Below are 111,509 nucleotides of genomic sequence, written 5' to 3'. Positions count from 1 at the left end.
GACTCGCTAAGTAGCATGACGTATCGCAAGGGCACCGGAAGGTGCCCTTTTCCATGGCGCCGGATAAATGAGCGATAGCGTCACTTTTAACTGGTTAAGCAAGCTATCGTGCGCAAGCGCACATTTTTTCCTGCTGCCCTGGGACAAGATGAGTCACCATGTTGTTTCAAAGAGGCATTTGTTTAATAAAAAGTTGCTTTTTTGTGTGTTGTTTCGGTTTTTGTTTACGTATAATCGCCGCCGAACATGGATTCCTACAATAAAACTCTGTAGTTAAGGAAAGAACTCAATGGCTATCGAACGTACCTTCTCTATCGTCAAGCCGGATGCGGTCAGCAAGAACCTGATCGGCGCCATCTACAGCCGCTTCGAGAGCGCCGGTCTGAAAATCGTCGCCGCCAAGATGCTGCACCTGACCAGCGAACAAGCCGCCGGTTTCTACGCCGAGCACCAGGGCAAGCCTTTCTATGACGGCCTGGTGGCCTTCATGACTTCCGGCCCCGTCATGGTACAGGTGCTGGAAGGGGAAGAGGCGATTCGTCGTCATCGCGAGATCATGGGCGCCACCAATCCGAAAGAGGCCCTGGCCGGTACCCTGCGTTCCTGCTACGCCGAAAGCATCGATCGCAACGCCGTCCACGGCTCCGACGCCCCGGCCTCTGCCGCCCGCGAAATCGCCTACTTCTTCTCCGAAGGGGAAATCTGCCCCCGCGGCTGATTGTCACCCAAGATCATCAAGGGAGCCTCGGCTCCCTTTTGTTTTTTGGTCATTTGCGCCATATCCACTTATTCTCCAGGTGGAAAGCCAGACCCATTATTTGTACAATGCCGCCCCCTGACATCGGTCAGCCAATAATTTATGAAGTGTGTGAGCTGAGGCCCTTGATGAGCGCAACAAAAACCAACCTGCTGGATCTCGATCGGGATGCCATGCGTGCCTTCTTCGTCGAACTGGGCGAGAAGCCGTTCCGGGCAGATCAGATAATGAAGTGGATCTATCACTTTGGTTGTGATGATTTCGATCAGATGAGCAACGTCAACAAGGCGCTGCGCGAGCGTCTCAAGACCATCGCCGAGATCCGCGCCCCCGAGGTGAGCCGCGAGCAGCGCTCCACCGATGGCACCATCAAGTGGGCCATGCAGGTGGGGGATCAGGAGGTGGAAACCGTCTATATCCCCGAGGCGGAACGCGCCACCCTGTGCGTCTCTTCCCAGGTGGGCTGTGCCCTGGCCTGTACCTTCTGCTCCACCGCTCAGCAAGGCTTCAACCGCAACCTGAAAGTTTCCGAGATCATCGGCCAGGTCTGGCGCGCCGCCAAGATCGTGGGCGGCAAGCGTCCCATCACCAACGTGGTGATGATGGGTATGGGTGAGCCGCTGCTCAACCTCGCCAACGTGGTACCGGCCATGAAGCTGATGATGGATGACTTCGGTTTCAGCATCTCCAAGCGCCGCGTGACACTCTCCACCTCCGGCGTGGTACCGGCTCTGGACATGCTGGGTGACCAGATTGACGTGGCGCTGGCGATCTCCCTGCACGCACCGAACGACAAGCTGCGCTCCGAGATCATGCCGATCAACGACAAGTACAACATCGAGGACTTCCTCGCCGGGGTACGCCGTTATCTGGCCAAATCCAACGCCAACGGCGGTCGGGTGACCGTGGAGTATGTGCTGCTCGATCATATCAATGACGACATGCAGCATGCCCATGAGCTGGCCAAGGTACTCAAAGACACCCCCTGCAAGATCAACCTGATCCCGTTCAACCCCTTCCCGGGCAACCCGTTCGGCAAGCCGAGCAACAGTCGCATCGACCGTTTCTCCAAGGTGCTGATGGAATATGACCTGACCGTCATCGTGCGCAAGACCCGCGGGGATGACATCGATGCGGCCTGTGGCCAGCTGGTGGGGGAGGTGATTGACCGCACCAAGCGCACCATGAAAAATCGGATGCAACAGGATGGGATTTCCGTCAAAATGGTTTAACCGCTAAGCCATTGTATAGTCAGGGAATGGATATCCGTACATTGATCATAGTGGCAGCGCTCAGCGCGCTGCCCGGCTGTGTTACCGAAACCACTTACGCTGGCCAGAATTCGACCCAGCGCGAGGTGGGCCCCGATCTCAAGGCGGCTGCCCAGACCCGCCTCGATCTGGGTATCCAATATCTTCGCCAGGGCAATGCCGAACAGGCAAAGTTCAATCTCGACCGCGCCCTCCAGTACGATCCCGGCAATCCTCAGGTCTATATCGGCTTCGCCTACTTCTACCAGCAGGTGGAAGATTTCAAGGCGGCCGAAGAGAGCTACAAGAAGGCGCTCTCCATGGATCCGTCCAATGCTGACGCGATGAACAACTACGGTGCCTTCCTGTGCAACCGTGGCCGCTTCGATGAGGCGGACAAGGCATTCCTGCAGGCGGTCAGCCAACCGGATTACGTCAAGATCGCCGATACCTACGAGAATGCGGCGCTCTGTTCACTGCAAAATCATAGAAATGATAAGGCTGGCGAGTACTATCGTCTGGCCTTGGGGTATAATCCCCGCAATCCAAGGTTATTGCTGGACATGGCCGAGCTTTCCATGAAAGATGGCAAGCTGCCTGATGTGCAGTCTTACCTCGTGCGCTATGCCGATGTGGCAGAAGAGAACGAGGAGAGCCTCTGGCTCCGGCTGCGGCTGGCCCAGGCCATGGACAAACCGGCATTACTTCACCAATTCGGGACTGAGCTGGTAAGGCAATATCCCACTTCGCAACAAGCCAAGCGTTACTTAGCCAATGACTACTGAACAGCCACACGATTCTCAAGACGACTCCCAGGCAGTGGGCCCAGGCCAGCTGCTGCGCAACGCCCGTGAACAGCTCGGCTGGACGCGAGAGCAGGTTGCGTCCCGCATTCACCTTCGTCTGACCCTGATCGCCGCCATCGAGGCGGATACCTACGACAAGCACACCTCCCACACCTTCATTCGCGGCTACCTGCGCGCCTATGCCAAGCTGGTGGGGATCCCGGAAGAGACCATTCTCTCGGCCTACGAACGGCTGGGTCTGACGCCGCCGGACAACATCGACATGCAGAGCTTCTCCCGCCGCTCCCGCCAGCAAGCCAACGACAGTCGGCTCAAGGTCGTGACCTGGCTGGTGATCCTGGTCTTGATCGGGCTATCCATCGCCTGGTGGTGGCAGAGTACGGCCCGTCGCTCCGCCGGTGAAGAAGCCCTGGCCGCCACCGAAATAAGTGCAACAGAACAGGCCCCCAATGACAGCCTCACGCCTCCCACCGTGGATGTGGCTGCCCCTGAGCTGCCCGCCGCCTCTGATGCGGTAAGCACCGAGGTAACCGATGTCGCCGTGAGCGGCGCCGTCACCACGGATCCTGTGCTGGCCGATGCGGGCAATGCACCGAGTGCCGCACAGGGCACTGAGGTGGTGCCAGCCGCAGCCGCGACCACGGCCCCCGCAGACGAGGCCGCGATCGAGTCGGCCGGTGTGTCCCAACTCAAGCTGAGCTTCACCGCCGACTGCTGGCTGGATGTCAAGGATGCCAACGGCAAGACCCTGTTCAGCGGTCTGAAGAAGGCGAATGACGAACTGGTGCTGGAAGGACCCGAGCCACTCAAATTCATCATTGGCGCGCCCATGGCGGTCAATCTCGAATACAAGGGCAAGTCCTTCGACATGAGCCGTTACAACAACGGCCGGACTGCTCGCTTCTCACTGCCGCAGGAGTAATCAGTCCGTCATGTCCGCTCACGAATCCCCGATTATTCGCCGCAAATCCAAGCAGATCATGGTCGGCAAGGTGCCGGTTGGGGGCGATGCCCCCATCACGGTCCAGACCATGACCAACACCAAGACCACGGACGTGGCCGCCACCGTCGAGCAGATCCAACGGATCGAGCGGGTGGGGGCGGATATCGTCCGGGTCTCGGTGCCGACCATGGAGGCGGCGGAAGCCTTCAAGCTCATCAAGCAGCAGACCAATATCCCCATCGTCGCCGACATCCACTTCGACTACCGTATCGCCCTGAAAGTGGCGGAGTACGGTGCCGACTGCCTGCGCATCAATCCGGGCAACATCGGCAACGAGGAGCGGGTGCGCGCCGTGGTCGACTGTGCCCGCCACTACAACATTCCGATCCGCATCGGGGTCAACGGTGGCTCACTGGAGCGGGACATCCAGGAGAAATACGGCGAGCCGACTCCGGAGGCCTTGCTCGAGTCGGCCATGCGCCACGTGGACTACCTGGATCGCCTCAACTTCGACAACTTCAAGGTCAGCGTCAAGGCTTCCGACGTCTTCCTGGCGGTCGGTGCCTATCGTCTGCTGGCCAAGCAGATCGATCAGCCCCTGCACCTTGGCATCACCGAGGCGGGCGGCTTTCGCGCCGGCGCGGTCAAGTCCGCCATCGGCCTTGGCATGCTGCTGAGTGAAGGCATCGGTGACACCCTGCGCATCTCCCTGGCCGCCGATCCGGTGGAGGAGGTGAAGGTGGGCTTTGATATCTTGAAATCCCTGCGCATTCGCGCCCGCGGCATCAACTTCATCGCCTGTCCCTCCTGCTCCCGTCAGGAGTTCGACGTGATAGGCACGGTCAACGCCCTGGAAGAGCGGCTGGAAGACATCATCACCCCCATGGATGTCTCCATCATCGGTTGTGTGGTCAATGGTCCCGGCGAGGCGCTGGTCTCCGATCTCGGCCTGGCCGGGGCGGCCAACAAGAGTGCCTTCTACGAGGGAGGCCAGCGGGTCGACCGGCTCAGCAACCAGGATCTCATCCCCGTGCTGGAGCGCCGCATTCGCGCCCGGGCGGCCATGCTGGATCCGGCCAACCAGATCCCGCTGGACAAGGGTTGACTCACCAACGTGTTGCAAAGTGGGGCCACCTGAGGTGGCCCCGGCTTTAGGTAGTTGATTTTACACCCCGCATCCGGGCACCCTGATTTTACCTCGGGGTCGAAAATCCCTATAATGCGGCCCAAATTCACGTCTTTTTCTCGAGTAGCAACGTGGCAAAACAGATCCAAGCAATTCGCGGTATGAATGATTGCCTGCCGGAGCAGAGCCCGGTATGGCAGAAAGTGGAACAGATCCTGCGCCAGGTCGTGGCCAGCTATGGCTACAGCGAAGTGCGCATGCCCATCGTCGAACAGACTCATCTGTTCAAACGCGCCATCGGTGAAGTGACCGATGTGGTCGAAAAAGAGATGTACACCTTCGAGGATCGCAACGGCGACAGCCTGAGCCTGCGCCCCGAAGGCACCGCCAGCTGTGTGCGGGCCGGTATCGAGCACGGCCTGCTGTATAACCAGGAACGCCGGATGTGGTACATGGGTCCCATGTTCCGTCATGAGCGTCCCCAGAAGGGCCGTTATCGCCAGTTCCATCAGTTCGGGGTCGAACTGTTTGGCATCAACGGGCCGGATATCGACGCCGAGCTCATCATGCTGACCCACCGCCTGTGGCGCCTGTTCGGCATCCAGGATCACGTGACCCTGCAGCTCAATACCCTGGGTCAGAGCAGCGAGCGCGCCGCTTACCGCGATGCCCTGGTCGCCTACCTGGAGCAGTACAAGGATCAGCTGGACGAAGAGAGCCAGCGCCGCATGTACAGCAATCCGCTGCGGGTGCTCGACTCCAAGGACGAAACAGTCCAGGCCATTCTTGTGGGGGCGCCGCGCCTGTTCGATCACCTGGGGGAGGAGAGCCTGGCACACTTCGAGGGCCTCAAGCGTCTGCTCACTGCCGCCGGTATCCAGTTCGAGGTGAACGAGCGTCTGGTGCGCGGCCTTGACTACTACAACCTGACCGTGTTCGAGTGGGTCACCAACAGTCTGGGTGCCCAGGGCACCGTCTGCGCCGGTGGCCGTTACGATGGCCTGGTGGAACAGCTCGGCGGTCAACCGACCCCGGCGGTAGGCTTTGCCATGGGGATGGAGCGTCTGGTGTTGATGCTCGAAACCCTGGAGCTCAACGGCGACATTCGCCCGGCGGTGGATGTCTATCTCGCCATGGTGGGTGAGCAGGCCGAGCAGGCTGGCTTCCAGCTCGCCGAGCGGCTGCGTGACGCCTTGCCTTCCTTGCGTCTGATGAGCCACTGCGGTGGTGGCAACTTCAAGAAACAACTCAAGCGTGCCGACAAGAGCGGCGCGGCCATTGCCCTGATCCTCGGTGAGACCGAGGTGCAAAACGGGGAGATCACCATCAAGTATCTGCGTGGCCAGGCCGAGCAACAGACCCTCAAGGTCGATGCCGCCATCGCCCTGCTGGCAGCTAAAGGAGAGTAAGCTGTGGAAGTTTATACCACCGAAGAACAACAGGTTGAGGTCATCAAGAGCTGGTGGAAAGAGAACGGGACCTCGGTACTCGCCGGGACCGTGATCGGTCTGGTGGGGCTGTTTGGCTGGCGCTATTACAACGAGCATCAGCTGGCCAACCAGGAGGCCGCCTCCTCGGCTTACAACACCATGACGGCCCAGCTCGCCAAGGGTGATGCTGCGGCTATCGAGCAGGCGAAGAGCTTCATCAGCGCCCACAAGGGCGACTCTTACGCCGATCTCGCAGCCCTGGAGCTGGCCGCTGCCGCGGTCAAGGCCAACCAGCTGGATCTCGCTGCCCAGCAGCTGACCGAGGTCGCCATCAACGGTGACGACGCCATCCGTCCCATCGCCGCCCTGCGGCTGGCCCGGGTGCTCAACGAGCAGGGCAAGGCCGACGAAGCCCTGACCCAGCTCGCCAAGATCGACAACGAGGCCTTCAAGGCCCAGGTGGCCGAAGCTCGTGGCGATGTGCTGCTCAAGCAGGGCAAGCCGGAAGAGGCCCGCGATGCCTATCAGGCGGCAGCGGATGCCGGTGGCCTGCAGGCGAGCAGCGAGCTCAAGCTGAAGATGGACGATCTGGCGTTGCCAGCGGTGACCACGGGTGAGGCTCCGGATGCGTAATCTGTACAAACGACTGGCGCTGGGGGCGGCTGTCTCCCTGGCCCTGCAGGGGTGCTCCCTGTTCAGCTCGGAAGAGGATCTGACCCCGATGGCGCCGCTGCCGGTGGTGGAATCGGCCTTCACTGCGGATACTCAGTGGTCCTCCTCCGTCGGGGATGGCATCGGCGACTTCTACTCCCAGCTCAAGCCGGTGGTGGAAGAAGATCACATCTATGCCGCCGCCCGTGACGGTGACGTGACCGCCTTCGATCGCAACACGGGCAAGGTGCTGTGGAGCGTGGATCTGGCGGATCTGCCCATCAACGCCGACAAGCGCAGCGCCCGCCTCTCCGGTGGCCTGGTGTCCCGCTACGGCAAGCTGTTCCTCGGTTCCGAGAACGGGGTGGTCTACGCCCTGAACGAGACGGACGGGGAAGTGCTGTGGCAGACCAATGTGCCTGGTGAAGTGGTGGCGAGTCCGGCGGTGGAAGATGGCCGCGTGGTGGTGTTGACGACCTCAGGCCGCCTGATTGCCCTCGATACCGATGAGGGCAAGCAGCAGTGGACCCTGTCCGAAGAACAACCGCCGCTGACCCTGCGCAGCGCCGGTGCCCCTGTCATCACCAACGGTGCCGTGCTCTACGGCCGCGCCGATGGCAAGGTGGGCATCGCCCTGCTGAGCAACGGTCAGCCGGTGCGTCAGTCCAAGGTGGCGGATCCCCGCGGTGCGACCGAGCTGGATCGCATGGTGGACGTGGATGCTACCCCCCTCATCGCCGGTGATGAGCTCTATGCCATCGCCTACAATGGCCAGTTGATGGCCCGCAAGCTGATGAGTGGCGACGAGGTGTGGAAGCGCAAGTATTCCGGCTATCGCGATCTGGCGGTGACCGGCAATGCCATCGTGCTGACCGACAGCCGCAGCCACCTGTTCGCGGTGGACCGTCGCAACGGTCTGGAGCTGTGGTCCAACACCCAGCTCGAAAACCGCACCGTGACTGCCCCCGTCATCCTGGGTGACTATGTGGTGGTCGGCGATGTGGAAGGTTACCTGTATTGGCTGGATCGTACCGATGGGTCCATCAAGGCCATGCAGCAGCTCGACAGCAGTGGTCTCTATGCCGCCCCCCTGGTGGACGGTGACACCCTGTATGTGCAGAGCCGTGGTGGCAAGTTGTACGCCTTGCAGCGTCCCTGATCACCCGTCAATGTGAATATCCGGCTCCTGGTCTTCGGACCCGGAGCCTTTGTCGTCTTGAGAATGAGGCTTTTATGACTCCTGTAGTTGCCCTGGTGGGCCGCCCCAACGTGGGGAAATCCACCCTGTTTAACCGCCTGACCCGTACCCGGGACGCCCTGGTCGCCGACTTCCCCGGCCTGACCCGGGACCGCAAATACGGCCAGGCGAAGCTGGGCGAGCTGGAATTTATCGTGGTCGATACCGGCGGTATCGATGGCACCGAGGAGGGGATCGAGCTGAAGATGGCCGAGCAGTCCCTGCTGGCCATCGAAGAAGCCGATGTGGTGCTGTTCATGGTGGATGCCCGTGCCGGTTTGACCGCTGCGGATCAGGCCATCGCCGAGCACCTGCGCAAGACCCACAAGAAGGTGTTCCTGGTCGCCAACAAGACCGACGGCATCGATGGCGACTCCGCCGTCTCCGAGTTCTACGGCCTGGCGCTGGGCGAGGTGTACCAGATGGCGGCCGCCCACGGTCGTGGCGTACTGAGCCTGCTGGAGCTGGCGCTTGCGCCCCATCTGGAAGAGCTGCTCAAAGCCGCCGGCACCGATGTCGAGGCGCAGGATGAGCTGGACGAGGACTTCGACGAAGAGGCCCTGCTGCGCATGGTGGCTGCCGGTGAGCTGGATACCAAGGAAGACACCAAGGAGACCCCGTTCGCCGACTTGCCCATCAAGTTCGCCATCGTCGGTCGCCCCAACGTGGGCAAGTCGACCCTGACCAACCGCCTGCTGGGGGAAGATCGGGTCATCGTCTACGACATGCCGGGCACCACCCGCGACTCCGTCTACATTCCCATGGAGCGCGACGAGCAGAAGTACGTGGTCATCGACACCGCAGGTGTCCGTCGCCGTGGCAAGGTGCACGAGACGGTGGAGAAGTTCTCCGTCATCAAGACCCTCAAGGCCATCGAAGACGCCAACGTCTGCCTGCTGGTGATCGACGCCCGCGAGACCATCACGGATCAGGACTTGAGCATCCTGGGCTTCGTGCTCAACTCCGGCCGCTCCGTGGTACTGGTGGTGAACAAGTGGGACGGCCTGGATCAGAAGGTGAAGGAAGATGTGAAGAACGAGCTGGACCGCCGCCTCGGTTTCATCGACTTCGCCCGGGTGCACTTCATCTCCGCCCTGCACGGCAGCGGTGTCGGCCACCTGTTCGAATCCATCCAGGAGGCGTACCAGTCCGCCACTCGCCGTACCAGCACCGCCATGCTGACCCGCATCATGCAGATGGCCCAGGAAGATCACCAGCCGCCCATGGTGAACGGTCGCCGGGTCAAGCTGAAGTATGCCCACGCCGGTGGCTACAACCCGCCGCGCATCGTCATTCACGGCAACCAGTTGAACGATCTGCCGGACTCCTACAAGCGGTATCTCATCAACTACTTCCGCAAGTCCCTGAAGATCATGGGTACCCCGATCCGGGTCGAGTTCCAGGAGTCGGTGAACCCGTTCGAGGGCAAGAAGAACAACCTGACCCTGAGTCAGGAACGGCAACGGGATCGCCTGCTGAAGGCGCGCACCAAGTCCAAGAAATAACGCTGCAACGGCTGCCTCTGGCAGCCGTTTCTTTTTTAAATGCCGGGAGAGGGCAGTTGAACTGTTCAGACCCTGATCATGACGAGGAGTCCACCATGAACCCCTTGATGTGTCCGGCCTGCGGCAGCGGGCTGGACAGCCGCAGTCACCAGACCCAGTGTTCCCAGTGTCAGGCCGCCTATCGGGTGCGGGCCCTGTGCCCCACCTGCCAGCAGGAGCTTGAGCGCCTCAAGGCGTGCGGCGCCGTGGATTACTTCTGCAACCACTGCAATACACTGGTTTCCAAGCGGGCGGTGCAGTTCGCGTTGACGCCGCTCGCGTCATGAACCGCCATTAAAAAACCCGGCCTTGGCCGGGTTTATTCTGTGTGCTCCGCAATCAGCAGGGTGAAGGAGCGGTTCCTGCGCCATATCTTGCGCTTCATGTCATTGAGTCTGAGTTTTCGTCTGGGGCTCCAGGCGCTCTTGGTCTTCTTGACCAGCAATCTTTTTCGGGCTCGCATCTGGTTTCTCCTGTCTGCTCGTCCAGTGTCTCTGGCATGGCTTGTCACTCGTCCCCATGGATATCACAAGCAGATGAATAAACTGGGATAACGGGTGTTTTAACAAGCCTTTTACAGTGAGGATGTTAACAGAGAATCACGCCGGAAAACACACCAGACTCTTCTGTCAGGGGGCGATGATCTGCTTGACCACCTCAGCGATGATGGTGGGGCGTTCCGCGCTGGCCACCGGGGTTGCCGGTTCGCTGCCATCATCCTCTCCCTGGGCTTCGCGCCGCTGTGCCTTCTGCTGCTCGTTGTCGAGCCAGAGCAGGCTCTGGTAATACTGGCGCACGTTGTTGACGTAGTTTCGGGCCTCGCCGCCGCGGGCGTAGCCGTAGCGCACCTTGCGATGCCAGCGGGCCTGCTGCAGCAGGGGCAATATCTCTTTCACGTCGCTCCAGGCATCGGGGTTTTTGCCCTGCTGTTTGGTCAGCCGGCGGGCATCCATCATGTGGCCGTAGCCGATGTTGTAGGCGGTGAGGGCAAACCAGACCTTCTCATCCTCCGGCACCGAGTCCGGCACCTTCTCCATCATCTCCTGCAGATAGCGGGCGCCCCCCTTGATGCTCTGCTCCGGGTGCAGGCGATCGCTGACCCCCATGGCCTTGGCGGTGGGGCCGGTCAGCATCATCATGCCGCGCACCCCGGTGTAGGAGCGCGCCTGAGGGTCCCAGTGGGATTCCTGATAGCTGATGGCCGCCAGCAACCGCCAGTCGACGATATCCTTGGCATGGGCCTGGAACAGCGGCTGGTACTTGGGCAGCAGGCTCTTGGCCCGTTGCAGGAAGGTGCGGGTGTCGACGAAGTCGAAATTCTGCACGTGGCCGAAATACTTCTCGTCCAGCTTGGCGATGGAGCCATCCATGAAACGCTGGCCGAAGAAGTCGATGACGCTGGCGTAGAGGCTGTCGTCCGGCAGCTTGGTCATGGCCCAGGCCACGGCCTGCTTCTTGGCCAGCGTCATCCCTTCGGTGAGCTCGGGGTAGTAACGCTGGGTACGGGCCAGCACGGTGTCCTGCACCACAGTGTAGTCCACTTCGCCATCCGCCACCTGCTTGAGCAGCTCTTCCACGTCCGCATCCCGGTTGATGCTCCAGTCGAGATCGGGGTGCTGCTTGGCGATCTCCTTCATCAGATCCTCGCCGGTGGAGCCGGCGGGCACCACGATGTGGCCCTTGAGATCGCCGAGATCCTTGGGCCTGGGGGAGCCATTGCGATAGACCAGTTTGGGGGCGACCTGGTAGAAGCCCGGGCCGAAGCGAAACAGCTTGCGCCGCTCCGGCGTCACCACGATGGCGGCGGCGGCGAGATCGAGTTTTCCCTTCTCCAGCATCTCGACGAGCTCGGCGGTGCTGTAGGCGGGGATGATGGTCAGTTTGACCCCCAGCCAGTCGGCATAGTGCTGCGCGAGCTCGTAGTCAAAGCCCTGGGCGATGTCGTCTCGCTGGTAATAGGAGGTGGGGCCATAGAGGGTGCCAACCCGGATCTCGCCCCGTTGGCGGATCTGCTCCAGCTGGCTGGAGGGGGAGTAGAAGTCACAACCGGCCAAGGCCAGGGCCAACAACATCCCGATGAACAGTCGAAAAATGCAGCGCAAGTAGGTGAGTACCCTTGTTGAAAAAATCGGCACTTGTCAAAAAAGAGGCTCCTTTATACCAGAGAGTGTGGAGGGAGTCACATCGCTCGCGATGAGAAAAACGTTTGTCCGTGGTGGGCCTGATCCCTATAATACGCGCGTCTCAAATCCCCCCACACTCTAAAACTTGGTGAGAAAGGTATATGGAAATCTTGCGTGGTGCCCCAGCACTGTCTGAGTTTCGTGTCCACAAGCTGCTGCAAAGCTGCGTGCAGAGAGGAGTAGAGATAGAGAGCGTCTATGCCGAATATGTGCACTTCGCCGAGCTGTCGAGCCCCCTGTCGCCCCCCGAGCGAGCGACCTTGGGCCAGCTCCTGCGCTACGGCCCGACCATCCCAGAACACACCCCAAGCGGTCAGTTATTCCTCGTTACCCCCCGTCCCGGCACTATCTCCCCCTGGTCTTCCAAAGCAACCGACATCGCCCACAACTGTGGCCTGACCCAGGTCAAGCGGCTGGAGCGCGGCATTGCCTATTATCTGCAACCCAAGGGTGAACTGACGGCGGCCCAGCGTGATGAGGTCGCCGCCCTGCTGCACGATCGCATGATGGAAGTGGTGTTTGGCGAGCTGACCGAGGCGGCTGCCCTGTTTGCTCACCACGAGCCGCGCCCCTTCACCCAGGTGGATGTACTGGGTGGCGGCCGCGCCGCCCTGGCCTCTGCCAACATCGCCCTTGGCCTGGCGCTGGCCGAGGACGAGATCGACTATCTGGTCGAGAACTTCACCCGGCTTGGTCGCAACCCCAACGACATCGAGCTCTACATGTTTGCCCAGGCGAACTCCGAGCACTGCCGTCACAAGATCTTCAACGCCGACTGGACCATCGACGGCGAGCAACAGCCCAAGTCGCTGTTCAAGATGATCAAGAACACCTTCGAGCAGACGCCGGACCATGTCCTGTCTGCCTACAAAGACAACGCCGCCGTAATGGAAGGCAGCGACGGTGGCCGCTTCTTCCCGAGCCCCGCCAGCGGTGAGTACCAGTACCACCAGGAGCGGGTCGACATCCTGATGAAGGTGGAGACCCACAACCACCCGACCGCCATTTCTCCCTTCCCGGGGGCCGCGACCGGCTCTGGTGGTGAAATTCGCGACGAGGGGGCGACCGGCCGTGGCGCCAAGCCCAAGGCAGGTCTGGTGGGCTTCTCCGTCTCCAACTTGCGCATCCCCGGTTTCGAGCAGCCCTGGGAGCAGGATTTCGGCAAGCCGAGCCGCATCGTCAGCGCTTTTGACATCATGCAGGAAGGCCCCCTTGGCGGCGCCGCCTTCAACAATGAGTTCGGTCGTCCGGCCATCCTGGGTTACTTCCGTACCTTCGAAGAGCAGGTACCGAGCCACAACGGCGTCGAAGTGCGCGGCTATCACAAGCCCATCATGCTGGCGGGCGGGATCGGCAACATCCGCACCGAACACGTGCAGAAGGGTGAGATCCCGGTCGGCTCCGCCCTCATCGTGCTGGGTGGCCCGGCCATGAACATCGGCCTGGGTGGCGGCGCGGCATCGTCCATGGCCTCCGGCCAGTCCGCCGAGGATCTGGATTTTGCCTCCGTGCAGCGGGACAACCCCGAGATGGAGCGCCGTTGTCAGGAGGTGATCGACCGCTGCTGGCAGCTTGGCGATGACAACCCCATCGTCTTCATCCACGATGTGGGTGCCGGCGGCCTCTCCAACGCCATGCCCGAACTGGTCAATGACGGCGAGCGCGGCGGCAAGTTCGACCTGCGCGCCATCGCGAGCGACGAGCCGGGCATGAGCCCGCTCGAAATCTGGTGCAACGAATCCCAGGAGCGCTACGTGCTGGCGGTGGCTCAGGACAAGCTGCCCCTGTTCAAGGCTCTGTGCGAGCGCGAGCGTGCCCCCTATGCGGTGATCGGCAGCGCCACCGAAGAGAAGCATCTCACCCTCTCTGATGCGCACTTTGACAACCAGCCCATCGATTTGCCGCTGGACGTGCTGCTCGGCAAGGCCCCCAAGATGCACCGCGACGTCGCCAGCCTGCCCGCCCAGGGCAAGGCGCTGCAACTGGATGGCGTGACCTTGAGCGAGGCCGCCGAGCGGGTGCTGCGTCTGCCGACGGTGGCGGAGAAGTCCTTCCTCATCACCATCGGCGATCGCTCGGTGACGGGTCTGGTGAACCGCGACCAGATGGTCGGCCCCTGGCAGATCCCGGTGGCCGATTGCGCCGTCACCGCCGCCACCTATGACGGCTATCACGGCGAAGCCATGTCCATGGGCGAGCGCACCCCGGTGGCGCTGCTCTCCCACGCCGCCTCCGCTCGCATGGCGGTGGCCGAGGCCCTGACCAACCTGGCCCCTGCCCACATCGGGTCGCTCAAGCGGGTCAAGCTCTCCGCCAACTGGATGGCCGCAGCCGGTCACCCCGGCGAAGATGCCGGCCTCTACGAAGCGGTCAAGGCGGTGGGGGAGGAGCTCTGCCCGGCCCTCGGCATCACCATCCCGGTGGGCAAGGACTCCATGTCCATGAAGACCCGCTGGCAGCAGGATGGGGTGGATCACAGCGTCACCTCGCCGCTCTCTCTGCTCATCAGCGCCTTCGCCCGAGTGGAAGACGTGCGCAACACCGTCACCCCGCAACTGCGCACCGATCTCGGTGAGACCGACCTCATCCTGATTGACCTTGGCAACGGCAAGCAGCGCCTCGGCGCCTCGGCCCTGGCCCAGGTCTATCGCCAACTGGGCGACAGCGCGCCGGATCTCGACAACCCGGTGCAGCTCAAGGGCTTCTTCAACGCCATCCAGGCGCTGGTGGCGGACAGAAAGCTCATCGCCTATCACGACCGATCCGACGGTGGCCTCTTCGTCACCCTGACCGAGATGGCCTTCGCCGGTCACTGCGGCCTCGATATCCAGCTCGACCGCATCGGTGGCGACCTGCTGCCGGCCCTGTTCAACGAGGAGCTGGGTGCCGTCATCCAGATCCGCCGTGAAGACAAGGAGGCCGTGCTGACCCTGCTGGCGGGCCACGGTCTGGCCGCCTGCTCCCACGTGCTCGGCACCGTGCGGGAAGATGACTTCATCCTGTTCCAGCGCGCAGGTCAGGAAGTCTATCGCGCCAGCCGCACCGCCCTTCGTACCCTCTGGGGCGAGACCAGCTGGCAGATGCAGCGCCTGCGGGACAACCCGGAATGTGCGGACAGCGAGCACGCCGCCCGTCAGGACGCCACCGATCCGGGTCTGCAGGCCAGGCTGACCTACAACCCGTCCGAAGATGTGGCCGCGCCCTATATCGCCCGTGGGATCTCTCCCCGTCTGGCGGTGCTGCGCGAGCAGGGGGTCAACTCCCACGTGGAGATGGCCGCCGCCTTCGATCGCGCCGGTTTCACCGCCGTCGACGTACACATGAGCGACATCCTCGCCGGGCGCATCAAGCTGGATGATTTCCAGAGCCTGGTGGCCTGTGGTGGCTTCTCCTACGGTGACGTGCTGGGAGCGGGCGAGGGCTGGGCCAAGTCCATCCTGTTCAACGACGGTGCCCGGGAGCAGTTCCAGCGCTTCTTCGAGCGCGGCGATACGCTGTCTCTTGGGGTGTGCAACGGTTGCCAGATGATGTCCAACCTGCGTGACCTCATCCCGGGGGCAGAGCTGTGGCCGCGCTTCGTGCGCAACCGCTCCGAGCGCTTCGAGGCGCGCTTCAGCCTGGTGGAAGTGCAGGACTCTCCGTCCGCCTTCTTCGCCGGCATGCAGGGCTCCGTCATGCCCATCGCCGTCTCCCATGGGGAAGGCCGGGTGGAGGTGCGTGATGCCGCCCACCTGAGTGCGCTGCAACAGAGCGCCCTGGTGGGTCTGCGCTTCGTCGACAACCGCGGTCAGGTGACCGAGCAGTACCCGGCCAACCCGAACGGCTCGCCGGACGGCATCTGCGCCGTCACCACGGTGGATGGCCGCGCCACCATCATGATGCCGCACCCGGAGCGGGTGTTCCGCACCGTGGCAAACTCCTGGCACCCGGACAACTGGGGCGAGGATGGCGCCTGGATGCGGATGTTCCGCAACGCCCGCGTGCGTCTGGGTTAAGCTCTGGCTTATCTCGGCAGCAATGAAAAACCGGCCTTCTGGCCGGTTTTTTTATGGGGAGAAAGCGGGAATGGCGCCCTTCATCTTTTCTACCACCGCGCGCTATCAGCTTGGCTTGCTATGGGGGAGACGGGTTGGGAAGGGGAGCGCGATGACGAAAAAGGGGCGTGAGACTCGGGATTATCTGGATTGAGTCACGGCTCGTGCCCCAACATCGGGGCATAAAAAACCGGCCATGGAGGCCGGTTTTTGTTTGGTTGATGTCTGTCAGCGCAGGACCACGTTCTGGAAGCCCTGCACCAGGCTGATGACCGGCTGGGGGTAGATCCCGAGCAGCACCACCAGGATGGCGGAGAGCAGCACTACCAGGCCTCCGGAGGAGAAGGCCCAGTCGGCGGTGGCATCGCGCAGCTGCATGCCGGGTTCGCGCAGGTAGAGGGTGACCATGACGCGCAGGTAGTAGTAGAGCCCCAGGGCGCTGCCGAGCACGATGGCGCCACTGAGCCACCACAGCTGCGCCTCGACGGTGACGCCGATGAGGTAGAACTTGCCGATGAAGCCGAGCGTCATGGGGATGCCCGCGAGCGACAGCATCATCACCGTCATCACGGCGGTGAGATAAGGGCGCTTCCAGAACAGGCCGCGATAGCTGTGCAGGGAGTCAGCATCCTTGCCGCGGTAGGGGCTGGACATCATGCTGATGACGCCGAAGGCCCCCAGGCTGGTGAAGAGATACATCAGCAGATAGACCCCCGCCGCTTCCACCGGGATCTGGCCGAGGCGGCTCGCCACCACCACCGCCAGCAGATAGCCGAAGTGGGAGATGGAGGAGTAGCCCATCATCCGCTTGATGTTGGTCTGGATCAGCGCCAAGAGGTTGCCGATGACGATAGAAATGACTGCCATGGCCGCCAGCAACCAGTGGATCATGGGGTCCGAGGTGGCCGGTACCGCCAGATAGAAGCGCAGCAGCACGCAGAACACGGCGATCTTGCTGACGGTCGCGAGGAAGGTCGCCACCGGTGCCGGCGCCCCTTCGTAGACGTCCGGAGTCCAGAGGTGGAAGGGGGCCAGGGAGAGCTTGAAGGCAAATCCGACCAGCATCAGGCCGAAGCCCCCCATCAATAGCGGATGGTGTGCCGGGCTCTGGGCCAGGGTCAGACCGAGATCGCTGAAGCTGAGGCTCCCCGCCTGGGCGTAGAGCAGCGCCATGCCAAACAGCAGGAAGGCGGTGGCGGTGGCGGAGAGCACCATGTACTTGATGCTGGCCTCCAGCGAATGGCGCTCGCGGTAGGCATAACCCACCAGACCGAACATGGGCAGGGTCAGCATCTCGATCCCGATGAAGAGGGATGCGAGATGGCGGGAGCCTGCCAGCACCAGACCGCCGGCGGTGGCGATCAGCAGCAGCAGGTAGAACTCTTCCCGGTTGTCCGGGTAACCCTTGAGCCAGGAGCGGCCGAAGGTACAGGTGGCGAGGGCGCCGATGAGCACCAGCCCCATGTAGAAGACGGCGTAGCTGTCCACCTGCAAGAGGGGGGTGACCCCCTGATCACCCTGCGCCATGACGATGGGCAGGGAGAAGAGGGCCAGGTTCAGACCGGTGATGGTCACCACGAAGGCGGTGTCATCGCAGCGTTTCCAGGCGATGGCCAGCATCAGGGCCACCATGGCCCCGGTGGTCAGCAGCAGCGGCAGCAGGGCCAGCAGTTGCGCGGCAGTGAACGTCATGACTGTGCTCCTGTGGCCAGCGCCAGTGACGGCAATTGAGTTGCGATAAGCGTCATGACAAGGCTCCTGACGTGAACGAAGAGGACGAAAGAGAAGGCATCATCACAGTGCTCCTGTGGCCGGCAGCGCATACCAGTGCAGCACGCTCAAGAGGCTGCTGCTGGCGGTATCCAGCACAGGTTGGGGATAGAGACCGAGCAGCACCAGAAGGCTCGCGATGGTCAGCATCATGGCGAGCTCCCGCTTGTCCAGTCCCTTCAGGACCTTCTCGTCCTTGGGAGCGCCGAAGCAGGCGCGCTGCAGCATGATGAGGGAGTAGACCGAAGCCAGCACCAGACCGAAGGTGGCGATGATGGTCATGATGGGGGCCACCTGGAAGCTGCCGATGAGGATCAGGAACTCGCCGATGAAGTTGCCGGTCCCCGGCATGCCCAGAGACGCCACCGAGAAGAACAGCATCACGCCGGGCAGGTAGCGAAGGCGTCCCCACAGACCGCCCATCTGGCGCAGGTCCCGGGTGTGCAGGCGCTCATAGAGCTGACCGCACAGGATGAACAGACCGGCGGCGGAGAGGCCGTGGGCGATCATCTGCACCACCGCACCCTGCAGGGCCAGTTCGCTGCCCGAGTAGATGGCGATCATCACGAAACCCATGTGGGAGATGCTGGTGTAGGCCACCAGACGCTTGATGTCGGTCTGGGCAAACGCCAGCAGGGCACCGTAGACGATGCCAAACAGACCAAGGCCCATGGCATAGGGGGCGAAGGCGGCGGAGGCGTCGGGGAAGAGCGGCAGGGTGAAGCGCAGCAGGCCGTAGGCGGCGGTCTTGAGCAGAATGCCCGCCAGGTCCACGGAACCTGCGGTCGGCGCCTGGCTATGGGCATCCGGCAGCCAGCCGTGCAGGGGCACCAATGGCATCTTGACCGCGAAGGCGATGAAGAAGCCCAGCATCAGCAACCACTGTACGCCCATGCTCATGGGGGTGCTCAGCAGATCCTGATAGTTGAAGGTGAAGACACCGGTGGCGCTGTGGTGGGTCAGCACCAGCCCCAGGATGGCGACCAGCATGATGAGGCCGCTCGCCTGGGTGTAGATGAAGAACTTGGTGGCCGCGTTGATGCGGGACTTGCCGTCGGCGACCGAGTGACCCCAGAGCGCGATCAGGAAGTACATGGGGACCAGCATCATCTCCCAGAAGAAGAAGAAGAGGAACAGATCCACCGCCATGAAGACCCCGAGTACGCCACCCAAAATCCACAGCAGATTCAGGTGGAAGAAGCCGATGCGCTGCACGATCTCCTTCCAGGAACAGAGGATGGCCAGCACGCCGATGAAGCTGGTGAGCATCACCATCAGCAAAGAGAGGCCGTCTACCGCCAGGTGCAGCGAGATGCCAAAGCGCGGGATCCAGGGCAATTGCCACTCTGCCGCCCAGACGGGCAGGCCGGGGTTGGCCAGGGAGAAGTCACTGCCAAGCCAGATGGCTCCGGAGAGCAGCAGGCAGGCGCCCATGGAGAGCAGGGCGACCCAACGGACGAACTGTCCGCCGAGGCGCTCCATCTGCCAGCAGATCAAGCCGCCGATAAAAGGAATTAACAAGATCCAGAGTAAGGTCACGATATCAGCTCTCGTCTAGTTTCTAGTTCTAATGGGGCAGGCACCGGGCCTGCCGCAGGGTGTTGTCTCATGTTGCTCACCCTCAGCCGAGCAGCAGCAGGGCCAGGATCAGGGCTGCGCCCATCCCCATGGAGGCCGCATACCAGCGCAACTTGCCGGAAACGGTCCAGGCCAGCAGCTGGTGGCCTGTCTGGGCCAGCACCGCGGGCAGGTTCATCGCCCGATCCAGGGGATCCTTGCCGAGCAGTCGGGTTGCCAGCAGGTAGGGTTTGACCCAGAGCAGATCATAGAGCCAGTCAAAGCCCCAGGCGTTGAACCAGAGGGTGCTGAGCAGACGGCCAGGGGCGCTCTGTGCGATGCGCTTGGCCAGGCGGCGCTCACCGAGGAACAGGAAGGCGGCGAGCGCTATCCCCGCGATGGCGATGACGCCGGAGAGGATCTCGAGGCTGTGACGGCCCTCTTCGATGTGGTCCCCAGGGCCGGCCGGCAGCACACCCGCGAGCGGCGGCGTTATCCAGGCACCGATGGCGGTGGAGAGCACCAGCAGCACCAGCAAGGGGAGCTGGTGGGCCAGGCCGTGACCGGCGTGGGCCTCGGTTTGCTCTTTGCCGTGGAAGGCGATGAAGATCAGGCGGAAGGTATAGAGGGAGGTCAGGAAGGCCCCCACCAGACCGGCCCACAGCAGGGCGCTCTGGCCGCTGGCCTGCACCTGCCAGAGGATGGCGTCCTTGCTGTAGAAGCCGGCTGTCACCAGCGGCAGCGCGGCGAGCGCCGAACCCCCGACCAGGAAGCAGGCATAGACCAGCGGCAGGCTCTTGCGCAGGCCCCCCATCTTGAAGATGTTCTGCTCGTGGTGGGTCGCAACGATGACGGCACCGGCGGAGAGGAACAGCAGCGCCTTGAAGAAGGCGTGGGTCATCAGGTGGAAGATGGCCCCGTCCCAGGCACCGACCCCGAGGGCCAGGAACATGTAGCCAATCTGGCTCATGGTGGAGTAAGCCAGGATCCGCTTGATGTCGGTCTGCACCAGGGCTGCAAAGCCCGCCAGCACCAGGGTAATGGCACCGACCAGGGCCACCAGATGCAGGATCTCGGGGGCCAGCAGGAACAGGCCGTGGGTACGGGCGATGAGGTAGACACCGGCGGTCACCATGGTGGCCGCGTGGATCAGCGCCGAGACCGGAGTCGGGCCCGCCATGGCGTCGGCCAGCCAGGTCTGCAGCGGCAGCTGGGCGGACTTGCCGACCGCGCCACCGAGCAGCATCAGGCAGGCGAACGACAGGGCAGGGGAGCCCTCGGCGAACATCGCCGGGGCACGCACCAGCAATTCGTGGATGTTGAGGGTGCCGAGCTCCCGATAGAGCACGAACAGACCGATGGCGAGGAAGACGTCGCCGACCCGGGTCACCACGAACGCCTTGAGGGCGGCCGCGCCATTGGCGGGGTTGCGGTAGTAGAAGCCGATCAGCAGGTAGCTGCACAGCCCCACCCCTTCCCAGCCCAGGTAGACGAACAGCAGATCGTCAGCCAGCACCAGGAACAGCATGCTGGCGATGAAGAGGTTGGTGTAGGTGAAGAAGCGGGAATAGCCCTCTTCCCCGCGCATGTACCAGGAGGCGAACAGGTGGATGAAGAAGCCCACCCCGGTCACCACCCCCAGCATGGTGAGGGACAGTCCATCCAGGGAGAGGCGGAAGGCGGGCTGGAACTCGCCCACCGACATCCATTGCCACAGGGTCTGGGTGTAGACGCCGCCAGCTGGCATGGTGCTCAGGAAATCGATGCCGACCCAGAGGGTAGTCAGGGCCGACAGGCCTATGCTGCCGACGCCAATGAGCGCGGAAGTACGCTCACCGAGGCGACCGATGGAGAAGGCCAGCAGCAGCCATCCCAGCAGCGGGAACAGGAAAGTCAGGAATAGGAGGCTCATCCGCGCATCTCGCTCACAGTGTCCACGTTCAGGGTGTGGTAACGACGATAGAGCAGCAGTAACAGGGCGAGGCCGATGCTGGCCTCCGCTGCCGCCAGAGAAATCACCAGTATGTACATGATCTGGCCATCGGCCTGGGCCCAGCGGCTGCCAGCCACCACGAACGCCAGCGCGGACGCATTCATCATGATTTCGATACTCATGAGGATAAACAGCAAGTTACGACGAATCAGCAGACCGCACAGGCCGATGGCAAACAAGATGGCCGCCAGCAGAAGGCCATGTTCCATAGGGATACCACTCATTGCTGACCTCCTTCTTGGTTCGGTTGCGGGGCGGTTTTGGGGACGGAGAGCACCTCCCCGCGCTTGTCCTCACGGCCCAGGTGATAGGCGGTGACCAGGCCCGCCAGCAGCAGGATGGAGGCGAGCTCCACCGCCAGCACATAGGGGCCGAACAGGGCGATGCCGACCTCCTTGGCGCTGACATCGGTATGGCCCAGCTCGCCGCCGGTCACCCCGAGGATGCCGTGGGCCAGAAAGCCGAGCAGGATGAGTGAGAGCAGGGCGGGGCCACCCCAGGTGGTGGGGGTGAGCCAGCGTTTCTCCTGATCCTGGGCTGTGCCTAAGTTCAGCATCATCACCACGAACACGAACAGCACCATGATGGCGCCGGCGTAGACGATCACCTGCAGGGCGCCCGCGAAAGAGGCCCCCAGGCAGAAGAAAATCATGGCCACGGCGATGAGGGAGATGATGAGGTTGAGCAGCGCGTGCATGGGATTGCTGGTGCTGATCACCCGCAACGTGCTGTAAATGGCGACCAGGGCCGCGGCATAGAATGCCAGTTCCATGAATGACTCCTCAGGGCAGCAGGCTCTTGACATCGATGGGCTTGGCTTCATTCTCGGCATCCCCTTTGGGCTTGCCGTCGATGGCCATCCCGCTCATGCGGTAGAAGTTGTAGTCCGGGTATTTGCCGGGGCCGCTGATCAGCAGATCTTCCTTCTCGTACACCAGATCCTGGCGGCGATATTCCCCCATCTCGAAATCCGGCGTGAGCTGGATGGCGGTGGTGGGGCAGGCTTCTTCGCACAGACCGCAGAAGATGCAGCGGGAGAAGTTGATGCGAAAGAACTCCGGATACCAGCGACCGTCGTCCCGTTCGGACTTTTGCAGGGAGATGCAGCCGACCGGGCAGGCCACGGCGCACAGGTTGCACGCCACGCAGCGCTCGTCGCCGTCGGGATCCCGGGTCAGGACGATGCGGCCGCGAAAACGGGGGGCCGCATAGACGGCCTGCTCCGGGTAGTTCAGGGTCTCACGGGGGCGCCAGGCATGGGAGAACACCATGCCCAGACTGCGTAACTGGGTACCCACACCCTTGATAATGCTCGTAATCTTCATAGGTGCCTCACTGCACATTTATCAGCACTGGCGTCTGCCCGGTTCGGGGTCACAGACGGCCCAACAGTCGTCATATCCATATCGCTCTTGTTACGCATTCATCAGCACCACGGCACCGGTCACCAGCATGTTGAGCAGGGTCAGCGGCAGGCAGACCTTCCAGCCGAATGACATCACCTGGTCGAAGCGCGGGCGAGGCAAAGAGGCCCGCAGCAGTATGAAGAACACCATGAAACAGGCGGTCTTCAGGGCGAACCAGACGAAGGGGGGCAGCCAGGGGCCGTGCCAGCCACCGAAGAACAGGGTCACGATGAGGGAGGAGACCAGCACGATGCCGATGTATTCGCCCACGAAGAACAGACCCCATTTCATGCCCGCGTACTCGATGTGATAACCGTCGGCAAGCTCCTGCTCGGCTTCCGGCTGATCGAACGGGTGGCGATGGGTGACGGCGACCCCGGCAAACAGGAAGGTGACAAAGCCCAGGATCTGGGGGATCACGTTCCACATGCCGGCCTGGGCCTCGACGATGTCACGCAGGTTGAAGCTGCCGGTCTGGATGACGATGCCCATCAGCGACAGACCGAGGAACACCTCGTAGGAGAGGGTCTGGGCCGAGGCGCGCAGGCTGCCGAGCAAGGAGTACTTGTTGTTGCTCGACCAGCCGGCGAACAGCACGGCATAGACCGCCAGCCCCGCGATGGCCAGGATGTAGAGCAGGCCCACGTTGAGATCCGCCACGCCCCAGGTGGGCGTGATGGGCACCACCGCAAACGCCAGGATGAAGGCGGTAAACGCGATGATGGGGGCCAGCACGAAGATCCGGCGATCCGCGAACGGCGGGATCCAGTCCTCCTTGAAGAACATCTTGACCATGTCGGCCGCCAGCTGCAGCAGGCCGAAGGGGCCCACCCGATTGGGACCGTATCTGTCCTGCCACAGCGCCAGCAGGCGGCGCTCGATGAAGCTCATGAAGGCGCCAGCCCCCACTATGCCTACCAGCACGATCAGGGCCTTGCCTATCTCGATCAGCAGATCCATCAGGGCGTCGCTCATGCGATGACCTCCTGCAGGTTATCGATGAGGGCGTGGTGCAGGGCGGTCGGCAGGCCGTTCATCCCGAGCGGCAGGCCGAGCAGCCCCTGAGCCAGGTTGTCGCTCAGTTGCAGACGCAGTCGCCAGTGATTGCCACCCCAGGAGAGGGCGATCTCGCTACCGGCCTGGAGCGCCAGACGGTCGGCGTCCGCCGGGTTCAGGACCAGGGTGGGCTCGCTCATCCGCGCCTGGATGACCGGGCTCTTGGCGGATAGCTCCTCGGCGCCGAACAGCTGATCGTAACTCACCACCTGCAGGGCCGCCTGGGCACTGAAGGAGGAGGGGATGCTATTGAACCAGCCGAGGCCGCCTTCACCAGGCTCCAGCAGACGGCGACCGGGATCCCCGGCGCGCAGGTTGCCACCCACCTCGTCCTGGAACTTGTTCCAGGCAGAGGGCGAGTTCCAGCCCGGCGCCCAGGCAAACGGTACCTGTTGCAGGGGTTGGCGGGCACCGGCGTAGCCTTCCATGGAGAAGTTGAACGGCGAATCGGGATCTTGGGCGACCCGAGGCTCGCTCACGTTCTGATTCGCCAGCATGGAGGTGCGACCGCTGTAGCGGTGCGGCTCGCGGGCGAGCTTCATGCCGCGGATGCGCAGACCGGCGTTGGGGGCAGCTTCACCCATGGTATTGAGCAGCGGGGCACTGGCGGCGCAGGCGCTGCTCACCTCGTCGAAGGTGTTCCAGCGCAGGGGCTTTCTGTCCAGCACCCCTTGCAGGGCGGCCAGCCAGCGCCAGCCCTCACGGACCTGGATGTCGGCGTCGTAGAAGGCGGGGGCATAGACCTGGAAGAAGCGCTGGGCGCGGCCTTCCATGTTGATGAGGGTGCCGTCCGCCTCGGCGAAGCTGGCGGCTGGTAAGACCAGATCGGCTTTGCTCGCGGTAGCGGTGTCCTGATGATCCACCACCAGCAGGTGTTGCAGGCGCGCAAGGGCTCCGTCCACCCGGCTGCGGGGAGCACGGCGGTAGAGATCGTTTTCCAGCGCGATGAGGGAGAGGGAGGCCTCCCCTTCGATGCGCGCAAGGGCCGCCTCCAGCGGGGCAGCATCCTGGGCCAGCATGGCCAGCCCCAGACTGTTGGTCTCTTGCGCCACCAGGGCTATCTCCACCGCCTGACCGCGGCCCTTGAGGGCGCGTGCGATGTTGCTGGCCGCTTCGAGCAGGGCCTGGCTGCGGGCACTTGAGCCTGCAATGATAAGTGGCTTCTTGGCGTTGCCAAGCAGCTCGGTCCACTGGGCGGCCAGGGCTTGCTGTTCGGCGCCAAGACCCGAGGGAGTCGGGGCCGAGCCATCCAGCAGATGGGCGATGGCGAAACCGAGGCGTGCCTGATCGGCGTGGGGCGCGCGCAGGGTGCCGCTTGCCACGTCGTCGAGGCGGGTGCTGTCCAGGCTGGTGATGAGCAGCGGGTAGCGCTCGTTCTGCCCTAAGGTCTGCACGGCGGCGACCTGCCACAAGTCCACCTTCATCTTGCGGGCGATGTCGCGGGCCTTGCCTTTGACCGCCTGGCGCAGGGCCAGGGCGATACGGGCGGCAGTCTGGGTGACATCTTCGCCGAGCACCAGCACGGCGTCGGCCTCTTCCATGTCACGCAGGCTCGGGGTACGCACGCCGCTTTGCTGCAGGATCTGCAGCATCTTTTGCAGGCACTCCCATTCGCTTTGCTCGACGCCACTGTAGAAGTTGGCGGCGCCCACCAGTTCGCGCAGGGCGAAGTTGCTCTCCAGCGACGCGCGGGGCGAGCCGATGCCGATGACGCCAGCGCTGGTACGCAGGGCGTCGGCGGCGCGGTTGAGGGCGCCATCCACTGTGATGGCGAGCCTGTCACCACCGTCTCGCAGCAATGGCTGGCGGGGGCGCTCGGCCAGATTGACGTGTCCGTAGCCGAAGCGGCCACGATCGCACAGGAAGTAGTGGTTCAGGGCGCCGTGGTAGCGGTTCTCTATGCGGCGCAGCTCGCCATAGCGCTCACCCGGGCTGATGTTGCAGCCGACCGAGCATCCCTGGCAGATGCTGGGGGCGAACTGCATGTCCCACTTGCGGTTGTAGCGCTCGGAGTGGGTCTTGTCGGTGAAGACGCCAGTGGGGCAGACCTCCACCAGGTTGCCGGAGAACTCGCTCTCCAGGGTGCCATCCTCGACCCGGCCGAAGTAGACGTTGTCGTGGGCGCCGTAGACCCCGAGATCCTCGCCCCCCGCGTAGTCCTTGTAGTAACGGACGCAGCGATAGCAGGCGATGCAGCGGTTCATCTCGTGGCTGATGAAGGGGCCGAGATCCTGGTTCTGGTGGGTGCGCTTGGTGAAACGGTAGCGACGGCTGTTGTGGCCGGTCATCACCGTCATGTCCTGCAGGTGGCAGGCGCCCCCCTCTTCACACACCGGGCAGTCGTGGGGGTGGTTGGTCATCTGCCACTCCACCACGCACTTGCGAAACTCCTTTGCCTCCTCGTCCTCGATGGAGATGTAACTGCCATCGGTGGAGGGGGTCATGCAGGACATGACCAGGCGGCCGCGCTTGTCATCGGCATTCTGATACTGCTTGACCGCACACTGGCGGCAGGCGCCGACGCTGCCGAGCGCCGGGTGCCAGCAAAAATAGGGGACGTCCAACCCTAAGGACAGACAGGCTTGCAGCAGGTTGTCTGCCCCGTCTACCTCGTACTCTTTACCGTCTACATGAATGGTGGCCATACAGCTTCCCTGACTTCAATTAGATAAAACGTGCAGCGCAATGCGCGTCGCCGAGTCACGCGTGTTACCAGCGCTCGCTCAGCAGATTGGGTTGGATCCCCTTGAGCAGCTTGCGATTCTCCCCATGGCCTTTGACGCCGGCCTCGAATTCGGAGCGGAAATACTTCATCGCGCTGCCAAGGGGCTCGACGGCCCCCGGCGCATGGGCGCAGAAGGTCTTGCCGGGGCCGAGGAAGTTGCACAGCTGGGCCAGGGTCTCGAGATCGCCGGGCTGACCCTCGCCCCGCTCCAGCGCCCGCAGCAGCTTGACGCTCCAGGGCAGGCCGTCGCGGCAGGGGGTGCACCAGCCGCAGGATTCGCGGGCGAAGAACTCCTCCATGTTGCGCAGCAGGGCGACCATGTTGATGCTGTCATCCACCGCCATGGCGAGGCCCGTACCCATGCGGGTGCCGACCTTGCCGATGCCGCCGGCATACATCTGGGCATCCAGGTGCTCGGGCAGCAAAAAGCCGGTACCGGCGCCACCGGGTTGCCAGGCCTTCAGGCGATAGCCGGGCTTCATGCCGCCGGCGTAGTGCTCAAACAGCTCGCGGGCCGTGATGCCAAAGGGCAGCTCCCACAGGCCAGGGTTGTTGACCTTGCCGGAGAAGCCCATCAGCTTGGTGCCGTGATCTTCGGAGCCTAGCAGCGCCAGCCCCTGATACCAGGCCACGCCGTTGCCGATGATGGCGGGCACGTTGCACAGGGTCTCGACGTTGTTGACGCAGGTCGGCTTGCCCCAGACGCCGGAGACGGCGGGGAAGGGGGGCTTGGCGCGCGGGTTGGCGCGACGCCCCTCCAGGGAGTTGATGAGGGCCGTCTCCTCGCCGCAGATGTAGCGACCGGCGCCGGTGTGCACGAACAGCTCGAAGTCAAACCCCGAGCCCAGAATGTTCTTGCCGAGCAGCCCCGCAGCCTTGGCCTCTTCCACCGCACGGCGCAGGTGAATGGCCGCATCCACGTATTCGCCGCGCAGGAAGATGTAGCCCCGGTAGGCCTTGAGGGCCCGGGCCGAGATGATCATCCCCTCGATCAGCAGGTGGGGGAGCTGTTCCATCAGCAACCGATCCTTCCAGGTGTTCGGCTCCATCTCGTCGGCGTTGCAGAGCAGGTAACGGATGTTCATGCTCTCGTCTTTGGGCATCAGGCCCCACTTCACACCGGTGGAGAAACCGGCGCCGCCGCGGCCCTTGAGGCCGGCATCCTTGACGGTGTTGACGATTTCGTCCGGGCTCATCTGGCCCAATGCCTTGCGGGCAGCCTCATAACCCTGCTTGGACTGGTACTCCTCCAGCCAGACCGGCTGGCCGTCGTCGCGCAGACGCCAGGTGAGGGGATGGGTCTCGGGGGCACGGGCGATGCGGTTGGCGGTGCCCAGGGAGGCGAATGACTTCATGGGTAGGCCTCCAGGGTTTTCAGCAGGCCGATGGCATCGAGACCGCCGTAGGTGTCGTCGTCTATCATCAGCGCCGGCCCCTTGTCGCAGTTGCCGAGGCAGCAGACCGGCAGCAGGGTGAAGCGGCCGTCCGCCGAGGTCTGGCCCGGGGCCAGGTTCATCACCTCTTTCAGACCCGCCAACAACTGCTCGTGGCCATTGATGTAGCACACCATGCTGTCGCAGACGCGAATGATGTGACGACCCACTGGCTGGCGGAAGATCTGGCTATAGAAAGTGGCGACCCCCTCCACGTCGCTGGCGGGGATGCCGAGTTCGGTGGCGATGGCATAGATGGCCCCGTCCGGTACCCAGCCGCGGGCCTGCTGCACTATCTTGAGGGCTTCGATGCTGGCGGCACGGGGATCCTCGTAGTGGTGTTTCTCATGTTCGATAGCGTCGCGCTCGGCCTGACTCAGGACGAAATCGCCCTGCTGGCTCGGGAGAGATCCCTTGCTCTGGCACTGGCCTTGCCCCGCTGGGGATGAGTTGTGTTGGCACTGACATTGTTGGCTCATGACTTAAACCTTTTGTCGCTTATTCTTATTGTCCCGTTGCGCCCCAGAGGGCACGGCGGGGACTTAACGATCTACATCCGACATAACGAAATCGATGCTGCCCAGGTAGACGATAAGATCCGACACCATCTGGCCGCGGATCACCGAGGGGATCTGCTGCAGGTGGGCGAAGCTCGGGGTGCGGATCCGGGTCCGGTAGCTCATGGTGGAGCCGTCGCTGGTCAGGTAATAACTGTTGATCCCCTTGGTCGCCTCTATCATCTGGAAGGACTCGGCGGCCGGCATCACCGGGCCCCAGGAGACTTGCAGGAAGTGGGTGATCAGGGTCTCGATGTCCTGCAGGGTGCGCTCTTTGGGGGGCGGCGTGGTGAGGGGATGATCCGCCTTGAACGGCCCTTCCGGCATGTTTTTCATGCACTGCTCGATGATGCGCATGCTCTGGCGCATCTCCTCGATGCGCACCAGGGCTCTGTCATAGGCATCCCCGTTGGCACCCACCGGCACCTCGAACTCGAACTGATCGTAGCCCGAATAGGGGCGCCACTTGCGCACGTCAAAGTTGAGGCCGGTGGCGCGAAGACCGCCCCCCGTGGTGCCCCAGGCCAGTGCCTGTGCCGTGTTGTAGGCGGCGACACCGATGGTGCGGCCGCGCAAGATGCTGTTGCGCATGGCGGCCTTCTCATACTCCATCAGCCGCTTGGGCAGCCAGCTCAGCAGGTTGTCCTGGATGAGGCGAGCCCAGCCTTGAGGCAGATCGTGCGCCACGCCGCCGATGCGGAACCAGGCAGGGTGCATGCGCGCCCCCGTGATGGCCTCGATGATGGTGTAGATCCGCTGGCGGTCGGTGAAGGTGAAGAAGACCGGGGTCATGGCCCCCACGTCCTGAATGTAGGTGCCGATGAACAAGAGGTGGCTCTGGATGCGGAACAGCTCCGCCATCATCACCCGGATCATGTCGACCCGCTGCGGCACCTTGATGCCGGCCAGCTTCTCGACCGCCAGCACATAGGGCAGGTTGTTCATCACGCCGCCCAGGTACTCGACCCGGTCGGTGTAGGGAATGTAACTGTGCCAGGACTGGCGCTCCCCCATCTTCTCGGCGCCGCGGTGGTGGTAGCCGATATCGGGCACGCAGTCGCGGATCTCTTCCCCGTCGAGTTGTAGCACCAGGCGGAAGGCGCCGTGGGCGGAGGGGTGGTTCGGCCCCAGGTTCAAGAACATGTAATCTTCGTTCTCGTTGCCCCGGGCCATGCCCCACTCTTCGGGTTTGAACAGCAGGTTGTCCTGCTCCATGTCCTGCTTGGCGGCATCGAGCATGAAGGGATCGAACTCGGTGGCCCGGGCCGGGTAGTCCTTGCGCAGGGGGTGACCCTGCCAGCTCTTGGGCATCATGATGCGGGTGAGGTGGGGGTGACCATCGAAGGTGATCCCCATCAGATCCCAGACTTCCCGCTCATACCAGTTGGCATTCGGGAAGTGGCGGCTGATGGTGGGCAGGGTGAGATCGCTCTCCTTGAGGGGCACCTTCAGCATCACGTCGGCGTTGCGATCGATGGAGATGAGGTGATAGAAGACGGTGAAGTCACTCTCTGGCAAACCGTGGCGCTGGCTGCGCATCCGCTCGTCGGTGGCGCTCAAGTCAAACAGCATCACGAAGGGAGAGGGGAGTGCGCGCAGGAAGCCCATCACATCCAGCAGCAGCTCCCGAGAGAGCCAGATCACCGGCACGCCGGTGCGCGTAGTCTGGACGGTGAAACGCTCGGCACCGAAGTGGGCGAACAGCTCGCCCACCACCTGGGCATCGGCGTGATCGGAAGGCTGCCACTGGGCCATGGTGTAGTTATTGGGGAATTCGCGAGTCAGTTTCATGATCAGATCTCATCCGGCGTGCGCAGGTTGGTGACGTTGATCCGTTCGCCGCGCTTGCGCTCCTTCTCGGCCTGCATCTGGGGACGGTAGATCCCCTGATCGCCCACCACCCAGGAGAGGGGGCGACGTTCTTTGCCGATGGAGTCCTGCAGCAGCATCAATGCCTGCAAAAAGGCCTCTGGACGAGGCGGACATCCTGGAATATAGACGTCAACCGGCAGAAACTTGTCCACGCCCTGTACCACGGAGTAGATGTCGTACATGCCGCCCGAGTTGGCGCAGGCCCCCATGGAGATGACCCATTTGGGTTCGAGCAGCTGCTCATACAGACGCTGGATGACCGGGGCCATCTTGATGAAGGGAGTGCCGGCGATCACCATGAAGTCCGCCTGACGAGGGGAGGCGCGGATGACCTCGGCGCCGAATCGGGCCACGTCGTGGGGGGAGGTGAAGGCGGTACACATCTCCACGTAGCAACAGGAGATGCCGAAGTTGTAGGGCCAGAGGGAGTTCTTGCGACCCCAGTTGACGGTGTCTTGCAGCACCTCTTCGAGGCGCCCGATCATGATGCCGCGAGAGGCCTCCTGGGCCAGGGGATCCTCGACGGTCTGGCGCTGTTCCTGGGGGTAGCGCTCAACGGGCGCATCCGGGTCAATCCGGGTCAGGGTGTACTTCATGGTGCAACCTCAAAGGGATAATCGGTAATTCAGTCTGGCTTCTTGTCAGTCATGACCGGTTTTTTCGGCGCCCAGTCGAGGGCCCCGATACGCCACAGGTAGATGAGACCGACCAGCAGCAGGGTGATAAAGATGGTGGCTTCGATGAAGCCGACCCAGCCGGTCTCCCGCACGGAGACGGACCAGGCGAACAGATAGAGAGCTTCCACGTCGAAGATGACGAAGAACATGGCGACCAGATAGAACTTGGCGGAGAAGCGCAGACGGGCATTGCCGACGGAGTCGACACCGGATTCGAAGGGTTTGTTTTTGGCGCGGCCGTAGGCTCGGCCTCCCAACAGGGCTGCGAGACCAATCATGGTCAGGCAGATACAGATGGCCCCAATGACATAGACAGCAAAGGCCCAATGCTGGACAGCAATATCAGCAAACATATAGGTTTTCCCTAACCGAATTAATCATGTGACTTAACAAGGATGTTACCTAGTATGCCACTTTCATACTGATTTACATGTCATTTCAGTGGATTAATTATTAATCAGCAGGGGGAAAGTCACGTTTTGCTAGCGAGGTCAATTTTCTCATTTGAGAATCATTTTCAATCGCTTTTGCGCGGCGAAAAAAGTGGCTGTGACGCTCGAAAAATAAACTAATCGGAAAAGTGAAAGACCCCGCCTGGCGGGGTCTTTTGATCAGCAGATAGAGGGGGAGGTGATCAGGGTTTGAGCAGGGGGAGGGACTGCTCGGCCGCATTGCCCTGGGAGAGCACTATCTCCACGCGCCGGTTCGCCTGGCGATGGGCGGGCGTGTCGTTGGCGTAGCGTGGTTGCGTGTCGGCGGCCCCTTGCGCCACCACCCGCCGGGAGTCCAGCTTGGGGTTGGTGAGCAGGGTGTGCACTATGGTGGCCGCTCGCAATACCGACAGTTCCCAGTTGTTGCGATAGAGCTCCACCGGTGCCTGGGAGTTGTCGGTATGACCGGTGACGACCACCTTGCCGGGAATGTCCGCCAGCACGTCCGAGACCTTGTTGACCAGGGGAATGAACTGGGGCTGCAGGAAGGCGGAATCCGCCGGAAACAGGGTCTGCTCACCGATGCGGATCACCAGCTGGCTGCCGAGCTGCTCCACCTCGATCTCTTTTGATTCGATCTGGCTCTTTAGCTGCTGATCCAGCTTCTGCTTGGTGACGACTGCCCAGTCCTGCTCCTTGGTCTTGTGGGGCCAGGCTTCGGTGGCGCTGGGTTTCTCCGAGGCACCTATGGTCTCGTTGAAGGGATCCGAGGCGGCGGCCGGAGTCTGGGTATCCAGCACCTGTTCCTTCTGGGAGGTGCCGGGGGTGGTTTTGGACTCGGGCTCGAGGATGCCGGTACCCCCCTGCATGACCGGGGAGCCGGCAGGCATGGAGATGAGGCCAATCTTGCCAAGGGATTCGATAAAGCCCTGGATCAGCACCCGGGTCTCCGACTGCTTGGCCATGGCGAAGGAGTAGAGCACCACGAACAGGGCGAACAGCAGGGTCATGAAGTCGGCATAGGAGACCAGCCAGCGTTCATGGTTCTCCGGCGCCTCAGCCTTTTTCTTTTTGGCCACCGTGACCTCCGAGGTAGGGTTCAAGCGTGACTTGCAGCCGCTGCTGGGATTCACCGTCGACGATGCAGAGAATGCCGGTCAGGGTCATCTCCTTGTAGTGGCGGATCTGGTGGGCGAACCCTTTGTAGCGGTTGCCAAATGGCAGGAAGATGAGGTTGGCGGCGCCCACCCCGTAGATGGTGGCGACGAAGGCCACCGCGATGGCGCCCCCGAGCTTGTCCGGCTGATCCAGCAGGCCCATGGCGTGGATCAGGCCGAACACGGCGCCGACGATACCCATGGTGGGGCAGTAACCCCCCATGGCCTCATAGAATTTGGCGGTCTGTTCGAGATCTTCCTGCTCGAACTCGATTTCGTTCTCAAGCACCTCGTGGATCTTGGTCTTCTCGTAGCCATCGACCATCATCTGCACCCCTTTTTGCAGGAAGGGATCCTTGATGTCGTCGATCATGCCTTCCAGCGCCAGCATGCCGCTGCGCCGCGCGTTGCCCGCCAGGGTCTCCAGCAGCTGGGCCTGTTCCAGCATGTCGATGCGCAGCGGGGTGATCAGCCACTTGAAGCGTTTGAATGTCTTGCCGACCACGGAGAAGGGGAACTGGGTCAGGGCGGCGCCCACGGTTCCTCCGATCACGATGAGGAAGGCGGGCAGATCGAGGAGGGCGCTGGGATGGCCCCCTTCGATCAGGTTGCCACCCAAAATGGCTGCCAAGGCTAACAGCAAACCGATCAGACTCATGTGTCCATGTCCCTATGCGTTGAATGTGGCTAGTGTAGCCACTTAAGTATCAGTTTTTCAAAATGATATCCAATCGGTGAGCAATATCCGAGAGGTCGAGCTGTGTGCGCCATGACTCCTTTTTCGGCCGCGATGACGGGATCATGAGGGTACAAGAAGGCCTCATGAGCGCGATGTCCCATGCCAAGCCAGGGGAGGGAGGGATGTGCTGCATGGGGGAGGCCAAAAGCCTGGGCACACGAGAGCAGGGGTTGGATATCAATGGCGCAGTAAAGCAAAAAGCCGACCCTGAGGCCGGCTTTTCAATTTGGCAGGGTCGGGGTTGACTCGCGCCCTCCCTGGCGCTCGCCCTGCGGGCAGCCTGCGGCTGTCCAGAAGGGCTATCCTGCCCTTCTGTCGAACCAGGGCCCAAGCCTAGCCGCCCATCATCGGATAAAACAAAAGGGCCTGTCTTTCGACAGGCCCTTTTGTTTTATTTGGCGGTGAGGGAGGGATGATTCGCCACTGCGTGACCCACCCCTTCGGGGCGGCCTGCGGCCGTTCATTGCGGCAAGCCGCTCTGCTCGAACCCGGCGAGGGTTCTCACCCTCCCTCGAAGGCATCAGAGATGCATGTCGACTGGATAGCAAAAAGCCGACCCTGAGGTCGGCTTTTCAATTTGGCGGTGAGGGAGGGATTCGAACCCTCGATACGTTGCCGTATACACACTTTCCAGGCGTGCTCCTTCAGCCACTCGGACACCTCACCAAATTGTTTTAGTCATCTGCTTGTGGCTTGCGGAGCACGCGTTGCGTGCTTTTATGCCGATTTCATCGGCTGGCAGCCACTTGGGCACGTCACCAAATTTTCGACTGCGGTTTAACGTGTCCAATCACCACGTCGTTCGTTGCGCCGTTGCGCTGGAACGGGGCGTAATGTAGGGGAAAGGCTGAGCTGGGTCAATCACTTTTCCCCTTATTTTTCATGATCTTTATCGAGCGTCTATCCCTTGAGCAGAATGCCGGTTTTTTAAGCCCGATCAGGGCTTGTCCAGGATGATCAGGCTGTCGGGCAGTTCGTTCTGATCCCGGGTGGCCGGGAAGGCGTCGGTCAGGATGTCGCTGGTGCGTTCCACACATTCGAGGAAGCCCTGCTCGACCTCCTTGTTGCGCACCCGCACCACGAAGTCGTCGATGATCTCCTGCCACTGGGCGTTGTCAATGTGCTGGGCAATGCCATCATCCACCAGGATCTCCACATAATGTTCTGCCACCGAAACAAAAATCAGCACACCCAACCGGTCCCTGGTACGGTGCAGACCCTGCTCGACAAATTGCAGGCGTGCCATCAGAGAGGCTCTGTGCTGGCGCACCTTCTTGGGAATGAGCCGCATCTTGATGGGGGTCCAGTGGAACAGCAGACTCAACAAGAGCCAGACCGACCACTGCACCAGCAGGATCTCGTACCAGCCGAGCCAGAAGCCGAGCTGGAATACCAGCAGTGGGGTGAGCATGGCCAGCAACGCGGCCCAGAGGGTCGGAATGTAGCGATAGCCATCGCTGGCCGGGGCCAGCACGGTCACCAGCTCCGCATCCGTTGCCTGTTCGGCTTGTCGCACCCTGGCCTGCAGGGTGTGATAGAACTGTTTCGAAATCATCGTGTTGTCTCTTATTCCTCGATTACCAGCCACCGGAAGCACCGCCGCCACCGAAACTGCCACCCCCACCGCTGAATCCGCCGCCTCCGCCAAACCCGCCACCTGAACGCCCGGCTCCGAAGCCACCGGCCAGATAGGCGGCACGGCGACGACCACCTGAACCTCCGCCCCCGCCGCCGCGCAGGTTGTGCAGGATGATCATGGCGATCACCACCAGGATGAACAGCCAGGGGCCGCCGCCTTTCTCCTGCCTGGCGGTGTCGCGAGGCTGATACTCCCCGGCCAGCGCCTGCATGATGCCCTGGCTGCCAGCGACGATGCCGGCCACCATGTCACCCCGCTTGAAGGCGGGCAGGATCCGGGTCTGGATGATGTTGGCGGCGATGGCATCGGGCAGGGCACCTTCCAGGCCATAACCGACCTCGATGCGCACCTTGCGCTCGTCCTGGGCGATCAGCAGCAGGACGCCGTTGTCCTGCCCCTTCTGGCCTATGCCCCAGTGACGCCCGAGTTGATAGCCGTACTCTTCGATGGTGTCGCCGCCCAGGCTGTCGATGGAGACCACCACCAGCTGGACGCCGCTGCGCTTCTCGAACGCCGCCAGCTGCTGGGTGAGCTGGTGGGCCTGCTTGCGGGACATCAGGTTTGCCTCGTCCACCACCCGGCCAGTCAAGGGAGGGAAGTCGGGGGCGGCGTGCAGGGCAGTCGTCCAGAGCAGCAAGACCCACAGCACTCCCTGCATGAGTCGTTGCATCCGAGGAGCTAAAGAGGCAAGGGGCGCAGGCCGGGGCCCGCTGGGTGTTCGGCTCATTGGAAGCTGACCTTGGGGGCCTCATCGGCACCGGGCTTGGCGCTGAAGCTCGGCTTGGCGGCGAGATCCGAGTAGAGCAGTTTCGACCAGATGACCCCGGGGAAGGTGCGGATCTCGGTATTGAACTGGCGCACTGCCTCTATGTAGTCGCGACGGGCCACGGCGATGCGGTTCTCGGTCCCTTCGAGCTGGGCTTGCAGGGTGAGGAACTGCTGATCCGCCTTGAGATCCGGGTAGCGCTCCACCACCACCATCAGCCGGGAGAGGGCGCTGGAGAGTTGATCCTGGGCGGCTTCGAAGGTTTTCAGCTGGGAGGGGTCACTCACCTGCAGGCTGCCGACTCGGGCACGGGCATCGGTCACCGCCTTGAGGGTCTCCTGTTCGTGGCTGGCATAGCCCTTGACGGTCGCCACCAGGTTGGGAATGAGATCGGCGCGGCGCTGGTATTGGTTCTCCACCTGCCCCCAGCTTGCCTTGACCTGTTCATCCAGGGTCGGAATGTTGTTCATGCCGCATCCGGTCAACCCCAGCAACAGGGTCAACATCAACAGGCTCTGGGTGGTCTTGCGCCAGAGAGAAGTAGCCATCTTGTTGTCTCCATTGGATGTATTTAATTCGGCGCTGACACCATACCAGCTTGTGGTCAGCCCTCACAACGACTGGGTAGGGTAGGGGCGCGATAGCTTGTCGATACCTTGGGGAGCTGGGGCTTGTCTTTGAGCCAGGAAGCCAGCTCGGCGCCGCAGCCATTGCCCGGGGGGATGGGGGCCTGAGGCTGGCAGTCCGGGCTGCCAGCCGGGCAGCGCAAGCGGACGTGGAAGTGGCTGAAGTGACCGACCCAGGGCCGCAGCTTGTAGACCCAGGGTTCGTCTCCCGCCCGCTTGCACACCTCGGCCTTGAGGGCGGGGTTGATGAAGATACGGGTCACCTCGGGTCGGTCGGCCGCGAGGCGCAGCAGGGTGAGCTGCTGGGGCCCGAAACGCCCGGGCAGCACCCGGTAGCTGGGTTCATCGATGAGGGCCCACTCCTTGGGGGCATCCTGCTCCCATTTGGCGATGGGCCTGTCGGCCATCCGGAACCAGATGTCGGCATCCAGGCCGGTCTGGTGGCTGCGATGGCCCGAGGTAAAGGGGCCCCCCCTGGCCATGGCGAGATCGGCGATGTAGAGATCCGGCATGCCGGCCATCTTGGTCCGGTTCGCCAGCCCCTGCAGGTAATGGATGAGATCCGGGTGGCCGTAGTAGCGCAGCCGCTTGCTGCGGATCACCTGATAGCCTGGCCCCTCGAGAGGCAGGGCCATCGACCCCTTCAGACAGCCGGCGGCGTAGCCGCCAATCGCCTCGCTCTGGAGGGGGAGGGGCGGGGTCAAAAAGGTGCTGGTGGCGAGCAGGATAGCGGTAGCGAGCATGGGATCTCCTGTCGTGGCGCCCGCTGTGCGGGCTTGAGTGTGGGCTCAGATAACCCCAATCATATCAACAGAGGCGAGCGCTCGTCATCCGCGTTGCCCTGCGGGTTGCAACGCACGGGCAGGCTCACGCACAATGCGCGGCAATCATGAAAAGAGGAGATCTAGATGAGAGTCAGTGAACTGGCGTCACGGCCGGGGCTGTGCTGGTTGATGCCACCGGCGCGGCGTTTCTACGGGATCATGGTCTGTCTGCTGTTGGCGAGCCTTGGCACCGTCGTGGCCGCCATCTGGCTGGGTTATCCCGAAATGGGGTTGCTGCCTTGGGTTGGCGTGGTGTTTGGCGGCATCGTGCTGCTGATGATGGTACTGCCGCGCAACTGGCAACGCTGGCGACTGGCAGAGCTCGCCTGGGACGATGAACATCTTTATCTGCTCAACGGCGGGGATGACAAGGCGCTGGCCTTGCCCAGATCGGCGCTGGTGGGCATGACGCGGGATCGCAAGGTGGGTCATGACGGTCAGTGGCTCGACTTCAGCCTGGATCTGGCGCTCGGTACGGAGACCCTGGCCGCGACCACGGCGCTGCTGAGGCTGACCAGGGAAGGGACCCACGAGGTGGAACCCGGTGTCTACCGTTTCGGCTTTAAACGGGCCTGGCATGGTCGACGGGCCTTCGGGGAGATCCTGGCCAGCCTGCAACCGGCCTGATCTGACTATTTTCTCGACAATGTGCCATAAAGCTCAGATACTGCCTCTGATTCGAAATGATCTTTCTCGTGCCGATAGCCCAAGAGATCAATGACTTGGGCTGTGGGATGAGGAGTGCCACGGCATGATGCCATGGCTGGTCCGGCAAGGGGGTTGTGCCTTACTTCCCTGCCGGTGGATGCATAGATAAGGCACCTAGAATCGAGAGTGGATGGCATGAAGATTTACGTAGGAAATCTGTCGTACCGGATGACGGCCGACGAACTGACAAGCGTGTTCAGCCAATTTGGACAGGTAGACAAGGTCGATATCATCATCGACCGGGATACCGGTCAGTCCAAGGGATTTGGCTTCATTGAAATGCCGGTCAACGGGGATGCCGAGAAGGCCATCGCCGGGTTGCACGGCACCGAGGTCGGCGGGCGCACCATCACCGTCAATCAGGCCAAGCCGAAGACAGATGCTCCTCGTGGTCGCCCCCAGCGCCACCGTTGAATCGTCTCGATAACGAAAAACGGCATGGATCTCTCCATGCCGTTTTTGTTTGTCTGAAAGGCGGGATCAGGGCACGTCGTAACCGAGGGCGGCCTTGCGGATCCGGAACCACTGCTGGCGGCTGAGCACGATGGACTCGGCCGCTACGGCCGCCGCGATCCGCTCCCGCTTGCCGGAGCCGATGAGGGGCAGCGGCTGGCTCGGCAGCATCATCACCCAGGCGTAAACCACTTGCTCCAGGGTCTGGGCACCCACTTCCTGGCGAATTTGCTCGAGTTCGGCGCGCAGGGGGCCAAAGGCCGGATCGCTGAACAAGCGGCCGCCGCCGAGGCAGGACCAGGCCATGGGTTTGATGCGCAGCTGCTGGCACTGATCCAGGGTGCCGTCCAGCGTCCCTTCCTGATGGAGCGGCGAGATCTCCAGCTGGTTGGTGACCAGGGGGAAGGGAAGGCGCGATTGCAGCAGCTCGAACTGGCGGGCGGTGAAGTTGGAGACCCCGGCGTGCTTGATCTTGCCCGCCTGCTTCAGGGTGACGAAGGCATCGGCCACCTCGTCCGCATTCAGCAGAGGATCCGGGCGGTGGATCAGCAGCAGATCAAGATGATCGGTGCCGAGTTTTTGCAAGGAGGCCTCGGCGCTCGCGATGATGTGGGCCTTGCCGGTGTTGTAGTGGTTGAGGGCATGTTCCGGCTTGGCGGTCAGGGCGATGCCGCACTTGCTGACGATCTCCATCCGGCTGCGCAGGGACGGCTCGAGGCGCAGGGCACGACCGAAGGCCTCCTCGCACTGGTAGCCGCCGTAGATGTCGGCGTGATCGATGGTGGTCACCCCCAGATCCAGGTGGTACTTCATCAGATCCAGCAGGGCTTCGGGGGAGAGCTGCCACTCCATCAGGCGCCAGTAGCCCATGATGAGACGGGAGAAGGTCGGGCCTTGCGGGTGCAGGGCAAGACGGGATACGGACATGGTGACTCCTTGGGACATAACGGAAAATGGGCGAATACGGGAAATAAATACTGCCTGCATCTTGGTCTCTTCCGGTGGACATGGCAATAATGCGTCCCGCGCAAATTCGAACTTTGGTTCTGGGGAGGAGAGATGGAAGGGTTTGCCGACCGGCTGCAGAGCTTGATAGGGACGGGGAGCGTGAGCGCCTTCGCCCGCAAGGTGGGCCTGAGCGAGGCATTGATCCGCAAGTACCTGAAAGGGGCCGAACCCGGCCTTGGCAAGGCGAACCAGATTGCCATGGGGGCCAACTGCTCCCTGGAGTGGCTCGCCACCGGCTGCGGTTATCTCTACCGCCAGGCCGAGGTGGTGGATAGAGAAGCGCTGGCAGCGGCGGGCCGTTTGCTGCAGGAGCATTTACCTGCCGAGCCCCTGCCCGATGAGGAGCAGCTCGTCACTCTGCTCGCCTACTACCAGTTCCTGCGCAGCCACAAGCAGGCTGACGGTTTTCTGGACTTGGCCCGGGCCAGGGAGTTTGGTCGCCACCTGAACAAGGCCTGAGCCGGAAGAGATGGCGCGCGAAGCGCCAGAGCCTCGATGAGGAGGCGGGAGAGCGCGGGAGCCTCGGGCCCGTGATTCTTCTGATACCCTCTAAACAAAGGGCAAATCCAAGGACATGGAGATGGGCTATCTGATCCTGGGCAGTGGCGGACTGGGCGCGGCGCTGGCACATGAGCTGGCCAGGCGCGGCGAAGAGTGGCTGCTGGCGGGACGGCAACTGCCGAGGGGGCTGGATCCCGCCTGCTATTTCCCGCTGCAGGAGGTGGACTCTCTCGCCTTCGATGCCCTGTTCACCCTCTATGAGCAGGCCCGGCTGCCGAGCGTGGTGATCAACACCATCGGTCTGCTGCACGATCTCAGTCACCTGCCGGAGCGGCGGGTGGAAGAGGTGGATCCCGCGTGGCTCTGCGAGAGCCTGCAGGTCAATGCCTGGCCCCATCTTGCACTGGGGGCCTGCCTGAGCCGGCTGATGGCGCCGGATGCTCGCCTCTGGCTCTGCTCTGTCTCGGATCTGGCGGGCAGCATCGGAGATGCGGCGTCGCAAGGCGTCCCTGGTCGCTACAGCTACCGGATGAGCAAGGCAGCCCTCAACATGGGCTCTTGCCTGCTGGCGCGGGAGTGGGCGCAGCGCTTCCCCGGTGCTGGGGTCGTCACGGTGCACCCCGGGCCGATGGACACCCCCCTGCAGCAGCCGTTTCACCACGAGCTGGATACTGCCTCGCTGCAAGCCCCCGCGCAGGTGGCGCCGCGGCTGCTCAACCTCATCGAGACCCTGACGCCGGCCCACTCCGGCCAGTTTCTGGATCTGGCGGGCCGCCCCCTTCCCTGGTGAGTCACCGGATTCACATTCCGCTCCCCCGCCGCTTGCCAGCCTCTCCCCGTCTGGTTAATGTCATTCACCTGCATCAGGAGGATGACATGCGCTATATCGATTTACGAAGTGATACCGTGACCCAGCCCACGGAGGCCATGCGCCAGAGCATGCTGCACGCCGAGGTGGGGGATGATGTCTATGGGGAAGATCCCAGCATCAACGCGCTGGAGCGCAAGGGGGCCGAACTGCTGGGCAAGGAGGCCGCCCTGTTCGTGCCCTCCGGCACCATGTCCAACCTGCTGGCGATGATGAGTCATTGCCAGCGTGGCGAAGGCGCCATCCTGGGCACGGCTTCCCACATCTATCGCTATGAGGCGCAAGGGTCTGCCGTGCTGGGCTCGGTGGCGTTGCAACCTGTGCCTACTCAGGCCGACGGTACCCTGTTGCTGTCCGATGTGCAGGGGAGCCTCGCCCCCGATGATGCCCATTTCGTCCAGACCCGCCTCATCTGCCTCGAGAACACGCACAACGGCAAGGTGCTGCCGCTGAGCTACCTGCGCGAGATGCGCGATGTCGCCGACCGCCATGGCCTGTCACTGCATCTGGATGGCGCCCGTCTGTTCAATGCGGTGGTGGCGAGCGGTGAACCGGTTGCGGCCATTGCCGCCCCCTTCGACAGCGTCTCCGTCTGTCTCTCCAAGGGGCTGGGTGCCCCCGTGGGCTCCCTGCTGGTGGGATCAGGCGATTTCATCGCCAGGGCCCGGCGACTGCGCAAGATGCTGGGAGGTGGCATGCGCCAGGCCGGGAGTCTGGCCCAGGCCGGCTTGTTCGCCCTGGATCAGCACGTTGCACGCCTTGCGGACGATCATCGCCGTGCCAAGCGGCTGGCACAAGGGCTGGCGGCCCTGCCCGGCATCGAACTGGATCTTGCCGAGGTGCAAACCAATATGGTGTTCCTGCGGCTGGTGAAGGGGGAGAGCGCGGAACTGCTCGCCTTCATGAAGGAGCGCGGCATCCTCTTCTCCGGCTACGGGGAGATGCGGCTGGTGACCCACTTGCAGATCACCGATGACGACATCGACGAAGTGATCGACGCCTTCACCGAATTTGTGAACGCCTGATGCACGTCGATGAGTGAGAAACGAGAGAGGGCGCCTGCGGGCGCCCTCTGCTTTGTTGCCGGGGGCTCAGCCCTGACGCTGGCCCATGATCAGGGTCGCCTCGTCGGTGGCGTCGTAGATCATGACGGCCAGGTGGGTCACCTGGCCGCCGAAATCGGCCAGCGGCACCAGGGTCAGGTTCTGGTACATGTGGGGGGCCGTGCCGGTGATGGGGCGATAGTTGGAGAAGCGCAGCAGGTAGGGGCGCTGCTCCCAGGTACTGAAGGCGCGGTTGTTGAGTTTGAACACCATGTTCGCCTTGCGCTCGAACCAGGCCCTGTCCACGTCGGGAAAGAGCTCGAACAGGCTTTGATCGCGCACCTGCGCAGCCAGGCGGCCGCTATGGCTCTCCATGAAGCCGTTCCATACCTGTACTTTGTAATCCCGGCTGAGCACGACCAGCCCCACATCCAGGTTCTGGACTATGTTCATCAGCCAATGAAATTCGCGAATCTCCATGGTCACTCCTTGCTCTCTTGTCTGGTCATTTATGCTGCCAATGGTCGTGATGACCCTAGAGCATGTGCATGATCTTGTTATTCATGGTGGCGATGGAATCTTCAGTAAACAACAGTAGCAGATCGCACTGCACGGCATAACCCTGGATCCGGTAGTTGATCTCGATGGCCAGGGTGCGGCGCCAGCGGCTCTGGTTGGTCTGGATCAGGTCCTGGATGGACCTGTGTTGACCCAGCACCACCGGGTGCCCCTGGCTGAAGGGGGTGTCTAGCTGATTGGCGTAACCGCGCAGGAAGGCGCCGATCAGCACGTTGGCGGTATCCATCAGCAGTTCCAGCTCGGCATTGTGATCGAGTGCCCCCTGATGGTTCATCAGGCGGGCCAGATCCTGGAAGCTGGCATCATGGAACAGGAGCAGGGCCTCCCCGGCAATGCCGGCACCGATGAAACCCTGGCAGACGGCAGAGAGGGTATCCGACTCGGCGGCGGCCGAGAGGGCCATGTGCAGTTCGGAGACCTCCAGCACGTTGACGTTCGGGATGGGCAGCACCACGAAGGCGTCGAGCAGCTGGGCCAGCAGGTTGGCGGCCTGGCCCATGGCAACGTTGGCCAGCTCCTGATAGACATCCCTGAGCTCCGGTGTGAACGAGATGGCCGGGGCGCTGACAGGGGGGGCGGATGGCGTGACCGCCACCGCGGGAGCCGTACCCGGCTGCCACAGGCCGTGGCGTTGCAGGAGTGCTTGCAGCATCTCGGGGGAGGCGGGTTTCTTGATGAAATCCAGGGCGCCGAGCGCCATGACGCGCTGATGGGCTTCCGGCTGGATATCGCCGGAGACCACGATCACCTTGTTGCGCAGCCCCTCTTGCTTGAGGGTTTCCAGCACGCCGTAACCGTCCATCTCCGGCATGGTGAGATCCAGAAAGACCAGATCCCCATGGCCCATCAGGATCTGCTCCACCCCTTCCAGGCCGTTGGCGGCCTGGTGCAGGGTCACTGACCAGGGGGTGGGCAGGGCGCGCATCAGTTGCTTGCGGGCAAAACCCGAGTCATCACATATCAATACATTCATGGTGTTGGCCAGTCCGTGCGAGGTGCATCGGGTAAAGGTCGCAGTATCAGAGGTCAGATGCAATGGGCAGGGGCATGGCCGGCAAGAATTGATCGTCCCGTTGATGGCTGCGATAGCGTACCGAGTACTTTTCAACGAACTCGGCGAACATCTTGACCCGCAGCGGGGTGAACTGGGGCTGGCACTGCAGCATGTAGAAGGGGCGCCGATCCGATCGCCAGTTTGGCAGCACGGCCACCAGCTGTTCATCCTGCAGGAAGGGATGAACATAGTGCAGGGGGGCGTTGACGATGCCGAGGTGACGCCGGGCCGCTCGCACGGCAGCCTGGGTCTGGTTGACACTCAGGCGCGGGGGGCGTTTGACCTGCACCATCTGCTCGTCCCGATCGATCAGCTGCCAGTGACGGTGTGGCCAGCAGTGGATGAGGTCGTGCTCTTCCAGCTGCGCCGGGTGCGCCGGGTTGCCCATCTTCTCCAGATAGAGGGGAGAGGCGAACAAGCCGTACTCGATGTGGCCGAGGCAGAGGGCATTGGGCAGGGACTGGGGCAGCTCGCCATTGAAGAACACCAGATCCCTGTCTTGATCGCACAGGGGGGAGTGATCATTGGTCTGGCTGATGTCGAACTGCACCCCGGGATAGCGCAGGCCGAAGTCCGCCAGCATGTCGACCAGGATGGTGTTGGAGAGGGCGATGGGGGCCGTGAGGCGAATGAGGCCGCGGATGTCGCGATCCTGACCCTGGATCTCCCCCGTCGCCTGTTCAATCTCGGCGAGGGGAGTGCAGAGGCGCTCGTAATAGCGCAGGCCTTCGTCGGTGAGGCGCAGCTTGCGGGTGGATCTGTGCAGCAGGCTGCAGCCAAGCTGCTCCTCCAGCTGAGAAATTCGTCGACTGATGGTGCCGGTCGGCATGCCCAGCGCGGCTGCGGCGTGGGAGAAACCGCCCTCTTGCACCACCTTGACGAACAGATAGAACTCTTCGATGTACTTCATAAGCGGCTTAGGGGGTGTTTGTAACAAGCCAGAGACCTTATGAAGAGTCATCTGGCTTGGCAAGCGCAATCCGGCATTTAATTGATCTGGATTAGATTCGATTCCCGGCGATATTCATTCAACAGGCGGACAAAATCCGCGGGCGCCCGATCCAGGCTGTTGTCCGGGACCAGCAGATCATACCCCAGCAAGTCCCGCAGTCTCGTCATACGGTTGCCGAGCATGGCGATCACCCCCTCGTAACGCTGACCGGAGGGGGAACGAAAGCGGCTCTCTTCCAGCAACTCTCCCCCCAGCAGGCCACTGCCACAACCGCCGCCAAGGCAGCCTGGCTGCTCGCTCTGCATCGCCTGCAACAGCACGGCGCGTTGCTCGGTCAGCAGGCGGACCGCCAGCCGGGGTGTGATCAACGTCAAAAAATCGTCGTAATCCTTAATCTTCAGACCGATATAGGGGAGGGGCACCAAATCCCAGCCCAAATGGATACGCGGCTGGTCAATTCGTTGAATATTTCTCCATTTCAGGATCCAGCCCCCGTGCTTGTGGTGATATTGCAAACAATCCTGACACAGGGAGAGACTAAAATGAGGCTCATTGAGCTTGAGGGCTCCGACGAATACTGTCATCAGTCCTGCGAGGAGCACCGAGATGGCCGGGATTAATAGTTGTTCGCGAAACAAAAAAAGTATAAAAATCATGGCTATGGTTATGACTACACCCAACAATATCAATGTGAGTCCGTTTCTTCTGACCATAGGGTTCACATGTAGCGTTTTCATATAAAACCGGCCTTATCTTGCCCATGCATGTTTCCAGATTATGAGCCGGATCTGATTTTGTACCAGCACGTTGGCGTCGTTCAGGGATGGCCGTGACTGGTGTTGCTATGAGCTCTCAGCATGAATCACCACCAAAGATGAATACGCTAGACGAACGCCTACTCACTGCCATGGATGCACTCCATACCCCTGTCTGGGTCTATGACATCCAGCGTCATCATATCTACTGGGCCAATGGCTCGGCGCTGGGGGTATGGGAGGCGAGTTCCCTCATTGAACTGCAATCCCGCGACTTCTCGGCCGACATGGCCGCCGCCATTGATCTGCTGTTGCAGCGTTATCTTGGCGACTTCCAGCAAGGGCGCAGCTACAGCGAGTGGTGGACCATCTCTCCGCGCGGGGTCAAGAAACAGGTCTATCTGCGCCTCTCCGGGGTCGAGATCGCCGGGCGCCTGATGATGATGACGGAGGCGGTGATCGACGCCGACACCCTCTATCAGGAGTCCTCCCTCGCCACCGGCGACACCCTGGCCTGTCTGTTTGACAACCAGGGGCGATTTGAAAGTGGCAACCACCACTTCGAACTCTGCTTCGGCCTCCAGGTTCGCCAGCTGATGCAGGTGTTCTCCGGGGTGGACGAGGCCTTTTTGCGCCGGCTCTCCCGCCTCGACGAGGTGGTGGCCGAGGGGGAGTGCCGGACCCTGAAGGGGATGCGCTGGTTTCAGTACCAGTTTCGTCACATCCAGCAAGGGGCCAGGATACTGCTCACCATGCGGGACATCACGGACCGCAAGCTCGAGGAGCTGGAACACCGCCACCTGGCCTGGCACGACTCCCTCACCGGCCTGCTCAACCGCTATGGCCTGATGAAATCCCTCGAGGCCTATTGCGGCATCGGGGGGCGCTTCGCCCTGGTGTTCATGGACTTGGACAACTTCAAACTGGTCAATGACAACTACGGCCACAAGGCGGGGGATCGCCTGCTGGAGCGGGTGGCCGGGCGGCTCAAGCAGATCTGCCCGCGGGACGTGGAGCTGGCGCGCCTCGGCGGGGACGAGTTCACCGCCCTGGTGCCCCTCAATCAGGCGAGCGAGCGGGCCCAGGAGGTGGCGGATCTCATGCTCTCCCAGATGAGCAAGCCGCTGCAGTTGAGCGGGCTCCCCGAGGTCACCATAGGGGGCAGCATCGGCATCGCCATCTACCCGGACGACGCCGATGACGGCGACAACCTCATCACCCGTGCCGACATGGCCATGTATCAGGCCAAGCAGATGGGACGCCTGCGCTGGCAGCGTTTCACCCCCAGCATGCAGCAGAGCCTGCATCGCAAGCTGACCTTGAAGCAGTTTCTGGCCAAGGCGGTGGGCCGCCAGGAGCTGAGCCTGCGCTATCAGCCCCAGGTGGATGTGGCCCAGGGCCGACTCATCGGCTTCGAGGCCCTGCTGCGCTGGTACAACCCCGTGCTGGGGCACGTCTCCCCGGGGGAGTTCATCCCGCTGGCGGAGGAGATGGGGCTCATTCGCGAGATAGGGAGCTGGGTGCTCTCCACGGCCTTGGCCCAGATGGGGGAGTGGCAGCGGCAATGGCAGGTACGGGTGCCGGTGTCGGTCAATCTCTCCGGCTTCCAGCTGTCGGCGAATCTGCCGGGGCTGGTGGCCCAGCAGCTCGCGGCATTCGAAGTCGATCCCGGTCTGCTGACCCTGGAGCTGACCGAAACCGTGCTGATGCTGGATATGAAGGGGTGCATCGACATCCTCGACGCCTTGAGCGGGCAGGGGATCAAGATAGCCATCGACGACTTTGGCACCGGTTACTCGTCGCTCGCCTACCTCAACCGGCTGCCCATCGACACCATCAAGCTGGATCGCTCCTTCGTGGTGGGGCTCAACCTGCCGGTGATCCGGGCCACGGTCGCCATGGCGACCAGCCTGGGGCTCGGGATCCTGGCCGAAGGGGTGGAGGACGAGCACGAGCTGGCGGCCCTGCGCGCCCAGGGTTGCCACATCTTCCAGGGATTCCTGTTCAGCACTCCCATGACCGCGGCCGAGGTCGAGGAGGCGGGTTTCGTCATCCAGTGCAAGAGCGGCGCCTATCCGCTGGTAAACGGCTAAAATCTCGGCAGTGGAATGTGCGGCATGTCGCGTTTTTATGGCGTGACATGCCAAATTAAACAAAATTAATCGAATATATGACTCGTATCATGGGTTTTATTGGACGTTATCGCTAGTATGCAGCCTCATTTCCTGGTCATGGAGTATCACCATAATGAGTCAAGCTGCAGTCAACAAGGGCCCCGCCAGCCCACCCAGCGGCTGGTTGAATCGCTTTCTGAACGGGGTGGAGAAGGCGGGCAACAAGCTGCCAGACCCCGCCATGCTGTTTCTCTATGCACTGCTGATCGTCTGGGTCGGTTCCTGGCTCCTCTCCCAATTCTCGTTTGATCTGGTCAATCCCCGCACCGGCGAGGCCGTGGTGGTCAACAACCTGCTGACCGGCGCAGGCCTTGCCGAGTTTCTCGCCAGCATGGTGACCACGTTCACCAGTTTTGCGCCGCTTGGCATCGTGCTGGTGGCCATGCTGGGGGTGGGCGTCGCCGAGCAGTCCGGTTTCATCAACACCGGTCTCAAGAAGCTGCTCAAGGTCACGCCGGCGCGCTTTCTGACTCCCATGCTGATCCTGGTGGCCATCGTCAGCCACACGGCGGCGGATGCGGGTTACGTGCTGGTCATTCCCATCGGGGGCATCATCTTCCACGCCGCCGGCCGTCACCCGCTGGCGGGGATCGCCGCCGCCTTTGCCGGGGTCTCCGGCGGCTTTGCCGCCAACTTCCTGCCCTCCGGTGGTGATGCCCTGCTGCAGGGGTTCACCCAGTCGTCTGCCCAGCTGCTCGATCCGGAGTACATGGTCAACACCCTGTGCAACATCTTCTTCACCGGCGCCTCCTCCTTGCTGATCATCTGTGTGGGCTGGTTCGTCACCGAGCGCATCGTCGAGCCGCGCCTCAAGCACATTCCCCTCAACGAGGAGCTGGAAAGCGCCGACGAGATGGGCCGCTACAGTGACCGGGAGAGCCGGGCCTTCAACTGGGCCGGGTTTGCCATGCTGGCGGCCATCGTGCTGCTGGGACTGGCCCTGTCGCCGAGCGATTCCCCCATGCGGGCGGCGGATGGTTCGCTCACCACCTTCGCGGCGCCGGTGATGAAATCCATCGTGCCGCTCATCTTCCTGCTGTTCATTCTGCCGGGTATCGTCTACGGCTTCGTGGCGGGCAGCTTCAAGAGCGGCAAGGACGTGATCGACGCCATGTCCGCCACCATGAACAAGATGGGCTCCTACATGGTGATGGCCTTCTTCTGCGCCCTCTTCATCAAGGCGTTCGGGGATTCCAACCTCGGCACCCTGCTGGCGCTCTCCGGCGCCGAGGTGCTGCACGCCCTGGCCCTGCCGGGGGAAGTGACCATAGTCGGCATCATCCTGCTCACCGCCACCGTCAATCTGGTGGTGGGGTCGGCGTCGGCCAAGTGGGCGCTGATCAGCCCCATCTTGGTGCCCATGCTGATGGCGGTGGGGATCTCCCCCGAACTGACCCAGGCCGCCTATCGGGTAGGGGATTCCGCCTCCAACATCATCACCCCGCTGATGGTCTTCTTCCCGCTGGTGGTGGTCTATTGCCAGCAGTATGTGAAGAGCACCGGCATCGGCACTCTGGTCTCCATGATGCTGCCATACTCCCTGGCCTTCCTGGTGAGCTGGAGCATCTTCCTGCTGCTCTACTGGGGGATGGGCTTCCCGCTGGGGTTGCAGGCCCCGTATGTGTATCCTGCCCCTTGAGGGTGACGGGGGGCCTTGGGCCCCTCGTTTTTTTTGGGTAAAGTGAGGCCTTCATCTGGAGGCACCATGAACCCGACCATCGATCTCATCCTTTCCCATCGCTCCATTCGCCAATTCACCGCCGATCCCATCGATGCCGCCCAGCTCGATCAGATCCTGAGTGCCGCCCAGTCGGCCGCCAGTTCCAGCTTCCTGCAGGCCAACAGCATCATCCGGGTGACCGACAAGGAGCTGCGAGCCACCCTGGCGGAACTCGCCGGTCATCAGGCCTATGTGGCGGAGGCGGCGGAGTTTCTGCTGTTTTGTGCCGACTACCAGCGTCACAGCCAGATAGTGCCACAGGCCCAGATCGGCTTTGTGGAGCAGCTGCTGATCGGCGCCATCGACGGCGCCCTGATGGCCCAGAACGCCCTCTTGGCGGCCCAGTCACTGGGGCTCGGCGGCGTTTACATCGGCGGCATTCGCAACAATCCGGCGGCGGTGAGCGAGGCGCTCTCGCTGCCTCATCAGGTGATCCCCCTGTTTGGCCTCTGTCTGGGTCACCCCGCCCAGCAGCCTGAGCAGAAACCGCGTCTGCCCCGCGCCCTGGTGGTGCACGAGAACCGCTACCCAGCTGCGCTCGATCGCGAACTGCTGGCCCAATACGACGATCAGATCCAGGCCTACTACCAGGCCCGCAGCAGCAACAACAAACAGCAGACATGGAGTGGCCAGATCAAGGCCATTCTCGGCAAGGAGGCGCGCCCCTTCATGCTGGGCTTCCTGCAATCACGAGGCTTTTGTCTCAAGTAATGGGCGAGGCGGGCGATATGAGTGAGGGACCGAGGCTGCGCACCACCCCTCGCGGGGCCGCTTGCCATTGTTGTGAGCCTGGCTGGCAATGGGCGCTACCCTGTGAGGGGTAAGCTGTTGTAGGATCAGGCAATTGGATTGGGACAGGAGTTTGGACACCCTATGATTTTAACCTTGATATTGCTGTCTATCGGCGCGCTCCTGTTTCTGGTCATCGCCTATAACGTGGTGCAGCAATACAAACAGAAGGCCGAGGCCGACAAGCGCCAGGCCATCGCTCGCCACAAAGCGGTGGCGGACGAAACCGAAGAGATGCTGCTGAACGTCAACCTGGTGCCCTTCTCCAAGAACATGGTGCTGCTGTTGCAGCACAGGATCCTGGATGCCTATCGCGCCATCGCCCAGGTCTCGCCCACCGGCCAGATCAAGCAGCGGGTGCAGGATGTGCAGATCCAGATCAAGAATGTGCAGGAGCACTACAACAGCCAGGACGAGGCACACTTCAAGACGCCGGAATCCGATCGCCAGGCGATCCAGATGCTGCAGCTGGCCAAGAAGATGCGCGCCGTGCTGCGGGTGGAGCACAACAAGGGCAAGATAGATCCGCAAGGGTACGCCCAGGAGGATCGTCGCCTCGAGCTGCTGCAGCTCAAGGTGAATATCGCCAACCTGGTGAAACGGGCCATGGATGCCCAGATCCAGGGGCAATACGGCACCTGCCGCCAGCTCTACACCAAGGGGCTGAGCGCCCTTGCCAACATCTCCGACAAGGATGCCTACCTGTTCGCCCGGGAAGAAGACATGCGTCAGGGCTTGCTCCAGCTGGAGGAACACCTGCAGCAGCACAGCGAGAAAGAGCTGCAAAACATCAAGGACAAAGAGGCCGATGAGCTGGATGTCCTGTTCCAACCGAAGAAGAAATGGTGATATGCCCCATCCACTGAATACCACCCTGGGGCCGATGGCCCCTTTTGTTGGCCAACTGCTGACCGAATTGCACGCCCTGATGGGAGAGCGGGTGTCACCCAGCGTGGATCATCTCTGCTACCGCGCCGCCACCCTGCCCGAATACCTGAGTCTCAAACGCGAGCTTGCCCAGCAGGGTGTCTTGCTGGTGGAGGGCATGATAGGGGGGCGGCCCATCGCCACCTACCGGCTGCACCAGCCCGTCTGCTGGCAAGGGGTGAGCGTGCCCTGCATCGAGCTGGCCGCCCCCAAGCCGGGCCGCACGCATCAGGCGGGGCTCGAACACATCGAACTGGTGGTCTCTTCCCTGCATGAGCTGGTGGCCGCACACCCCGCTCTGCCGTTCAAGACCGCCAATATCGAGGATGAGCGCAACCCGGATGTGGGGCTGATGCTGCCTTCGGGTCAGGTGAAATTCCACCTGCGCCCCTTGAGCGAGGTGATCGACGAGGAGCTGCTGACCGGCGCCGTGGTGCCGGTACCCATGGACTATTACGGGAAGCTCTGACACTCCGCCGCGTGCCTGCGGCGGTTCAGGATGCCAGAGAGGAGAGGGGGCGTGGGCTGCGCCCCTTGAGATGGCCCAGCCAGAGGCTGAGCACGGCGGTGACGCAGAGCACCAGTTCGATGCCGAGCACCAATCCCGACAACCCCCCCCGTTCCCAGAAGGGGTGCAGATACAGGCCCCCCAGACTGGCCCCCAGATAATACCCCACCAGATAGAGCGACGACGCCAGCGCCCGGTTGTGCTCCACGTGCTGGCCGACCCAGGCGCTGGCACAGGCGTGGGCGAGGAAGAAGCCAAAACTCGAGGCAAGCAGCCCGCCGAGGATGGCAGTCAGGGTGCCAATCAGCAGCACCAGGCTGCCGATGGCCATCAGCAGGATGCCGGCGAGCAACAGGTGCTGTGCCCCCCAGCGACTGGCGCAGCGACCGCTGATGGAAGAGGCGATTGTGCCGGTGAGGTAGGTCAGAAACAGCATCCCGAGCCACTGGGTTGGCAAGGAGAAGGGGGGCTCGGCCATCAGGAAGGTGAGGTAGCTGTATTGGTTGAGGAACACCATGAAGTTGAGCCCGCCGATGAGATAGGCCCCCACCAGCAGCGGATTGCCGAGGTGGCTGGCGATGGCTTGGCGCAATTGGCCGGGGGCGGCGACCACGGCCACGAAGCGGGTCTGGGCGGGCAGCAGCCAGACGACCAGTGGTAGCAAGGCGAGGCTGATGAGGCCGATGCCAAAAAACGTGTGCTGCCAATCCCCGAACCAGCCTGCCAGTAGGCCACCGACCACCCGACCGGCGATGCCGCCGAGGGAGTTGGCGGCAATATAGACGCCGACCGCGGAGAGCAGGGCTCGCTTGCTGAACTCTTCCCCCATGTAGGCGATGGCGGTGGCGGGCAGCCCGGCCAGCAAGACGCCCTGCAGGATGCGTAGGATCACCAGCATGTCGAAGTCGGTCACCAGCGGAATGAGCAAGGAGAGCAGGATGGCGCCGGTCAGTGTCCACAACATGATGCGGCGGCGACCGAAGCGATCCGCGAGCCGGGCGCACAGCAGCAGCGAGGCAGCGAGCCCGGCGGTACAGCCTGCCAGGGTCCAGCCGGCGGAGAGGGAGCTGACGGAGAAGACCTGTGACAGCAGGGGGAGCAGGGGGTGGGTCTGATAAAGATTGAGGAACACCAGGAAGGAGCCCAGGCTCAGGGCCAGGGTGGCGCGTATCCACTCACGGCTGCCGATTTCGATCATATGCGGTTGTCCTGACTGCATTTTTTGCAGAATTATCTGCGATATATCCCGCAGACTAGTGCGCCGCTTGATATAAATATAATATATTTATGTTATCAATCTGATAAATGAAATTGATATGGATCTGAAACAGCTCGGTTATCTGCTGGCGGTACGGGACGCCGGCTCCTTCACCCGGGCCGCCAGCGCACTGCACGTGGCGCAGCCCGCGGTCAGCATGGCCATCGCCAAGCTGGAGAGCCAGCTCGAGCTGCGCCTGTTCGACCGTCAGGATCGCAACGTGCGCCTCACCCCGGAGGGGGAGGTGCTCTGCCGCCATGCCGAGCGCCTGCTGCTGCAGATGCACCAGGCCGAGGCGGAGATGGCGGAGCTCAAGGGGCTGGAGCGGGGGGAGGTGCGCATCGGCATCCCCTACATGATGGGCTCCTACTACTTTCCCCCCATCCTGATGGCGTTCAAGCACCGCTATCCCGGCCTCAAGATCCGGGTGGAGGAGGCGGGAACCCGTGAGCTGCTCAGCCGCATGGTGGATGGCAGCCTGGACTTGGCCATCCTCATCACCAGCGATCTGCCCCCCGGGCTCGAGGGGGCCCAGCTGCTGCACGAAGAGATGCTGATGGTGGTGGGGGAGGAGCATCCCCTGCGCCAGGCGAGAGGCGTGTCGTTGCCACAATTCTTCGCGCAGGAGCTCGCCATGTTCAGGCGCGGCTTCTATCACCGCGAGCACATGGAGGCACTGGCCCAGGGGCTGGGGCTCGAACCCAATATCGCGTTCGAGAGCAACCTCATCCCCTTGCTCAAGGCGGTGGTACGGCAGGGGTTTGCGGTGACCACCTTCCTGCGCATGGCGCTGGACGATGAAACGGCCCTGACCGGCGTCCCCTTCGAGCCGCCCATTTTCCTCGATCTCTGCGTGGCCTGGCGACGGGGGGATCCCCTCTCCATGGCCAATCGGGCACTGAGAGATTTTCTGCTGTCGCAGGCAAGGTAGGCAGCGTGACGTTTTGTAGAATGTGATTTTCACAAATAAAAACGCCTCCCTGTGGGAGGCGTTTTGCAAGGGTCGGCAGAGCAGAAACACTATTTCTTGAACAGGTGATCCAGCTTGTTCGCCTTGGTGGAGAGGTAGAACTCGTTGTGGGGATTGCGCCCCTCCTGCAGGGGAACCCGCTCCGCCACCGGAATGCCGAAGCTCTCCATGGCCTTGAGTTTGCGCGGGTTGTTGGTCATCAGACGCAGGCTCTTGACCTCCAGGGCCTTCAGCATATCGGCGCAGATGGTGTAGTCGCGCATGTCGGCGGCAAAACCCAGCGCCACGTTGGCCTCGACGGTGTCGGCGCCCTGATCCTGCAGATGATAGGCCCGGATCTTGTTGAGCAGGCCGATGCCGCGACCTTCCTGGCGGACATACAAGAGGACGCCGCGACCGGCCTTGGCAATGTTCTGCAGGGCGGCCTGCAGCTGGAAACCACAATCACAGCGCAGGCTGAACAGGGCATCCCCGGTCAGGCACTCGGAATGGATGCGCCCGAGCACGGGCTCACCGTCTGCGATATCCCCCATCACCAGGGCGGCGTGATCCTTGCCGGTGCCGGTTTCCTGAAAGCCAACCAGCGTGAAGGTGCCCCAGGGGGTCGGCAACTTGGATTTGGCCACGAGAGTAATGCTGCTCATAGGGTTGCTCCTGACTACAGCTGCTGAAAAAAGGCGGCCAGTTTAGCGCGCCTCATCCAGAACAACCATAAGAACAAAACCTTGCACAGCACAGTGGCATGCTGGATTGCTCATAATTGGCGCAATCGCGACGAGTTTTGTGCATATCTGCATGTCGACAACTGCCAGCGACCCCGCATTCGGGTATAATCGGCGCCCATTACCCCATCCCGCCAGGGATGCGTGCAAATCATCGACATGCCGCATGCGCAGGAGAAAAATTATGCCTCAGATGGCCCCCGTGATGACAATCGATGGCCCAAGTGGTGCCGGTAAAGGCACCCTGTGTCAGTTGCTGGCGGAGAAGCTGGGCTGGCACCTGCTCGACTCCGGTGCCATCTACCGGGTATTGGCGCTGGCCGCCCTGCATCACGACGTGGAACTCGACGCCGAAGCTGCCTTGGTGCCCCTTGCCGCCAATCTGGACGTGCAGTTCCAGGTCGAGGGTGAACAGGTCAAGGTCGTGCTGGAAGGAGAGGATGTCTCCCGCACCATCCGCTCCCAGGAAGTGAGCGATGCCGCCAGCAAGGTGGCCGTTTTCCCCCGGGTGCGTGAAGCCCTGCTGCGCCGTCAGCGCGCCTTCCGCCAGGGGCCTGGTCTCATCGCCGATGGCCGCGACATGGGCACCGTCGTTTTCCCCGAGGCCGAGGTGAAGATTTTCCTCGACGCCAGTGCCGAAGAGCGGGCCCAGCGCCGCTATAAGCAGTTGCAAGATAAGGGCTTTGATGTTAACTTTGAGCGTCTTTTAACCGAGATTCGGGAACGTGACGACCGCGATAGAAATCGCGCCGCCGCCCCCCTGAAACCCGCGGAAGATGCTCTTGTGGTAGACTCAACGTCTATGACCATAGAGGAGGTGCTGGCAACGGTGCTGACCTATGCAGAGCAACAACTTGGTGATATCAGCACACGCTGATGTCAGTCGTCTGCACCATGGATGGCGCAGATAATTTAAAACAACCCCGCTTGTGCCGGATTGCGAGTGGATGTTTCATTTGTGACATAAACAATGATCGAATCTTTTGCTCAACTCTTTGAAGAGTCCCTGAACGCCGTTGAAACCCGTCAAGGTTCCATCGTCAAGGGTACCGTCGTTGCTATCGAGAACGGTTTTGTACTGGTTGACGCCGGTCTGAAATCCGAGTCTGCCATTCCTGCTGAAGAGTTCAAGAACGCCCTGGGCGAGCTGGAAATCAATGTAGGCGACACCGTTGACGTGGCTCTGGACTCTATCGAAGATGGTTTCGGCGAAACCAAGCTGTCCCGCGAAAAAGCCAAGCGCCACGAAGCCTGGCTGCAGCTTGAGAAGGCTTACGAAGAGCAAGCTACCGTTATCGGTATCATCAACGGCAAGGTCAAGGGTGGTTTCACCGTTGAGCTGAACGGCATCCGTGCCTTCCTGCCGGGTTCTCTGGTTGACGTGCGTCCGATCCGTGACACCGCTCACCTGGAAAACAAAGAACTCGAGTTCAAGGTCATCAAGCTGGACCAGAAGCGCAACAACGTTGTGGTTTCCCGTCGTGCCGTGATCGAAACCGAGAACACCTCCGAGCGCGAAAGCCTGCTGGCCAACCTGCAAGAAGGTCAAGAAGTTAAGGGTATCGTCAAGAACCTGACCGACTACGGTGCATTCGTAGATCTGGGCGGTGTTGACGGCCTGCTGCACATCACCGACATGGCGTGGAAGCGCGTTAAGCATCCTTCCGAAATCGTCAACGTTGGCGACGAGATCGCAGTCAAGGTTCTGAAGTTCGACCGCGAGCGTACCCGTGTATCCCTGGGTCTGAAGCAGCTGGGCGAAGATCCCTGGGTTGCTATCGCCAAGCGTTACCCGGAGACCACCCGTCTGTCTGGCCGCGTGACCAACCTGACCGACTACGGCTGCTTCGTTGAAATCGAAGAAGGCGTTGAAGGCCTGGTACACGTATCCGAGATGGATTGGACCAACAAGAACATCCACCCGTCCAAGGTTGTTAACGTTGGCGACGTGGTTGACGTGATGGTACTGGACATCGACGAAGAACGTCGTCGTATCTCCCTGGGTCTGAAGCAGTGCAAATCCAACCCGTGGCAGCTGTTTGCCGAAACTCACGCCAAGGGCGACCGTGTTTCCGGCAAGATCAAGTCCATCACTGACTTCGGTATCTTCATCGGTCTGGATGGCGGCATCGACGGCCTGGTTCACCTGTCTGACATCTCCTGGAACAACCAGGGCGAAGAAGCCGTGCGTGAATTCAAGAAGGGCGACGAGATCGAAGCCGTTGTTCTGCAAGTGGACCCGGAGCGTGAGCGCATCTCCCTGGGCGTCAAGCAGATCGAAGAAGACCCGTTCAACAAGTACCTGTCTGACAACAAGAAAGGTGCTATCGTGAAGGGCAAGGTTACCGAGGTTGATGCCAAGGGTGCCGTGATCGAACTGGCTGACGGCGTGGAAGGCTACCTGCGTGCCTCCGATGCTGCTCGTGACCGTGTAGAAGACGCGACTCTGGTTCTGTCTGTCGGTGACGAAGTAGAAGCTAAATTCATGGGCGTTGATCGTAAGAATCGCACCGTAAGCCTGTCTGTCCGTGCTAAGGACGAGGCTGACGAGCGTGTTGCTATCGATAGCCTGAACCAACAAGAAGAAGTTGTGTTCAGCAATGCTATGATGGAAGCGTTCAAAGCCGCCAAGGGTGAGTAATCCTTGATGCAAGAGAAGGGCGGCATTGCGCCGCCCTTTTTTATCTTGGCGTAATGAATATTGCATGTGATCGGAGAAGGAGATTTAACCTTATGACCAAATCAGATCTCATCGAACAACTGGCTGCCAGCCGCATGCATATGCCGGCCAAAGATGTCGAAGCCGCCATCAAGGAGATCCTTGAACAGATGGCGTCGACCTTGCAAAACGGCGACCGGATTGAAATCCGTGGATTTGGAAGTTTTTCACTGCACTATCGTGCACCCCGTGTGGGTCGTAACCCCAAGACCGGGGACAAGGTTGAACTGACCGGGAAATATGTCCCGCACTTCAAACCTGGCAAAGAGTTGCGCGAACGCGTCAACATCAACGAATAATGCAGAAAACGGCATACCTGGGTATGCCTTTTTTATTTTTGCGACATGAACAGCATGAATTGTCGGGTTTCTCGCACTCTTTTCCCATTCGCTCTAGAGTCTGCCGGTGATTTTAAGGATAATCAGTTTCTCATTAGCTACAGACAGGGAGCTCCCATGAAGCGTATCTTGGCCCTCATTCCATTGGTGCTGGTGTTTGTCCTGACCCTCGCCATCGGTTCTCAAAACGGTCAGCTGGTGCAGTTCAACTATCTGATAGCCCAAGGGGAGTTCTCGCTCTCCATGTTGCTCGGCTTCTTCTTCGCCGGCGGTTTCCTGCTGGGATGGCTGGTCTTCGGTCTGCTGTTCCTGCGTCTCAAGTTGCAAAATCGCACCCTCAATCGCACCATGCGTCGTCAATCCCGCGAATTGGAAGTAGCCCGGTCGACCGCCAAGGAATAACGTCCCTCCATGCTTGAACTGCTTTTCCTGCTGTTGCCGATTGCCGCCGGCTATGGCTGGTACATGGGACGCAGGAGTGTTCGCCAGGACACCCAGCAACAGAGTAACCAGTTTTCCCGCCAGTATGTGGCGGGCCTCAACTATCTGCTCTCCGACGAGTCGGACAAGGCGGTGGATCTCTTCATCCAGCTGCTGGAAGTCGACAGCGAGACCATCGAAACCCACCTCTCCCTTGGCAACCTGTTTCGCCAGCGCGGCGAGGTGGACCGCGCCATCAAGATCCACCAGAACCTGGTTGCCCGCGAGCTGACCCGGGAACAGCGCCAGCTCGCCCTGCAGGAATTGGCACGGGATTTCCTTGCCGCCGGTCTGCTGGACAGGGCCGAAGCCATCTGGAACGAGCTGTGTGAAGACAGCGACTTCGAGGAGACGGCGCTGGCCCAGTTGCTCATCATCCATCAACAGTTGCGTGACTGGGACAAGGCCATCGAGGTCGCGGTGCGGCTGCAGAAGTTTCAGGGCAACAAGAAGCTGGCCGACCCCATCTCCCATTTCTATTGCGAGCAGGCCGAGAGCCTCTTGCGTGACGGCGACAAGGCCGCGGGGCGTGCCAAGCTCAAGCGGGCGCTCGGGGTCAATGGGGCTTGCGCGCGGGCGAGCTTGCGTCTTGCCGAGCTCGCCATGGAGGAGGAAAAATACGAGGACGCCAGCAAGGAGCTGTTGCGGGTGTTCGAGCAAGACATGGATTTTGCCTCCGAGGCCATGCCAAAACTCCTTCAATGCTACCAGCAGATGGGCCGTAGCCAGGAGCTTATTCCGTTGCTTGAAAAAGCGGTGGAAGATCATGCTGGTGTCAGCGTGACCCTGGCCCTGGCCAATCTGGTTGAGGCCCGCGATGGTCTGAGTCAGGCCCGGGCCCTGGTGCTGCGTCAACTGCGCCGCCACCCGTCCATGAAGGGTTTCTATCAGCTGGTCGGTTTCCAGCTGGCGAGCGCCGAAGAGGGGCCCGCCAAGGAGAGCCTGGAGCTGCTGCAGCAGCTGGTGGGCGAGCAGATCAAGATCAAATCGACCCACAAGTGCCGTCAGTGCGGCTTCGCCACCCATTCGCTGTTCTGGCAATGCCCCTCCTGCCGCCAATGGGGCTCCATCAAGCCCATCCGGGGGCTGGATGGGGAGTAGCCGCCTTCGATAGTCAGACCCGGACACCAGAGTGCCGGCTGGCGAGATGCCCATGCCGGTTGCAACACAACAACACGCCATAGGAAGTGACATGCAAGATCCCAAAGTACTGGTTGCGCTCGATTATCAGCGCGAAGCCGATGCCTTCGCCTTCATCGAGCAGATTTCGCCAGCCCAATGCCGCCTCAAGGTGGGCAAGGAGATGTTTACCCTGTTTGGTCCCCAGTTCGTGCGTCAACTGGTCGGCAAGGGATTCGATGTCTTCCTGGATCTGAAGTTTCACGATATTCCCAATACCGTCGCCAAGGCGGTGGCGGCCAGTGCCGAGCTGGGGGTCTGGATGGTCAACGTCCATGCCAGCGGTGGCGAGCGTATGATGCGGGCTGCGAAAGAGGCGCTGCTGCCCTATGGCGAGAAGGCCCCCCTGCTCATCGGGGTCACCGTGTTGACCAGCATGGAGCAATCTGACATGGCCCCGCTCGGGGTGGATGCCACGCCCGCCGAGCAGGTGATCCGGCTGGCAACGCTGACCAAGGCGGCCGGGCTCGATGGAGTGGTCTGCTCCGCCGAGGAAGCCAGCGAGCTCAAAGCCTTGCTCGGCGCCGATTTCAAACTGGTGACCCCGGGCATCCGTCCGGCAGGCTCGGCGGCGGGGGATCAGCGCCGGGTGATGACACCCAGTGCTGCGATGGCGGCGGGTGCCGACTATCTGGTGATTGGCCGCCCCATCACCCAGGCCGCGGATCCCGCCGCCGTACTGGCTGCCATCAATGCGGAGCTGAACGGCTAAGCACCGGGCGAGTCATCCCTCAATGCAACAGGCCGGATCATGAGTCCGGCCTGTTGCATTTCATCTGTCCCGTGCCGTGGCAGTGCCTAGGAGTGAACCGCCCTGGCGCCGAGCCCCCAGGGGATCAGTCCGAGCAGCAGGCCGGCGACCGAACCGATGAGATGAGATTCGATATGGACCCTGGCACCGATGAGGGCGGAGACCGGACTCTCCCCTGCGCTGTAGAAATCCAGCCCGAGCTTGATGACGATGCCGAGCAGCATCAGCCAGCCGGAGTGGCGGCGATAGCGAATATCCTGCAGGGCGCCCCAGACGAAGAGGCCGTGAAGGGCGCCGGACAATCCCATGTACCACTGGGTCTGGGGGCACCACCACCAGATGCCGAGGCCGACGGCCGTACACAGCAGCAGCATCAGCAAGGGCAGACGCCAGCCCGCCAGGTAGTCACGAAACAGGCTGTAAAGCACCGCCAGCCCGCTCAGGTTGAGCAGCAGATGCCATCCGTTGGTGTGGGCCAGATTGCCTGTTATGATGCGCCACCCTTCCCCTTGGGCTATCAGGGCACGATCGAAGGAGAGCAGGTGGTTTGGTACGGTGAAGAAGAGCAAGGCAGTGATGAGCGACAGCGTAACAACCCAGAACAGACCCGATTTTTCTGACGACATGAAACAGCCCAGCGACAAAGAGAGCCGATACTGTACACGCTGTACCCGAGCCCTCAAAGCTTGCCTGTGTGATTATGTTGAACGGGTTGCCCATCTTGCGCCCATCCATATTCTGCAGCACCCCGCCGAGGTCGGTCATCCCAAGGGCACGGCCGCTCTGCTGGCCGCGTCGCTCAGCCGGGTTCACCTCCACGTGGGGGAGGGCTTCGCCGATGCCGATTGGCTTGCGGCGCTCCTGGCCGATCCCAAGGTGCGCTGTGCCGTGCTCTGGCCGGATGAGACGGCCCTGACCCTGGCAGAGGCGAAGGCGCAATGGGGCGGTCTCGATGAGGGGCTGACCGTACACTTCATTCTGCTCGATGGTACCTGGCGCAAGGCGTATCGCATGCTGCACAGCAATCCGGCCCTGCTCGCACTGCCGAGGATCACCCTGGGCGCCATCGAGGGGCAATACGCCATTCGCAAGAAGCCGTTTGCCGGGGCGCTGTCGACCCTGGAGGCGGGTTACCATCTGCTGTGTCAGTGGGAGGGGGAGCGCGATCGCTTCGCCCCGCTGATGACGCTTTTTACCCAGTTGAACCGGCAATGGCAGGATTTTGCCCAAGGTCGCCGAACCTGAGCCGTGTATTTAAACAAAGAGGAGTGAGACACGTGAATAAAGCCGTCGTGGTATTCAGTGGCGGTCAGGACAGTACCACTTGTCTGGTGCAGGCCCTGGCCAAGTATGACGAAGTGCACGCCATCACCTTCGATTATGGCCAGCGCCACCGGGAGGAGATAGAGACGGCCCGCCGACTCGCCGGCACGCTGGGTATCGCCGCCCACAAGGTGATGGACGTGACCATGCTGGGGGAGCTGGCGGTCTCGGCCCTGACCCGCGACGATATTCCGGTCAGTGGCGAGCTGCAGGACAACGGCCTGCCCAACACCTTCGTGCCGGGGCGCAACATCCTGTTCCTGACCCTGGCCGCCATCTATGCCTATCAGGTGGGGGCGGGAACCGTCATCACAGGGGTATGCGAGACCGATTTCTCCGGCTACCCGGATTGCCGTGACGAGTTCGTCAAGGCGCTCAACCAGGCGGTCTCCCTCGGGCTGGATCGCGGCCTCGTCTTCGAGACGCCTCTGATGTGGCTCGACAAGGCCGAAACCTGGGCCTTGGCGGATCACTATGGTCACCTGGATACCGTGCGCCAGCAGACCCTCACCTGCTACAACGGCATCCAGGGGGATGGCTGCGGTACTTGCCCAGCCTGCGAGCTGCGCAGCCGCGGTCTGAACCACTATCTGGCGGACAGGGTCGGGGTCATGGCGCGCCTGCACGCAAAAACCGGGTTGTGAGTCTTGCCCCTGTTTGGGGTATAATCCGCGCCTTTTGCAACAAGCCGTGACCAGCATGCACTACCCAATCAACGAGATATTCCAGACCATCCAGGGGGAGGGGGTCTTCACCGGCCTGCCCGCCATCTTCGTGCGCCTGCAGGGGTGCCCCGTGGGTTGCCCCTGGTGCGATACCCGTCACACCTGGGTGGTGGACCCGGCCCGTGAAGTGGGCCCAGGCGAGGTGCTGGACAGATCCAACGAGTGCGATGGCTGGAGCAAGATGAGCACGGAGGCGATCCTCGAGAGCTTCGAGACCCTGGGCTACCAGGCGCGCCATGTGGTGATCACCGGTGGCGAGCCCTGCCTCTACGATCTCCATGAGCTCTCGGGCGCCCTGCTGGATGCGGGTTACCAGGTACAGATCGAAACCAGCGGTACCAGCGAGATCCTGACCCATGCACAGACCTGGGTCACCGTTTCCCCGAAGATCGGGATGAAGGGGGGCTTGCCTGTACTGGTGTCGGCGCTCGAGCGGGCGAACGAGATCAAGCACCCGGTGGCGACCGAGCGACACATCGAAGAGCTCGATGCCCTGCTGGCAACCGCCAGTCTACGCCCCGATGTGGTGATTGCCTTGCAGCCCATCAGCCAGAAGCCGAGGGCCACCGAACTTGCCATGGCGACCTGTATCGCCCGCAATTGGCGACTATCCATCCAGACTCACAAATATCTGAATATCGATTAAGATGGATAATCTCACGGACGAGCGGGTATTGCTCACCCTGGCAAACCAGATGCCTTACGGAAAATATCGGGGCCGGCGTATCATCGATATTCCGGAGCCCTATCTGGTGTGGATGGCCCGCACCGGTTTTCCGGCAGGATCCCTGGGCCAGTCATTGGCACTGGCGTACGAGATAAAACTCAATGGACTGGAGTCCATGATTATTCCCATTATTAACAGGATGTCGCCATGAGAATATATACCCGGCAGGGGGACAAGGGACTCACTCGCTTGGCCGATGGCTCCCGTTTGGCCAAGGATGATCCGCGCGTCGAGACCTATGGCGCCATCGATGAGTTAAATTCCCAGATAGGTCTGTTGATGGCCGAAATACCCGAGCAGGAGAAAACCCTGCTGGCCGAGCTGATATTGCTGCAGCAGGAGTTATTTGACTTGGGAGGAGAGCTGGCCTTTTCCAGCGAGGCGCAAAATAGCGAACTGTGGCAGGTCAGCGAGCAGTGGACATTGCGCCTCGAGCAGCAAATAGATGCCTACAGCGCCAAGTTGCCTGCGCTGCATAATTTCATTTTGCCAAGCGGCTCCCGGGCGGCGGCCCAGGCCCATGTGGTGCGTACCCTGACCCGCCGCTGCGAGCGGTTGCTGCTGGGCCTGAGTCGCACCGAGCAGGTCAACCCGGCGGTCTTGCCCTATCTGAACCGGCTGAGCGACTGGTTCTTCACGGTGGCGCGGTATCTGCTCGTCTGTACCGGCACGCCCGAGGTGCTCTGGGTCAAGGCCGCAGATCGCGGCTAGGCCAGATTCGGGACAATAAAAAACCTCGCCATGGCGAGGTTTTTTATTGCAAGGGTCGCGCTGTTTTCAGATGGCGAACGCTTCCACGGATTTACCTTCGGCCACGGCCTTGGCAATGGTGGAGGGCATGCGACCCTGACCGGTCCAGGTTTTTTCCACGCCGTTGTCATCGAGATAGCGATATTTGGCGGGGCGGGGGGCACGTTTGCTTTTACCGGCTTTGGGGGAATCGACGGCCACTGTGCCTACCAATTCGGCGGGGTCAATGCCGGCCGCTTTCAGCATTTCGGCATATTCGGCAATTTTACGTTGATGTTCTTCCCGCGCCTGACGGTCGGCAGATTCATCCTGCTGGCGTTCGGTGACGATGGTGGTGAGTTTTTCCAGACCTTCTTCCAATTGTTCCAGCGTCAGTTCACGGCAGGTCGCCCGCAGACTACGGATATTCAACAGCACTTTCAGAAATTCGTTCATATTGGCTACCACGCGAGCAGAAATATACAGGGGGGATGAAAAGCTATTTTCGTTAATTTATAGGGGGGCTCGCCATCAAGTCAAGCGCGCGGAATTAATTATGGGAAAATATAAATTAAGCCAGGCGAGATAGCGGGGCGATATATTGCCCCGATGGGCGGTCATTAATCTTCAAATGAGTTCCAGATAGATGAAAATGTCGGCTGGATCGATTTTTGTGAACCATTTGACTACCCCTTCGCGATTCATCGCCATACTCGCATTGAATTTTAATCAAAAAACTTGCTATCACACCGTGCCTCGATAAAATGTGCCCCGAATACCTTTAAGTAGAGGCGCGCTGCCTATGAGTAACCGAGCGGAGGGTGATGCCTGCGATGCTCGAGGAAAGGAGTCGGCGCCGAAGTGACCAGGCCATCATACCGGGTTGCTGGTTCTGCATCGAACAGGTGCAGGACTGCCATAGTCATCCACTATGGAGCGCTACCTGAAGGGGCTGAGGAGTATTACCTCCCCATGGGTTTTGTTTCTTTATCCTCTCGGTAGATCTCCACCTGCTGTCTTTAGGTGCAAAGAGATCATGGACATCGTTCACTACGCCGACTCCGGTTGGTCTATCGTTCCCCCCTTGCTGGCCGTCGCATTGGCTATCATCACCCGCCGCGTCCTGGTGTCGCTGGGGGTGGGTATCATTGCGGGCAGCCTGCTGCTCAATCAGTTTGACCCCCTCGCTTCCCTGCATTACATGCTGAACACCGTGCTCAAGATCTTCTGGGTCGATGGCGCATTGAATCGTGACAACGTGAACATGATCCTGTTCATGCTGCTGCTGGGTGGCCTCATCAGCCTGATGAGCGTCTCCGGTGCCACTCGCGCCTTCGCAGAGTGGGCCGCGAAACGCGCCAAGACCCGCAAGGGGGCCAAGGCGCTGACCGGCATGATGGTGTTCGCCTTCTTCATCGATGACTTCTTCCACAGCCTGTCGGTGGGGGCCATCTGCCGTCCGGTCACCGATCGCTTCCAGATCTCCCGCGCCAAGCTGGCCTATCTGCTGGACTCCACCGCAGCGCCGGTCTGCGTGCTGATGCCCATCTCCTCCTGGGGGGCCTACATCATCGCCCTGGTGGGCGGCATCATGGCGGCCCATGGCCTGACGGATCAGAGCCCCATCTCCGCCTTCGTCGAGATGATCCCCATGAACCTCTACGCCGTGTTCACCCTGATCATGGTGCTGGTGGTGATCGCCTTCCAGCTCGACATCGGCTCCATGCGCCAGCACGAGCAGTGGGCCCTGGAGGGCAAGCTGTGGGATGAGTCCAAGGGCCGACCCATCGGTCTGGACATGGAGTGCCCCGAGGAGAGCAACGGCGGCATGATCGACATGGTGCTGCCGATCCTGACCCTGACTCTGGCCACCGTCTACTTCATGATTGACTCCGGTGCCGCCGTGCTGGCCAGCAAGGGTGAACCCTTCAGCGTGCTCGGCTCGTTCGAGAATACCAATGTCGGCTCCTCCCTGGTCTATGGCGCCCTGTGCAGCCTGGTGGTCTCCATCGGCTTGGCCATGCGCCTCAAGCTGGGTGCCAAGAACTGGATGAAGGCAGCGCCGCAAGGCGTGATGGCCATGCTGCCCGCCATCAACATCCTGCTGTTCGCCTGGACCATCGGTGCCGTGGTGCGTGACGTGGAGACCGGCAAGTACCTGGCTTCCATGGCCAACGGCAACCTGCCGGTGGAAGTGTTGCCCGCCGTGGTGTTCGTGCTCTCCTGCGCCATGGCGTTTGCCACCGGCACCAGCTGGGGCACCTTCGGCATCATGCTGCCGCTGGCCGGTGACATGGCGGCCGCGAGCGATGTGGCCCTGATGCTGCCCATGCTGGCCGCCGTGCTGGCGGGCTCGGTGTTCGGGGATCACAGCTCCCCCATCTCCAGCACCAGCATACTGTCGGCCACCGGCGCCGGCTGCCATCACATCGATCACGTGATGACCCAGCTGCCCTACGCCCTTGCCATCGCCTTCGGCGCGGCCATGGGCTACCTGGTGATGGGGCTGATGCACTCCGTACTGGCAGGCTTCACCGTCAGTGCCCTCTGGTTTGTCATCTTCTCCAGCTATCACCTGCGCAAGGCGCGGCAGGCGAGAGCGCTGGCAGTCGCATAAATTAAACAAGGGGCCCACGGGCCCCTTGGTTTTGGCGGGGGCATTGGTTAGCATGCGCCCCATAAATTCAGTTTCGGAACAGTACCATGGCTTCACTGCACTACAAATTCGCCACCATGAACTCGGGCAAGTCGACCCAGCTTATTCAGGCGCACTTCAACTACCTGGAGCGAGGCATGGTTCCGCTGGCCATGACGCCGGTCATCGACGATCGCTTCGGAACCGGGGTGATCAGTGCAAGAGTAGGCTTGGAGCTGAAGGTGGAAGTGTTCAGTGACAGCTGTGATCTGTTCGAGATGGTCCAGACACGCCACGGCGAGAAGAAGATCGATGTGTTCATCGTCGACGAGGCCCAGTTCCTGACTCGGGAGCAGGTCTATCAGCTGGCCCGTATCGTCGATGAGCTCAAGATCCCGGTCATCGCCTACGGCCTCAAGACAGATTTTCGCGGCGAACTGTTCCCGGGCTCCTACCATCTGCTCTGCCTCGCCGACAAGTTCGAGGAGCTCAAGAGCATCTGCTGGTGTGGCAACAAGGCCCACATGAACTCTCGCGTGAACGAAGCGGGGCAGGTGATGCACGATGGCGAGCAGGTGGAGATAGGCGGCAACGATCGCTATGTGTCCCTGTGTCGCAAGCACTATCTGGATGGCCGGGCCTTCAAGTAACCGAAAGCAGGATCGCAAAGGGCGCCGACAGGGCGCCCTTTTTCTTGGCTGTGGCCGTGTGCGGTTCAGTCTATCTCGATGTCCACCGGCGCTATGATGGGGTCGGCCACCGGCAGGCGGTGGAACAGCTGGCGAAAATGCTGCTGGACCCGGCCGATGTCGACGAGGGACATGCCGGAGGCGAAGCCGAACCAGACGTAGAGGCCGGTGAGATCCCGGAACATGGGGGGGAGGTAGCGGGGCGCGTCGATGAGCCCCTCCAGGTAGTGCTGGTAGAGCACGGGGATATCGTCCAGGGTCACCTTGCCGACGAACAGCATGGGCAGGATCTCGGGGACCCCCTCCAGCACGGCGCTGCGGATGAAGTTGACCGTCTCCACATAGCCCTTCACGTAGGAGAGATCCTTGGTGAAGCAGGCGCCACCCTCGACCATGCCGCCGCGAAACACCCGCTGGGTGATCTTGTAGGCATCGTGTTCGCTGGCCCCCTTCTCGACAAAATGCCGGAATACCTCGATGAAGTCGGCGCCGCGCTCTGCCATGTCGATGGCCATCACCCGATCCGAGATGCGCTTGGCCCTGTCCGGGAAGGAGCTGAAGGTGAGGGTCTCGATGAGCACTGCCAGCCCCTCCTGACAGGCGGTGATGCGGGGCGACCCCGCCCCGAGCCAGGTGGCGTAGGATTGCTGGCGGCCGTTCAGGGTGGTGCCCACGTGTACCCAGCCCTCGTGTACTTCCAGCACCTGCAGATCCAGTTCGGAGAAGCGGGCGTGGGAGCTCAGCTTGATGTAATCGCCGCCGGCGGCGGCGTCGGAGACAATGCCATCGCTGAGCTTGACCTGGATAGCGCCATCCTCGAAGTAGCCGGACAGCTTGCCCTGCAACCTGGCCACCGCCGCTTCCCCCTCGAACTCTTTGGGGTAGGGGCGCACCAGGTGGCGGGCACCGGGCAGGGAGAAGATGTCGCACAGGCGGGCGCCAAGTTCCTTTAGCGTCTTGCGATCCCCGCGCAGGTGGTCGCTCGCCGAGCCATAGAGGATCTGGCTGTAGCGCAGAAAGTCCGGCTGACCGCGCTGGCGCAGCATCTCGATGACCACCATGTACTGATCCACCGTCTCTTGCAGAATGCGCCCCAGATCGTCCTGGGGGCCGAGGCGTCGCCGGATCCTGTCCCGCAACTCCTTGAGCTCCAGGTATTTGTTGCGGGGATCGAAGTCCAGTGGCAGTCCCTGATAGAAGGCGGCGTCGATGGCGGGCAGCTCGCGCCCACCCTTGGCCAGAAATTCGGTCTGCAGGTGACGGGGCCACTTGATGGCATCCAGGATGCGGATGGGTTTTTGCAGGGCGAGCAGCTCATCGGAGAGGGATTTGAGGTGCAGGCGATACTTTTCTTGGATGGTCATCGGGCCCCCTCATGGGGCGGGTGTGGGGCGAGAATGGCTGAGTATATGCATAGCGCCTGCCAAAAAGAAGCGAGAGAGGGGACTATCCCGCCGGCGCGCTTTTGGTTGCCGACAAATTGGTTTAGACTGCGCCCCTTGATCCCTCTAGTGTCGTGAAAATGATGAATATCCCCAGCTCCGAAATGATAATGCGTTGGTTGCAGCAGGCCCGGATCGAGCACTACGTGTGCGACCAGTGCCACGGCATCCACCTGGTGTCCCTGCAATCCGTGGAGGGCATTCAAGAGAGCCGGATCTTCGTCGAAGAGGAGGGGCTGTTGTTCTCGTCCGAACTGGAAGTGCGGCCCTCATCCCTGCTGCCGCTGATGGCTGAGCTGGGTCGCCTCAACATGCAGTACCCGTCTCTGAAGGTATTCCTCGATATTATCGACGACAATCTGCCGCGTCTCATCGTGGGCCACACCGTCTTCACCAAGGCGGGTCTCTCCGTGGAGCAGTTCCTGCTGTTTGTCGAGAGCACCACGGCGGCGACCCACGAGGTGGTCTCCGAGTGCGAGCGACTGGGCTTCCTCAATCTGCCGGAAATCCAGGTGTCGCCGGAATCCGTGCACTGAGTCGAGGGGCGGGATTGTGCGTTAAATGTGCGAACGGTTCGCCCAAGCCAAAAAGCCGTTGACGCAGGCAGCCCTTTCCCCTAAATTACGCCCCGTTCCAGCGCGTTAGCGCAGTGACCTCGTGTTGGCTGAACACGTTAAACCACAGACCAAAATTTGGTGAGGTGTCCGAGTGGCTGAAGGAGCACGCCTGGAAAGTGTGTATACGGCAACGTATCGAGGGTTCGAATCCCTCCCTCACCGCCAAATTGAAAAGCCGACCTCAGGGTCGGCTTTTTGCTATCCAGTCGACATGCATCTCTGATGCCTTCGAGGGAGGGTGAGAACCCTCGCCGGGTTCGAGCAGAGCGGCTTGCCGCGATGAACGGCCACAGGCCGCCCCGAAGGGGTGAGTCACGAAGTGGCGAATCATCCCTTCCTCACTGCCAAATAAAACAAAGGGCCTGTCGCAAGACAGGCCCTTTGTTTTATCCGATGATGGGCGGCTCGGTTTGGACCCTGGTTCGACAGAAGGGTAGATAACCCTCCTGGACAGCCGCAGGCTGCCCGCAGAACGGGCGCCAGAGACGGCACGAGTCAGTTCCGGCACAGCCAAATGAAAAGCCGACCTCTGGGTCGGCTTTTTGTTTTCTGGTAATAATCCAGACTTGGGCGTCGCGAGGGGCAGATTGGTCGCGCCGTTATCTCTTCAATTTGCAGATAGAGGGGATGTTTCTGTACTTGTGCTCCCAGGGCAGGCCGTAGCCCACCAGCAGCTCGTCGCTTTCCATTTCATAGGCATAAAACTGTTCGACGGGGATGGCTACGCGCCCCGGTTTGACGAACAGGGTCGCGATGGACAGCGAACGTGGCGTGAACGCTTGCAGGTGCGCCACCAGCCGCTTCATGGTGCCGCCTGATTCGATGGCATCGTCCACCAGGATGACATCCTTGCCGCAGATGCCGATGTTGTCGTGAAAGACGATGGGGGAGTCGTTATGGCGCTCCCCCGGGGTGTGGGGGCAGGAGATGTAATCCATGGCGACATCGAAGTTGAGCCCCCTGACCAGATCCGCGGTGAACAGCATGCCCCCCGGCACTACGGTTACCACCACCGCCTCCTTGAAGCGTTCGTTGAGCCGTTTGGCGACGACTTGAACACCCAGCTCGATATCCTGCTTGGTCAATACCGTTTCGCCGAAAATAGGGTTCTTCATGATTTCTCCAGACAGATTGATGACATAGATGCAGGGGCTGGCGTCAGGGGCACCCGTCTGCTGAGTAGCAGGGCGAACAGCACCAGCAGGGCAACCCCATAGAGGGCTGCGGGCAGATCGAGGGCTTCGGCGCCAAAGCCGACCAGGGCGGGGCCAGAGAGCACACCGACATAGCCGAGGGTGGAGACGGCGGTGATGGCGAGGGCCCCCGGCATGATCCGCTGCTGGCCGGCCGCCGAAAACATCACGGGCACTATGTTGGAGCAGCCCAGGCCGATGAGGGCATAGCCCAGCAGTGCTGCCTGCCAGCTGGGCAGCGCGAGGCTGAGCAGGAAGCCCGTGATGGCGATGAGGGCGCCACCAGTGACGACCCGTCTGGCCCCCAGGCGAGCAACGACGCTGTCACCCAGCAGGCGGCCGCCGGTCATGGCGATGGAGAAGAAGAGGATCCCGAGCCCGGCGGCGCTGGCCGGTACGGCGCGATATTCATGGAGGAAGATGCCGCTCCAATCCAGCACTGTCCCTTCGGCCAGGAAGAAGACGAAACAGATGACCCCGATGAGGATGACGGGGCCCCTTGGCAGGGCGAACAGGGGGCCGCTGTGGGATTGGGGCTCGGTTCTGTAGCCCGGGGCGCTCAGGGCCAGCAAGGCCAGGATGAGGAGCGATGTAGCCAGGGTTGCGCCCAGCGGGGACAGGCCGAGGCTGAGCAACAGGGTGAGGACGAAGGCGCCGCTCATGCCGCCCAGGCTGTAGAAGCCGTGAAAGCCGGACATGAGCGGCTTGCGGGCATCCTTCTCGACGGCGAGGGCATGGATGTTCATGGCGCAGCCCGTGGTGCCTATGCTCATGCCGTAACACAGCAGGGCCATGGCCAGGACGGAGCCGACAAGCGTCCGTTTGCAGCCAAATCGGCTGGTACAGATCCCCGCGATGGGCATGCCAAGCAGGGCCCCCCCGCCGAGGCAGAGCAGCATCATGCCCATGGCGCCGTCACTGAGCTGCACATGCTGCTTGACGAAGGGGATGATGGAGGCCCAGGCCGCCGTGGCGAAGCCCGAGCAGAAGAAGGTGACTCTCGTTGCCAGCCTGTCGCGGTGAGGCAGTGTGAGGGAGAGGGGGGATGGCATGATGGTCTCCTGAACATGGGGGTGCCGGCGGCAGCTCATCTGCCGGGTTGGCATCATCCTATGACATGCTCAAACAAAAATGAACGCAAATGATCTTTATTTTGTTTGTATGTGTTCGTTTTGGCGATATGATGAGGGCGTCACGGAGAGGAGCGTCGAGGCAAGCGCATGATAAAACTCATCATTACGGATATGGACGGAACCTTTCTCAACAGCCAGGGCGATTACAACCGGGCTCTGTTTCGCGATGTCGTGACCGCCATGGCGCGGCAAGGGGTGCATTTCGCCCCCTGTACCGGCAAGCAGGTGGACAGGGTCGAGGAGCTGCTGGGGGAGGAGAGTGCGAACTTCTGGATCCTGGGAGACAGCGCGACCCGCATCAAGCACCGTGGCCAGTATGTCTATCAATCCTTGCTGGGCAATACCCTGGGACTGGCCATCATAGACCGGCTCGCGCATGTGCCGGGCTCGCACATCACCATTGCCTGCACCGCCGAGTTTGCCTTCATCAGAGAGGATATTGCGCCCCACCTGAAAGAGCTGGTGCGCCGCTCCTACAGCAAGGTCAAAACCGTCGGTGATTTTAATGAGATCGGCGCCGATTTCGTGAAGATCACCGTCTATGACGAGCAGGGGCGCAGCCCAGCGCTGAGAGGCGAGCTCGATGCCTTCAATGAGGATGCCTATATCGTCGTGTCCGAGAAGAACTGGATCGACATCGCCAACGCCGGGGTACACAAGGGCACCACTGTGGCCAGGCTGCAGGTGCTGGTCGGTGCCGGCCGCCATGAGACCCTGGTATTCGGGGATGGGCTCAACGATGTCGAGCTGATGGGCTGCGCCGATCTCAGCTTCGCCATGCGAAATGGTTGCGACGAGACCAAGGCGGCGGCCAACTTCATCACCCGCTCGAACGATGACGACGCCGTCATGCACACCATATTGCGGTTGCTCGCGCTGCAATCGGGCCGATGAGGCGCGGCGAGCAGGCGCAAGCGCCATCACCACAGGGGATCATCATGGACAAATATTCACCGGAGGAGCGGCAGCTGCTGATCCTGGATCTGCTGGCCGCTCATCACAAGGTGATGGCGGCGAGCCTGGCGGATCAGCTCGGCACCACGGAGGCAACCATCAGGCGGGATCTGCGGCAACTGGCCGATGCCGGACAGTGCAAGCGGATCCACGGGGGCGCCATCTCCTTGTCACCCCAGACGGGCACCCTGACCGAGCGCAGCAACAGCAAGGTGGCCGAGAAACAGGGGCTGGCGCTGGCGGCCCTCGGCATCATCAAGGAGAAGCAGCTGATCTTCCTCGATGCCAGCAGCACTCACTTGTTGTTGGCCTCCATCATGCCGGAGCACCTGGATCTGACGGTGGTGACCAATAGCCCGGCCATCGCGGTGCGATTGCTGGAGCGGCGCAACGTCAAGACCATTTTGGTGGGGGGCGAGCTGGATCCCATGGTGGGCGGCGCGGTGGACATCACGGCGGCCGAGTCCATCCAGAAGTTTCGCTTCGATCTCTGTTTCCTCGGGGTCTGCGCCTGGTCATCGGATCTGGGGTTCAGCGCAGTCCATTATCAGGACAGCGAGTTCAAGCGTCGGGTGGCGGAGCGTTCTGGCTCCCTGGCGGTGCTGTGCAATGACGACAAGATTGAATCCCTGGCGTCCTACCCCTTCCTGAGCTCGGCGCAGACGGACTACCTCATTTGCACCCAGCAGGATCCCATCCTGATGGCGGCGTTCAAGGCTGTCGGCTGCACCGTCATCACGGCGGGTTGAGACGCAACACGAAGAGACTGATGGAGGGAGAGTGACATGGGGTTATCAAACAGGGATAGATCCAGCCCGGGGCTATCCAGCGAGGGGCGGCCAGGCAGGGTGTCATCGGCAGGCCATGATGGGGCAGGCCGTCATCCGGTCGAGCCCGGCTTATCAAACGGATGGTTGCGTCTCCGTGCTCGCCTCATCGGCGAAACGGAGCGCTACATGGCCTCCCTGCTGGCCCTCTATCGTTGGGAGGAGGAGCCGGAGACACGTCGGACCGGGAAGGAGGATAGATGATACGGCCCTCGTCATCTTCATCCTGTGTCCCAGTCCGGTCAGGGCCGGAACAAATCAAGTTTCATGTGGCGCTTGATATTCCCAACCCGGTGATTGGCCGGGTTGATACCGTGACAGGTATCAAAGGATGAGCGTGACAATCATCACGTTTCCCGCTTTTAGTTTGGGCACCACTCGTTCGCTTTTCTGCTTTTGTTACACTGCGTGACATTGTCTCTACTGACGCAAGCAAGCGCTTCGGGTGATGGAAGATGTTCAATAACCAATTGGTCTCCACGTTAAATACATTCGAATTCAAAGTTTATAACTATGTGATGAAACATCATCAGGCCGTTATTTATATGACGGTCAGGGAATTGGCCGAGGCCTGTGATGTATCGACGGCCACGGTATTACGCTTTTGCAAAAAATTGAATTACAGCGGCTATGCGGAATTCAAAGCCTACCTCAAGATGAATGGTGAAAAACGTGGTCAGATATCCATTCCGCACGGCGCCAATGAGTTTCTCTCTTTTTTCAAGAGCATCAACAACGACGAATTCGATGCCCTGATCCTGAGCGCCGCCGGACAGATTGCCGGGGCCGAGCGGGTCATCTTCGTGGGGGCCGGCACCTCCGGCACGCTGGGCCGCTACGGGGCTCGCTTCTTCTCGAATATCGGCAAGTTCAGCAACCACATCGACGACCCCTACTATCCGGTCAACACCGACATGTACAAGCAGGCGGTGGTGATCGTGCTATCGGTGTCGGGGGAAACGGCGGAGATCATCAAGCTGGCGGAACAATTCCTGCTGCACCATTGCAAGGTCATCAGTATTACCAGCGATAATAAATCCACCCTGGCCCAGATGGCAGATTTCAATATTTCCTATCATGCGGCGAGAGTGGTCGTCGATAATGAATATGATATTACTACCCAGGTGCCGGTGATTTATATTATCGAGTCCATTGGTCGACAACTGGCAAATACCATCAATGCCAAGATGTCACAGGCTGTGTCCTCAATGTAACAAATAACATTGTTGGCATTTTGTTATATGGTGACAAGGTTGAGTGCTTTCCCTACCATCCATTCACAGCGTTCAAATAGTCTCGATATTAATTAATAAATGGCAGGGAAGGGTAACGATGGCAATTAACTATGCGGATTCGGCGAAACAGATCGTCGAGTTGATTGGTGGTGACGGCAATGTCGTGAGCGTGACGCATTGCGCCACCCGGTTGCGGTTCGTCTTGAAAGAGACGGGGCTGGTGGACAAGGAGGTGCTCAAGCGGGTCAAAGGTGTCATCACCGTCATCGAATCCAGTGGCCAGTTGCAGGTGGTGATCGGCAATCATGTCGGCGATGCCTACCGGGAGGTGCAAAAGCTGGTGAATATCGATGAGAACGTGGTGGTCAGCGCCCCCCGAGTCGGGATGGTCAACCAGCTGATGGACATCATCTCCAGTATCTTCGCCCCCTTCCTCTATCCCCTGGCCGCCTGCGGCGTGTTGCAGGGGCTCATCTCCTTCTTCGCCGCCATCGACTGGATGGATCCCGCCAGCGGCACCTTCCGCATCCTGAATTTCGTCTCCTGGACCGGGTTCACCTTCCTGCCGGTGATGGTCGCCTTCACCGCCGCCAAGAAGTTCAACGTGAACCCCTTCACTGCGGTGATTGCGGCCTGTGCCCTGGTCTCCCCCGACTACATGAACATGCTGACCGCGAACAAAATCATCCTCGCGAACTCCGCGGATCCGGCGGTGCAGGCGCTGATGCAGTCGGCGATGGATAACCCGGCCATCAACGAGGCCATCGTCAACCTGGTGGGGGTGCCCCTCAACAGCGCGCCCCTCAGTTTCCTCGGCCTGCCGGTGCAGTACCTGAGTTACACCGCGTCGGTGATCCCCATCATCCTGATGGTGTGGGCCATGTCCTATGTGCAGCGCTTCTTCGAGCGGATTTTGCCGGTGGTGGTGCGCAACCTCTTCACCCCCATGTTCTGTCTCGCCATCATGGTGCCCCTGACCCTGCTGGCCTTCGGTCCCATCGGCAACCTCATCGGCGGCGCCATCGGTGGCATCTACAACACCCTCTATCACCTGAGCCCCTCCATCGCCGGCTTCGTGGTGGGGGCGGTCTGGACACCCCTGGTGACCCTGGGCGTGCATTGGGGGATCACCCCGGTGACGGTCGGCAACTATGCCACCCTGGGCTATGACACCTTCACCGGGTTGCAGGCCTCCGCGGTATTTGGCATCGCCGGCGCCGTGTTCGGGGTCTATTTCAAGACCCGGGATGCAGAGCTCAAGAGCATGACCCTCTCGGCCGGGGTGACCGCCCTGTTTGGCATCACGGAGCCCGCCATCTACGGGGTCGCCCTGCGCTTCAAGCGCCCGCTTGTCTGCGGCTGTCTGGCCGGCGCCATCGGCGGCACCGTGGCGGGAGCCTTCAATGCGGTCTCCTGGAGCTACTGCATCCCCGGCATCGCCGTGCTGCCGGTGTTCTTCAAGGAGGGTCACATGGCCCAGTTCCTGGGCTTCCTGCTCTCCATCGGCGTCGCCTTTACCCTCGGCGTCATCTTCTCCTGGCTGGCGGGTTTCCAGACCGATGCCGAGATAAGCCAGCCCCAGCCACTGACGTCCAAAGCCGTATAAAGCCGTATAAGGAGCGACAAGTCATGAAGAACACATTGCCAAAAGAGTTTCTGTGGGGGGGGGCGGTCGCTGCCCACCAGGTGGAAGGGGGCTGGGATCAGGGCGGCAAGGGGATGAGCATCGTCGATGTACTCACCAGCGGTGCCCACGGCGTGGAGCGCATCATCACCGACCGAGTCGAGGAGGGTTATCGTTACGCCAATCACGAAGCGGTGGATTTCTATCACCACTACAAGGATGACATCGCGCTCTTTGCCGAGATGGGCTTCAAGTGTTTTCGTACCTCCATCGCCTGGTCACGGATCTTCCCGCTGGGGGATGAGGCCGAGCCGAACGAGGCGGGGCTGCGCTTCTACGACGACCTGTTCGACGAGCTGCTGCGCCACGGCATCGAGCCCGTCATCACGCTCTCCCACTTCGAGATGCCCAATCATCTGGTGACCGAGTACGGGGGCTGGAAGAGCCGCAAGCTGGTGGATTTCTTCGTGCGCTTCAGTGAGGTGGTCATTCGCCGCTACCAGCACAAGGTCAAATACTGGATGACCTTCAACGAGATCAACAACCAGCGCAACTGGCAGGTGCCCCTGTTCGGCTACTGCTGCTCCGGGGTCATCTACAACCAGGAGCCGAACCCGGAGGAGTGCATGTATCAGGTGCTGCACCACCAGTTCGTGGCGAGCGCCAAAGTGGTCAGCCTGGGCCATGCCATCAACCCCGAGTTGCAGATTGGCTGCATGCTGGCCATGGTGCCGCTCTATCCCTACTCCTGCCACCCGGACGATGTGATGTATGCGGAAATCGCCATGCGCGAGCGCTTCCTGTTCGGGGACGTGCACGTGCGCGGTCATTACCCCGCCTATATCCGCAAGGAGTGGCTGCGCAAGGGCTACCAGATTGTCATGGAGCCGGGCGACGAGGAGACACTGCGGGCGGGCTGCGCCGACTACATCGGGCTCAGCTACTACATGAGCAATGCGGTGAAGGCCGATGGCGCCGGCACGGGCACGGCCCTGTCCGGGTTTGCGGGCAGCGTGCCGAATCCCCATGTGCAGGCGTCCGAGTGGGGCTGGCAAATCGACCCCGTGGGGCTGCGCTACACCCTGAACCTGCTCTATGGCCGCTACGAAAAACCGCTCTTCATCGTCGAGAATGGTTTCGGCGCGCGGGATCAGAAGGAGGCGAGCGGGGAGATCAACGACGACTATCGCATCGCTTACTTGCGCGCCCATATCGAGCAGATGAAGCTCGCCATCATCGAGGACGGGGTGGACGTCATGGGTTACACCCCCTGGGGATGCCTGGACTGCGTCTCCTTCACCACGGGGGAGTACAGCAAGCGCTACGGCTTTATCCACGTGGATAAGAACGATGACGGCAGCGGCAGCTTTGCCCGTAGCAAAAAACGCAGTTTCGACTGGTATCGCCGGGTCATCGCCAGCAACGGCGAGATCCTGTGACCAGGCAGTCGTCCATGCTGCTTGATTGAATAAAACCGCCTGTTTTCACCGACCACCATCCTCTCCTGGCGAGATGATGGTGGTTTTTTATTGGTTTGCAGCATGAAAAACTGACAAATATTGCGCAGTCAGGCGCTGGGGGTGACCATTGCCGCGAAGGGCGAATAGAGAGCGAGGTTGCTGCATGAGGAGAGGGCGGGCCGGGATCACTAAAGAGGCGGTATAAAAAAGCCCCGCTCCCGGTGACCGGGGCGGGACTGTTGTCATGGATGACTTAGGCGAGGTCGAAGCGATCCAGGTTCATCACCTTGGTCCAGGCGGCCACGAAGTCGTTGACGAACTTCTCCTTGGCATCCGCGCTGGCGTACACCTCGGCAATGGCCCGCAACTGGGAGTTGGAGCCGAACACCAGATCGACCCGGGTGCCCGTCCACCGGGTCTTGCCGCTCTTGCGATCCTGCCCGGTGTAGGTTCCCTTGTCCGCCGCCGGCTTCCACTCCGTGCCCATGTCGAGCAGGTTGACGAAGAAGTCGTTGGAGAGGGTGCCGGGGCTCGTGGTCAGCACCCCGTGCTGTCCACCGACATTGGTGCCGAGCACCCGCATGCCACCGACCAGCACCGTCATCTCCGGGGCGCTCAGGGTGAGCAGTTGCGCCCTGTCGATCAGCATGGTCTCCGCGAAGGCGGCGCACTGACCGCCGTAGTTGCGGAAGCCATCGGCGAGGGGTTCGAGCACCGCGAAGGAATCGACGTCGGTCTGGGCCTGGGAGGCATCCATCCGGCCCGGTGCGAAGGGCACGGTCACGGCGACCCCCGCCTTCTTCGCGGCCTGCTCGACGCCGACGTTGCCCGCCAGCACGATGAGATCCGCGAGGGAGACCTTCTTGTCACCCTTGTTGAACTCGGCCTGGATGGCTTCCAGCGCTTTGAGCACCTTGGCCAGTTGAGCGGGCTGGTTGACGGCCCAATCCTTTTGCGGGGCGAGACGGATGCGGGCACCGTTGGCACCACCGCGCTTGTCGGAACCACGGAAGCTGGAGGCGGCCGCCCAGGCGGTGGAAACCAGTTCAGAGACCGAGAGGGAGGAGGCCTGGATCTTCTCCTTGAGGGCGGCCACGTCCTTGTCTCCGACCAGGGGGTGATCGACCGCCGGGATGGGATCTTGCCAGATCAGCGTCTCTTTCGGCACTTCCGGCCCCAGGTAACGGGCCACCGGGCCCATGTCGCGGTGGGTCAGCTTGAACCAGGCGCGGGCGAAGGCATCGGCGAAGGCTTGCGGATCCTCGTAGAAGTGGCGGGAGATCTTGCCAAACTCCGGGTCAAACCTCAGGGTCAGGTCGGTGGTCAGCATGGTCGGCTTGTGGAACTTGCCGGGGATGTGGGCGTCCGGAATGATCTCCGGGGCATCTTTGGCTATCCACTGCTTGGCACCAGCCGGGGACTTGGTCAGTTCCCACTCGTACTTGAACAGGTTCTCGAAGAAGTTGTTGCTCCAAAGGGCCGGGGTCTTGGTCCAGGTCACTTCGAGGCCGCTCGAGACGGTATCCTTGCCGTGACCGCTGCCATAGTCGCTGATCCAGCCGAGGCCCTGGGCTTCGAGCGGTGCGGCTTCCGGTTCCGGGCCCTTGTGGGATTCCGGCGCGGCGCCGTGAGTCTTGCCGAAGGTGTGACCGCCGGCGATGAGGGCGACGGTCTCCTCGTCATTCATGGCCATGCGACCGAAGGTGGAGCGGATGTCCTTGGCGGCTTCCAGGTAGTCGCCGCTGGCGTTCGGTCCCTCCGGGTTGACGTAGATCAGGCCCATGTGGGTGGCGCCGAAGGGGGCCGTGAGCTCGCGATCCCCCTTGACCCGATCCGGGTCGACCCCGAGCCAGGCGATCTCGTCACCCCAGTTGACGTCCTGATCCGGCTCCCAGACATCCGGTCGCCCGGCGCCGAACCCGAAGGTGCGGAACCCCATGGATTCCAGCGCGACGTTGCCGGCGAGGATCAGCAGATCGGCCCAGGAGATCTTGTTGCCGTATTTTTGCTTGATGGGCCAGAGCAGGCGGCGGGACTTGTCGATGTTGACGTTGTCCGGCCAGCTGTTGAGGGGGGCGAAGCGTTGCTGACCGCGGCCACCACCGCCACGACCATCCGTGGTGCGATAGGTACCGGCGGCGTGCCAGGCCATGCGGATGAACTGGGGCCCGTAGTGGCCGAAGTCTGCCGGCCACCACTCCTGGGAGTCGGTCATCAGCTGGACCAGATCGCGCTTGAGCGCCTTGTAGTCAAGACTCGCAAATGCCTTGGCGTAGTCGAAGTCCTTGTCCATGGGATCTGAGCTGGGGGAGTGCTGGTGCAACAGATCCAGCCTCAGCTGATTCGGCCACCAGTCACGGTTGGTTCTGCCGACGCCGGCGGTGTGGTTGAAGGGGCACTTGCTTTCTTCACTCATCTCGATCTCTCCTTGCTATGGCTGACAACGCGTATCCGGTGAGCATGGAAGACAGTTCCATGTTGCTCGGTCAGCCTGTTTGACATTGCTCGTCGTATTGCTGTGGGTCTGCTCTCAATAACGATTTTTATTTCATTCGTTTGTCTAATGATGCGCCACCTGGGGCGTGAAAGAATGGATTGTGCTCATCTAATTTAACAATCCAATGACGATAGCATCCCCTGCGACATCCGGTGCGGGTCGGGCCGTGGCACCGACCGCAGTCAGTATGGGGCGCAGGGTGAACTTTATTTACTTTTTAATCAGTATCACGGCATCCGATGCCAGAAGTTGCGCCAAGTCATTGTAGGAAGAGAAATTTAGTGAGGGATCTGGCCTGCGATCATTTTTGTGATCCCGACCCGCATCCAGCAGGATGTTGGTCAAATGGGTCGGCTGGGCGGGCGTGAAAAGCGGGAGTGATGGCTGTTGAAAGGAGAGAGGAAGAAAAAAGGCAACAAAAAACCGGCACTGGGCCGGTTTGCTGTACGCCATCTTGTGGCGTCAACCGATGGCACAAGGCGCATCGGGGAATAATGGGGTGGCTGATGGGGCTCGAACCCACGACAACCGGAATCACAATCCGGGACTCTACCAACTGAGCTACAGCCACCACTGAAATCTGCCCTTAAATCCGATGCTGCAAAGAGTCATCGAATTAATGGCGCGCCCTGCAGGATTCGAACCTGCGACCCACGGCTTAGAAGGCCGTTGCTCTATCCGACTGAGCTAAGGGCGCTTTGTATCGCGGAGTGTGGACCTCCACGATGAACCTGGTCGGTGATAAAGGATTCGAACCTTTGACCCTCTGGTCCCAAACCAGATGCGCTACCGGGCTGCGCTAATCACCGAGATGTTACTGCTTGCACCGTCTATCCAGCATACCGAGCACGGCACCACTGGGCAACGGGCGGGCATCATACCCAAGCGGCAAACACAGCGTCAACGACTTTTTCCGCCAGTAAATTCAAGTGCCTACTTATTGCCCGCCCTGCGAGAGCCGCTAACACCCGCGCCAAAAAAATGCGACAATGCGCACAGTTGAACACAGGATGAGTGAGAACCGATGTCTGCCAAAATCATTGATGGAAAACAGGTTGCGCAAACGATTCGCAGCCAGGTCGCCAAACAAGTCCAGCAGCGCCTGGCCCAGGGAAAGCGTGCTCCCGGGCTGGCGGTGGTTCTGGTGGGAATGGATCCGGCGTCCCAGGTCTATGTCGGCAGCAAGCGTCGCGCCTGTGAAGAGGTGGGTTTCGTCTCCCGCTCCTACGACTTGGATGCCAGTGCGAGCCAGGAAGAGCTGCTGGCCCTGATCGACCGGCTCAATGCCGATCCCGAGGTGGACGGCATCCTGGTGCAATTGCCCCTGCCGGCTCATTGCGACGCGACCCAGGTGCTGGAGCGGATCCGCCCCGACAAGGACGTGGATGGCTTCCATCCCTACAACATCGGACGCCTGGCCCAGCGGATTCCGGCGCTGCGCCCCTGCACCCCCAAGGGGATCATGACCCTGATTGAAACCACCGGGATCAAGACCCACGGCCTGCATGCGGTGGTGGTCGGCGCCTCCAACATCGTCGGTCGTCCCATGATGCTGGAGCTGCTGCTGGCGGGTTGTACCACCACCACCTGTCACCGCTTCACCCAGGATCTGGAGACCCAGGTGCGCCGCGCCGACCTGCTGGTGGTGGCGGTGGGCAAGCCGAACTTCATCCCGGGTGAGTGGGTCAAACCCGGCGCCCTGGTGATCGATGTGGGCATCAACCGTCTGGCGGACGGCTCCCTGGTGGGGGACGTGGAGTTCGAGACGGCCCGCAGCCACGCGGCCTTCATCACGCCGGTGCCGGGGGGCGTCGGCCCCATGACGGTGGCCAGCCTGATGGAGAACACCCTGATCGCCTGCCAGGAGTACCACGACGCCTGAGAGGGGCGGCGAGGATAACGCCGACAAGCAGAGGCTGCTACTCGGCGCCGCCAGGGCGATATAGTTGGCTGTCGGCGCGGGTTTGATGGTGTTTTCCATCGCAACAGCGTTTGCATGCAGCATGAAAAGAGGGAAGGCGATGCCTTCCCTCTTTGCTTTTGCGTGTCCCGGCGAGGCTGCCCTGCGATGAGGCGGGCAGGGGCCGCGTCAGCGCGGCCTCAGATCAGCGCCAGGGCCGCCGCCAGATCGGCGATGAGGTCGTCCGCATCCTCCACCCCGATGCTGAAGCGGATGAGATCGTCGTTCACCCCGGCGGCGAGGCGGCTCGCCTCGTCCATGGCGGCATGGGTGGTGCTGGCCGGGTGGCAGGCCAGGCTCTCGAGATCCCCGAGGCTCACCGCCTGCACGAACAGTTGCAGGTTGTCGAGCAGAGTGGCGCAGCGCTCAAAGCCCCCCTCCAGCTCGATGCTCACCATGCCGCCAAAGCCGCTGGCGAAGGCGCCGAGGGCATCGTGGCCCGGGTGACTGGCAAGCCCCGGGTAGATCACCGTCTTCACCGCCGGGTGGGCGGCGAGGAAGTCGGCCACTTTCTGGGCGTTGTGCAGATGGGCGTCCATGCGCAGGGGCAAGGTCTTGACCCCGCGCTGCAGCAGATAGGCCTCCTGCGGCCCGATGGGGGAGCCGATGTGCTTGAGGGCCACGGTGCGGATGGACTTCATCAGGGCGTGAGAGCCCGCCACCACCCCGGCGATGATGTCGCCGTGGCCGCCCAGGTACTTGGTGCCGCTGTGCATCACGATGTCGATGCCAAGCTCCAGCGGACGCAGCAGATAGGGGGTGAGGAAGGTGTTGTCACACACCGTGATGGCTCCCACCTTGCGGGCCGCCTCCACCACGATGCGGGGATCCACCACCTTGAGGGTGGGGTTGGTCAGCGTCTCGAACAGCACCACCTTGGTGGCGGGGCTGATGTTGGCCAGCAGATCCTGATCGCTGTCGTAGGCGGTGACCCGGATGCCGGCGCGGCTGAAGGTCTGCTTCAAGAAGGCATCGGTACCGCCATAGAGGGGGCCGATATAGGCCACTTCATCGCCGCTGTCCGCCAGGGCATACATGATGGCGCTCACTGCCGCCATGCCGCTCGCCACCACCAAGGCTTCGTCTGCCCCCTCCAGCGCCGCGAGTTTCAGCTCCAGCTCTGCCGTGGTGGGGTTGCCAAAGCGGCTGTAGATAAAGCCCGGCGCCTGGCCGGCGAAGCGCTCCTTGCCCGCCTGGGCATTGACGTAGCTGAAGGTGCTGCTCTGGTAGAGCGGGGTGGTGAGGGCGCCGGTCTGGGGATCGATACGCTGGCCGCTGTGCACGCTCATGGTCTTGAATTTCATTGTTTTTCTCCGTCATTGCCAGGCTGGCTGGCCATCTGCTTGATCTGTTTATTGTGGCTGGGGAAGGGCGTTCCTTCCCGAAAACGGGATGGCATTGGGCCATCCCCTGTCTGTTCATACGGGCTCGGGCAGGGCGCTGGCTGTGTCCCGTCGGGCCGCTTGGGTGACGCCATAGTGGCGGGCCGCCACGTCCGGGTGGGAGCGCAGTCGTCCCTTGAGCACGTTTTCGCCCACCTCATAGAAGAGCGGATTGGCGGGATCGCTCTCGGGCCCCTGCGCCTCGGCCGCCTGCTCGGGTGAGAGGGTCAGCAGCGGCACCCTGGCGTCCAGCCTCGCCGCCATGAAGAAGGCGAGAGAGAGGCGCGAGACGCCGGGGGGCGGGCTCTTCACCCGGTGCAAGGTTGCTTTCAAGTAGCCGTTGGAGGCGAGCTCCAGCAGCTCGCCGATGTTGACCACCAGAGCGCCCGGCAGGGGCGGGGCGGAGATCCAGCCGCTGGCCGTCTCCACTTCGAGGCCGGAGTGATCGTCCTGTATCACCAGGGTCAGGTAGCCCGGATCCTTGTGGGCGCCGACCCCTTGCCCACTGCCACCCGCGACCTGTCCCGGGTAGTGGATGAGCTTCATGTGCTGATAGGGGGTGCCGCGAATGCTCTCATCGAAGACGCCCGGTGGCTGGGCCAGTGCCTCGGCGAAGGCATCGAGCAGGGTGAGCGTGATGCCGGTGAGTCGCGCCTGCCAGGCCAGCAGCGCCTCCTGCATCTCGGGCAGGGCCGCCGGCCACTGGTTGGGACCGATGAGCCGCTGCCAGGGCTGATGGATCTCTGCCGCCGGGAGCGCCGCCTCTTCCCCCATGATGTCGAACTGCTCCCGCAGATCCGGCCGGGCGCGGGTGAGCTCGGCGCCCACCTGGTTGTAACCGCGAAAATGGGGGGAGTGCACCATCTGCACCGCCCGTTTTTCCTGCTCAGGCAGGGCGAAGAAGCGGGCCGCCAGCGCCAGCATCTCCCGCTGCTGCTCCGGGCTCAGATCGTGGCCAATCAGATAGAAGAAGCCCACCTCTCGCGCCGCCTGGCCGAGCCTTGCCAACATCTGGCGACGGCTGTCGGGGGCACCGCTCAGGGCGGCGAGATCGATGATGGGCAATGACGTGTGTTCCATGTGTCTCTCCTCAGATGCTCGCATACGGGCGCTCCCGCGTTCCAATGACGAGGTGGCTGCCGCCGCTGGCCTGGTGGCCAGGATGAGGCGGGTAGCCAGGGGCTTGAGGGGATACTAAGGTTCGGAGTTATAACGGCAAAACAACGAATTATTCTTAGTTATATACAAAATTCGAAATGGAATTCGTTTTATATTCGGAGTGGATGGCTTTAACGGCTTCGAGGCCAGGCGTGGCACGGCTTTGCTCATCGGTGAGGCTGGTACCGGACGCTTTGGCCGACAGGGGCGAGGCAGGCAGCGAAATCTGCTGCTTTAGGATAAAAAATACGAGGGAGGCATAAGCCTCCCTCGTTTTCATGGTGTTTTTAGCTACCCTCTGACGGAGCGTCAAGGGGATGGGAAGATCAGTAGCCCAGGGTGAAGCGCTGGCGCAGGTGGGCGGGTTGCTCCGCCTCGTTCAATACCCCGTCGGCCAGATCGCCGACGGTGATCCCGGCGGGCTTGTCGCCGCTAAACAGCACCTGATCACCACCGAGCCGGTAGCCGCCGCGCTTCTCGCCGGGTTCGAGGAACACGGGGGGGGAGACGAAACGCCAGTCGAGGGTGCTTTCTTCACGCAGCGCCGTGAGGCCGTCGCGAGCGGCCAGGGCCCCCTGCTTCCAGGCAGCCGGGAAGTCCGGGGTATCCACCAGTTGCACGCCGGGAGCGATCTCCAGGCTGCCGGCGCCGCCGACTACCAGCAGCCAGCGCTTGGCCGCCTTGGCGGCCGTGACGATGGCGCTGGCCCCCTTGAGATACTGCTCATGGATGTCCGGCACGTCCCAGCCCGGGTTGTAGGCGCTGATCACCCGATCCTGCCCCTCGAGGGCGGCGGCCAGAGCCACGGGATCCTGGGCATCCACCGCGACGGCGCGCACCAGGGGGTGGGGGGCTATCTTGCTCACGTTGCGCACGATGGCGGTCACCTGGTGACCACGGCGCACGGCCTCATCGAGGATGGCTGCACCGACAAAACCACTGGCACCGATCAGGGCAATTTTCATGGGGATTCTCCTTCACTGTTGGAATGAGCTCATCCTACGCCCCCGAATGTGATTTAATAATCCACTATAAACTGCAATCACTTGTAAGCTGGATTTAATAATGGATCAACTCAGGCGCTACGCCATCTTCGCTGCCGTGGTGGAGGCGGGCACCATGACGGGGGCCGCCAAGGTCCTCGGCATGACCCCCTCCGCCGTCAGTCAGCACATCAGCCAGCTGGAAGCCCTGCTCGGCCTGACCCTGCTCCATCGCTCCACCCGCAGACTCAATCTGACGGAGGCGGGAGAGGTGGTGTGGCAGGGGTGCCAGTCCCTGCAGCAGACCCTCAACCAGACCGAGTTGCGCCTTGCCGAGGTGCGTGACAGCCTGCTCGGCGAGGTGCGGATCACCGCCCCTGTGGGCATGGCCGGGCAACCCCTCGCGCGGGCGCTCTCGCCGCTGCTGCAGGCCCATCCCGGTCTGTGCATCCAGTTAATCGCCGACGATGGCAAGCGGGATCTCATTGCCGAGCGCATCGATGTGGCGCTGCGGGTCGGCACTCCGCCCGATTCCACCCTGGTGGCGCGCAGGCTGGGACAGACCCGGATGATCTTGTGCGCCGCCCCGGCCTATCTGGCGCGCAAGGGGACTCCCCGCAGTCCGGTGGATCTGCTGGATCATGAGTGGCTGGCCTCGGATCTGCTGGGGGGCGCCCTGGCCTTCTTCGATGAGAAGGGGCAGGCTTACAGGGTCAAACCCAAGCCCAGGGTGCAGTGCAACAACGTGTTGCCCCTGCGCCAGTTCACGTTGGCGGGGCAGGGGATCTCCCTGCAGCCGGAGGGGGAGATCGCCGAGGATCTCGCGGCGGGTCAGTTGCTCGCCTTGCTGCCGGATTATCGGGTGGCCCCCATGGAGATCCACGCCATCACTCCCCAGCGGGAGATCCCGGAGAAGGTGCGGCGGGTGATCGAGGCCCTGCGCCGCTATTTCGCCGACGGCGTGGGAAATCTTTATCAGCGATAAGCGTTGCTTGATGATGGTTTTGCGGTCGTTTTATCTGTCTTTTATTGTTTTTGTGAATTATTGATCTTTCATTTTTATTCAATGTGAATGTTTGCACTGCCGTGGAGTGTTCCGACCGTCGCGTCCGGCCATCGGCCCCGGGTCGGCGAGGCCGGATCCGGGCAGGGAGTGCTTGCCCCTGGCTGGGCGGCCATGTTTAATGTCCCCACCCCGGCATGGCCGCCTTCTGTTTGCAACGCACACCATGATGACCCCGTCCGATCTGCCCACGGCCCTTGCGCCGAGCCCCGCCACCCGCGCCCAGTTCACCCGCATCGAGCGGGTACTCGACTATATCCACCACCATCTGGCGGAGCCCCTCTCCCTGGAGCAGCTGGCCCTGCAGAGCTGCTGGTCCCGCTGGCAGTTGCAGCGGGTGTTCCTGCATGAAACCGGCTTCACGGTGGCGCAATATGTGCGAGAGCTGAGGTTGAGCCAGGCCGCCGAGGCGTTGCTCTCGACGCGGCAGCGGGTGCTGGATCTGGCGCTCTGCCATGGTTTTGGCTCGGAGGTGAGCTTCAGCCGCGCCTTCAAGCAGCAGTTTGGCTGCTCCCCCGTCGCTTATCGCAAGCGAGGGCTGAGGCTGGGACTCTTCATGCCGCTGGTCCGGGCCCAGACGCCGCAGGCACGGGCACCCAGGCTGATGCAGGTACGGGTGGAGAGCCGGCCGGGCTTCCTGCTGCAGGGGGTGAGGGGGGAGATCCGCGGACTCTTTGCCGAGGCGCCCGACTTTCAGCAGCGGGTGCCCGCCATCTGGGGCGCTTTTCGGGCGTGGGGCATGCCGACAGGGGACTGCGAGTTGCTGGGGGTGGTGGATGTCTCCCTTGCCAACGAGGCGGCGCTGCCCTATTGGGCCGGGGTCGCCGTGGAGGAGGAGGCTACGTTGCCACCCGGTCTGGCACGGCTGCGGGTCCCGCCCCAGGCGTATGCCGTGCTCACTCACGTGGGCCCCATCGACGAGCTGGCCGGCACCCTCAACTGGTTCATCCTGCACTGGCTGCCGGGCTCGGGGTATCGGGGGCTGGATGGCTATGAACTGGAGTCCTACGGCCCGGGCTTCGACGGCCAGCAGCACGATGCCCGCATGGAGTACTGGCTCCCCATCGCCCCCTGCGAGGACTAGGCTTGCGGCCCCTGGTGACAGGGGAGAAAGCGCTGGCTGAAGTCACTGGGGGGCAGGGGCTTGGCGAAGAAGAAGCCCTGCTGGTAGTCGATGCCGTAGTGGCGCACCATCTCGACCTGATCCCGGGTCTCCACCCCTTCGGCCACCAGTGCCACCTCCATCCGATGGGCCAGATCCAGGATGTTCTCGACGATGAGCCGAGAGGGACCCTCTTCCTGGATCCCCTTGATGAAGCTGCGGTCGATCTTGATGATGTCCACGTGAAATGTCTGCAAGTAGGAGAGGCTGGAGTGGCCGGTGCCAAAATCGTCGATGGCCACCAGCACCCCCATGTCGTCGAGGGCGTCGAAGATGGCCAGGGTCTGGGCATCGCACTCCAGCATCTCCCGCTCGGTGAGTTCGAGCACCAGCCGGATGTCGTGCCCCGCCAGGGCGTCCAGGAAGGCGTGGCATTCACTCACTATCTCCTGACTCCTGAAATGCTGGGCGCACACATTGAGCGCCACGTGAAAACCGGGGGGCAGGCGGTCTGCCACCGTGCGCAGGTGGTCGAGAACCTGCTCCATCATCTGGCGGGTCATGGGCACTATGTAGCCGCACTCTTCCGCCAGGGGGATGAAGTGGTTGGGGGCTATCATCCCCTGCTCGGGGTGGTGCCAGCGCATCAGTACCTCGCAGCCGCACAGCTTGCCATCGCGGTCCATCACGGGTTGCAGATAGGGGATGAACTCGCGCGCCGCCAGGGCCCTGGCCAGCTCGCGGCGCGGTGAACCGCCGCGACCGCTCAGGTAGAAGGTGAGCAGCCCCAGCAGCAGGGCCAGCACCGGGGTGGCGAGCAGGGTGTCGCGGTTGTAATCCCAGGCGAAGGCCAGGATCTGCGAGTAGCCGTTGAGGGCCACCAGCCGATAGGGATGCCCATCGAGGGAGGTGGAGAGCAGTTTGCCCTGCTCTTCTAGCAAGGGGGCGGCGCTCTGGGGACGACCATGACCGTCGAGAGCGCGCTCTCCCAGGATGAAGAAGAGGTTGTCCTCTCCCTTCACGGCTTGCAGGGCCCCGAAGATATGAAAGCCGTCCAGCTCGGCCAGCAGGGTGCGGCCACCGATCTGTTTGCGATAGAGGATGGCGGTCTGGTTGGTGATGGGGCTGTGGCTGGCGAGGATCAGCGTCTGATTGCCAAACAGGTAATGAGGCAGATTCTGCTCCTGCAGGGGCCGGTGCAGGGTGGTGCAGATCAGGCGGCTGCCCTCCAGCACATAGAGTGCCCTGACGTAGGGGGAGGCGATGATGAGATCCCGCAGCGCCAGGACGTTCTCCTTGCAGGCTTTGCCGACCAGGGGACGTGCCTCCTCGATCAGCTGCTGGCTGTCATCGATGGCCGCGTCGATCATGGCCTCGACATGGCGCAGGCTGCGCTCGTTATCCTTGCGAAGGCCGGTGGCGGCCTGCATCAGGTTGAGCATGGTCAGCGCGACAAGCAGACCCAGGCTGAGCAGGCAGGCGAGGCGCAGCCGCTGCGCCAGAGTCTCAGTCGGCATAATGTATCCGATTCTTGCCACTGTGTTTGGCGTCATAAAGGGCCTGATCAACCTTCTCGATCAGTTGTGAGGAGGACTCCTGTCGCCACTGGCCGAGGCCGGCGGAGAAGGTCACCACCATATCGGTCTCACGCCACTGGCGTACCTCTATCTGCTGGCGCCAGCGCTCCAGCAGGGCGTAGGCGGCCTCTTTGTCATTGCCCGGCACTATGATGGCGAGCTCCTCGCCCCCATAGCGATAGAGGTTGGCCCGGCTGCCAGCCTGCTGCATCCCCACCTGTGCCACGGTCTGGAGCACGATATCTCCCATGGGGTGGCCTCGCTGGTCGTTGATGGCCTTGAAGTTGTCCAGGTCAATCATGCCGAGGAAGAAGGGTTGGCCGCTGCCGACCCAGGCCGCCAGATCCTGATCGAAGCTGCGGCGGTTGAACAGGCCGGTGAGGCCATCCGTGGTGGAGGCGGTCACGGCCTCCTGCATCTGCTCGTGACCATGCTGGATCTCTTGGCGCAGCAGATGGTCGGGTTTGTCCAGTTCGAGGCGCCCGACCCGCATCATGGCGACGATCTGGATCAGCATCTTGTTGATGGAGTTGCGCAGGGAGCCCCAGCAGAGCAGGCAGATCAGCAGGCAGACCGGAATGGCGATCAGCAGCAGATCGGCATCGGCCCGGCTGGCGTCGTTGAAATCGTCATCGCTGACGGCATAGATCACAAACCAGTCCGGGTTGGAGAAGGAGTAGTAGTAAAAGTGGGTCCGGCTTTGCCTGTCATGGAGATGATCTTCCCCATTGGTCATCTTGCCGATGAGGATGGGATCGATGCTGTGGCGAAACAGGTTGCTCACATCCGAATGGAGCAGGATGTCACCGGCCCTGTCCACCACGTAGAACTCTCCCCTGAGCGGGCTCTTCAACTGGCGCAGCGGGTAGCTCAGATGCTCGAGGTTCAGATCCATGGCCAGGGTGCCGAGGGGATAGCCATCCTGGCTGACGATGAGCTGGGAGAAGGAGACGGTCTGCTGTCCCGTCTGCGCATTGGTGTAGTGATCGCTGTAATTGATGAACAGGCTGCGGGAGGTGGAGGATCGGAACCAGGGGCGCGTGGTGGCATCGAAATCGGCTGCGACCGCCAGGAAGGGAACGGTATTGAAGTGCCCCTGCAGGTCGGAGGCCACGATGCTCGAGATGTTGGGATTGATGGACAACGTTTGTATCAGCACGGTGCGCAATGGGGATTGCTCTTCATTGAGGAAGGCCGCCAGCCTCGGTTCATCGATGAAGTTGCTGGTCTCGTTGAGGGTGTATTCCAGCGGCTTGAACTGCTGCTCGATGAACTGGGTCGCCATGTTGTGGACGAACATGGCCGCCATCCCGTGATACTGCTGCTCGGCCGCGCGCTGAATGATGTAACTGACGGTCGCCATGCCGATGGTGAGGGTCAGCATGATCACGCCAAAGGAGACATTGAGCTGGGTGTTGCAGTGCAGATCTTTGTTGATGATGTTGTTCATGGGCGCTGTCTGGAGGCCTTATATTGTCTCAAATAGGGCTGTTCTTGGGGGAGGGGAGTCTATCGTTCTCTCTATTAGTAGCGCTTGACCCGGATCAAGCGAGTTGATGAAAAAAGAGTCATAACTCTATTTTTGATGTCGCAAACCTTCAACTAGGCAACATTTCTCTCTAAGCAATTCATAAATGGTAATTATTCACACTGGTTTTGTGTGGTTTTGCCATATAAATGATTTCGCCCCGTGGCGGTCGTTGGCCGCTCGCTCATCTACCCGCAACACGCGGTCAAATGGCACCGAATAGACGCCTTTCTCACGATTTTCCCGCCAACATGCCCCAAATTGTTAATTCAGGGGCAAAATAGAACAATAAAATGCAAATGAGATTTGTTACTATTCACATGCAGTTGGCAGTCGAGGATCAGATGCAACTTGTTCACCCCCCATTGACCGTGGTCGCCGCGACCATTTCCGCCCTGCTGGCAGGCTCAGTGCTGGCCGCCACTCCCCAGGATGCCCGGGAGAGTGCGGTCAACGAGACCCTGACCGTGCTCGGCCAGACCTATCGCAACACCGCGACCAAGACCCAGCTCGACCCCATCGAGACGCCGCAGGCTATCTCGGTGGTGGATAGCGAGACCCTGGATCAGCGCGGCGTCAGCTCGGTGAGCGAGGCCCTGCGCTACGTGCCCGGGGTCAACACCGAGCTGCGTGGCGGCGCCGTCAACCGGTTGGATCTGTTCAACATCCGCGGCTTTGACAACTACCAGAACTTCTATGACGGCCTGTTGTTGCAATACAACGAGTGGAACCTGCAACCCCAGATTGACCCGGTCGCCATCGAGCAGCTGGAGGTGTTCAAGGGGCCGACTTCCGTGCTCTACGGCAGCATGCCGCCCGGCGGCATGGTCAACCTCATCGCCAAGCGCCCCCAGCGGGAAGCCAAACACAGCGTGAGCGTGGCCACCGGCACCGGTGCCCTGAAAGAGATGAGCTTTGACAGCACTGGCGCCATCAATGAGCAATTTGCCTATCGGGTGGTGGGGCTGGCCCGTCAGAAGGACGGCCAGGCGGTGACCTCCGAAGAGGAGCGCTACGTCTTCGCCCCCTCCCTGGACTGGCAGCTCGGCGAGCGTACCCTGCTGAACCTGAACCTCTACTACCAGAAGGATCCGGAAGCCGGCATCTATACCACGGTGCCGGCGAGCGGTTCGGTCAAATCCAATCCCCTGGGGCAGCTTGGCAGCGATACCTTCCTCGGCGACGAGAACTGGAACGAGTACAACCGGGACGTGACCCTGGTCGGTTACAAGCTGAGCCATGCCTTCAACGACAGCTGGCAGGTGCTGCAGAATGCCCGCTACATGGATGCCTCGGCCTATCAGCACAACACCTACAACGCCGCCCTGGCGGCAGACAACCGCACCGTTGCCCGCAACGCCTATTTGACGGACGAGGATTCCCGCGGCTTTGTCATCGACAACCAGCTGGCGGGCAAGGTGATGACGGGGGCGGCCCAGCACAACCTGCTGCTCGGGGTCGATTATCAATATCTGGATGCACGGGTGCGTTATGAAGACACCCTGGATTATTCGGCCCCCAGCATCGACATCTTCAACCCGGATCACAACCAGATAGTGCCCGATGCCCTGCGCTTCCCCTATCAGGACAACAAGACCATCCGCCAGTCCCAGACCGGCGTCTATCTGCAGGATCAGGTACGTCTGAACAGGCTGGTAGCCATCGGTGGTGCCCGCTACGACAGCTACCGGATGGACACCGACAGCCACACCCTCTATCAGGGGTCGGCCAGCCAGTCTTTGGCGACGATCGATCAGGACAATCTCTCCTTCCGTCTTGGCGCCCTCTATGAGCTGGACTACGGCTTCTCCCCTTACGTGAGCTATGCCGAGAGCTTCGAACCGGTGCCGGGGGCGGACAAGAACGGCAAGGCGTTCGATCCCTCCACCGGTCAGCAGTGGGAGGGGGGGCTCAAATATCTGTCGGATGACATGAGCAAGACCTTCACCGTCGCCGCCTTCCACATCACCAAGGAGAACGCCCTGGTGACGGATCCGGACAACATCTATGGGCCCAAGCTGCAGACCGGCGAAATCGTCTCCAAGGGGATAGAGCTGGAAGGGCGGGTGGACATCACCAGCAACCTGGATCTGGCGCTGAGCTATACCCGTCAGGACATGGAGATCACCCGCGACACCACGGATCTGCAGGGCAAGACCCCGGTCTGGGTGCCCAAGCAGATGGCATCCCTCTGGAGCAACTACCAGGCGGGCGGCAGCTTGCAGGGGATGCGCGTCGGTGCCGGCCTGCGCTATGTGGGGGAGGCCGAGCTCGACGCCGCCAATACCGATACGGTGCCGGATTACCTGCTGATGGACATGTCCGCCTCCTACGATCTGGCCGAACTCAGCCAGAGTCTGAAAGGGGTTCAGGCATCCTTGAGCGCCAGCAACCTGTTCAACAAGACCTACTACTCCTGCTACGACCAGAACAACTGCTGGTTCGGGGCCGAGCGTAACGTGGAGGCGAGACTCAAATACGCATTCTAACCCTGCGTCCCGGCCAGCGGCCGGGCTTATCCCACCCCGGGTCGCCTGCCCGCGAACCCGGCGCCACGCCAGTGTTCGGACTGGATGCCGTGCCCATGGACACGGGGCGCCTTGGCAGCCTGGCGGCCCGTACGCGAGCTCGCCATCTGGCGGATCATCATGCCCTGTGCACCGCCGCCACCTCGCTCATCGCTTCCCTCAAGGGGGAACCGGTGGCCGGGGAGGCACCACTGCTGGTGGCGAGTGGCACTCGCCAGAGCGCGTCCGAGCTGGCCCTGGCGCTGCACGACCATTGGCGCCAGGCGCACCCGGAGGCAGGCCCTGCCTACTGGCTGACCCGCAGCTGGGGCATGCTCTGCTGGCAGTCCATCTATCTGGCCATGGTGGCCGTCTATCGGACGGGTACTGTGCCGGCGCTGGACAGGCTGGGGCAGGGGTATCAGGCGGGGGTGGTGTCCGGTTTCAGCTTGCCGGTGGGGCCCATGATCACAGGGGAGCGAGAGGTGCTGATCGCGGCGGCAGGTCAGCGCCTGCGCACCCACTGGCAGCAGCTGTTCGAGTTGTTGGCGGGCGTGCAGCGCCTGCGCCCCGGCTTCATTCGGCCGCTGCTGGCGGACGATCTGCTGGCGGCCCTGGTGCGGGTGCCGGACTTCTTCGGTGAGGTCGCGCATGAGGAAGTGGCGAGGGAGGCCCCCCTCTGGCTCGCCGCCTGTGGCTTGCCAAGCGATCACCTGGCGGGCTGGCGCTCGTTGCAGGCATCGCCCGTGGTGGAGGGGGCGCCTGCCTATGTGCGCCAGCGCTGCTGCCTGCACTACAAGCGGCGGGACGGCGAGCTGTGCGGCAACTGTCCGCGCAGGCAGGGAGCCACGAGCTGCGATGAGGCCTGATGGCCTCGGGGTAGATGACGATGCGTGAGAGCCGCCCTGACCGGGCGGCTTTTTTATATGGGCCATGCCGCTGGCGGCGCGGCGCTACAGGCCCTGCTGGGCCGCCCCCATCTTGGCGCGGATGCGCTCGAACAGGCTCTGCAGGCAGGCCTGATCCTTGTCGGCGGCGCGCACGGCACCATACATATGGCGACGTATGCCGCTGCCGAGGGGGCGTGCCTCAAGCAGCCCCTGGCGCACGAACTCCTCGCTGGCCCAGCGGGGCAGGGCGGCCACCCCGAGCCCGGCGGCGGCCATCTGCAACATGACGGAGGTGTTGTCCACCGTCTTGCAGCGAGCGGGTTCGACCCCGGCAGGTTGCAGAAAGCGGGTGAACACATCCATGCGGGATCGCTCCACCGGATAGACCAGCAGCACTTCTGACAGCAGATCGTCCGGTGTGATTCTATCGAGCTGGCATAACCTGCTATCCGGCGCCATCACCAGCTGGAGTTCGAAGGAAAATAGCGGCTCGAAGTGGAGATCCCCACGGGTGTGCACATCCGAGATGAGCAGCAGATCGAGCTGGCCGCCGAGCAGGGCGCCTATGGTATCGAAGCCGGGCACGGATTCGACTTCCAGTTCGACACCGGGCCACTGGCGGCGAAAATCCGGCAACAGTGGCAGCAACCACTGGATGCAGCTGTGGCAATCCAGCGCCAGGTGCAACCGGCCCGCGTCGCCACTGTGCAGGGCCTGCAACTGCTTCTCGGTCTGGGCGATGGCAGGCAACACCTGGCGGGCCAGGGCCAGCAGTTGCTGGCCTGCCGTCGTCAGTACCAGCGGGCGGCTCTTGCGCAAGTAAAGCTCCAGGTTGAGGCGGGTCTCCAACTCCTTCAACTGGTGGGAGAGGGCAGACTGGGTGAGGCTCAGACTCAGGGCTGCCCCGGCCAGGGATCCCTGCTCGGCCAGCGCACTGATGGTCTTCAGGTGCCTGATGTCGATGTTCAGATTGCTGGTGGGGTTGGGCACACCCATGGCAGGGCTCCTTGTCGTGTGGGTTGCAGTGGCGTCGTGCCACCCTCATCTGACGCGACCTCGGTTGTCGGGTCAGTTGAAGATTTCTTGAGAGCCAGTTGAAGAGGATTCAATAGCCAAGGCCACCTTATCTCGACATTCTAGATGTGTAAACATCTGGATGGCTAAATCATCCAGTTTCCCATCAGATGAACGAGCACAAGGAATTGGACCTATGACCTGCGCACACACTCTCGGTTTCCCCCGTATCGGCGCCAAGCGCGAGCTGAAATTTGCCCTCGAATCCTACTGGCGCGGCGAGACCAGCCAGGCAGAACTCATCGCCGTGGGCAAGAGCCTGCGTGAGCGTCACTGGCAGGCCCAGCGCACCGCCGGGGTCAATCTGCTGCCGGTGGGAGATTTCGCCTGGTACGATCAGGTGCTCGGTACCAGCCTGCTGGTGGACGCCGTGCCGGCTCGCCATCGCCATGGGGATACGGATCTCAACACCCTGTTCCGGGTGGCCCGTGGCCGCGCCCCGACCGGCCCCAGCGCCGCCGCCGCCGAGATGACCAAGTGGTTCAACACCAACTACCACTACCTGGTTCCCGAGTTCAGCCAGGATCAACGCTTCAAACTGGGCTGGAGCCAGCTGTTTGACGAGGTAGAAGAAGCCAAGGCCCTGGGGCTGCCGGTCAAGGCGGTGCTGCTCGGTCCCGTCTCTTACCTCTGGCTCGGCAAGGAGAAAGAGAACGGCTTCTCCCGCCTCGATCTGCTGGACCGCCTGCTGGTCGTCTATCAGGAGATCCTGGCGAAACTCTCGTCCCAGGGGGTGGAATGGGTGCAGATAGACGAGCCTGCCCTGGCCCTGGATCTGCCGGACGAGTGGCGTCTGGCCTACCTCAAGGCCTATGAGCGCCTGGCGGGCCCCTGCAAGCTGCTGCTCACCACCTATTTCGGCTCTGTGGCCCATCAGCGCGACATCATCACCAGCCTGAAGGTGGACGGTCTGCACCTGGATCTGGTGGCCGCCCCCGAGCAGCTGGAGACCCTGGTCCCGCATCTGCCAGCCCAGTGGGTGCTCTCCGCCGGGGTGATCAATGGCCGCAACGTCTGGCGTGCCAACCTTGGCAAGCTGGTTCCGACCCTGCAAGCCCTGAAAACCCGGCTCGGCGAGCGGCTCTGGGTGGGCTCTTCCTGCTCCCTGCTGCACAGCCCGGTAGACTTGACGCTGGAACATGAGCTGGACGCCCAGACTCGCAGCTGGTTCGCCTTCGCCCTGCAAAAGTGCTACGAGCTGGGGCTGCTGGTCGAGGTGCTCGATGGAGGCGATCTGGACAAGATCGTCGCTTACAGCCAGCCCATCGTCGCTCGGGAGTCCGACAGCCGGGTTCACAAGAAGGCGGTGCAGTCACGGCTCGCCAGCCTCACCAACAGCGACTTCGATCGCCAGAATACCTACCCGGTACGGGCCGAGGTACAACGTGCGGATCTCAAGCTGCCGCTCTTGCCCACCACCACCATAGGTTCCTTCCCGCAGACTTCGGAGATCCGGGTACTGCGCCAGGATTGGCGTGCCGGCCGCATCGCTGACCATGCCTATGAGGCGGGGATCCAGGCCCAGATCAAGGATGCCATCGCGCGCCAGGAGGCCATCGGGCTGGACGTATTGGTGCATGGCGAGGCCGAGCGCAACGACATGGTGGAGTATTTCGGGGAACTGCTGGACGGCTTTGCCATCACCCGCTTCGGCTGGGTACAGAGCTACGGCTCCCGCTGCGTCAAGCCGCCGGTGATCACCCGGGATATCGACCGCCCGCTCCCCATGACTCTCGGCTGGACCAAGTTTGCTCAGAGCCTGACCGACAAGCCGGTCAAGGGCATGCTGACTGGCCCGGTGACCATTCTCTGCTGGTCCTTCCCGCGCGAAGACGTGAGCCGGGAGCAGTCCGCCCTGCAGATCGGTCTGGCCATTCGCGACGAGGTGGCGGATCTGGAAGCTGCCGGCATCAAGATCATCCAGATCGACGAGCCGGCCATCCGCGAGGGGCTGCCCCTTCGCAAGCAGGATCATCAGGCCTATCTGGACTGGGCGGTGCGCGCCTTCCGCCTGAGTGCGAGCCCGGTGGTGGACAGTACCCAGATCCACACCCACATGTGCTACAGCGACTTCAACCTCATCATCGAGGCGGTGGCGGCGCTGGATGCGGACGTCATCACCATCGAGACCAGCCGCAGCCAGATGCAGCTCCTCGAAGCGTTCGAGCGCTTCAACTACCCCAACGAAATCGGCCCGGGTGTCTACGACATTCACTCGCCCAACGTGCCGAGCCAGGGCTGGATTGAGGATCTGATCCGCAAGGCCGCCAGGCAGATCCCGGCCGAGCGGCTCTGGGTCAACCCGGACTGCGGCCTCAAGACCCGCGGCTGGGAAGAGACGGAAGCGGCCCTCAAGGTGATGGTGGACGCCACCAGGGCGCTGCGCGCCGAGCTGGCCTGACGTCCATCACTACCACAAGAGAACAGGGGAACAATGACAGAGGGAAGGCGCGAGCCTTCCCTCTTTTTTTATCTGCCGTTGGCATCCGTCAGGAGTCGCAAGGGCTGGGGTTGGTGGGCTGGGCGAATCGCCCGGGCCCAGGTGCGCGGCACGGGTGCCTGGGTCAGGGCGGCGCCGAGCCAGGCCAGATCGAGGGGGATGGCATTGCGATCCCCGATCACCTGATTGCGGTGGCGGGGGCCGAGGCAGCCATAGCGTGCGGGGTCGGTCTGGGTGAAGAGACCAAGGCAGGGCACACCGCTGGCGGCCGCCAGATGGAGTGGGCCCGTATCGGCGCTGATGAAGAGCCGCAGATCCTGAGTGAAGCGCACCAGCTCGACGAGGTTTGGCAGGGTTACCTGGCAATCACCGAGTGGGGGCATGGGGTCGGCCGGGTCGGTGAGCTGGATCAGCAAGGCCGTCGGGTGGTGCTGGTGCAGGTCCCAGAGCAGCCGCTGCCATTGCGGCTGGGAGAGCCCCTTGCCCTTGCGGGCGCCGGTGAAAAAGCCCACCAGAGGGCGATCTGGATAGGTGTTGACCAGAGCCGTGAGCTCGGGAGACGGGCCCAGCCTGGCCCCAAGCGGGATGGGGTCCGTCAGGGAGGCGCTCTGGCCGAGCAGTTGCAGTGGCTGGTGGGCGTAGTGGCACTCACTGTCGGGGCGCTGGGGGTGTTCAAACAGCAGATCCCCCTTGGCATCATCGAATCCCAGCTTCTCGGCTCCCCGCACCCAGGCGGCGATCAGGTGATCCGTGCTGGAGGCAAACGGCACATAGACCCGGTCGTAGTGCTGGCGGCGCAGGCGCCAGAGTATGGGCAAGGCCGTCAGCAAGTGCCGGCCCTGCAACCTGACCCTGTGCAGTTGTGCGAGCCGCAGATGGGACAGGAAGGGAAGCAGGGGGCCGCCGCTGCACACCAGCTCGATGTCGGCGTCGGGGTGGGCACTGCGCAGGGCCTGCAGGAAGGGCAGCAGGAACAGATTGTTGCCGATCCGGTTGGTGCTGCGAATGACCAGGATGCGGCGCACTCCGGGCTTGGCGTCAGGCAGCTTGCCCCGGCGGGCAAGCCAGGCGAGGAAGGCGCGTTCAAGCCCTTGTGTCCAGCAACGACGCTGACTATCGAAGCGGCGCAGGGCGTCTCTGAGGGTGCTCATAAGAGTGACTCCGTGAGTGGCGATGAGCCCAGAGTGGCAGGGGATGATTAAGGGGGGATTAAGGGAATGCGTGCCGCAAGTGAATGCCATGTTGCGACGTTGGAGGGCGCCGTGCTGGCAATGGACGCAGGGAAGTCGTTAATATTGCGCATTTGAAATAAACCTTATGGCCAGCGGGAGCAGGATGCAGTTCAGGGATTTTTTGCCGGTATCGACCAATACCGGCCTCAAAGAGAGCGTGGTGGGGGCCCTCGGTGCCTTTATCGGATTGTGCGGCACGGGCCTGATCTGTCAGTGGGCGCTGGGGATAGAGGCATATTGGCTGATAGCCCCCATGGGGGCCTCCGCCGTGTTGCTGTTCGCGGCGCCGGCGAGCCCTCTGGCCCAGCCCTGGTCCATCCTGGTGGGCAACGGGGTTTCGGCGTTGATGGGGGTGGTTAGCGCCGCCCTGGTGCCGGATCCGGCCCTCGCCTCGGCGCTGGCGGTGATGCTGGCCATCGGTGCCATGTTCCTGACCCGCAGCCTGCATCCCCCCGGCGGGGCCGTGGCCCTGACCGCCGTCATCGGCGGGGAGGGGATCCGCCAGCTGGGGATGGGTTACGTGCTGTTGCCGGTACTGCTCAATGCCGGGCTGCTGCTTGTCCTCGGTCTTGTCTACAACCGCCTGCTGGGTCGCCGTTACCCCAATGGTGCCAAGGCCGCGCCCAATCGCCACCAGACTGCCGACCCCGAGCCGAGCGCCCGCCTTGCCAGTGCCACCGACATCGACTTCGCACTGGGCAAGCACGGCGAACTGCTCGATATCAGCCGCCAGGATCTGCAGGATCTGCTGCAGGAGGCGCAGTTGCATGCCCTGCGCGAGCGGGTCGGCACGGTGCGTTGTCAGGATGTGATGTCGAAAGATCTGGTGGTGACGGCGCCGGATGAACCGGCCATGGCGGCCTGGCAACTGCTGTCCCAGCACAGGATCAAGGCGCTGCCCGTGGTGGACGGGGAGCGGCTGGTGGGGATCCTGACCCTGCATGACCTCATGATCGACAGAGAAAACCGGCAACCTCGCGGCCTGCAGGCGCTGGAGACCCGGACGGTGGCGGCGCTGATGACCCGGGAAGTGCGCACGGCATGGCGTCATCAGCCGCTCTATGACCTGGTGGAGGCTTTCTCCGACGGAGGTCTGCACCATATGCCGGTGCTGGATGGGGAGCGACTGGTGGGGATCCTCACCCAGTCCGACATGGTGGCCGCCCTGTTCAATCTGGCGTTGCAGCCAGTCCGGGGCGAGGAGCTCGCTCCCCGCGAAGGGGAGCCTGCATCCTGAAAACGAAACAGGCCCCTCCCGGGGCCTTTTTGTGGCTAACGTCGACTCAAGGGGTCATGTCTGGGGCTGTGTAGACGGTCTCCCCCTGAAACACGGTGCGCTCGACCCGGGTCTCGGCGATCTGCTCCGGGGTGCCGGCCTTGACCAGGGCGTAGAGGTCCCTGTCCAGCACGATGAAGTCCGCCGATTTACCCACCTCAATGGAGCCGGTGATCTCCCCCTGACGCACCGCCCTGGCGCCGTTGATGGTGTAGGCGGCCAGCATCTCGGTGAGGGAAATACGCTGGCTGGCGCGGTATTCGTCGCCACTGCCGGCGGCCTTGATGATGCCGGCGGCCATGTTCTCGAACGGGCGGGGATCCCGGCTGTCTACCGGCGCATCGCTGCCTGCCACCAGCACGGCGCCCGCCTTGCGCGAGCTCTCCACCGGGTAGAGAGCCTCGTGCAGGTAGCCGAGGGGATCGTAGAGGGCCTCGCTCAACGGCTGGCCCGCCCTGGTGGGCTGGATGAAGGGGGTCACCAGCATGTCGTAGGCGAGCTGGGGCGTGGTCCAGGCGTAGGTGAAGGTGAGGTAGAGGCCGAGCTCCCCGAGGCGTTTCTGATCGTCCGGGTGAACCACCTGCAGGTGGGCCAGGGTGTGGGGAATGCCGTGATCCCCGTTGCTGGCACGGGCCGCGCTCAGCGCATCCAGTCCCATCCGGGTGCTGCGATCGCCGATGCTGTGCATGTGGATGCTGAATCCCTCCTTGTCCAGGGCGCCCACGTAGCGCTTCAGATCCCCATCGCTGTAGTTGACGATGCCGTTGCTGCCCGCATCCTCGCTGTCGGCTGTGATGGTCACCTCGCCGCTGCCGGTGTCCATGGCGAGGTGGGGCCTGTGGTAATTCTCCAGCATGCCGGCGTTGGGCAGGAAGACAGGATCGGTGAAGGGATCTCCCTCGATCACGCCGTCGAGGAAGATCTTGACCGCATCGGCCTTGATGAGGGGATTGTCTGCGAAAGACTCCCTGACTTCGCGAGCCTTGGCGAGTCGAGCCCCCAGATCCAGGGTGCCGGCATAATCCTCGGCATGGAAGCAGGTGGCGGCGGTGACCCGCATGTGCAGCAGATCCTGCCCCTGCATGTTGCGCAGCCGCTGGCGAATGAAATCGGTGGCGCAGGCGTCCTGAATGCCGGTGATGCCGCGTGACGCCATCAGCTCCGAGATGGCGGGCAGGATCTTGTCGTACTGGGTGGCGGCCTGATCGTCGCTTGCGCTCAGCACGTCGGTGTCGGGCACGGGGATGGCGCTGCGCGCCCCGTCGCGGATGACACCGCTGGCGAGATCCACATAGGGGATGAAGGCCTCGAACACGCCCCCCGGCGCCAGACTGGCGCCGTTGAAGCCGACCGTGTTGCCGTCCTGGTCTGCCGCCAGGGCCAGCGCCCGGGAGTTGTAGGCGCTGGCGTGACCGTCGACCCCGGCCAGCATGACCGGGTTGTTCGGCGCCGCCGCATCGAGCGCCGCCAGCAGGGTGGCATGGGTGGCGGTCGGGGTGTTGCCATCATAGGGGGACCACTGGTTGACCACCAGCCACTCCCCTGGCTTGGGGGCGTAGCGGGGCAGGCACTCCCTGACTCTGGCGGCAAGCTCGTCCAGATCGATGCTCTGGCCGTCGAGATCGCACATGTCGAGTGCGACCGTGCCGAGCAGATGGATGTGGTTGTCGTGCAGGCCCGGCAGCACCATGCGACCCCGCAGATCCACCACCTGGGTGTCCTTGTTCTGATAGGCCTTGGCGCCGTCATGGGATCCCACATAGACGAACTTGCCGTCCTGCACCACCATGGCCTCGGCCTGGCTGCCTTGCCTGTCCTGGGTGTGGATCTTGCCGTTGAGGTAGAGGGTGCTCGGGGCCTGGGATGTGCTGCTGTTCTCCTGCTGGCAGCCACCGAGCAGGGTGCCCAGCAGCAGGGCACCCATCAGGCGAGGCTGGGGGCCCAGCCTTCGTTGTTTGCTATCCATAGCGTGCTCTCCTTGGGTTAATTGCAGTATTTACTGCATATATGAGCACCCTTGTTTATTGCAGCTATTCTGACAAATGCCAGTAATTGCTGCATTTTTTTTGGCTTGTGTTTACCTTGTCACATCATGTAGTTATGGCGAGCAGTGGGGGCGAGTCGGCCTGACAGCGGAGAAGTCTTGATGGAACATCTATTGCCGAGCGAGCTCTGCATGCGGCGCCAGCCGAGGCAGCAGCGCAGCCTGGAGGCGGCGAGCCGCATCGAGCAGGCCACCCTGGCACTGCTGCAAGAGCAGGGATTCGCGGCGCTCAACACCAATGCCATCGCCGAGCGGGCCGGGGTAGGCATCAAGTCGCTCTATCACCTCTATCCCAACAAGGAGGCGATCATCTGCCGCCTCGCCATGGACTGGTTGGGCGCGGTGTGCGAGGCGCAGGAGGCGATCCGCGAGCAGGCCCTGAGCTGGCCCCAGACCCTGCAGATGCTGGACGAGGCCCTGGTGGCCCTGGACGAGCGCTTCGTCGGCTACGGGGCGCTCTGGCAGGCGATGGATCTCATCCCTGCCCTGCACGGGGTGGAGCAGGAGCACGAGCGGGGCCAGATAGCCTTCTGGTCGGAACGGCTGCGCCACTTCGGTTGCCGCTGGCCAGAGCCCGAACTTATCACCCTGGTGCGCTACTTCTATCGGACGACGGACGTGGCCAAGCAGTGCACCAAGGGGCAGGGGGAGCCGGGTGTGCTGATGTGGCAACTGCACAGGCGCTGGTGTGAGCAACTGATCGGTGCTGCCATCGCGGAGCCGGATCCGTCCCTTGTCTGGCGCTTCCTCCCCGGTCTGACATCAGGCTGATCCCGTGCGAGTTCGATCATCCAGCGCCGAGACCTGTGATGAAGGACAAAGGCTTGACCAAAAACAGAGAGGGAGTGCTTGGCACTCCCTCTCTTTCTTTAGGCTAGGCTCGGCCCCTAGCCGTAGCGGGCCAGGGTCAGTCCCTCGCCGCTGATGGCGGGGGCACCGCCCGAGATGAGATCCGCCAGCAGCTGGCCGGAGCCTGCCGCCATGGTCCAGCCCAGGGTGCCATGGCCGGTGTTGAGCCAGAGCCCGGGAATGGGGCTCGGCCCCACCAGCGGGGTGCCGTCCGGCGTCATGGGACGCAGCCCGGTCCAGAACTCGGCACGGCCGATGTCGCCTCCCTCGGGGAAGAGATCCCGCACCACCATGGCCAAGGTGTCGTGGCGCTTGGGGTTGAGGGCGAGGTTGAAGCCGCTGAGTTCGGCCATGCCGCCGACCCGGATCCGCTCATCGAAGCGGGTGATGGCCACCTTGTAGGTTTCATCCAGCACAGTGCTGCGGGGGGAGGCATCCGGATCTGTCATCGGCAGGGTGAGGGAGTACCCCTTGACCGGATAGACGGGCAGGGCGAGGCCGAGGGGGCGCAGGAAGCCGGTGCCATAGCTGCCGAGGGCGCAGACGATGGCATCCGCCTGCCAGCGCCGCTCACCGGCGCGCACGGCGACAGCGCGTCCCCCGCTCAGTTCAAGCTCGTCGATGGCGCAGTCGAAGACAAATTCCACCCCCAGACGGCGAGCTTCGGCCGCCAGGCCATTGGTGAAGCGGTAGCAGTCACCGGTCTCGTCCCCAGGCAGGCGCAGCCCGCCCACTATCTTGCCACGCACCCGTGCGAGGGCGGGCTCTGCCCCCTCGCAGCCGGCGGTATCGAGCGCCTCGTAGGGGACGCCATATTCAGCCAGTACCTCGATGTCGCGCTTGCTGGCGTCTAGCTGGGCCTGGCTGCGAAACAGCTGCAGGGTGCCGAGCTGGCGCCCCTCGTAGTCGAGGGCCAGTTCATCCCGCAGCGCTTTCATGCAGTCACGACTGTATTCGGCAAGGCGCACCATGCGCCCCTTGTTGGTGGCATAGGCCGCCGGGGTGCAGTTGGCAAACATCTGCAGCATCCAGCGCAGCTGGAAGGGATCCGAGGTGGGACGCACCGTGAAGGGGGCGTGTTTTTGCAGCATCCATTTTGCCGCCTTGAGGGGGATACCGGGGGCGGCCCAGGGGGAGGCATAGCCCGGGGAGATCTGCCCCGCGTTGGCATGACTGGTTTCGAGCGCCACATCGCCTCGTCGCTCCAGCAGGGTGACCTGATGGCCTGCCTTGGCCAGATACCAGGCACTGGTCACCCCGATGACCCCCCCACCCATTACCACTATCTTCATCACATCATCCTTGTCATGACCGCCTGTGCGGGATTTATGTCTTCCAGGCCCTGAGGCCGGGCAATGGGCATCACGTTATCACCGGCAGCGGGATCGGCAAATCCGTTGCCATGAAAATGTGATTTATCACCGCATTAACATATAAAACCAGTGTTTGATGATGCGAGGTGACAATATGGTGACGTTTTTGACTGCAAAAAAAGGGCGGGATCCGTAATGCCAACACTGAGCGGGGGAGGGCGCTGAAAACAACAACCGCAGGCGTGGCCTGCGGTTGTTGGGAGGTGGAGCTTATTGGGCCGAGAAGAGCTTGGCCGGCGGAGTGGACTGGGCGGTGAGGCTCATGCGCCCCGAGCTCTCCAGCCAGCTCCTGATGCGCTTGGCGTCCGCCACCCGCGCCCCCGGGGTATCGGCATGGAGCAGCACCATGATCACCGGCTCCTGGCTGACCTTGGTCTCCATCACCAGGCAGCGACCCGCCTCACGGATATAACCGGTCTTGGACACCAGGATGGGCCAGCTCCCTTCGCGCACCAGGCTGTTGGAGTTGCGGTAGTGCATCTGGCGCTTGCCGTTGCGGATCAGGCGCTGATCGGTGGAGGTGTACTGGCGGATGAGGGGGTAGGTGGAGGCCGCCGCCACCAGCTTGGCGAGATCGTGGGCACTGGATACGTTGCGGGGGTTGAGCCCCGTGCTGTCAGAAAAATGGGTACTCCACATGCCGAGCATGCGGGCCTTGGCGTTCATCGCCTCGATAAAGGCGCGGCGCCCCCCCGGATAATGGCGACCGAGGGCAGAGGCGGCGCGGTTCTCCGACGACATCAATGCGATGTGCAGCATGTCGGCCCGGCTCAGACGCGAGCCGACCGCGAGGCGAGAGCCCGTGCCCTTGAGTCTGTCCACGTCATCCATGGTGACGGTGAGGGTCTCGTTGAGGCGCTGGTTGCCGTCCAGCACCACCAGCGCCGTCATCAGCTTGGTGATGGAGGCAATCGGCATCACCCGGTTGGCGTTGCGCTCGGACAGGATCTCGCCGGTGCGCGGATTGGCGACCACGAAGGCATCTGAGCTGAGAACGAGATTGCTGCGGGGTTCGAGAAACGTGCTTTTGGGAGCGGCTTGGACACTGTGCATGCTGACGGGAAGGAGGAAGGCACCGAGCAGCAGATTGAGAAAAGGGCGCATGTTCATGATGAGGCTCTACCGTACGACAACGAGGTTATTTGGCTAAGTTATATGACGGGAACTGACGCTTAACAATGCCAAAAGTTCCAAAATTTGTATTTTATGAGGTGAACGACCTTGCAATCACCTCAGGGGTGGCTACTGGTCATGCCCGCCCCAAATATGGGAGCCGTGGCCAACGATATTGTCAGCACGAACCCCATGTGGCGCACTTTATGCCTGTAATTGCCCGTCCTTGCCACTGTTTTCACTCTGAACGTCACACCATGGCTTCGTACAGCTCTCAGTCCATCACCCTCCCATGATGCGGGCGGTCTGGATGGCCTGGATCAGCGCGGCCCGGTTGATGCGGGGGCGCTCCTCGTCCAGCAGCCGTTGCCAGAGGGTGATGGCCTCACCGTAGCGACCGTGCAGGAAGTGATCCGAGGCGAGCAACATCAGGGCGCTCACTTCCCCCGCGTCCTGCTTGAGCGCGCTCTCCAGCAGGCGCTGTGCCTCAGGGGTAAGCACTTGACCTGCCTGGTAATAGAGAACGGTGGCCTGGGCGGCCTGGGTAGCAGCGCTGGCACCCCCTTCCAGCAGTGCCAGACGCAGATAGGCAAGCCAGGCGTTGTCGTAATCGTCCCGATAGAGATAGAGCTGGCCGAGTTCGGCCCAGCCATCGCGATCCGCCGGGTTGACCTGAAGGCGTTGGTGCAGGGCGCTGAGCTCCTTGTCCTGCAGGTCACGGGGGCTCAACCCCGCCAGGGGATCGGGGCGGGATTGATGGGCCTGCCAGGCCTGATAGCGCCCCGTGCTGGCATAAAAACCGGTGATGGCGATAAGGAGCGGCAGCAGCAACCAGAGCCAGCGCAGGGGGCGGCGGTGATCCGCGCTCGCTATCCTGGCCTGCAGGCGCCGCTCGGCAAGGGGGGTGGCATTGGCAAGGCAGGCTTGGGTCAGTTCCTGATAGAGAGGGGAATGGGCCGGGATCCCTGCCTGTTGCTCGGCCATGATCTGCCGATTCAGCGCAGCTCTGGAGTCCGGGATGGTGGATGGCGTCTCGGTTTCCTGCAAGGGAGAGCGGGAAGCGTTGGCGTGTTTGAAGCTGCGGCGCAGCCGATGCGTGGCCAGCAGCAAGATCAGCAGGGGGCCGCCCCAGAGCAGGGTGGTACTGACCTTGAAGGGGGGATCGTAGCGCACGAAGTCGCCGAAGCGCTTCGTCATGCGGGCGATCACCTGCTCATCGCTCTGCCCCTCATCCACCCAGCGGTAGACCTCGAGGCGCAGATCCCGGGCGATGGGTGAGTTGGATTCCACCAGGTTCTGGTTCTGGCATTGGGGGCAGCGCAGGGCGCGGGCCAGCTCCTGGGCGCGGACCTGACGTTCGGGGTGACTGAACTGATAGGTGTCGACCCCGCTGGCGCGGGCCGCAGGGCTCAGGGAAAGGATCAACGGGAGCAGCAGGGACAGCAGCGCCAGGGTTCTCATGGTCTGCCCTCCTGACGGGCCAGAGGGGTCGTGCGCGCCTGACTCAGCAGGGGCAGGAACTGGCGCTGCCAGATCTCCCGGGTGAGCTCGCCGGTATGGCGGCTGAGCAGGGTACCGTCGGCGGCGAAGAGATAGGTCTCCGGGGTGCCATAGACCCCGAGCTCCAGCGCCAGTTTGCCATCGGGATCGGCGAGCACGGCGCGGTAGGGATTGCCTGCCTGGGCAAGCCAGGCGCGGGCCGCATCCCCCTTGTCCCGGTAGTTGAGGCCATAGAGGGGGACTGTGCCGGCCAGCTCCTTGAGCACGCCGTGTTCGGCGCGGCAGGCCGGGCACCAGCTGGCCCAGACGTTGAGCAGGAAGGGCTCCCCCTTGAGACTGGCGGTATCAATGGCCGCGCCACCCAGCAGGTTCTCGCTCTGCCAGGCAGGCAGGCTTCGCCCCAGGGTGGCATCGTCCTGGCGATAGGGATCCTGCCCCAGGCCGAGCCAGAGCAGGGTACCGAGGATGAGACTCAGCAGCAGTGGAATGAAGAGGCGCAGGCGGTTCATGAGGGCTCCCGGGATGAGTGCAGCGGTGCCGGTGTGTGGGGTGCAACCTGGTTGGTGCTCGCCGCAGGATGGGGAAGCATGGCGCGGCGCCCCAGCAGGCGCAGGGCCCCGCCCGCCATCATCAGCAGACCCCCGAACCAGATCCAGCGCACCAGCGGTTTGTGGTGCAGACGCATGGCGTAGGCATCCGGCCCCATCTTCTCGCCGAGCACCACATAGAGATCCCCGAATAATCCCCACTGGATGCCGGGCTCGTTCATGTTCATGGTACGCACGCTGTAGTGGCGCCGCTCCGGCATCAGGCGGGCCACTTCCTTTTCTCCCTTGTGCACGCTCAGGGTGATGCGCTCAGCGGTGTAGTTGGGGCCGAGCAGGGGCTCGCTCCCCTCGTAACGAAACTCGTAGGCGCCGAGGCGATAGGGGTGCTCCGGACTGAGCACGGCCCCCCCTTCCTGGCTGAAGTGGCTCACCTGGGCGATGCCGAGGGCGCACACTGCCACTCCGAGATGGGCCAGCAGGCTGCCGAGGCGAGCGGGGTGGGTGAGTCCTGTCCTGAATGGGAAGCAAAGCAGCAGGCTCGCCAGCAGCCACAGTGCGATCATGTTGGCGAGGATCCCGCCCCAGCCGAGCGGTCCCTGCTCGCGGTAACTGAGGCTGAGCAGGCCGCCCCCCAGCATGCCGAACAAGGGGGGCAACAGGGTATTGAGTCGGGAGGTCTTTACCAGCCGTTGCCAGCGCAGGCGCGGGATCTGGGTCATCAGCATCATCAGTGCCAAGGCCAGAGGGACGAAGATGGTGTTGAAGTAGGGCGCCCCCACCGAGAGCGACCCCAGGTGCAGGGACTGGAACACCATGGGATAGAAGGTGCCGAGCAGCACGCTGGCACAGGCCACGACGAGCAGCAGGATGGCGGCGCCGAGCAGCCCCTCTTTGGAGCGCAGCCCGAAGCGGGCATAGGGGGCGCGGGTGTCCGCCCGCAGGGCAAACAGGGTCAGGGCCGTGGTGAGCAACAGGCCAAGCAGCAGCAACAGGGTGAGGCCACGATCCGGATCCACCGCGAAGGCATGCACCGAGGTGAGCACCCCGGAGCGCACCACGAAGGTACCGAGCAGGCTCAAGGAGAAGGTGAAGATGGAGAGCAGCAAGACGGCGTGACCGTAGGCACCGCGCTGCTCGCAGACGATCAGGGCGTGCAGCAGGGCGGTACCCAGCAGCCAGGGCAGCAGGGAGGCGTTTTCCACTGGATCCCAGAACCACCAGCCTCCCCAGCCGAGCTCGTAATAGGCCCACCAGGAACCGAGCACGATGCCGGCGGTGAGAAAGACCCAGGAGCCCAGCGCCCAGGGGCGGCTCCAGTGGGCCACGGCACCATCGAGTCTGCCCGAATGGAGCGCCGCCATGGCGAAGGCAAAGTTGACCGCAAAGCCCACGTAGCCGAGGTAGAGCAGAGGCGGATGGATGATGAGGCCGATGTCCTGCAGCATGGGATTGAGATCGCGTCCCTCCAGGGGGCCCGGGAAGCTGCGATCGAAGGGGCTGGAGAAGAGCAGGGTGTAGAGGCCCAGCAGGCCGACGATGAGCCCCATGATGGCCAGTACCCGGGCCCGGATGAGGGGATCTACCCGCTTTGAGACAAGGGCCACCAGGGCCCCCCAGAGTGCCAGCGCAAACACGAAGAAGAGCATGGAACCCTCGTGACCGCCCCAGGTTGCCGCGAGTTTGAAACCCAGCGGCAGGGCGCTGTTGGCGTGCTGCGCCACATAGATCAGGGTGAAGTCATCCTCCGCAAAACAGATCCCGAGCAGCGCCAGCGCGGCGGCCAGCAGGGCGGCATTGAGCAGCGCCAACGGCCTGGCGCTGCCGAGCAGGGCGGGGGAGGCGAGCCTGAGCCCGAGCCAGGGCAATGTGCCTTGCAGCAGAGATAACGCCGTTGCCAGCAGCAGTGAGAGATAGCCGAGCTCCGCCAGCACACAACCTCCAGTTCCAATCAATCGTTCATGTGATGCCGCAGCACTCGCACCCGACGGGCGCTGCGGTATCACCAGGATCTCGTTCAGTCACACAAACAAACGCCAGCCGCAGGGCGGCTGGCGTTTGGCAAGGCGGGTTCAGACCACCGTCATCTGACCCGCGTAGAGCATGAAATAGCGCAGCAGCAATATGCCCACCAGGGTCAGGCTGCACACCAGTACCAGATGGCCGTTGCGTTCCCGCAGTGGCGCCGGGGTCAGCAGGGAGAGCAGCTGGGGCAGCAGCATGCCGATGCCCACCACGCCCACCCAGAACACCTGGGCCCAGAAGCCGCTGCCAATGGCGGCCCACATGGCCACCTCCTTCTGACCCCCCCCGAAGTAGAGGCCGGTGAAGAAGCAGACCAGCAGCAGGATCTCCACCGCGAGCACGGGTCGCTCGAAGCGGTGCACGAAGCTCACCCCCTGGCTGTGGTGAGACTCTTTGAAGAGCGTCACCGCCAGCATGATGGTGGCAGCGATCCCTGAGCTGATGCCGGAGACCAGGAACAGCACCGGCAGTACGGGGTTGTTCAGGAGCGGGTAGGTCTTCAGCGCCGAGAGCAGGAAGCCGGTGTAGGCCCCAAGCAGCACGGCCAGCAGCAGGAGCAGCGGGGCGAGCAGACGCTCGAATCGTGCCAGCAGGGCGACAAGACTGTCCACGAAGGCGAACTTCTCCTTGAGGAAACGCCCGCGCAGGGTCTCGATATCGGCCCGAAACACCACCGCCAGCCAGGCAAACAGCACCGCCATGTAGAGCTGGAACAGCATGACCCCCATGGACATGACGGAGTCGAACTGGTAGTGGAACATCAGCTTCCAGAAGGTCCAGGGGCGGGCCAGGTGGAAGATGAGGATCAGCAAGCCCAGGATGACGCTCGCGGGGGCCAGGATGGCGGTCGCCTTGATGATGCCGCTCTCGCTGCCGGCCCCCTTCCTGCGCAGCAGCACCGAGAGGGTGGTGGCCCCCGCCGAGATGCCGAGCAAAAAGAGGTAGATGGCGATGGGCCAATCCCACACGAGTGAAGGGAAGTGAAATGCATCATGCCACATGGTGATCCCCTCCCGCTGTCATTGCCGGCACCGATGGTGATGGGCCACGTCCCCAAGTCAGGAAGGGGATGTGAAATGCCGTTTGCATGGTCATGACGTTATCTCCCCTTTGGGCACGCGATACATCTTGGGCGAGGTGCCGAGCGCCTGCTTGTAGCGGTAGGTAGTCTCCTTCACCAGCCGTTTGGCGATGGGGCTGTCCGGATCGTCCAGATTGCCGAACACCAGCGCCTTGGTGGGGCAGGATTCCACGCAGGCAGGCTCCTTGCCTGCTGCCAGGTTGGTCTTGCGGCAGAAGTCGCACTTGTCCGCCACCCGGGTGACCGGGTTGATGAAGCGGACCTGGTAGGGGCAGGCGGCCAGACAATACATGCAGCCGACGCAGAGATCCGGGTTCACATCGACGATGCCGTCTTCCACGCGAAGGTGGGAGGCGCCGGTCGGGCAGACGTGAACACAGGGTGCGTTGTCGCAGTGCTGACAGGACTTGCGAAAGAAGTGGTAGTCCGCATCGGGAAATTCGCCGATGGGGCCGGAGCGGAGGATCTCGAGGCGGGATACCCCCTCCGGCACCTGGTTCACCTCCCGGCAGGCATCCATGCAGGCGGTGCAGCCGATGCAGGCGGTTTCGTCGTGCAGCATGCCGTAGCGCACGCCATCGATGGTCTGGCTGTGGGCGAGGGTGCTGGCAAGGGAGCGGGAACCCGTCATCATGATGAGGGTGCCCGCGCTCATCCCCGCCATGAATTGACGGCGAGAGCAGCTCATGGCGCCTCCTTGCTCACGCCGGCCCCGGAGTTGGCCGCCTTGGCTTCATGCTGCTTGCTGTGACAGTCGACGCACAGCTTGACCCGGGATTGCGCCGGGATGCCGACCATGGGCTCCTTGGCCGGGTGCAGTTGGTGGCAACTGGTGCAACTGAGTTTGGTCATGTGTACGTCGTGGGCCCAGAGCGCCTCGCGCAGGGGCTTGGGCTCATGACAGCTCATGCAGACGCTGTTCTGCTCGGCGATGGGGTAATCATCCTTGCCAAGCGGCTGGCTGAAGCTGTCTTTGAAGCGCATCACATCCTTGACCCCTTCCCGATGCTGGGGAGAGGGGAGGCCGTGACAGTTGGTGCAGGTGACCGGGGCCAGGTTGTTGGGGTTGGTGGCCTTGGCATGCTTGCCGTGCATGCCGTCAGTCTGCTCCTTGTGGCAGTCGGTACAGGCCTTGTCGGCGCTGCGCAGGAACTCCACCTCGTGGGTGGCGGGCACAGGGGCGGCGGCCTCGGCGGCCTGACCCTGCAGGCTGGTGAGCAGCATGGCTGCCATCAGCATCAGTCGTAAGAAATCCATCGTTAAATCACCCATAGGAAGCCTCCATCCAGCTGCGGGGGCGGGGGCCGGGGCCCCCCGGCCCGGGCGTGTGGGGGCCCGGCCGCCGCGGGGGG

The 111,509-nt window shown here is 62.3% G+C and carries 101 protein-coding genes, 5 tRNA genes, 2 other RNA genes and 1 riboswitch (1 of these 109 running past the window's edge); of the genes, 52 read left to right on the top strand and 56 right to left on the bottom strand.

Annotated features, from left to right (window positions below; all coding sequences use genetic code 11):
* The 11 genes from pepB to ACW5W7_RS04795 all read left to right on the top strand — a co-directional run.
* Positions 1-10: the final stretch of an aminopeptidase PepB gene (pepB, locus tag ACW5W7_RS04845; protein ID WP_349918085.1), read on the top strand. Its footprint begins 1,274 nt before the window's first position; only the last 10 of its 1,284 coding nucleotides appear in the window; its start codon lies off the left edge, out of view; the stop codon is at positions 8-10.
* A 279-nt stretch (positions 11-289) separates the two neighbouring features.
* A complete protein-coding gene (gene ndk, locus ACW5W7_RS04840) occupies positions 290-718 on the top strand; it encodes a nucleoside-diphosphate kinase (protein ID WP_456500935.1) in 429 nt (142 codons plus the stop codon).
* Between the two features lie 167 nt (positions 719-885).
* Complete coding sequence (locus ACW5W7_RS04835; RefSeq protein ID WP_349918081.1) at positions 886-1,989, top strand: bifunctional tRNA (adenosine(37)-C2)-methyltransferase TrmG/ribosomal RNA large subunit methyltransferase RlmN; 1,104 nt, start codon at positions 886-888, stop codon at positions 1,987-1,989.
* 11 nt (positions 1,990-2,000) lie between these two features.
* On the top strand, positions 2,001-2,792 hold the full coding sequence (tapF, locus tag ACW5W7_RS04830; protein ID WP_349918079.1) for a PilW family type IVa pilus biogenesis/stability lipoprotein TapF: 792 nt from the start codon (positions 2,001-2,003) through the stop codon (positions 2,790-2,792).
* Entirely contained in the window at positions 2,782-3,735 is a 954-nt protein-coding gene (gene rodZ / locus ACW5W7_RS04825; RefSeq protein ID WP_456500934.1) for a cytoskeleton protein RodZ, read from the top strand. The genes tapF and rodZ overlap by 11 nt, the downstream gene beginning before the upstream one ends.
* A gap of 10 nt (positions 3,736-3,745) precedes the next feature.
* On the top strand, positions 3,746-4,861 hold the full coding sequence (ispG, locus tag ACW5W7_RS04820; protein ID WP_349918077.1) for a flavodoxin-dependent (E)-4-hydroxy-3-methylbut-2-enyl-diphosphate synthase: 1,116 nt from the start codon (positions 3,746-3,748) through the stop codon (positions 4,859-4,861).
* 152 nt (positions 4,862-5,013) lie between these two features.
* Entirely contained in the window at positions 5,014-6,291 is a 1,278-nt protein-coding gene (gene hisS / locus ACW5W7_RS04815) for a histidine--tRNA ligase (protein ID WP_349918075.1), read from the top strand.
* A 3-nt stretch (positions 6,292-6,294) separates the two neighbouring features.
* Positions 6,295-6,945 (top strand): YfgM family protein, encoded by a 651-nt coding sequence (locus tag ACW5W7_RS04810; RefSeq protein ID WP_456500933.1) that lies wholly within the window; start codon positions 6,295-6,297, stop codon positions 6,943-6,945.
* A complete protein-coding gene (bamB, locus tag ACW5W7_RS04805; RefSeq protein WP_349918073.1) occupies positions 6,938-8,122 on the top strand; it encodes an outer membrane protein assembly factor BamB in 1,185 nt (394 codons plus the stop codon). Before ACW5W7_RS04810 ends, bamB begins: the two co-directional genes overlap by 8 nt.
* Before the next feature lie 74 nt (positions 8,123-8,196).
* Positions 8,197-9,705, top strand: coding sequence for a ribosome biogenesis GTPase Der (der, locus tag ACW5W7_RS04800; protein WP_349918071.1), 1,509 nt, complete (start codon positions 8,197-8,199; stop codon positions 9,703-9,705).
* A gap of 95 nt (positions 9,706-9,800) precedes the next feature.
* Positions 9,801-10,031, top strand: coding sequence for a zinc ribbon domain-containing protein (locus tag ACW5W7_RS04795; RefSeq protein ID WP_456500932.1), 231 nt, complete (start codon positions 9,801-9,803; stop codon positions 10,029-10,031).
* 32 nt (positions 10,032-10,063) lie between these two features.
* Here ACW5W7_RS04795 and ACW5W7_RS04790 read toward each other — a convergent pair whose 3' ends face one another.
* A complete protein-coding gene (locus tag ACW5W7_RS04790; RefSeq protein WP_349918069.1) occupies positions 10,064-10,207 on the bottom strand; it encodes a hypothetical protein in 144 nt (47 codons plus the stop codon).
* 166 nt (positions 10,208-10,373) lie between these two features.
* Positions 10,374-11,879, bottom strand: a complete 1,506-nt coding sequence (gene mltF, locus ACW5W7_RS04785) for a membrane-bound lytic murein transglycosylase MltF (protein ID WP_456500931.1) — start codon at positions 11,877-11,879, stop codon at positions 10,374-10,376.
* Positions 11,880-12,028: 149 nt separating this feature from the next.
* Between mltF and purL the strand changes: the two genes are divergently transcribed.
* Positions 12,029-15,922 carry a phosphoribosylformylglycinamidine synthase gene (gene purL, locus ACW5W7_RS04780; RefSeq protein WP_456500930.1) on the top strand — a complete coding sequence of 1,298 codons (3,894 nt, stop codon included), beginning with the start codon at positions 12,029-12,031 and terminating at the stop codon, positions 15,920-15,922.
* A gap of 267 nt (positions 15,923-16,189) precedes the next feature.
* On the opposite strand, the gene nuoN is transcribed toward purL, so the two are convergent.
* The 21 genes from nuoN to mepA form a co-directional block, all read right to left on the bottom strand.
* Positions 16,190-17,653 (bottom strand): NADH-quinone oxidoreductase subunit NuoN, encoded by a 1,464-nt coding sequence (nuoN, locus tag ACW5W7_RS04775; RefSeq protein WP_349918066.1) that lies wholly within the window; start codon positions 17,651-17,653, stop codon positions 16,190-16,192.
* A 102-nt stretch (positions 17,654-17,755) separates the two neighbouring features.
* Complete coding sequence (nuoM, locus tag ACW5W7_RS04770; RefSeq protein ID WP_456500929.1) at positions 17,756-19,270, bottom strand: NADH-quinone oxidoreductase subunit M; 1,515 nt, start codon at positions 19,268-19,270, stop codon at positions 17,756-17,758.
* 82 nt (positions 19,271-19,352) lie between these two features.
* A complete protein-coding gene (gene nuoL / locus ACW5W7_RS04765) occupies positions 19,353-21,200 on the bottom strand; it encodes an NADH-quinone oxidoreductase subunit L (RefSeq protein WP_456500928.1) in 1,848 nt (615 codons plus the stop codon).
* Positions 21,197-21,505, bottom strand: coding sequence for an NADH-quinone oxidoreductase subunit NuoK (gene nuoK / locus ACW5W7_RS04760; protein ID WP_010675036.1), 309 nt, complete (start codon positions 21,503-21,505; stop codon positions 21,197-21,199). Before nuoK ends, nuoL begins: the two co-directional genes overlap by 4 nt.
* Positions 21,502-22,053, bottom strand: a complete 552-nt coding sequence (gene nuoJ, locus ACW5W7_RS04755; RefSeq protein ID WP_349918062.1) for an NADH-quinone oxidoreductase subunit J — start codon at positions 22,051-22,053, stop codon at positions 21,502-21,504. The genes nuoK and nuoJ overlap by 4 nt, the downstream gene beginning before the upstream one ends.
* 10 nt (positions 22,054-22,063) lie before the next feature.
* Positions 22,064-22,606 carry an NADH-quinone oxidoreductase subunit NuoI gene (gene nuoI / locus ACW5W7_RS04750; RefSeq protein ID WP_349918060.1) on the bottom strand — a complete coding sequence of 181 codons (543 nt, stop codon included), beginning with the start codon at positions 22,604-22,606 and terminating at the stop codon, positions 22,064-22,066.
* 90 nt (positions 22,607-22,696) lie between these two features.
* A complete protein-coding gene (nuoH, locus tag ACW5W7_RS04745) occupies positions 22,697-23,662 on the bottom strand; it encodes an NADH-quinone oxidoreductase subunit NuoH (RefSeq protein WP_349918059.1) in 966 nt (321 codons plus the stop codon).
* Entirely contained in the window at positions 23,659-26,388 is a 2,730-nt protein-coding gene (gene nuoG / locus ACW5W7_RS04740; protein ID WP_456500927.1) for an NADH-quinone oxidoreductase subunit NuoG, read from the bottom strand. The genes nuoH and nuoG overlap by 4 nt, the downstream gene beginning before the upstream one ends.
* Before the next feature lie 64 nt (positions 26,389-26,452).
* On the bottom strand, positions 26,453-27,823 hold the full coding sequence (gene nuoF / locus ACW5W7_RS04735) for an NADH-quinone oxidoreductase subunit NuoF (protein WP_456500926.1): 1,371 nt from the start codon (positions 27,821-27,823) through the stop codon (positions 26,453-26,455).
* The gene (gene nuoE, locus ACW5W7_RS04730; RefSeq protein ID WP_349918054.1) at positions 27,820-28,380 is read right to left on the bottom strand and encodes an NADH-quinone oxidoreductase subunit NuoE; all 561 of its coding nucleotides are present in this window, start codon (positions 28,378-28,380) and stop codon (positions 27,820-27,822) included. The genes nuoF and nuoE overlap by 4 nt, the downstream gene beginning before the upstream one ends.
* A 63-nt stretch (positions 28,381-28,443) precedes the next feature.
* On the bottom strand, positions 28,444-30,249 hold the full coding sequence (gene nuoC / locus ACW5W7_RS04725; RefSeq protein WP_456500925.1) for an NADH-quinone oxidoreductase subunit C/D: 1,806 nt from the start codon (positions 30,247-30,249) through the stop codon (positions 28,444-28,446).
* A 2-nt stretch (positions 30,250-30,251) separates the two neighbouring features.
* Complete coding sequence (locus ACW5W7_RS04720) at positions 30,252-30,926, bottom strand: NuoB/complex I 20 kDa subunit family protein (protein ID WP_042640748.1); 675 nt, start codon at positions 30,924-30,926, stop codon at positions 30,252-30,254.
* 29 nt (positions 30,927-30,955) lie between these two features.
* Entirely contained in the window at positions 30,956-31,360 is a 405-nt protein-coding gene (locus ACW5W7_RS04715; RefSeq protein ID WP_349918052.1) for an NADH-quinone oxidoreductase subunit A, read from the bottom strand.
* 281 nt (positions 31,361-31,641) lie between these two features.
* The gene (locus ACW5W7_RS04710; RefSeq protein ID WP_434662684.1) at positions 31,642-32,517 is read right to left on the bottom strand and encodes a flagellar motor protein MotB; all 876 of its coding nucleotides are present in this window, start codon (positions 32,515-32,517) and stop codon (positions 31,642-31,644) included.
* On the bottom strand, positions 32,495-33,253 hold the full coding sequence (locus tag ACW5W7_RS04705; protein WP_349918049.1) for a flagellar motor protein: 759 nt from the start codon (positions 33,251-33,253) through the stop codon (positions 32,495-32,497). Before ACW5W7_RS04705 ends, ACW5W7_RS04710 begins: the two co-directional genes overlap by 23 nt.
* 477 nt (positions 33,254-33,730) lie before the next feature.
* Positions 33,731-33,859, bottom strand: a non-coding RNA gene (locus ACW5W7_RS04700) — RtT sRNA.
* 53 nt (positions 33,860-33,912) lie between these two features.
* Positions 33,913-34,000, bottom strand: a tRNA-Ser gene (locus ACW5W7_RS04695).
* Between the two features lie 271 nt (positions 34,001-34,271).
* Positions 34,272-34,889, bottom strand: a complete 618-nt coding sequence (locus ACW5W7_RS04690; protein ID WP_456500924.1) for a TPM domain-containing protein — start codon at positions 34,887-34,889, stop codon at positions 34,272-34,274.
* Positions 34,890-34,911: 22 nt separating this feature from the next.
* Complete coding sequence (locus tag ACW5W7_RS04685) at positions 34,912-35,631, bottom strand: TPM domain-containing protein (protein ID WP_456500923.1); 720 nt, start codon at positions 35,629-35,631, stop codon at positions 34,912-34,914.
* A gap of 65 nt (positions 35,632-35,696) precedes the next feature.
* Positions 35,697-36,287 carry a LemA family protein gene (locus ACW5W7_RS04680; protein ID WP_456500922.1) on the bottom strand — a complete coding sequence of 197 codons (591 nt, stop codon included), beginning with the start codon at positions 36,285-36,287 and terminating at the stop codon, positions 35,697-35,699.
* 56 nt (positions 36,288-36,343) lie between these two features.
* Positions 36,344-37,108, bottom strand: a complete 765-nt coding sequence (mepA, locus tag ACW5W7_RS04675) for a penicillin-insensitive murein endopeptidase (RefSeq protein WP_456500921.1) — start codon at positions 37,106-37,108, stop codon at positions 36,344-36,346.
* A gap of 165 nt (positions 37,109-37,273) precedes the next feature.
* On the opposite strand from mepA, the gene ACW5W7_RS04670 reads away from it, so the two are divergent.
* The gene (locus ACW5W7_RS04670; RefSeq protein WP_456500920.1) at positions 37,274-37,816 is read left to right on the top strand and encodes a hypothetical protein; all 543 of its coding nucleotides are present in this window, start codon (positions 37,274-37,276) and stop codon (positions 37,814-37,816) included.
* 216 nt (positions 37,817-38,032) lie between these two features.
* A complete protein-coding gene (locus ACW5W7_RS04665) occupies positions 38,033-38,311 on the top strand; it encodes an RNA recognition motif domain-containing protein (RefSeq protein ID WP_438548389.1) in 279 nt (92 codons plus the stop codon).
* A 66-nt stretch (positions 38,312-38,377) separates the two neighbouring features.
* Here ACW5W7_RS04665 and ACW5W7_RS04660 read toward each other — a convergent pair whose 3' ends face one another.
* Complete coding sequence (locus ACW5W7_RS04660) at positions 38,378-39,277, bottom strand: aldo/keto reductase (RefSeq protein WP_349918041.1); 900 nt, start codon at positions 39,275-39,277, stop codon at positions 38,378-38,380.
* A 132-nt stretch (positions 39,278-39,409) separates the two neighbouring features.
* Between ACW5W7_RS04660 and ACW5W7_RS04655 the strand changes: the two genes are divergently transcribed.
* The 3 genes from ACW5W7_RS04655 to ltaE all read left to right on the top strand — a co-directional run bounded on the left by ACW5W7_RS04655 (position 39,410) and on the right by ltaE (position 41,752).
* Positions 39,410-39,817, top strand: a complete 408-nt coding sequence (locus ACW5W7_RS04655) for an XRE family transcriptional regulator (RefSeq protein WP_456500919.1) — start codon at positions 39,410-39,412, stop codon at positions 39,815-39,817.
* A 121-nt stretch (positions 39,818-39,938) separates the two neighbouring features.
* Positions 39,939-40,649: a short-chain dehydrogenase gene (locus ACW5W7_RS04650; protein WP_456500918.1), complete on the top strand. Its 711-nt coding sequence runs from the start codon at positions 39,939-39,941 to the stop codon at positions 40,647-40,649.
* An 86-nt stretch (positions 40,650-40,735) separates the two neighbouring features.
* Positions 40,736-41,752 (top strand): low-specificity L-threonine aldolase, encoded by a 1,017-nt coding sequence (gene ltaE, locus ACW5W7_RS04645; RefSeq protein ID WP_456500917.1) that lies wholly within the window; start codon positions 40,736-40,738, stop codon positions 41,750-41,752.
* Positions 41,753-41,818: 66 nt separating this feature from the next.
* On the opposite strand, the gene ACW5W7_RS04640 is transcribed toward ltaE, so the two are convergent.
* The 4 genes from ACW5W7_RS04640 to ACW5W7_RS04625 form a co-directional block, all read right to left on the bottom strand.
* The gene (locus ACW5W7_RS04640) at positions 41,819-42,250 is read right to left on the bottom strand and encodes a PAS domain-containing protein (protein ID WP_349918036.1); all 432 of its coding nucleotides are present in this window, start codon (positions 42,248-42,250) and stop codon (positions 41,819-41,821) included.
* A gap of 55 nt (positions 42,251-42,305) precedes the next feature.
* Positions 42,306-43,322, bottom strand: coding sequence for a response regulator (locus ACW5W7_RS04635; protein WP_456500916.1), 1,017 nt, complete (start codon positions 43,320-43,322; stop codon positions 42,306-42,308).
* 46 nt (positions 43,323-43,368) lie between these two features.
* The gene (locus tag ACW5W7_RS04630; protein ID WP_456500915.1) at positions 43,369-44,313 is read right to left on the bottom strand and encodes a LysR family transcriptional regulator; all 945 of its coding nucleotides are present in this window, start codon (positions 44,311-44,313) and stop codon (positions 43,369-43,371) included.
* A 77-nt stretch (positions 44,314-44,390) separates the two neighbouring features.
* Entirely contained in the window at positions 44,391-45,092 is a 702-nt protein-coding gene (locus tag ACW5W7_RS04625; protein WP_434662655.1) for a DUF2982 domain-containing protein, read from the bottom strand.
* Between the two features lie 170 nt (positions 45,093-45,262).
* On the opposite strand from ACW5W7_RS04625, the gene ACW5W7_RS04620 reads away from it, so the two are divergent.
* From ACW5W7_RS04620 to ACW5W7_RS04600, 5 genes are all read left to right on the top strand, one after another.
* On the top strand, positions 45,263-47,203 hold the full coding sequence (locus ACW5W7_RS04620) for an EAL domain-containing protein (RefSeq protein WP_434668466.1): 1,941 nt from the start codon (positions 45,263-45,265) through the stop codon (positions 47,201-47,203).
* A gap of 154 nt (positions 47,204-47,357) precedes the next feature.
* Positions 47,358-48,923: an AbgT family transporter gene (locus ACW5W7_RS04615; protein ID WP_456500914.1), complete on the top strand. Its 1,566-nt coding sequence runs from the start codon at positions 47,358-47,360 to the stop codon at positions 48,921-48,923.
* A 66-nt stretch (positions 48,924-48,989) separates the two neighbouring features.
* Complete coding sequence (gene nfsA, locus ACW5W7_RS04610) at positions 48,990-49,715, top strand: oxygen-insensitive NADPH nitroreductase (RefSeq protein ID WP_456500913.1); 726 nt, start codon at positions 48,990-48,992, stop codon at positions 49,713-49,715.
* A gap of 162 nt (positions 49,716-49,877) precedes the next feature.
* Positions 49,878-50,642, top strand: coding sequence for a DNA repair protein (locus ACW5W7_RS04605; protein ID WP_434662649.1), 765 nt, complete (start codon positions 49,878-49,880; stop codon positions 50,640-50,642).
* A 1-nt stretch (position 50,643) separates the two neighbouring features.
* Positions 50,644-51,189: a VOC family protein gene (locus tag ACW5W7_RS04600; RefSeq protein WP_456500912.1), complete on the top strand. Its 546-nt coding sequence runs from the start codon at positions 50,644-50,646 to the stop codon at positions 51,187-51,189.
* Between the two features lie 25 nt (positions 51,190-51,214).
* Here the strand turns inward: ACW5W7_RS04600 and ACW5W7_RS04595 are convergent, their stop codons facing one another.
* Entirely contained in the window at positions 51,215-52,426 is a 1,212-nt protein-coding gene (locus ACW5W7_RS04595) for an MFS transporter (protein ID WP_456500911.1), read from the bottom strand.
* 118 nt (positions 52,427-52,544) lie between these two features.
* On the opposite strand from ACW5W7_RS04595, the gene ACW5W7_RS04590 reads away from it, so the two are divergent.
* Entirely contained in the window at positions 52,545-53,417 is an 873-nt protein-coding gene (locus tag ACW5W7_RS04590) for a LysR family transcriptional regulator (protein WP_456500910.1), read from the top strand.
* A gap of 89 nt (positions 53,418-53,506) precedes the next feature.
* On the opposite strand, the gene ribA is transcribed toward ACW5W7_RS04590, so the two are convergent.
* Positions 53,507-54,100, bottom strand: coding sequence for a GTP cyclohydrolase II (gene ribA, locus ACW5W7_RS04585; protein WP_349918020.1), 594 nt, complete (start codon positions 54,098-54,100; stop codon positions 53,507-53,509).
* A gap of 262 nt (positions 54,101-54,362) precedes the next feature.
* On the opposite strand from ribA, the gene cmk reads away from it, so the two are divergent.
* The 6 genes from cmk to pyrF all read left to right on the top strand — a co-directional run bounded on the left by cmk (position 54,363) and on the right by pyrF (position 59,606).
* Positions 54,363-55,055: a (d)CMP kinase gene (gene cmk / locus ACW5W7_RS04580; protein WP_349918018.1), complete on the top strand. Its 693-nt coding sequence runs from the start codon at positions 54,363-54,365 to the stop codon at positions 55,053-55,055.
* A gap of 93 nt (positions 55,056-55,148) precedes the next feature.
* On the top strand, positions 55,149-56,819 hold the full coding sequence (gene rpsA, locus ACW5W7_RS04575) for a 30S ribosomal protein S1 (RefSeq protein WP_005327816.1): 1,671 nt from the start codon (positions 55,149-55,151) through the stop codon (positions 56,817-56,819).
* A gap of 92 nt (positions 56,820-56,911) precedes the next feature.
* On the top strand, positions 56,912-57,196 hold the full coding sequence (gene ihfB / locus ACW5W7_RS04570) for an integration host factor subunit beta (RefSeq protein WP_349918016.1): 285 nt from the start codon (positions 56,912-56,914) through the stop codon (positions 57,194-57,196).
* Positions 57,197-57,352: 156 nt separating this feature from the next.
* Positions 57,353-57,637, top strand: a complete 285-nt coding sequence (locus ACW5W7_RS04565; protein ID WP_349918014.1) for a LapA family protein — start codon at positions 57,353-57,355, stop codon at positions 57,635-57,637.
* Between the two features lie 9 nt (positions 57,638-57,646).
* The gene (gene lapB, locus ACW5W7_RS04560; RefSeq protein WP_434662640.1) at positions 57,647-58,816 is read left to right on the top strand and encodes a lipopolysaccharide assembly protein LapB; all 1,170 of its coding nucleotides are present in this window, start codon (positions 57,647-57,649) and stop codon (positions 58,814-58,816) included.
* A gap of 91 nt (positions 58,817-58,907) precedes the next feature.
* On the top strand, positions 58,908-59,606 hold the full coding sequence (pyrF, locus tag ACW5W7_RS04555) for an orotidine-5'-phosphate decarboxylase (protein ID WP_456500909.1): 699 nt from the start codon (positions 58,908-58,910) through the stop codon (positions 59,604-59,606).
* Between the two features lie 86 nt (positions 59,607-59,692).
* On the opposite strand, the gene rrtA is transcribed toward pyrF, so the two are convergent.
* Positions 59,693-60,271 (bottom strand): rhombosortase, encoded by a 579-nt coding sequence (gene rrtA / locus ACW5W7_RS04550; protein ID WP_456500908.1) that lies wholly within the window; start codon positions 60,269-60,271, stop codon positions 59,693-59,695.
* Here rrtA and ACW5W7_RS04545 point away from each other — a divergent pair.
* Genes ACW5W7_RS04545 through ACW5W7_RS04525 form a run of 5 tightly spaced genes read left to right on the top strand, consistent with a single transcriptional unit; the run spans position 60,270 to position 63,131 of the window.
* Positions 60,270-60,890, top strand: a complete 621-nt coding sequence (locus tag ACW5W7_RS04545; RefSeq protein ID WP_456500907.1) for a tRNA-uridine aminocarboxypropyltransferase — start codon at positions 60,270-60,272, stop codon at positions 60,888-60,890. The two genes, rrtA and ACW5W7_RS04545, sit on opposite strands and share 2 nt — an antisense overlap.
* 32 nt (positions 60,891-60,922) lie before the next feature.
* Positions 60,923-61,612: a 7-cyano-7-deazaguanine synthase QueC gene (queC, locus tag ACW5W7_RS04540; protein ID WP_456500906.1), complete on the top strand. Its 690-nt coding sequence runs from the start codon at positions 60,923-60,925 to the stop codon at positions 61,610-61,612.
* Positions 61,613-61,667: 55 nt separating this feature from the next.
* Complete coding sequence (queE, locus tag ACW5W7_RS04535) at positions 61,668-62,339, top strand: 7-carboxy-7-deazaguanine synthase QueE (protein WP_456500905.1); 672 nt, start codon at positions 61,668-61,670, stop codon at positions 62,337-62,339.
* 1 nt (position 62,340) lies between these two features.
* Positions 62,341-62,571, top strand: a complete 231-nt coding sequence (locus tag ACW5W7_RS04530) for a DUF3820 family protein (protein WP_456500904.1) — start codon at positions 62,341-62,343, stop codon at positions 62,569-62,571.
* A complete protein-coding gene (locus tag ACW5W7_RS04525) occupies positions 62,568-63,131 on the top strand; it encodes a cob(I)yrinic acid a,c-diamide adenosyltransferase (RefSeq protein WP_349918003.1) in 564 nt (187 codons plus the stop codon). The genes ACW5W7_RS04530 and ACW5W7_RS04525 overlap by 4 nt, the downstream gene beginning before the upstream one ends.
* A 66-nt stretch (positions 63,132-63,197) precedes the next feature.
* On the opposite strand, the gene ACW5W7_RS04520 is transcribed toward ACW5W7_RS04525, so the two are convergent.
* On the bottom strand, positions 63,198-63,605 hold the full coding sequence (locus ACW5W7_RS04520; RefSeq protein ID WP_456500903.1) for an H-NS family histone-like protein: 408 nt from the start codon (positions 63,603-63,605) through the stop codon (positions 63,198-63,200).
* A gap of 322 nt (positions 63,606-63,927) precedes the next feature.
* A riboswitch (Lysine riboswitch) is annotated at positions 63,928-64,099 on the top strand.
* Positions 64,100-64,185: 86 nt separating this feature from the next.
* Between ACW5W7_RS04520 and ACW5W7_RS04515 the strand changes: the two genes are divergently transcribed.
* Both ACW5W7_RS04515 and ACW5W7_RS04510 read left to right on the top strand, forming a co-directional pair.
* Positions 64,186-65,766, top strand: coding sequence for a Na+/H+ antiporter NhaC family protein (locus ACW5W7_RS04515; RefSeq protein WP_456500902.1), 1,581 nt, complete (start codon positions 64,186-64,188; stop codon positions 65,764-65,766).
* A gap of 86 nt (positions 65,767-65,852) precedes the next feature.
* Positions 65,853-66,434 (top strand): thymidine kinase, encoded by a 582-nt coding sequence (locus ACW5W7_RS04510; protein ID WP_456500901.1) that lies wholly within the window; start codon positions 65,853-65,855, stop codon positions 66,432-66,434.
* Between the two features lie 65 nt (positions 66,435-66,499).
* Here the strand turns inward: ACW5W7_RS04510 and ACW5W7_RS04505 are convergent, their stop codons facing one another.
* Complete coding sequence (locus ACW5W7_RS04505) at positions 66,500-67,837, bottom strand: flavohemoglobin expression-modulating QEGLA motif protein (RefSeq protein ID WP_456500900.1); 1,338 nt, start codon at positions 67,835-67,837, stop codon at positions 66,500-66,502.
* 158 nt (positions 67,838-67,995) lie between these two features.
* On the opposite strand from ACW5W7_RS04505, the gene ACW5W7_RS04500 reads away from it, so the two are divergent.
* From ACW5W7_RS04500 to ACW5W7_RS04490, 3 genes are all read left to right on the top strand, one after another.
* Positions 67,996-68,451, top strand: a complete 456-nt coding sequence (locus ACW5W7_RS04500; protein WP_349917995.1) for a type III secretion system chaperone family protein — start codon at positions 67,996-67,998, stop codon at positions 68,449-68,451.
* A gap of 158 nt (positions 68,452-68,609) precedes the next feature.
* Positions 68,610-68,697: transfer RNA gene (locus tag ACW5W7_RS04495), tRNA-Ser, on the top strand.
* A 53-nt stretch (positions 68,698-68,750) separates the two neighbouring features.
* Positions 68,751-68,879: non-coding RNA, RtT sRNA (locus ACW5W7_RS04490), on the top strand.
* Between the two features lie 252 nt (positions 68,880-69,131).
* Here the strand turns inward: ACW5W7_RS04490 and ACW5W7_RS04485 are convergent.
* Both ACW5W7_RS04485 and ACW5W7_RS04480 read right to left on the bottom strand, forming a co-directional pair.
* Positions 69,132-69,647, bottom strand: a complete 516-nt coding sequence (locus ACW5W7_RS04485) for a phosphoribosyltransferase (protein ID WP_456500899.1) — start codon at positions 69,645-69,647, stop codon at positions 69,132-69,134.
* Positions 69,644-70,777 (bottom strand): MFS transporter, encoded by a 1,134-nt coding sequence (locus ACW5W7_RS04480; RefSeq protein WP_456500898.1) that lies wholly within the window; start codon positions 70,775-70,777, stop codon positions 69,644-69,646. The genes ACW5W7_RS04485 and ACW5W7_RS04480 overlap by 4 nt, the downstream gene beginning before the upstream one ends.
* Before the next feature lie 192 nt (positions 70,778-70,969).
* Here ACW5W7_RS04480 and ACW5W7_RS04475 point away from each other — a divergent pair, with 192 nt between their 5' ends.
* The 5 genes from ACW5W7_RS04475 to ACW5W7_RS04455 all read left to right on the top strand — a co-directional run bounded on the left by ACW5W7_RS04475 (position 70,970) and on the right by ACW5W7_RS04455 (position 76,937).
* Positions 70,970-71,752, top strand: coding sequence for an HAD family hydrolase (locus ACW5W7_RS04475; protein WP_456500897.1), 783 nt, complete (start codon positions 70,970-70,972; stop codon positions 71,750-71,752).
* Positions 71,753-71,796: 44 nt separating this feature from the next.
* The gene (locus tag ACW5W7_RS04470; protein ID WP_456500896.1) at positions 71,797-72,561 is read left to right on the top strand and encodes a DeoR/GlpR family DNA-binding transcription regulator; all 765 of its coding nucleotides are present in this window, start codon (positions 71,797-71,799) and stop codon (positions 72,559-72,561) included.
* A gap of 533 nt (positions 72,562-73,094) precedes the next feature.
* Entirely contained in the window at positions 73,095-73,853 is a 759-nt protein-coding gene (locus tag ACW5W7_RS04465; protein ID WP_456500895.1) for a MurR/RpiR family transcriptional regulator, read from the top strand.
* 118 nt (positions 73,854-73,971) lie between these two features.
* Positions 73,972-75,480 carry a PTS transporter subunit EIIC gene (locus ACW5W7_RS04460; RefSeq protein ID WP_456500894.1) on the top strand — a complete coding sequence of 503 codons (1,509 nt, stop codon included), beginning with the start codon at positions 73,972-73,974 and terminating at the stop codon, positions 75,478-75,480.
* Positions 75,481-75,503: 23 nt separating this feature from the next.
* Positions 75,504-76,937 carry a 6-phospho-beta-glucosidase gene (locus ACW5W7_RS04455; protein WP_456500893.1) on the top strand — a complete coding sequence of 478 codons (1,434 nt, stop codon included), beginning with the start codon at positions 75,504-75,506 and terminating at the stop codon, positions 76,935-76,937.
* Between the two features lie 274 nt (positions 76,938-77,211).
* On the opposite strand, the gene katG is transcribed toward ACW5W7_RS04455, so the two are convergent.
* The 5 genes from katG to ACW5W7_RS04430 form a co-directional block, all read right to left on the bottom strand.
* Positions 77,212-79,374: a catalase/peroxidase HPI gene (gene katG / locus ACW5W7_RS04450; RefSeq protein ID WP_456500892.1), complete on the bottom strand. Its 2,163-nt coding sequence runs from the start codon at positions 79,372-79,374 to the stop codon at positions 77,212-77,214.
* 291 nt (positions 79,375-79,665) lie between these two features.
* On the bottom strand, positions 79,666-79,908 hold the full coding sequence (locus ACW5W7_RS04445; protein WP_456500891.1) for a hypothetical protein: 243 nt from the start codon (positions 79,906-79,908) through the stop codon (positions 79,666-79,668).
* 42 nt (positions 79,909-79,950) lie between these two features.
* Positions 79,951-80,026, bottom strand: a tRNA-His gene (locus ACW5W7_RS04440).
* Positions 80,027-80,075: 49 nt separating this feature from the next.
* A tRNA-Arg gene (locus ACW5W7_RS04435) sits at positions 80,076-80,152 on the bottom strand.
* Positions 80,153-80,187: 35 nt separating this feature from the next.
* Positions 80,188-80,264 (bottom strand) — tRNA-Pro (locus ACW5W7_RS04430).
* Positions 80,265-80,479: 215 nt separating this feature from the next.
* Here ACW5W7_RS04430 and folD point away from each other — a divergent pair.
* Complete coding sequence (gene folD, locus ACW5W7_RS04425; RefSeq protein WP_434662613.1) at positions 80,480-81,337, top strand: bifunctional methylenetetrahydrofolate dehydrogenase/methenyltetrahydrofolate cyclohydrolase FolD; 858 nt, start codon at positions 80,480-80,482, stop codon at positions 81,335-81,337.
* 218 nt (positions 81,338-81,555) lie between these two features.
* Here folD and ACW5W7_RS04420 read toward each other — a convergent pair whose 3' ends face one another.
* From ACW5W7_RS04420 to ACW5W7_RS04410, 3 genes are all read right to left on the bottom strand, one after another.
* Complete coding sequence (locus ACW5W7_RS04420) at positions 81,556-82,719, bottom strand: trans-sulfuration enzyme family protein (protein WP_456500890.1); 1,164 nt, start codon at positions 82,717-82,719, stop codon at positions 81,556-81,558.
* Between the two features lie 114 nt (positions 82,720-82,833).
* On the bottom strand, positions 82,834-83,877 hold the full coding sequence (locus ACW5W7_RS04415; protein ID WP_434662609.1) for a 2-oxoglutarate and iron-dependent oxygenase domain-containing protein: 1,044 nt from the start codon (positions 83,875-83,877) through the stop codon (positions 82,834-82,836).
* Positions 83,878-84,281: 404 nt separating this feature from the next.
* Positions 84,282-84,920: an NAD(P)H-binding protein gene (locus tag ACW5W7_RS04410; RefSeq protein ID WP_434662607.1), complete on the bottom strand. Its 639-nt coding sequence runs from the start codon at positions 84,918-84,920 to the stop codon at positions 84,282-84,284.
* Positions 84,921-85,020: 100 nt separating this feature from the next.
* Here ACW5W7_RS04410 and ACW5W7_RS04405 point away from each other — a divergent pair, with 100 nt between their 5' ends.
* The gene (locus tag ACW5W7_RS04405; RefSeq protein ID WP_434662605.1) at positions 85,021-85,923 is read left to right on the top strand and encodes a LysR substrate-binding domain-containing protein; all 903 of its coding nucleotides are present in this window, start codon (positions 85,021-85,023) and stop codon (positions 85,921-85,923) included.
* Positions 85,924-86,167: 244 nt separating this feature from the next.
* The gene (locus ACW5W7_RS04400; protein ID WP_434662602.1) at positions 86,168-87,085 is read left to right on the top strand and encodes a helix-turn-helix domain-containing protein; all 918 of its coding nucleotides are present in this window, start codon (positions 86,168-86,170) and stop codon (positions 87,083-87,085) included.
* Here ACW5W7_RS04400 and ACW5W7_RS04395 read toward each other — a convergent pair.
* Positions 87,082-88,620, bottom strand: a complete 1,539-nt coding sequence (locus ACW5W7_RS04395) for an EAL domain-containing protein (protein ID WP_456500889.1) — start codon at positions 88,618-88,620, stop codon at positions 87,082-87,084. The genes ACW5W7_RS04400 and ACW5W7_RS04395 overlap by 4 nt on opposite strands.
* Positions 88,610-90,130, bottom strand: coding sequence for a sensor domain-containing diguanylate cyclase (locus tag ACW5W7_RS04390; RefSeq protein ID WP_456500888.1), 1,521 nt, complete (start codon positions 90,128-90,130; stop codon positions 88,610-88,612). Before ACW5W7_RS04390 ends, ACW5W7_RS04395 begins: the two co-directional genes overlap by 11 nt.
* Before the next feature lie 422 nt (positions 90,131-90,552).
* On the opposite strand from ACW5W7_RS04390, the gene ACW5W7_RS04385 reads away from it, so the two are divergent.
* Together ACW5W7_RS04385 and ACW5W7_RS04380 are read left to right on the top strand one after the other, a co-directional pair.
* Positions 90,553-92,697, top strand: a complete 2,145-nt coding sequence (locus ACW5W7_RS04385; RefSeq protein ID WP_456500887.1) for a TonB-dependent siderophore receptor — start codon at positions 90,553-90,555, stop codon at positions 92,695-92,697.
* A 95-nt stretch (positions 92,698-92,792) separates the two neighbouring features.
* The gene (locus ACW5W7_RS04380) at positions 92,793-93,584 is read left to right on the top strand and encodes a siderophore ferric iron reductase (RefSeq protein WP_456501109.1); all 792 of its coding nucleotides are present in this window, start codon (positions 92,793-92,795) and stop codon (positions 93,582-93,584) included.
* 84 nt (positions 93,585-93,668) lie between these two features.
* On the opposite strand, the gene ACW5W7_RS04375 is transcribed toward ACW5W7_RS04380, so the two are convergent.
* Positions 93,669-94,601: a LysR substrate-binding domain-containing protein gene (locus ACW5W7_RS04375; protein ID WP_434662591.1), complete on the bottom strand. Its 933-nt coding sequence runs from the start codon at positions 94,599-94,601 to the stop codon at positions 93,669-93,671.
* 214 nt (positions 94,602-94,815) lie between these two features.
* On the opposite strand from ACW5W7_RS04375, the gene metE reads away from it, so the two are divergent.
* On the top strand, positions 94,816-97,080 hold the full coding sequence (gene metE, locus ACW5W7_RS04370; protein ID WP_456500886.1) for a 5-methyltetrahydropteroyltriglutamate--homocysteine S-methyltransferase: 2,265 nt from the start codon (positions 94,816-94,818) through the stop codon (positions 97,078-97,080).
* Between the two features lie 68 nt (positions 97,081-97,148).
* Here the strand turns inward: metE and ACW5W7_RS04365 are convergent, their stop codons facing one another.
* Positions 97,149-98,270 (bottom strand): glycosyltransferase family 9 protein, encoded by a 1,122-nt coding sequence (locus tag ACW5W7_RS04365; RefSeq protein ID WP_456500885.1) that lies wholly within the window; start codon positions 98,268-98,270, stop codon positions 97,149-97,151.
* Between the two features lie 184 nt (positions 98,271-98,454).
* Here ACW5W7_RS04365 and ACW5W7_RS04360 point away from each other — a divergent pair, with 184 nt between their 5' ends.
* Positions 98,455-99,588: an HPP family protein gene (locus tag ACW5W7_RS04360; RefSeq protein ID WP_456500884.1), complete on the top strand. Its 1,134-nt coding sequence runs from the start codon at positions 98,455-98,457 to the stop codon at positions 99,586-99,588.
* Positions 99,589-99,634: 46 nt separating this feature from the next.
* Here ACW5W7_RS04360 and ACW5W7_RS04355 read toward each other — a convergent pair whose 3' ends face one another.
* Positions 99,635-101,593 carry an amidohydrolase gene (locus ACW5W7_RS04355; RefSeq protein ID WP_456500883.1) on the bottom strand — a complete coding sequence of 653 codons (1,959 nt, stop codon included), beginning with the start codon at positions 101,591-101,593 and terminating at the stop codon, positions 99,635-99,637.
* 210 nt (positions 101,594-101,803) lie between these two features.
* On the opposite strand from ACW5W7_RS04355, the gene ACW5W7_RS04350 reads away from it, so the two are divergent.
* A complete protein-coding gene (locus tag ACW5W7_RS04350) occupies positions 101,804-102,442 on the top strand; it encodes a TetR/AcrR family transcriptional regulator (RefSeq protein WP_456501108.1) in 639 nt (212 codons plus the stop codon).
* A 116-nt stretch (positions 102,443-102,558) separates the two neighbouring features.
* Here the strand turns inward: ACW5W7_RS04350 and ACW5W7_RS04345 are convergent, their stop codons facing one another.
* The 8 genes from ACW5W7_RS04345 to nrfB form a co-directional block, all read right to left on the bottom strand.
* On the bottom strand, positions 102,559-103,812 hold the full coding sequence (locus ACW5W7_RS04345; RefSeq protein ID WP_456500882.1) for a D-amino acid dehydrogenase: 1,254 nt from the start codon (positions 103,810-103,812) through the stop codon (positions 102,559-102,561).
* A 291-nt stretch (positions 103,813-104,103) separates the two neighbouring features.
* Positions 104,104-105,003: a D-alanyl-D-alanine endopeptidase gene (gene pbpG, locus ACW5W7_RS04340; RefSeq protein ID WP_434662573.1), complete on the bottom strand. Its 900-nt coding sequence runs from the start codon at positions 105,001-105,003 to the stop codon at positions 104,104-104,106.
* Positions 105,004-105,288: 285 nt separating this feature from the next.
* Positions 105,289-106,467, bottom strand: a complete 1,179-nt coding sequence (nrfF, locus tag ACW5W7_RS04335) for a heme lyase NrfEFG subunit NrfF (RefSeq protein WP_456500881.1) — start codon at positions 106,465-106,467, stop codon at positions 105,289-105,291.
* The gene (locus tag ACW5W7_RS04330) at positions 106,464-107,015 is read right to left on the bottom strand and encodes a DsbE family thiol:disulfide interchange protein (protein ID WP_456500880.1); all 552 of its coding nucleotides are present in this window, start codon (positions 107,013-107,015) and stop codon (positions 106,464-106,466) included. Before ACW5W7_RS04330 ends, nrfF begins: the two co-directional genes overlap by 4 nt.
* The gene (gene nrfE / locus ACW5W7_RS04325; RefSeq protein ID WP_456500879.1) at positions 107,012-108,985 is read right to left on the bottom strand and encodes a heme lyase NrfEFG subunit NrfE; all 1,974 of its coding nucleotides are present in this window, start codon (positions 108,983-108,985) and stop codon (positions 107,012-107,014) included. The genes ACW5W7_RS04330 and nrfE overlap by 4 nt, the downstream gene beginning before the upstream one ends.
* 138 nt (positions 108,986-109,123) lie before the next feature.
* Positions 109,124-110,077 carry a cytochrome c nitrite reductase subunit NrfD gene (nrfD, locus tag ACW5W7_RS04320; protein ID WP_456500878.1) on the bottom strand — a complete coding sequence of 318 codons (954 nt, stop codon included), beginning with the start codon at positions 110,075-110,077 and terminating at the stop codon, positions 109,124-109,126.
* A gap of 90 nt (positions 110,078-110,167) precedes the next feature.
* Positions 110,168-110,845 carry a 4Fe-4S dicluster domain-containing protein gene (locus ACW5W7_RS04315; protein ID WP_456500877.1) on the bottom strand — a complete coding sequence of 226 codons (678 nt, stop codon included), beginning with the start codon at positions 110,843-110,845 and terminating at the stop codon, positions 110,168-110,170.
* Positions 110,842-111,429 (bottom strand): cytochrome c nitrite reductase pentaheme subunit, encoded by a 588-nt coding sequence (nrfB, locus tag ACW5W7_RS04310; RefSeq protein ID WP_456500876.1) that lies wholly within the window; start codon positions 111,427-111,429, stop codon positions 110,842-110,844. Before nrfB ends, ACW5W7_RS04315 begins: the two co-directional genes overlap by 4 nt.
* Between the last annotated feature and the right edge of the window lie 80 nt (positions 111,430-111,509).

The organism is Aeromonas intestinalis, from assembly GCF_054052485.1.
This window is presented reverse-complemented; position numbering and strand designations above follow the sequence as displayed.

What these genes read in the sequence shown, in the direction of transcription:
- ACW5W7_RS04410 (WP_434662607.1), bottom strand. Translation starts at nt 84,920, where the DNA reads ATGAAAATTGCCCTGATCGGTGCCAGTGGTTTTGTCGGTGCAGCCATC.
- der (WP_349918071.1), top strand. Translation starts at nt 8,197, where the DNA reads ATGACTCCTGTAGTTGCCCTGGTGGGCCGCCCCAACGTGGGGAAATCC.
- nrfB (WP_456500876.1), bottom strand. Translation starts at nt 111,429, where the DNA reads ATGGGTGATTTAACGATGGATTTCTTACGACTGATGCTGATGGCAGCC.
- ACW5W7_RS04795 (WP_456500932.1), top strand. Translation starts at nt 9,801, where the DNA reads ATGAACCCCTTGATGTGTCCGGCCTGCGGCAGCGGGCTGGACAGCCGC.
- nuoC (WP_456500925.1), bottom strand. Translation starts at nt 30,249, where the DNA reads ATGAAACTGACTCGCGAATTCCCCAATAACTACACCATGGCCCAGTGG.
- ACW5W7_RS04515 (WP_456500902.1), top strand. Translation starts at nt 64,186, where the DNA reads ATGGACATCGTTCACTACGCCGACTCCGGTTGGTCTATCGTTCCCCCC.
- ACW5W7_RS04615 (WP_456500914.1), top strand. Translation starts at nt 47,358, where the DNA reads ATGAGTCAAGCTGCAGTCAACAAGGGCCCCGCCAGCCCACCCAGCGGC.
- ACW5W7_RS04505 (WP_456500900.1), bottom strand. Translation starts at nt 67,837, where the DNA reads ATGACCATCCAAGAAAAGTATCGCCTGCACCTCAAATCCCTCTCCGAT.
- ihfB (WP_349918016.1), top strand. Translation starts at nt 56,912, where the DNA reads ATGACCAAATCAGATCTCATCGAACAACTGGCTGCCAGCCGCATGCAT.
- nrfD (WP_456500878.1), bottom strand. Translation starts at nt 110,077, where the DNA reads ATGTGGCATGATGCATTTCACTTCCCTTCACTCGTGTGGGATTGGCCC.
- ACW5W7_RS04715 (WP_349918052.1), bottom strand. Translation starts at nt 31,360, where the DNA reads ATGTTTGCTGATATTGCTGTCCAGCATTGGGCCTTTGCTGTCTATGTC.
- purL (WP_456500930.1), top strand. Translation starts at nt 12,029, where the DNA reads ATGGAAATCTTGCGTGGTGCCCCAGCACTGTCTGAGTTTCGTGTCCAC.
- ACW5W7_RS04420 (WP_456500890.1), bottom strand. Translation starts at nt 82,719, where the DNA reads ATGAAATTCAAGACCATGAGCGTGCACAGCGGCCAGCGTATCGATCCC.
- ACW5W7_RS04350 (WP_456501108.1), top strand. Translation starts at nt 101,804, where the DNA reads ATGCGGCGCCAGCCGAGGCAGCAGCGCAGCCTGGAGGCGGCGAGCCGC.
- ACW5W7_RS04705 (WP_349918049.1), bottom strand. Translation starts at nt 33,253, where the DNA reads ATGAGTCTGATCGGTTTGCTGTTAGCCTTGGCAGCCATTTTGGGTGGC.
- mepA (WP_456500921.1), bottom strand. Translation starts at nt 37,108, where the DNA reads ATGCTCGCTACCGCTATCCTGCTCGCCACCAGCACCTTTTTGACCCCG.
- queE (WP_456500905.1), top strand. Translation starts at nt 61,668, where the DNA reads ATGCACTACCCAATCAACGAGATATTCCAGACCATCCAGGGGGAGGGG.
- cmk (WP_349918018.1), top strand. Translation starts at nt 54,363, where the DNA reads ATGCCTCAGATGGCCCCCGTGATGACAATCGATGGCCCAAGTGGTGCC.
- ACW5W7_RS04600 (WP_456500912.1), top strand. Translation starts at nt 50,644, where the DNA reads ATGCCCCATCCACTGAATACCACCCTGGGGCCGATGGCCCCTTTTGTT.
- ACW5W7_RS04620 (WP_434668466.1), top strand. Translation starts at nt 45,263, where the DNA reads ATGGATGCACTCCATACCCCTGTCTGGGTCTATGACATCCAGCGTCAT.
- ACW5W7_RS04400 (WP_434662602.1), top strand. Translation starts at nt 86,168, where the DNA reads ATGATGACCCCGTCCGATCTGCCCACGGCCCTTGCGCCGAGCCCCGCC.
- nuoJ (WP_349918062.1), bottom strand. Translation starts at nt 22,053, where the DNA reads ATGGAACTGGCATTCTATGCCGCGGCCCTGGTCGCCATTTACAGCACG.
- ACW5W7_RS04510 (WP_456500901.1), top strand. Translation starts at nt 65,853, where the DNA reads ATGGCTTCACTGCACTACAAATTCGCCACCATGAACTCGGGCAAGTCG.
- lapB (WP_434662640.1), top strand. Translation starts at nt 57,647, where the DNA reads ATGCTTGAACTGCTTTTCCTGCTGTTGCCGATTGCCGCCGGCTATGGC.
- ACW5W7_RS04465 (WP_456500895.1), top strand. Translation starts at nt 73,095, where the DNA reads ATGTTCAATAACCAATTGGTCTCCACGTTAAATACATTCGAATTCAAA.
- ACW5W7_RS04475 (WP_456500897.1), top strand. Translation starts at nt 70,970, where the DNA reads ATGGACGGAACCTTTCTCAACAGCCAGGGCGATTACAACCGGGCTCTG.
- ACW5W7_RS04665 (WP_438548389.1), top strand. Translation starts at nt 38,033, where the DNA reads ATGAAGATTTACGTAGGAAATCTGTCGTACCGGATGACGGCCGACGAA.
- ribA (WP_349918020.1), bottom strand. Translation starts at nt 54,100, where the DNA reads ATGAGCAGCATTACTCTCGTGGCCAAATCCAAGTTGCCGACCCCCTGG.
- rrtA (WP_456500908.1), bottom strand. Translation starts at nt 60,271, where the DNA reads ATGTCGTCAGAAAAATCGGGTCTGTTCTGGGTTGTTACGCTGTCGCTC.
- ACW5W7_RS04545 (WP_456500907.1), top strand. Translation starts at nt 60,270, where the DNA reads ATGAAACAGCCCAGCGACAAAGAGAGCCGATACTGTACACGCTGTACC.
- ACW5W7_RS04640 (WP_349918036.1), bottom strand. Translation starts at nt 42,250, where the DNA reads ATGGAGATTCGCGAATTTCATTGGCTGATGAACATAGTCCAGAACCTG.
- nrfF (WP_456500881.1), bottom strand. Translation starts at nt 106,467, where the DNA reads ATGAGAACCCTGGCGCTGCTGTCCCTGCTGCTCCCGTTGATCCTTTCC.
- ACW5W7_RS04480 (WP_456500898.1), bottom strand. Translation starts at nt 70,777, where the DNA reads ATGCCATCCCCCCTCTCCCTCACACTGCCTCACCGCGACAGGCTGGCA.
- ACW5W7_RS04835 (WP_349918081.1), top strand. Translation starts at nt 886, where the DNA reads ATGAGCGCAACAAAAACCAACCTGCTGGATCTCGATCGGGATGCCATG.
- ACW5W7_RS04530 (WP_456500904.1), top strand. Translation starts at nt 62,341, where the DNA reads ATGGATAATCTCACGGACGAGCGGGTATTGCTCACCCTGGCAAACCAG.
- nuoH (WP_349918059.1), bottom strand. Translation starts at nt 23,662, where the DNA reads ATGAGCGACGCCCTGATGGATCTGCTGATCGAGATAGGCAAGGCCCTG.
- ACW5W7_RS04460 (WP_456500894.1), top strand. Translation starts at nt 73,972, where the DNA reads ATGGCAATTAACTATGCGGATTCGGCGAAACAGATCGTCGAGTTGATT.
- nuoG (WP_456500927.1), bottom strand. Translation starts at nt 26,388, where the DNA reads ATGGCCACCATTCATGTAGACGGTAAAGAGTACGAGGTAGACGGGGCA.
- nuoN (WP_349918066.1), bottom strand. Translation starts at nt 17,653, where the DNA reads ATGACGTTCACTGCCGCGCAACTGCTGGCCCTGCTGCCGCTGCTGCTG.
- ACW5W7_RS04445 (WP_456500891.1), bottom strand. Translation starts at nt 79,908, where the DNA reads ATGGCGTACAGCAAACCGGCCCAGTGCCGGTTTTTTGTTGCCTTTTTT.
- ACW5W7_RS04595 (WP_456500911.1), bottom strand. Translation starts at nt 52,426, where the DNA reads ATGATCGAAATCGGCAGCCGTGAGTGGATACGCGCCACCCTGGCCCTG.
- rpsA (WP_005327816.1), top strand. Translation starts at nt 55,149, where the DNA reads ATGATCGAATCTTTTGCTCAACTCTTTGAAGAGTCCCTGAACGCCGTT.
- metE (WP_456500886.1), top strand. Translation starts at nt 94,816, where the DNA reads ATGACCTGCGCACACACTCTCGGTTTCCCCCGTATCGGCGCCAAGCGC.
- pyrF (WP_456500909.1), top strand. Translation starts at nt 58,908, where the DNA reads ATGCAAGATCCCAAAGTACTGGTTGCGCTCGATTATCAGCGCGAAGCC.
- ACW5W7_RS04635 (WP_456500916.1), bottom strand. Translation starts at nt 43,322, where the DNA reads ATGAATGTATTGATATGTGATGACTCGGGTTTTGCCCGCAAGCAACTG.
- ACW5W7_RS04630 (WP_456500915.1), bottom strand. Translation starts at nt 44,313, where the DNA reads ATGAAGTACATCGAAGAGTTCTATCTGTTCGTCAAGGTGGTGCAAGAG.
- ACW5W7_RS04455 (WP_456500893.1), top strand. Translation starts at nt 75,504, where the DNA reads ATGAAGAACACATTGCCAAAAGAGTTTCTGTGGGGGGGGGCGGTCGCT.
- ACW5W7_RS04500 (WP_349917995.1), top strand. Translation starts at nt 67,996, where the DNA reads ATGATGAATATCCCCAGCTCCGAAATGATAATGCGTTGGTTGCAGCAG.
- ACW5W7_RS04670 (WP_456500920.1), top strand. Translation starts at nt 37,274, where the DNA reads ATGAGAGTCAGTGAACTGGCGTCACGGCCGGGGCTGTGCTGGTTGATG.
- folD (WP_434662613.1), top strand. Translation starts at nt 80,480, where the DNA reads ATGTCTGCCAAAATCATTGATGGAAAACAGGTTGCGCAAACGATTCGC.
- ACW5W7_RS04590 (WP_456500910.1), top strand. Translation starts at nt 52,545, where the DNA reads ATGGATCTGAAACAGCTCGGTTATCTGCTGGCGGTACGGGACGCCGGC.
- ACW5W7_RS04790 (WP_349918069.1), bottom strand. Translation starts at nt 10,207, where the DNA reads ATGCGAGCCCGAAAAAGATTGCTGGTCAAGAAGACCAAGAGCGCCTGG.
- rodZ (WP_456500934.1), top strand. Translation starts at nt 2,782, where the DNA reads ATGACTACTGAACAGCCACACGATTCTCAAGACGACTCCCAGGCAGTG.
- ispG (WP_349918077.1), top strand. Translation starts at nt 3,746, where the DNA reads ATGTCCGCTCACGAATCCCCGATTATTCGCCGCAAATCCAAGCAGATC.
- ACW5W7_RS04395 (WP_456500889.1), bottom strand. Translation starts at nt 88,620, where the DNA reads ATGCCGACTGAGACTCTGGCGCAGCGGCTGCGCCTCGCCTGCCTGCTC.
- nuoK (WP_010675036.1), bottom strand. Translation starts at nt 21,505, where the DNA reads ATGAGTGGTATCCCTATGGAACATGGCCTTCTGCTGGCGGCCATCTTG.
- ACW5W7_RS04355 (WP_456500883.1), bottom strand. Translation starts at nt 101,593, where the DNA reads ATGGATAGCAAACAACGAAGGCTGGGCCCCCAGCCTCGCCTGATGGGT.
- ACW5W7_RS04390 (WP_456500888.1), bottom strand. Translation starts at nt 90,130, where the DNA reads ATGAACAACATCATCAACAAAGATCTGCACTGCAACACCCAGCTCAAT.
- nuoF (WP_456500926.1), bottom strand. Translation starts at nt 27,823, where the DNA reads ATGAAGTCATTCGCCTCCCTGGGCACCGCCAACCGCATCGCCCGTGCC.
- ACW5W7_RS04660 (WP_349918041.1), bottom strand. Translation starts at nt 39,277, where the DNA reads ATGTCCGTATCCCGTCTTGCCCTGCACCCGCAAGGCCCGACCTTCTCC.
- ltaE (WP_456500917.1), top strand. Translation starts at nt 40,736, where the DNA reads ATGCGCTATATCGATTTACGAAGTGATACCGTGACCCAGCCCACGGAG.
- bamB (WP_349918073.1), top strand. Translation starts at nt 6,938, where the DNA reads ATGCGTAATCTGTACAAACGACTGGCGCTGGGGGCGGCTGTCTCCCTG.
- ACW5W7_RS04360 (WP_456500884.1), top strand. Translation starts at nt 98,455, where the DNA reads ATGCAGTTCAGGGATTTTTTGCCGGTATCGACCAATACCGGCCTCAAA.
- ndk (WP_456500935.1), top strand. Translation starts at nt 290, where the DNA reads ATGGCTATCGAACGTACCTTCTCTATCGTCAAGCCGGATGCGGTCAGC.
- ACW5W7_RS04520 (WP_456500903.1), bottom strand. Translation starts at nt 63,605, where the DNA reads ATGAACGAATTTCTGAAAGTGCTGTTGAATATCCGTAGTCTGCGGGCG.
- ACW5W7_RS04375 (WP_434662591.1), bottom strand. Translation starts at nt 94,601, where the DNA reads ATGGGTGTGCCCAACCCCACCAGCAATCTGAACATCGACATCAGGCAC.
- nuoE (WP_349918054.1), bottom strand. Translation starts at nt 28,380, where the DNA reads ATGAGCCAACAATGTCAGTGCCAACACAACTCATCCCCAGCGGGGCAA.
- ACW5W7_RS04690 (WP_456500924.1), bottom strand. Translation starts at nt 34,889, where the DNA reads ATGATTTCGAAACAGTTCTATCACACCCTGCAGGCCAGGGTGCGACAA.
- nuoI (WP_349918060.1), bottom strand. Translation starts at nt 22,606, where the DNA reads ATGAAGATTACGAGCATTATCAAGGGTGTGGGTACCCAGTTACGCAGT.
- katG (WP_456500892.1), bottom strand. Translation starts at nt 79,374, where the DNA reads ATGAGTGAAGAAAGCAAGTGCCCCTTCAACCACACCGCCGGCGTCGGC.
- ACW5W7_RS04565 (WP_349918014.1), top strand. Translation starts at nt 57,353, where the DNA reads ATGAAGCGTATCTTGGCCCTCATTCCATTGGTGCTGGTGTTTGTCCTG.
- ACW5W7_RS04625 (WP_434662655.1), bottom strand. Translation starts at nt 45,092, where the DNA reads ATGAAAACGCTACATGTGAACCCTATGGTCAGAAGAAACGGACTCACA.
- ACW5W7_RS04680 (WP_456500922.1), bottom strand. Translation starts at nt 36,287, where the DNA reads ATGGCTACTTCTCTCTGGCGCAAGACCACCCAGAGCCTGTTGATGTTG.
- ACW5W7_RS04415 (WP_434662609.1), bottom strand. Translation starts at nt 83,877, where the DNA reads ATGGAACACACGTCATTGCCCATCATCGATCTCGCCGCCCTGAGCGGT.
- ACW5W7_RS04405 (WP_434662605.1), top strand. Translation starts at nt 85,021, where the DNA reads ATGGATCAACTCAGGCGCTACGCCATCTTCGCTGCCGTGGTGGAGGCG.
- ACW5W7_RS04345 (WP_456500882.1), bottom strand. Translation starts at nt 103,812, where the DNA reads ATGAAGATAGTGGTAATGGGTGGGGGGGTCATCGGGGTGACCAGTGCC.
- nuoL (WP_456500928.1), bottom strand. Translation starts at nt 21,200, where the DNA reads ATGAGCCTCCTATTCCTGACTTTCCTGTTCCCGCTGCTGGGATGGCTG.
- ACW5W7_RS04330 (WP_456500880.1), bottom strand. Translation starts at nt 107,015, where the DNA reads ATGAACCGCCTGCGCCTCTTCATTCCACTGCTGCTGAGTCTCATCCTC.
- ACW5W7_RS04650 (WP_456500918.1), top strand. Translation starts at nt 39,939, where the DNA reads ATGGGCTATCTGATCCTGGGCAGTGGCGGACTGGGCGCGGCGCTGGCA.
- ACW5W7_RS04315 (WP_456500877.1), bottom strand. Translation starts at nt 110,845, where the DNA reads ATGAGCTGCTCTCGCCGTCAATTCATGGCGGGGATGAGCGCGGGCACC.
- ACW5W7_RS04365 (WP_456500885.1), bottom strand. Translation starts at nt 98,270, where the DNA reads ATGAGCACCCTCAGAGACGCCCTGCGCCGCTTCGATAGTCAGCGTCGT.
- ACW5W7_RS04470 (WP_456500896.1), top strand. Translation starts at nt 71,797, where the DNA reads ATGGACAAATATTCACCGGAGGAGCGGCAGCTGCTGATCCTGGATCTG.
- ACW5W7_RS04605 (WP_434662649.1), top strand. Translation starts at nt 49,878, where the DNA reads ATGATTTTAACCTTGATATTGCTGTCTATCGGCGCGCTCCTGTTTCTG.
- ACW5W7_RS04525 (WP_349918003.1), top strand. Translation starts at nt 62,568, where the DNA reads ATGAGAATATATACCCGGCAGGGGGACAAGGGACTCACTCGCTTGGCC.
- nfsA (WP_456500913.1), top strand. Translation starts at nt 48,990, where the DNA reads ATGAACCCGACCATCGATCTCATCCTTTCCCATCGCTCCATTCGCCAA.
- ACW5W7_RS04655 (WP_456500919.1), top strand. Translation starts at nt 39,410, where the DNA reads ATGGAAGGGTTTGCCGACCGGCTGCAGAGCTTGATAGGGACGGGGAGC.
- pbpG (WP_434662573.1), bottom strand. Translation starts at nt 105,003, where the DNA reads ATGAACATGCGCCCTTTTCTCAATCTGCTGCTCGGTGCCTTCCTCCTT.
- ACW5W7_RS04485 (WP_456500899.1), bottom strand. Translation starts at nt 69,647, where the DNA reads ATGAAGAACCCTATTTTCGGCGAAACGGTATTGACCAAGCAGGATATC.
- ACW5W7_RS04720 (WP_042640748.1), bottom strand. Translation starts at nt 30,926, where the DNA reads ATGAAGTACACCCTGACCCGGATTGACCCGGATGCGCCCGTTGAGCGC.
- ACW5W7_RS04385 (WP_456500887.1), top strand. Translation starts at nt 90,553, where the DNA reads ATGCAACTTGTTCACCCCCCATTGACCGTGGTCGCCGCGACCATTTCC.
- ACW5W7_RS04380 (WP_456501109.1), top strand. Translation starts at nt 92,793, where the DNA reads ATGGACACGGGGCGCCTTGGCAGCCTGGCGGCCCGTACGCGAGCTCGC.
- ACW5W7_RS04685 (WP_456500923.1), bottom strand. Translation starts at nt 35,631, where the DNA reads ATGCAGGGAGTGCTGTGGGTCTTGCTGCTCTGGACGACTGCCCTGCAC.